Raw genomic sequence first — 92,204 nt, forward strand, 5'->3', positions numbered from 1 at the left:
AAAACACATTACCAATGTATTTGGAGAAAAAAGAATTGATGCCCAGGCAGCAATAGATCTAAAAACAATGGAAGAAGTAATAGAATTAGGTAACGCAATATATAAATCAATAGGTGAAAATTCAATCATTTTTTCTGAAGCAGAGCTCAATTACGGGAACACGGGACCTATGAAAAAAGCACTGGTTGCAAGAAGAGAGATTAAGAAAGGGGAGATCCTGAAAAAAGAAGATATTGCTTTCAAAAGAACAGAAGAATCAAGCCCATTATCCCAAAAAGATTTTAATAAAGTAGTGAATGCAATTGCTTTGACTGATCTTAAAAAGGATCAAATATTAAGTTTCTCAAATCTTGAGTATAAGTTTCAAAAACCATCTTTTGAACAGTTTTTTGTAAAATAATATAACATGAAAATAGGATTATTAATTACAGCAAGGTTAAAATCATCAAGATTACCTTTTAAGTTATTGAGAGACCTGAACGGATATTCAATTATAGAGCATGTGATTAATCGGAGTAAGGCTATAAATGATGTTGAAGAAATAGTTCTATGTACCTCAACGAATCTTCAGGACAAACCACTGGTGGAAGTTGCGAAAAAAAATGATATTTTTTATTATTTAGGATCAGAAGAAGATGTGTTACAGAGATTAAGTGATGCTTCTCAATTTTTTGGTTTTGATTATGTTTTAAGTATTACAGGAGAGAATCCTATATTATCTATAGACCATGCTAATCTTATGATTAATCGTATAAAAACTTTAAAAGAAGATTTTATCTACATTGATGGCCTGCCAATTGGAACTGCAGTTTACGGCCTGAATGTAAATGCTCTGAAGACAGTATGTGAATTCAAAAAAGAAATAGATACAGAAATTTGGGGTCCACTTATTAACAGACCGGAAATATTCAAAGTTGGAAAAATCATTGCAGAAGAATTTTATAACAGACCAGGCTTAAGATTAACGAATGATTACTTTGAGGATTTTGAATTGATGAATAATATTTTTAATCATTTTGATAGGAAATCAATACCATCATTATATGCGGTTTTAAAATATATGGATAATAACCCGGAAGTTTTAAAGATTAATAGTGAAAGGATACAGTTGGCTTTGGAAAATGATACCTTAGAAAGAATAGACAGGTTTTTCAAAGATAATTATGAAAAGATTTTAGAATTAAAACAGAAAAATTATAGCAATGATTTTTGATAGAATAGAAAAAATAAACGAATACGGACTTGATCTGAACTTTATTGTTGATGATTTGAAACAAAAAAAGTTTGTAAAAGGAAAATATAACATAGACGAACCCAATTTTTTTGGAATAGATTTGGAATACATTACAAAAGATTCAAAAGAGGGGATTTGGGAAGCTCATCGCAAATATTTGGATATTCATATTATTTTGGAAGGAAAAGAAATTATAGAAATAGCTGATATTAATGAGGCTGAAAGCACAAAAGAATACGAAGATGATTATGAGTTATTTAATTCAATAGCTCAACATAAAATTTATCTGAGACCCGGATATTTTTTGATTCTTTTCCCACATGAAGTGCATAAAACATCTGTTAAGACAGATGAGGCAATTGCTGTTAAAAAGAAAGTTTTTAAAAAATTATTATAATTTAAAGCTAGAAAAATGAAGACTGTTATAAATTGTATTATAATATTGGGTTATGTATTAATGTTTCAACAAAAAGTGTATGGTCAACAAAAAGTAAAAATTGTTGACTATAAGATCAGTGCTAAACAACCGGAATTTTACAATGCAATTTATACTTCAACTAAAGGTAATGATTTAAGATCCAGAAACTTAATTTCCGCGGATAATGGTTTGTCATGGATAGAAAAAGCGACAAATACCAAAGGAATTGCTTTACCCCCAAAGTATGGAAGAAGAGTCCCTGTAACATCAGTTTACGATACTAATCAAAATTTATTTGTTACTTTTTTTAATGCTTTAGACAATCCAAATGTGTCATCAAAGATTGCGGAGCCTAAAGAAGCTTTAAAAGATTATTATATCCGGTATAGAGTATCAAATGATAATGGGAAAAGTTGGCTAAGTGATGAGCCGATTGTAATACAGGGCAATAATTACTCAGGAAAAAATCCACTACCTTTAGTTACAGTTGGTGAAAATGCGTATTATTTGGGAGACACTGGAAGTAGAGCTATAATAACTTCAAATGGAACAATTTTATTGCCTGCACAAAAAACGGTAAAAGCTAGTCAAAAAGATAATAAATTAAATAAAAATCAATTGTATAATCCTAATGGAGGGTATACATATACTGAAGCTATTATACTACAAGGATCATGGGAAAACCAAAAGATCATCTGGAAAAACGTTAGTGCAATAAAAGGAGATCCCAATAAAACAACCAGAGGTTTAATTGAACCTACGATTGTTGAATTAAGCAACGGATACATACTTTCTATCATGAGAGGCAGCAATGGAGGAGACAAAGATAAAAGCTTCTTGTTACCTAGCTATAAATGGATGTCATATTCTTCTGATAATGGAAAGGCATGGTCACAACCTGAACCTTGGACATATAATGATGGGACAAACTTTTATTCTCCATCTTCGATGTCCATTTTATACAAACATACAAATGGCAGAGTTTTTTGGATAGGTAATATCAATGAAAATAATTCCAAAGGAGCTCAGAATCGATACCCTTTGGTAATAGGGGAGGTTGATCAAAAATCTATGAAATTAATTAAATCATCAGTCATCCTTTTAGATGATTTGAAAACTACAGATAAAGGAAAAGGAGAATTAGATTTAGGACATGTTACTATAATCGAAGATAAAAATACAAAAGAATTGATCATTGTTTATCCCAGAATTTTTGGGAATTCAAAACAGAGAGAGTGGGCAACAATAAGATTAAGTGTAAAGTAATATTTAATTTTTATAATGAAAAAGCTCAATCCTAAGATATTAACAATATTATTTTTCCTATTCTTATTTATCCAAATTGTACCTTTTCTAACAAGGGAGAATATGCAACAGATTTTAATATTGGATTACTCTGTTATCTTTCCGCTCATTTTTCTATATACTGCATTAAAAAGAGATAATAAGAACTTATTTCAATATTTATATTTTCTGGCAATATCAATAGCATCCTTCGCACTATATATTTTTGGGTTTTCCGGATCTATTTCTGGTTTTATTCTTTGTGCAACAGTGCCATATTTTATGGTGAATCAATTTAAGACTCCTCAAAAATTAATTGAAGCATTATTCCCTGCAATTAAATGGGGTTGTGTTTTGATTATAATTCTAGGGACAATAATGTTTATTGGTATAAGGGATCAACTTAATAATATGGTGTTGATGACGACATTTTTCATAAAGGCAAGTATTAACTATGTTTCGTTATTATTCTATGGATTTACTACTCTTTATATTTTGTTGTATGATTTAAAAGAAAAATATTCAGAGAAGCCTACAAAGTTTGAATATGCAATTGCAATTTTAATGTTGGCAACATCTGCATTTTATAGTGCAATGTATTTGACACGAAGTACATTCATAGCTTCAATTGTTTTGTTCGCTGTTTTTTTCAGACAAAAAAGGATAATCATTTTTATATCTCTTATTTTGGCCTTTATTATTTTTAGTGACAAAGTATATGAATTCATAGTGGGGCTATTGGGAACAGATTCTGTGAGTGATTTAGCTACACAGGATATCAGGGTAAAATCAATTAATAATTTAATAGATCAATCACTAATTTTTGATTATGATTTTACCAATAATATGTCATATTCTTCCTTAATAAATGTATTGTTCTGCTTGTTTCCTTTTTCTCTTGTTTTAGGAGTGCCTTTAATTGCTTATATAGCTGGTATTGTTAAACAGAAGAATCTGGATAGAATGATTTTTTATATATTATTACTGGCTTCTTCAATATTTGTTTCTTTATACCAAATGGATTTCTTTTCAGCATTTGTATTGTACTTTATAGGCCAAACTCTTTTGCTTGAAAAACGATATTCGATATATAATAAGACCTTTGTAAGAAATGTGTCTTTTAATTTAAGTAAATGAAAAAGATAATAAATAAATTAATTACAATTAATTTGTATCCATTTGTTTTGAATATAGATTTTCAAAAAAAAATATTAAAAAGATACAATAATCCAAAAGATCTTATCGAGCGATCATTTTTTCAATATAAAGTTCAATTTGATGTAGTCCCATTTTATAAAAAAATAATCAATAATATTATTGGATTCTTCGCCATCTTTTATTTCTTTTTGAAAGGGATATTAAAACAAAATAACTTAATAAAAGATAATTTAAGCACATCCAAGAAGGTAGCAATATTTCCGTATAAAAACTATCACTATCCTAATATAATCCCCATAGAGCTAAAGGATGAATTTCATATCCAGGAAATTAATTTTATGGAAGATTTTTTATTTAAAAAGAAAGATTTCAAATTTATATTAAACTTTATAAAAAAATACCCGCTCCATTTTTATTTTTTGTCTAAATGTATATCGAAAATAATGTTTTACAGGTATATTATAGAAAGATATAAGCCCTCAGCAATAATAAGCAGCGCAGAATATTCATTTTCATCTTCCATTTCAACGCAATTTTGCAGAGAAAATAATATTGAACAAATAAATATTATGCACGGTGAAAAGTTTTTTATAATTAAAGACAGTTTTTTTGAATTTGATCGGTTTTATATTTGGGATGAATTCTATAAAGATCTGTTTATTAATTTGAAAGCTTCTTCAAATCAATTCATAATAGGTAATTTTCCCAATTTAAAGATGGATGTAAAACCCAATCAGGAAAAATATAAATATACTTATTATTTAGCTGCAGAAAATCAAGCCGAATTAAGCAAAATAAAGGAAAGCTTACTGAAAATAGAGAATCCTGAAAAAATATGTATAAGATTCCATCCCAGATATTCTGATTTTAAAACGGTTAAACAAATTTTTGAAGGTTTTGTTATCGAAAACCCAAAAGAAACAACAATGGAAGAGTCGTTTAGTAGAACAGAAAATGTTATATCATTATATTCCTCATGTCTTGTGCAGGCTTATTTCAATCAAAAAAATATAATTGTTGATGATGTGAATAACAGCTCGGATAAATTAAAAATTTTGAAAGATTCTGAATATATAATATTATCCAAGCCTCATCAACTTTTAAGTGCTATAATTTAAAAAATCAATGAAAGACAAATTAAAAACAATTGTTAAGACTGCAATTTTCAAAGATTCTTTGATATATGGCTTAACAAATGCTTTGTATACTGGCCTGCCGATTTTGCTAATGCCTTTTTTAATTGCTGTTTTAAATCCTGCAGATTATGGAAAAATAGAACTGTTTAGAAGTATTACGATGGTTCTGACACCAATAGTTGGATTAAGTACGGTACAGTCTATAACACGATATTATTATGACTTGAATGAAGAAGACTTCAAAAAATTTACAGCATCGATAATTATTTTACAATTGATCAATTCAGTCGTTGCCTTAATAATTATGTATATTGTGAGTTTTTTTATAGCCAAAGAATATTATATATTAATGGTTCTTGCTATAATTTTCTTTGTATTTAACCAAATAACAGAGGCTTTATTATCAATATACAGAGTAAAAAGGCAACCAAGAAACTATCTTATTATAAGAATAGGAATCGTTGTTCTCGATTTACTCCTACTTACCATTTTATATTATACTTTTACAAAATATGACTGGACTTACAGAGTATTGCCAAATGTTGTATCTACTACTGTTTTAGGGATTATTTGTTTGAGTTTGTTATGGAAAAAATTTGACATAAAATTTCAGTTTGATTACCCGTTGCTAAAAATCGCAGTTATATTTAGCACACCTCTTATTATCCATATGATATCGGGATATATTTTAAACATTGGTGATCGATTTTTTATCACTTATTATTTAGGAACTGGCGAGTTAGGTAACTATTCTGTTGCATACCAAATTGGATTAATTGTGAGTTTCTTTTTTACAAGTTTCAACCTTGCATGGACACCTACTTTTTTCGAATGGATGGAACAAGAAAAATATAGTGCAATTAATAAAGTTAAAAAGGTTATTTTCGTCATTATTCCTTTAATCGGTTTTTTCTCTGTTTTAGGCTGGAATATACTTTCTAAATCTATTCCTAATCTGGCGAAATATAATGTAGATTTAAAATTAGTTGTAATCATTACATTAGCATATATAATTTTATCTTTTTATAAATTTAATTCTAATTACTATTTTTATTTTAAACAGACAAAAACACTTGCAACCATTACATTTGTAACTGGCATTGTATGTGTTGTTTTATATATGATTCTAATCCCAAAAATGGGTGTGATGGGAGCAGCGATTGCAACACTTATTACGTTTATTTTAATGTTTATTAGTACTTATATCTTTAAGCCAAATGAAAAAAATATTGAGAAACCTTAGAAGGAAAATTCTTACCTATATTGCTTTTTATAGATCAGGAAAGAATAAAGAAGTATTCAAATCTATAATTTTAGGATGGGTAAAACTAAATAAAAATACAAAGGTTGGACAAAACGTAAGCTTTAATGGTTGTACAATCTATGGAAACGGAAAAGTAGAGATAGGTGATAATTTTCATTCTGCAAAAGGATTAATTATGTTAACTACTTATCATAATCATAATGGAAATAAAATACCTTATGATGAAACCGTTATTCATAAGGATATTAAAATAGGAGATAATGTTTGGATTGGAATGAATGTAATAGTTTTGGGAGGGGCCACTATAGGTGAAGGAGCCATAGTTCAGGCAGGAAGTGTTGTTTCCAAAAGTATACCCCCTTTAGCTATTGCAGGAGGTAACCCAGCGACACCATTTAAAAACAGGGATGAAAAGAGATATTTTGAATTAAAGGCAGAGAAAAAGTTTCAATAATTACATATTTATAGGCACTTGTTTTAAAAATTAAATAATTTAGATTAAATGAAAAAAATACTATATCTAACATTTTACTTTGAACCTGATTTGTGTGCAGGATCATTTAGAAATAGCCCATTGATAAAGGAATTAGCAGAACAGGCTTCAGGTATTGCTGAAATAGATGTTATAACCAGTGTTCCAAATAGATATAAAACTTACGAGACTGAAGCATTAAAATACGAAAAAAGAGGAAATTTAAATATCCATCGAATCCCTCTACCTTCTCATAATAATGGAATGAAGGATCAGATATTTTCATATAAAGAGTATTATACAAAAGCAATAAAGCTTACGAAAGATAAAAAATATGACCTGGTAATATCTTCTTCTTCAAGATTGTTCACAGCCTATTTGGGATATAAAATTGCATCCAAAAACAAAGTTCCACTTTATTTGGATGTTCGTGACATTTTTTATGATACAATGGAAGATGTTTTAAAAAATAAAATGCTAAAAACATTTTTATTACCTGTTATAAAGCAGATTGAGAAACGTACATTTTCATATGCCTCGCATATTAATTTGATTTCAGAAGGATTTAAATCTTATTTTAAACAATATAACAAATGTAATTACACCTATTTTACAAATGGGATAGACCCTGTTTTCATTAATAACAATGCCTCATTGGAAATACCTAAGGAACCGAAGAAAATTGTATACGCAGGTAATTTAGGAGAAGGTCAAGGGTTAGATAAAATTATACCAGATGCAGCAAAATTATTAGGAAATGATTATGAGTTTGTCATTATTGGAGATGGGGGAATAAAAAACAGATTACTGGAAAAGATAAAATCTTTAAACCTTAAAAATGTTACTTTTTTTAATCCAATGAAGCGTGAAGAACTTATAAAGGTCTATGAAGAATGTGATTTTACCTTTGTTCATTTAAATGACTATGAAGCTTTTAAAAAAGTATTGCCATCTAAAGTTTTTGAATTGGCTTGTTTTCCACAACCGATAATTGCAGGAGTTGGAGGATATGCAAATACATTTATTGCGGAGAACATACCAAACAAGATTCTGTTTAAGCCTTGTGATGTTGAAGATTTTGTGAACCAGTTGAAAAACTTTACTTACACGCGAAGCAAAAGAGAAAAATTCATAGAAGAATTTGAGCGTTCTACTATTAATCGTGAAATGGCATCTTCAATGCTTAAATATTTATGAAAACACTAATAACCGGTATGACAGGTTTTGTAGGTCAGAATTTGTCAAAATACCTGATAGATAGACAAATAGAAGTGAATGGAATATCACTTCGAAATGAATCCTGGAAAAATGCATTGGGCAATAATGTAGATGCCATTATTCATTTGGCAGGAAAGGCACATGATACAGAAAACACTTCAGAAGAAGATATTTATTTTAAAGTCAATAGGGATTTAACCATTGAATTATTCAATGAATTTTTAAAATCTGAAATTAAAGATTTTTTCTTTTTTAGTTCGGTAAAAGCAGTTGCAGATACTGTAGAAGTTGTATTGAAGGAAGATATTAAAGGAAATCCACAAACACCTTATGGAAAGTCAAAATTTGAGGCGGAGCAACATTTACAGAACCAAAAATTGCCTGAAGGCAAAAGATTGTTTATAATACGTCCATGTATGATTCATGGTCCCGGTAATAAAGGAAACTTAAACCTTTTATATAAAATAGTTGAAAAAGGAATTCCTTGGCCGCTGGCCGGCTTTAAAAACGAACGCTCATTTTTAAGCATTGATAATCTTTGCTATTTAATGCATCATATGTTGGAGAAAAAAACAGTTGCGTCCGGTATTTATCACTTTGCAGATGATGAAAATATTTCCACAAACAAATTGATACAAATTATATCTAGAGTATTAGGAAAGAAATCTAAACTATGGAATATTCCTTCCGGATTCATTAAAGGTATTGTGAAAATAGGTGATATATTACCGTTGCCACTCAATTCGGAACGCTTAAAAAAGCTAACTGAAAGTTATGTAGTTTCGAACCAAAAAATAAAAAACGCACTAGAAATAAAACAACTACCTTTATCGGCAGAAGAAGGATTGGTTAGTACCATTACAAGTTTTAAAAATAATAAAAAATGATACGTATTTTCGATTTTATCTTTTCATTTGTAGGAATTCTTTTTTTATGGCCAGTAGGCATAATACTTTATCTTGTTGGTATTTTTGATACAGGCTCACCCATTTTTGTACAGGAAAGAGTAGGACGTTATAAAAAACCTTTTAAACTGATTAAATTCAGAACAATGCATGTGAATACAAAATCTGTTGCCACCCATTTATCAAACCAATCTTCCGTGACAAAATTTGGAGGGTTTCTAAGAAAATCCAAATTGGATGAACTTCCTCAATTGATTAATGTGTTAATTGGAGATATGAGCTTGGTAGGACCCAGACCCAATCTTTTTAATCAGGTAGAACTCATAGAAGAAAGAGACAAACGAGGTGTGTATAACGCAGTCCCCGGCATTACAGGGCTTGCCCAAATTAATGAAATCGATATGTCTACACCAAAAGATTTAGCAGAAAAAGATGCTGAAATGCTTCAGAATCTTACACTTTCTGATTATTTTCAATATATTTTTGCAACGGTAAGTGGTAAAGGGCAGGGAGATAGAATCCAAAAGTAATATTTTTAGGCTACTTTTTGATAAAATTATAATAAGTGGGAATATAGAAAGAAGCACAATGAATTTTGATTTGATTTCTCCGAAATAAATACATTTGTTATTAGTTATAAAATGATATGAAAGATAAAATTTGGCTCTCCTCACCTCATCTCACTGGAAGAGAAATATTTTTTGTAGAAGATGCTTTTCAGAAAAACTGGGTGACTTCATTAGGTGAAAATATCAATGAATTTGAAAATAGTTTACAGAGATATCTTCATGGAAATGTTCAGATTTGCGCACTCAATTCAGCTACTTCGGCTATTCATCTTGCATTAGTAATTCTAGGTATTACAGCTGGTGACGAGGTTATAACATCTTCATTTTCTTTTATTGCTTCAGCCAACCCTATTGCCTATCAAGGTGCAATTCCTGTTTTTGTAGACTCTGAAAAAGATACCTGGAATATGTCTCCGGCAGCTTTACAGGAAGCTATTGAAGGCAGAATCTCAAAAGGGAATAAACCAAAAGCAATCATAGTTGTTCACCTGTATGGAATGCCTGCAAAAATGGATGAAGTTTTATCAATTGCAGCAAAATATGAAATTCCTGTCATTGAAGATGCAGCCGAAGCATTAGGTTCTAAATATAAAGGAAATGCTTGTGGAACATTTGGACGTTTCGGAATTTTATCTTTTAACGGAAATAAAATAATTACGACATCAGGAGGCGGAGCATTGGTTTGCCATACTCAGGAAGATAAAGACAAAACGGTTTTCCTTTCTACCCAGGCGAGAGATAATGCACCGCATTATCAACATTCGCATATCGGCTATAATTACAGAATGAGTAATATCTCTGCAGGAATAGGACGTGGTCAGATGGAAGTTTTAAATGACAGAGTTGATGCCCGCAGAAAAATGCAGAGTTTCTATGTAGATATATTTAAGGATATTGATGGAGTAGAAGTGCTTTCAGAACCAGGTACAGATTTTTATTCCAATCACTGGTTGTCTGCAATCACTGTAGATGCTTCGAAAACAGGTAAAACCCGTGAAGATCTGCGTCTCGCATTTCTTGAAGATAATATAGAATCCAGGCCTCTGTGGAAGCCTATGCACATGCAGCCTGTTTTTGCAGATGCTCCGTATTATGGCGGAAATGTAGCCGAAACTCTTTTCGAAAACGGATTATGCCTGCCTTCAGGGTCTAATCTTACGGATGATGAAAGAAACAGAATTGCTAAAGTGATAAAACAAGTTTTCTCCAAATAAGAAAATTTTGATTATTGAAAAAAATAAAACGGGTGTCTGAGAGTATCGAGGACATCCGTTTAGCATATAAGATGATCAATTAAAAGTCAAATCTGATTTTTTTAAGAAATATTTAATCTGTCTTGTGCTTCAATAGATTTTTTCTTATAAATTAATTTCTGACATATTTTATATATTTGCGGTCAATACAAATTTTGTGAAAAAATACCCTCTCTGGAAAAAGTTGATGGATTACGGTATGACTACCGTTGCCGTGATTATATTGCTTCCTGTTTTCGTTTTACTGATGATTCTGACCTCTTACGATACAGGCTTTCCCGGTATTTTCATTCAGAAACGGATTGGCAGGCAGGCAAAACCCTTTAATATTTATAAATTCAGAACCCTCCACCCCGAAACCCGTCAAAAATCTGCTATAGGAAATTGGATGCGAAGAACAAAATTAGATGAACTTCCCCAGTTATTTAATATTATAAAAGGGGATATGTCTTTAATCGGTCCCAGGCCGGATATTCCAGGGTATTATGATAGGCTGGAAGGGGAAGACCGCCTTATTCTCCAATTAAAACCGGGCCTTATCAGCGATGCTGGGATTAAATACAGCAATGAGGAAGAAATACTTAAACAACAGGAAAATCCGTTAAAGTACAATGATGAAGTTCTGTTTCCGGATAAGATAAAAATGAATCTTGATTATTACTATCATCTTTCTTTAAAGAATGACCTTCACATATTAATAAAAACCGTTTCAATATTGAGAATATAATTACTACTGTTAGAACAAAAATATTATACAATGAAATGTTTATCTAAAAATCTTTATGTCGCTGGCTGTTTTTGTTTAGCTTCTTTGGTGAGTGCTCAGACGGAAGTAAAAATGAATGCGCTTTTTGCGCCGGTAGGTATTGTAAATGTTGCTGTTGAAAAATCGCTGAATAAAAATTTCACCCTGCAGGCTGAAGCTTTTGTTTCTCCATGGAAATCTCTCGGGGGCAAAAATCTTCAGATTTATATGGGGACATTGGAAGGCCGCTATTATTTTGATGAAAGTATGAAGAAATGGTATGTAGGAGCTTATCTCTCAATGGCAGCTTTTAATCTTCAGAAATGGAACTATTGGAATAAAAAAGCTGTATACGATGAAAATGGAATTCCTGAAACTTTACCTGATGGCAGTATACGCAAAACAGAGAGATATCAGAAAGGGTTGGCTTTTATTGTGGGAGTAAGTGGCGGATATCATTTTACAATCAACGACAGATGGGGCCTGGATGTCTATGCGGGAATAGGAAACGAGCAGTCTTTTTATAAAGGTTATTTAAAAGATAACAATGAAAGATATGACGGAGCCAAAAAATGGAATAAAAGTGGAGAGCTTATTCCTACACGTGGTGGTTTAATGGTAACCTATAAGTTGAAATAAAACGATTCAGAGTTATTGAATTTTATTGCATTTTTAATAATGTTAAGCTGGTAGTAGTTAAGATAACTTTACAAAAAAAGTTCTTGTCAATATATTACATAAATTACTGCAATGAATTTATAAAATATATATATTTGCAAGGTTTATTCATAGATTATAAAATTATTCACTTCTTTAAAAAAAAGTATGGAGAAAGGCAATAGCGCTGATTTAAATATCCGAGAAATTTTAAAACCATATTTACAGAAACGGCTTTTGTTTCTTATCAGTATATTTTTAATGCTAATTGTGGCGATGTATTTTATTAAATCGTCAGTGCCGGTTTATAAGATTAAGTCAACAGTTCTGATCAAAGATGCTCAAAAGATGTCTTCAGCTTCGGGTGACTTTGGTATTTTACAAAGTTTGGGAGCAATGCCTGGGATGGGGACCAGCAGTATTGAAAACGAAATAGATATCTTTAAATCAAAATCTATTATTGAAGATGTTTTGAAAAACGTCAATTTTCAGACACCTGTCTATGCAAAACATTTATTGTATAATACAGAACTTTATGGAGATAATCTTCCTGTAATTATAAGAGTAGTTAATGAGAGAAAAGATGCGGAGTTTTCTGGAGAGCCTATTGATATCAGTATTCAGAATAATATGGTAAAGCTTCACTCAAAAGATTTTAGTAAAGACTTTACTTCGCCGTTCGATAAAGTCATTCGTCTTCCATTTGCAGATATTATCATTTCTAAAAATAAAGATTTTAAAAATAGTAAAGAGAGCAGTCAGAATTTATCAAACCTATTTTTTACCTATACTGATTTTGAGGGTACGGTAGATGCATTCCGGAAAGGCCTGCAGGTTAATCTTTCAAATAAAGAAGGAACCATAATAGAACTGTCTTTAGATTATCCGGAGAAAGAAAAAGCAAAGATTTTTTTAAATAAAATAGTGCTTCAGTATAATTTGTATGCCATTGAAGATAAAAATATTCAATCCAAAAGAAGTAAGGATTTTATAGATGAGCGTATTAATTTGATTTCAAGAGAGCTGGGTGATGTTGAGACACAAAAGGAAAGATTTAAATCCACCAATAATATTGTAGATTTACCGACAGAGGCAAAAATGAACCTTCAGCTGAAAGAAGGTACAAAAGGAAGATTGCTGGATATTGATACCCAATTGGAGCTTAACAGGGATTTACAGAATTTTTTAAGTAAGAAAGGGGTTTCAGATGTTTTACCGGTGAATATAGGACTTAATAATGATGCAGCTACGAAAGGTATTCTGGATTATAATGAATTGGTTATTCAAAGAAATAAGCTCTTAGAAAATGCAACTTCTGAGAACCCGCTGGTAAAGGAAATTGAAAAACAACTCGCTCTGATGAAATCATCAGTAAACCAAAGTCTTTCTAAAAATGAAGTTTCCTTGGATTTTGCCCGTAAAAGAATGTTATCTGAAATGGGAACATCCGAAGGTAAAATCAGTCAGATTCCTTTTCAGGAGAAACTTTTCAGAAATATAGAGCGTCAGCAGCAGATTAAAGAAAATTTATATCTTATCCTTTTGCAGAAGAGAGAAGAAGCTGCTATTACAATGGCAATAACTTCCGAAAAAGCCAGGATTATAGATCAGGCCTATGCCCTTAGAAAACCGGTCTCACCCAAAAAAATATGGATTTTAGGAATTGCATTAGCCTTAGGAGTTATTCTTCCATTCCTTTACATATTCGCAAAAATTTTATTGAAGAATAAAATTGAAAAAGGCAGCGATTTAACTACAAATACCCAGATACCACTTTTGGCTGAAATACCAAGATTGGGCAGAAAAGAAAAAGAATATATTGAAACGAATGATACTTCTCAGGTGGCGGAAGCTTTCAGAATTTTAGTTACCAATTTAAAATATATACTTCCAAAGAAAGATTCAGCAAAAATTATTCTGGTAACTTCGTCTGTTAAAGGAGAAGGTAAAACATTTGTTTCTGTAAACTTATCGTTGGCATTATCGTCCGGGGTAAATAAGGTTTTAATCATTGGTTCAGATATAAGAAACCCCCAATTGCAGAGGTTTAATAACAATATGAAAAATGCAACTGGTTTAAGTGAGTACTTACATGGGGAAGTTCAGGATCCAAAAGCAATCATTCATCCTAGTAATTTTCATTCAAACTGTGATTTTATTTATTCAGGAAGTATTCCGCCTAATCCTGCTGAACTTCTTGAGAATGGCAGATATGAAAAATTGATAGGTGAAGTTTCAGGTCAGTATAATTATATTATTCTTGATACAGCACCTTTAATGCTAGTTACCGATACATTATTGATTTCACAAATTGCAGATGCTACCGTATATGTTGTAAGATCAGAATTTTCAGAGAAAGAATTTGTACATTTTGCAGAAGGGAAAATTAATAGTGAAAAAATTAAGAAGGCAGCATTTGTTCTCAATGATGTACATGCTTCTAATTTAGGGTATGGTAACAAATATGGATACGGATATCATGCGGATGTAGAAAAGTGGTGGCAACGATTATTCAATTTTAAAAAAAATAACTCATAACTCATGTATAAGGGTAAAGTTTTAATGATTACCGGAGGCACCGGTTCTTTTGGTAATGCAATGCTTAAAGGATTCCTTAACTCTGATCTGAAAGAAATAAGAATTTTTTCCCGTGACGAAAAGAAACAGGAGGATATGCGTATCGAATATAAAAATGACAAATTAAATTTTGTAATTGGAGATATTCGTGATTTCAAAAGTATTAATGCTGCAATGAACGGAGTAGATTTTGTATTTCATGCAGCCGCATTAAAACAAGTCCCGTCCTGCGAATTTTATCCGATGCAGGCAGTTCAGACCAATATTTTAGGTGCCGAAAATGTACTGGAGGCAGCAGCTCAGAATAATGTACAAAGGGTTGTTGTTTTGAGTACCGATAAAGCTGTTTATCCTATTAATGCAATGGGGATCTCCAAAGCAATGATGGAAAAATTGGCGGTTGCCAAAGCTCGCGACCGAAGAGTAGATAATGCTAATGCTATTTATACCGTAACACGATACGGAAATGTAATGTGTTCTCGAGGTTCAATCATCCCTTTATTTATCAAGCAGATTAAAGAAGGCAAACCTTTAACGATTACAAATCCGGATATGACCCGGTTTATGATGTCTCTGGATGATTCTGTAGAATTGGTGATGTTTGCATTTAATAATGGTAATCCGGGAGATATATTTGTGCAAAAATCACCGGCAGCTACAATCCTTGTTCTTGCACAGGCTTTGAAAGAATTATTCAATGCTGATAATGAAATTGTTATTATCGGAGAAAGACATGCCGAAAAAAAATATGAAACTTTATGTTCTAAAGAAGAAATGTCCAAGGCGGAAGACTTAGGTAGATTTTACAGAATTCCGGCCGATTTCAGGGATTTGAATTATACAAAATACGTTCAGGAAGACGGCCCTAAATTGATTGATAACGAATACAATTCTGATAATACTGAAAGACTGAACATTGAGGAATTGAAAGCGCTCCTTCTTACTTTAGATCATGTTAAAGACGAGCTAGCTACCCATAATAAATAATAAAGATGTTACCATTAGTAAAAACTTCCATTCCTCCCAGGGATATTTTAATGCCGAAGTTGGAAGAAATTTTATACAGCGGCTATGTTGCACAAGGCGAGGCGGTAGAACAATTTGAAAGGAAATTTGAAGAATATATAGGTGGAGGCAATACTCTTTCCTTAAATTCCGGAACGGCAGCTTTACACATTGCTTTGATTTTGGCAGGTGTAAAGGAAGGAGATGAAGTGATCAGTACTGCATTAACAGCTGAGCCCACCAATGTTGCCATAAAAATGATCGGAGCCAAAGTAAGATGGGCAGATATAGACATAAAAACCGGGAATATTTCTCCTGATGCGATTGAAAAAGCCATTAATCCGAAAACAAAAGCGATTATCGTAGTAGATTATGCCGGAATTCCGGTAGATGTAAAACGTATTCAGGAAATTTCTGAAAAATATAATATTCCGGTTATCGAAGATGCAGCTCATGCGCTCGGAGCTAAATATAACGGAAAAAAAACAGGAAATCATTTTCCTTTTACAGTGTATTCATTTCAGGCGATCAAACATCTAACTACAATTGATGGTGGTGCTTTGCAGATTCTGGATAACGAATTGTATGAAAAAGGGAAAATAATCCGCTGGTTTGGATTAGACAAAAAACTAACCAGGATGGATAATAATATCACAATTCAAGGGTACAAATACCATATGAATAATGTGAATGCTATGATCGGTCTTGTCCAACTGGAAAATATTGAAAAATTAGTACAAAAATATATTGACAACGGGAAATATCTTGACGAACATTTAATGGGAGTCGAAGGTGTTGAACTGATCCAGTATTATCCGGACACAGAATCTTCTTACTGGCTTTATACTTTAAAAGTGGATAACAGGGATGCATTCATAAAGAAAATGGAAAATAACGGGATTATGGCTTCTGAGCTTCATAAAAGAAATGATCTGCATACCTATTTAAATGATTTTCCTGCAGAAATGCCTAATTTGGATGTTTTCTATAGCAAAATGGTACACCTTCCGTGTGGATGGTGGGTTACAAAAGAGGATTGCGATAAAATAATCAAACTTATTAAAGAGGGCTGGTAATGATTCCTATATACAAACCCTTTATGCCGGAGAACATCACGACCGGTATTAATGAAATTTTATATTCGGGGCAATTGGCTTACGGAAAATATGGGAAAGAATTTGAAAAAATGCTCTCTCAGTTTATTGGTAATCCGCATATTCTTACCACGACAACTTATAACCATGCTTTACTAACGGTTTTATCCGTTTTAGATTTAAAACCCGGCGATGAAATCATTGCAAGCCCGGTTAGCTGTTTGGCTAGCAATCAGCCTTTTGCCATAAAAAGCCTAAACATAAGATGGATTGATGTAGATCCTGAAACAAGCGCAATGGATGTATCTCAATTGAGATCATTAATTACAAAAAACACCAAAGCCATTTTTAATAACCTTTTTTGTGGATATGCAGGAGAATTGGAAGATGTTTACCAAATTGGAAAAGAGTTTGGGATTCCTGTAATAGATGATTGTATTGAAGCTTTCGGAACCGAATATAAAGGGAACAGAACAGGAAATACCGGTGCAGATATGACGGTTTTTTCTTTCCAGACTGTTCGCTTACCCAATACTATCGATGGAGGTGCAATTTCTTTTAATAACAAAGTTTTTTTTGAAAAAGCAAAATTAGTGAGAGATTATGGCATTGACAGAACAAATTTCCGTCTTGAAAACGGCGAAATTAACCCTGATTGCGATATAAATATTGAAGGGTATGGTGCCACTATGAGTGAGATCAATTCTTACATTGGCCTTAAACAAATAGAAGAAATCGAAACTTTACTCGGGAAACAAAAAGCCAATGCCGAAAAATGGAATACTTTTTTTGAAAAACAGGTAAATGCAAAGCCTTTAAAAATCAATAAAAATGTGAATCCGAACTTTTGGGTATATGGTGTTTTATCAGAAAACAAAAATGAATTTTTGCAGAAGATGAAAGATAAAGGATTCTATTCAACCGGCGTACATATCAACAATAATATTTATTCTGTTTTTAAAAATCGAGAAAATTTAAAAGGAGTAAATGAATTCATGGGAAAATATGTAGCAGTTCCTTGTGGCTGGTGGCTCTAAACAAATGATCATGAAAGAAGTTAAATTTATATACCACAGAGATATTGATTATGATTTATTAAATGAGATCATAAAAATTAAATCTGTTGCATGGCCGTACTCTTATGAAAATCAAAAAAAATGGATAAATTCCAATCTCAATGATGAAGATATCCATGTTCTGTTATCAGATGGAAAGCGGTATCTTGCCTATATGAATTTAATAAAAACAGCAGTTGTAATAGATTCTGAAGAATTGGCAATTTATGGTATTGGTAATGTTTGTGCTTTAGAAAAAGGAAAAGGCTGGGGAAAAGATATTATAATTGCTGTCAATCAATATTTAAATAAAATAGATTCTTTAGGTGTATTATTTTGTAAGAAAGATTTAGTGAAATTCTATTCTGAAAATGGTTGGAACCTGGTTCATCAGTCACAACTTAAAATTGATAATGAAGATAAAACTATTTATTGTATGATCAATAAAATAATTAAATTTGAGACGTTACAATATAATGGTAAATTATTCTGACTATGATCATTTTTTCTAAAATAAAAAATATTTTCTCTGCCATATGGCATTCGATTGTACAAAATCTGCCGGAAGAATTCAATAAGCTAAGAGTCAGAGATTATAATCAAAGAGGTTGTAAAATTCATAAAAATGTCTGGATATCACCTAATGTGGCAATAAAAGGCAAATTTGAAATGGGTGAAGGGAGCTCAATAGCTCAAAACTGTACCATATCCGGAGAAAATGCAGGCGTTTTTATAGGCAAAAATGTTATGATTGCCCCTAATGTAGTAATTATAGCATTTAATCATGAAACTTCTGATATTACAGTTCCTATGGCAAAGCAAGGATATATTGAAAAAGCTGTAATGATAGAGGATGATGTTTGGATTTCATCAAACAGTACGATAGGGATGGGTGTAAGAATTGGTAAAGGAGCTATTGTAGGCGCAAATTCCTTTGTTAATAAAGATGTAGATCCATATACAATAGTTGGTGGAGTTCCAGCCAGATTTATTAAGGCAAGAATAAGATGAAAAAAAATATACTGGCAAATTTCTTAGGCAAATTCTGGGGTATTTTATCAAATTTTTTGTTTATTCCTGTTTATATTAAACTTTTAGGTTTTGAAAGCTATTCTATAATAAGTTTTACCTTGATTATTGCCGGTGTGATGGCCATTTTAGATGCCGGGCTTACCGCGACTCTTTCCAGAGAATTTGCAAGGAATGACAACACTAAAGATGAAAGGGTAAGAACATACAGAACCCTGGAGTCATTATATTTCATTATAACAGCGGTATGTATTGCTGCTATTTTTTTTTCCGCAGATAGTATTGCATTAAAGTTTCTCAATCTTAAATCATATTCACCATCAGAGGTTTCTCTTTTTTTAAAGATAATCAGTTTTGAAACCGGCTTTCAATTATTAATCAGATTTTATTTTGGCGGATTATTGGGGCTGGAAAAGCAGGTTAAGGCAAATTTTTATCAGATTGGCTGGGGAATAGTGAGAAACGGATTTGTTGTTTTTTTACTGTTCTTATTACCCACATTGAAAGCCTTTTTCTTATGGCAGGCATTCTCAACTTTACTTTTTACGATTTTAGTAAAATTCTCCTTGGAAAAGGAATTAACAGGAAAATATTCCATCTGTTTTTCTATAAACATTGAAAAAGAAATTCTGAAAAATGTTTGGAAATTTGCCGGCGGAATGCTGCTGATTGCAATCGTGGCCGCAGTAAATACACAAATGGATAAAATTATGATAACCAGGCTTCTGTCTGTTGAGACTTTGGGGTATTATACCCTTGCATTATCACTTTCACAAGCAATTATCATTGTCGTGACTCCTATTACTACAGCTTTACTGCCCCGTTTTACATACCAATATTCAGGTGGTCAGAGTGAAGAGGCTGCTAAATTGTTTAACATGGCAGGTTTAATAGTTTCAATATTGGTGTTTGCTATTATGGCAAATATGTCTTTTTTTGCTAAAGATTTAGTTTGGATCTGGACAAATAATTTGACAATCGTACATAATACCTCTGACTTTATGCCGATTTTATCCATTTCGATGGGAATGTCGGCCTTAGTCAATCTGCCATACCAGATTGCCATTGCTAATGGATATACCAAATTAAATAATATTTTAGGTGTTTTGAGCCTGATTATTACTTTTCCGGGATATTGGCTGGCAACTCAATACTATGGGGCTGTAGGTACTGCATTAGTGTTTTGCTGTGTTCAAACAATAACAACTTTTGTGTACCTTTACTTTATTAATAAAAAAATATTGAAAACCAGAATAATTACAGATATTTATCTGAAGCAAATTCTTTTACCATTAATTATTTCGTTCGGGATAGCCTTTATATTCAGTTCATTATCAGGATTTATACATGATAATCGGATACTGAAAGTTTTTTGGATTGGGATTTCAACAATTTTTTGTTTATTTTTTACAGTTCTGATTTTAGTACCTAAACAAATGTTTAAGAATATTTTAAAATTAAAAAACTCTCCGTTTAAATAAAATGAAGCCACTATTAAGCATTGCAATTGCAACAAAAAATAGAGTTCCTTATTGTATAAAAACTATTGAGACTATCTTAGGCTTCAAAAATTATAATTTTGAACTTGTTATTCAGGACAATACAGATACTTTTGAGCTTGGAGAATATATTAAAAATAATATTTCGGATTCCCGGCTAAAATATAACTATACACCACCACCTTTTTCATCTATAGCTAATTTTAATGCTGTTCTTGATCTTTGTTCAGGTGAATATGTATGTCTTTTAGGAGATGACGACGGAATTATCGAGAGCATTTTTGACGTTGTACAATGGGCAGATAATGAGAAAATTGATTCTGTTTGTCCCCGGCTTTTTGTGAATTACATCTGGCCAAATGATTCAACCAATGGGAGATTGGTTATTCCAAACTCATCAGAAGAAATATGGTATAATCATCCGGAAAATAATCTTCAGGATCTTATTGATGATGGTATTTTGCTTTATACGAAGTTTAATCTTCCCAAACTTTATCACGGGATTATAAAGAAAAGCTGTCTTGATCAGATAAAAGATCATACAGGATATTATCTGGGCGGCTTAAGTCCGGATATATATGCGAGTATAGCTTTATCAGCAGTTGTTAAGAAAAATGTAATCATTGATTTTCCAGTTACTATTGCAGGTGCCTGTCCCAAAAGCACGACAGTAGATAATATACAGGGGAAACATTCCGGAGATTTGAAGAATGCTCCACATCTGCGTGATAAACCAGATTATATCTGGGATGAATTTGTGCCGGAATATTATTCTGTACAGACTATTTGGGCTGATTCGGCATTACACTCCCTAAAAGAATCTAACATTAAAGTAGATCTTAAAAGACTGAACAGGCTGAAAATTCTTGCAGGAGCTATTAATGATAATAAAAGTTTCAAAAAATACTTCACAAAAAAAACACTTGAAAACCTGAATATGGAGAAGGCTAATTTGGGGTTTGGCTTAAAATTGAATTATTATCGTTTACTTTTATTGCTGAGTAATAACCTCAAAAGAGTTAAAAATATTATTCCGTCAGGGAAAATGGTTAAAGCTAAAAGAATTTATAATGTAATAGATATCTTTGAATGCTCCAGGATCTGTAATGAGATTTACGGGAGTCATGATGTAAAATCTATTTTGAGTAATTTTAAAGGGAACTCAAGAAAAATATAGAAAAATTAAGATGTGTGTCCTATTCAGTACTGGAATAGATACTAAAGAGTCATATCAAATATATCATACATTCTTTTTTAAAATTTTAAATTCTTAATATGAATAAATATTTTAATAATGAAAAGCAAATTTTCTTAATACGGTCATTTATGAAAATCTGCTAAAAAAATAAGTAATGGACTTCTCAATATATTTATTACCCTTTTTATTTCTTGTTATGGTTTCCAGCGTGGTATACCTTTCACGCTTTGATTTGAAAAATTATTGGCATATACTGCTCTTTGCATTATTACCTGCTATTTTGGTGGCAGTATTAAGTGGAGATAGCGGAACCGATAAAGCATATTATTACGGATGGATTGAAGATACCTATAATGGTAATTTTGAAAAGGTAATCTATGAGCCGGGGTTTAAATATCTAACCTATTTCTTATCGTTGATAGAACCGGATAAGTTTTTTATTATTCCGGTGGTAGCTGTTATCACAACTTTACTTTTGGTGTTTTCTTTTTCTGAAAATAAATGGCAGCTCCTCGTTTTTACATTCATTCTCTTTCCGTTTTTTTATTATGATATGACGATGAATGGGTTGCGTTATGGTTTAAGCTTTGCTTTATGTGCTTTTGCTGCAAAAAAACAAGCCGAAAAGAATACGCCTCTTTTTTTTATGTTTGGAGTTTTAGCTGCAAGTATGCAGTATTCATCTGCTATTATTGTTGTACTTATTTATTTTTCACAGGTAGAACTGAAAAAAATACATCTTTTATTTTTATTGGTTTTAGGATATATAATTTTTCAGCTGTTAGATTTTTCTTATTTTGATAATAAAGTTGATGTCTACAAAGATTTGTCACGGCCGTCAGGTATTTCAGGTTTGTCGCCGTTAGTATTATTTTTACTTATTTTCGGGCTTAACTGGTATTTAAACAGGAAAATTAAAAATATCCTAATCATTATTCTGGTTCTGGAAATAGCATCATTTCTTCTGTCTCTAAAGTCTTATTCAGGATTAAGATTTCAGAATCTTATTATTTTTGCATTGTTAATTTTTATATCTTTCTTTCAGGAGGTTCAGCCTTTTAGGAAGCAGAATATCCTGTTGTTTTTTATGATAGGCTTTTTAAGTTTTGGATTAAAAATCCGTAATTTTATGAACGAGGATGTTGAAGGAACCACGCCATTTTTGCCATATGAATTCTACTGGGAAAGAAGATAAAGTATCTATTGTGCTTCCTCTGTACAACGCAGAGTCTACCATCCTGTTTTCTATTGGTTCGGTTTTAGACCAGACGTATGGAAGCTGGGAACTTATCATTATTAATGATGGATCTGCTGATAATAGTGCTGATGTTGTATTAGAATTTATTAATGGACTGAATGCAGAGACTAAAGATAAAATCATTTTTCTGACCCAGGAAAACAAAGGCCCTTCTTTTACCCGAAACCGGGGAATAAAATCTGCAACGGGGCAATATATTGCTTTTTTAGATTCTGATGATGTATGGGTAAAGGAAAAGTTAGAATGGCAGGTATACTATCTTAAGAATTTTAATGAGGTAGGTATTGTAAGCGGCGGTTTTAATAAGGCCGGAACAGGTAAGGATTTTGAAGAAATACCTTATTATAAGCTACTGTTCAAAAATTATTTTCTTACCCCAACAGTTATTATCAAGAAAGAATTTTTAGAGGAAGAAGACTCCTGTTTTAATGAAAGAAAAAAATATTCGGAAGACCAGGATTTATGGTTGAGGCTTACATACAAAAGAAAAGGTATTTATCTTAATAAAGTTTTGGCAAAAAACATAGTGGGAAAAGCTAACTTTGGAGAAAGTGGTTTGTCTGCCAATCTTGACCAGATGCATAAAGGAGAAATTGAAAATTTAATTTTTCAATACAGACAAAAAAGGATTTCCCTTATTACCCTTGTGATTGTTATTGGTTTTTCATACTTAAAATATTATAGAAGAATATGGCTTGCACGAAAAAAAAATATCTAGCTTTCATGATGTTTTATATGGCGTTTTTAGTATTCGGGAAAACTTATTCCGGAAACTTTACCGTCTATATGAAATATAAAGATGATACGAAAGATTTGCAAAATAAGATAAATCAGCTAAAAAAAGGAGGAACATTAGATGGAGGGAATAAAACCTATTTTGTTACATCACTTTGGCTGAAATCAGATATGACCATTCAGAATATGAAGTTAGTATCTATTCCTACGGATGTTTCTGACGTCAGTGTACTGAATATCGGGAATGATTTATTTACCAATATCTATAATTCGTCAAAAGAAGGTAAACAGCATTATGAAATTTCAAAAGCTTATCCGGGTTTCAGTAATATTACCATTAGAAATATTGATATAGACGGTAACCGGTCCAATCAAAAAAATCTTGGGGTTGAAGTTAGAGACGGAGGAAAGCATGGAATTAATATTAAAGGTTTTGCCAATCATATAAAGTTGGAAAACCTTAATATACACGATTGTGCTACCGATGGAATTGCTATATACAGGGGCCTTCATACGAATCTTTTAGGCAATACGGAAATGTTTGCTTCAAAAAATATAGAGCTGTATAATGTGACTTCAACCAGAAACAGGCGACATGGTGGATCAGGTGATTCAATATCCGATTTTAAATGTACCAACTCTAAATTTACTGAGAACGGAAAATCTTACGGAAGTAATCTGCAAAAAAATAATGGTTTAGAAGGGGCCAGATATAATGGGAACCTGTATGGGAATGGATGGGATATGGAAGGATACGGACTTGGCTCAGGGGTGAAAAATATGTACTTTAAAAATACCAGTTTTGTTGATAATATGGGTGGTGGTGTTGTATTTTATGACATCGCTGACAGCAATGAAAAACAATTCTTAACGAGAGAAAACATTGTCATTGACGGTTGCACTATTGATGCCGGAAAAAAGAACCCTTCAGGATATTTTTCATTGGTTTTTTCAAGTACGATAGAAAGCAAAAAAAACAAAAAGAAACTATATTCAAACCTGAAAATTATAAACTCGAAACTGTATGGGAAATTACTGTTGAGATCTGTGAATAATATCTATTTAGAGAATACAACGATTTCCAGTAATGACAAATACAATGGGTTGTTGGATAATGTAAGTAATCTTTCTTCCGCATTTACAGGGAAATCAAAAGGTAGTTTTTTGTGGGAAAAGTATGATTTTTTTAATGTAAAATAAACCCTGTTTTAAATGAAAATTTTACATGTAATCACCCGTTCCGATTTAGGGGGAGCTCAGACAGTGGTAATCAATCTTGCCAATTCTATGTGCAGAGATCATGAAATTACGGTTGTTGCAGGAGAAGAAGGCCCTATGTGGGATGCTTTGGATGTGAAAATAAAAAAAATAAAAATATCCGAAATCGTCAGGTCAATCTCACCTGTAAAAGATCTCAGTGCATTGCTTAAATTAAGAAAGCTATATTCATCTGTAAACCCTGATGTTATTCATCTCCATTCATCAAAAATAGGAGTGTTGGGCAGATTGGCATTTCCTAAAGAAAAGACTGTGTATTCTGTGCACGGGTTTGATTCTATAAGGCTTGCTTACCGGAAATTCCTTCCGTTGGAGAAATTGCTTAAAAATCGTTGTAAAGCCATTGTTCTGGCAAGTAATTATGATAAACAGAATATGATCCATGAAGGGATTAAAAATCATTTGCATATCGTATACAACGGGGTAAATATACCGGAAGCTGAAGAAGGGTTAGTGATCAAAGGAGTAGAGAAATATAGGAAAGTAGTAATGTGCATTGCCCGGATTTCACCTCAGAAACGATTTGAAAGCTATCTTGAAATTGCAAAATTACTTCCACAGTATGCCTTTGTCTGGATAGGAGCAGATAAAGAATATACAGATCTTCCGGATAACGTTTTTTGTTTAATGGGGTTTCCGGATGCAAAAAGGTATATTCAGCTGGCTGATATTTTTGTTCTTCCAACCAATTATGAAGGCATTCCGATTGTTATTGTGGATGCTTTGAGCTACAAAAAACCTGTTATATCATCAGATGTTGGTGGGATCTCGGAAATTGTATTGAATAATCAAAACGGATATGTTATTGATAATGAGGACGCCGTTTTTGCCGAAAAGATCAGTTATATTTTAGAAAATGAAAAGATTTATCAGGAGTTTTCCGAAAAATCATCTGAAATATTTCACAAAAATCTGACCATAGAAACAATGGTAGATCAATATACAGATATATATAAAATGTGATATAAACTAAAAAGAAATGAAAGTCATCTTCATTTTTATAACAATATTTTCATATATATTGTTGTTTCGTAGTATTTGATAGATGTTATTGAGTTATTTTTTAGTATAATTTTTTTTACTTATCTTCATTTTGAAAAATAAAACTAAAACTAGTATAACAAATTAAACAATAAATTTATTGTTACAAAATCTAAAAAAAAATGCATTTAGCTATATAAAAAAGAAAAATAAGTTTAAAAAAAACGATCTATAAAAGCTTTTGTAGAATTAATATAGCTATAATATATTGTATAAAAAACTTTCTTAAATTCGTAGGAATTTTTTATACATTTAAGATAACGAAATGAGAGGTTTCATATCAATCATTTTATAAACACATTTTGAAAAAAATAAAGTGGAAAACATTTTGACAAAAGCATTTGTGATGATGAAAGAGAATAAGCAGGTATTTAAAGTGAGTGTGCTCACCAAAGTCTGCTTGTTCATTAATGTTAGTGATATCTCATTAAAACTACTTAATGACAGAAAATTTAGGAAAAAATACAAAGCAATTCTGTATGACTCCAACCAATCAAGGATAACCGTTACAGAATATCTTGAAAAATTTAATATTTCTTGTATTGTTCTAGAAACATCCAATATCAATCATTTACACAAAAATCTGGCAAATGAAATTGTTGCAGCAAGAAAAAAAGGAATTGTTGTATATGATGCCCATGAATTTTATGAACATGTAAATAAAAGAATTCCTTTGGTAAGGCTAAAAACCAATGAATATCTGGTGGATGATATTTTTACCATCGGGCAGAAACAGGAAAAATTCAATCTTAAAAGATTCATTGATATTCTTGTAAGTCTTTTATTGATCCCATTTGTTATCCCATTGATACTTTTAGGTTTTCTTATGGTAAAGCTCAGTTCGAGGGGAAGTGTTCTTTTTTCTCAGGAAAGAGTGGGAAAGAATTCAAAGCCTTTTACAATTCATAAGATCAGAACAATGGTTTCAAAGCATAGCGGTGATTTTACAACGAAAAATGATATGCGGGTAAACCGTGTCGGTAAATTTCTCCGGGTTACTAAAATTGATGAGCTTCCTCAGATCTGGAATATCCTTAAAGGGGATATGAGCCTTATTGGCCCGCGTCCGGAAAGGCCACACTTTGTCAAAATATCCAATGAAGAAAACGCAATGTTTGACCTCAGGCATTTGATTAAGCCTGGTGTAACAGGATGGGCACAGGTCAATCTACCGAAAGCAACTCCAAAAGATAACTTAGAAAAACTGGAGTATGATCTCTTTTACATCAAGAATTACTCAATCCTTTTTGATGTGCTTATTGTTTTTAGGACAATAAAGATTGTTTTCACGCTAAATAGTAATTAAATTTGAAGAAAAATATATTTTTTGTACTGTTTTTTGAACTAAGATTACAGTATTAAATGCACTATTTCATCTTATGACGATAAAAGAAACCCCGCTTAAAGATTGTTACATCATAGAACCTACTGTTTTTGAAGATGACAGAGGTTATTTTTTTGAAAAGTTCAATGAAAAAAAATTTGAAGAACTGACGGGGATGAACGGTCATTTTGTTCAGGACAATATTTCCAAATCCTCTTATGGTGTCCTGAGAGGGATTCACTTACAGAAAGGAGAGCACGCCCAGGCCAAATTGGTTTCCTGTTTAGAAGGGAAGGTTTGGGATGTAGCGGTAGATTTGAGAGAAGGTTCCCCTACATTCGGAAAATGGTTTGGGATTGAGCTTACCGAAGAGAATAAACTGCAGCTGTATATCCCCAGAGGCTTTGGTCACGGTTTTTCCGTAATCAGTGATACAGCGGTATTTGCTTATAAATGTGATAATTTTTATAATAAAGAATCGGAAGGAAGCGTAAAATTTAATGATCCTGAGCTTAAAATAGATTGGAAAATCGACGAAAGAGAAGCTGTGCTTTCAGAAAAAGACCAGAATGCTCCCGGATTCCAAGATAAAAACTTCTAATACGAATTTAATAAACCACTATCATCAGTGGTTTTTATTTTTTTAATGTAAGCTTTTTAATATTTTGTATCTTTGCAAACTCAAAATCAAAAAGATGCGTACAAAATCTGTAGGGAAGAAGAAAATAAACATTGTCACTCTTGGTTGTTCTAAGAATGTGTATGACTCTGAAGTTTTAATGAGTCAGTTGAAGGCCAATGGGAAAGAAGTGGTTCATGAAGACAGAGGTGATATTGTGGTCATCAATACCTGCGGATTTATTGACAATGCAAAAGAAGAATCGATCAATACGATTCTTGATTATGTAGAAGCTAAAAACAGAGGTGAGGTAGAAAAAGTTTTTGTGACCGGCTGCCTTTCTGAAAGATATAAGCCGGATCTGGTGAAGGAAATTCCTGATGTAGACCAGTATTTTGGAACCAGAGATCTTCCGGTTTTGTTAAAACACCTTGGGGCAGATTACAAGCATGAGCTGGTAGGTGAAAGACTTACAACAACCCCAAAACATTATGCTTACCTGAAGATTTCAGAAGGTTGCGACAGACCTTGTTCTTTCTGCGCCATTCCTTTAATGCGTGGGACTCATGTTTCAACACCTATTGAAAAATTAGTCAGTGAAGCTCAGAAACTGGCCAAGAAAGGAACTAAAGAATTAATCCTGATTGCTCAGGACCTTACCTATTACGGGTTGGATATTTATAAAAAACGTGCCCTTGGAGATTTACTGAAAGAGTTGGTAAAAGTAGAAGGAGTTGAATGGATCCGTCTTCATTATGCATTCCCAAGTGGTTTCCCGGAAGATGTTCTGGATATTATCAGGGAAGAACCTAAAGTTTGTAATTATATAGATATTCCTCTTCAGCATATCAATTCAGATCTGTTAAAATCTATGAAGAGAGGAACAACTCATGAAAAAACAAATGCCCTTTTGGCTAAATTCAGAGAGAAAGTTCCGGATATGGCGATCAGAACAACACTGATTGTAGGATATCCCGGTGAAACGGAAGAAATATTCCAGGAACTGAAAGATTGGGTAAAAGAACAAAGGTTTGACAGATTGGGATGTTTTACTTATTCCCATGAAGAAAATACATCAGCATACGTCTTGGAAGATACAATTCCTCAGGAAGTAAAAGAAGCCAGAGTAGAAGAGATCATGGAAATTCAGTCACAGATTTCCTGGGAAAAGAATCAGGAAAGAATCGGACAGGTTTATAAATGTGTGTTTGACAGAAAAGAAGGAAACTATTTTGTGGGAAGAACAGAATATGATTCTCCGGATGTAGACAATACCGTACTGGTTTCTGCAGATAATACCTATATCTCAATCGGTGAATTTGCTGAAGTAAAAATCATTTCTGCAGAAGAATTTGATCTATATGGCGAATTAACTTAATATATCATTTATTATCATAGAGAATTTTTAAACGTTTTCAATTATTAATATTTTAAAGTTATTATATTAATAAAAATTAATGATTTTAGTTATTAATCTGTATTAAATTAATTGACTGATTATTAAATACTTATGTTGTTCACATATGTGACCTCCTTGTTTTTTTTAACATAAAGTATTAATATTAAAAAATTATATCTTAAATTTGCAACATAAATAATTTTTTACTAGTCTAATTGTTTATAACTGAATTTTGTTATATCAGAGTATCATTATATTTTAATTTATTCTGATCAGTAAATAGCACAAGTTGGTATATGGGTATTTAGACCTCCTGAAAATTATTTATGGTGAAAAAAAAGTAATTTAAAAATCTTTAAAAACTTATGAAAAAATTTTTATTCACAGCGACTATGCTCGTTTGCTTCTCCGCGCTTTCTAAGGCTCAGCAAGGACGTGTGGGTGTAAATACGACTACACCTGCGGCTACTCTAGATGTTGTAGCTAATACTACTGATGCTACTAGACCCGATGCGCTATTGGTCCCTCGTATGACAAGAACTCAATTGGCAGCTAAAGACGCTGCTTATGGTAACAGTGGTACAGTTGCAGCTGATAATCAGAATGGTGCAATTGTTTTCGTTACTGATGTTACGGGTACTTCTACAACTAAAACTGCAAATGTAACGGCAACAGGATTCTACTATTATGATGGTCCGAACGCTGTTTGGGTTGCAGTAGGTGGTGGTGGTTCTGCTACTCCTCAGAGATATGAAGGTATCAGAGGTAATGTTACAATTACTCCAGCTGCTTCATATACTGTATTGCCTACAGATCACGTAGTTGTGACTACGGGTTCAGGTACGGTAAATGTTGTGTTACCTGATCTTACAACTTCAGCAGCAGATGTTGGGCGTGTTGTTAAAATTGTTAATAATAACAGTACGGCAACAGGACTGTCATTCAACCCTACTACAAATCTTAGAGGTAACTTAACAGTGAACCAATTTAGAGGGATAGAGTTTGTTTGGACTGGAACTTTATGGGTATCTGCACAAAAATAATTTTAAAATATAATAAAGATGAAAAATATTTTATGCCTTTTGGCTTTAACTACCCTTGGTTCTCTTATTAACGCCCAGGTAAATGTAAATAACGGCACACAAGCTACAATTACTAATTCAAATGTATTATTAGATGGTAGTTCTTCTTATAGTGCAGAAGCTGGTGCTGGTCCTAACGTTGGTAAAGGTGTTGTAATACCAAGTGTTGACTTGGTTAACTTTGAATTTGATCTTACCCTAGCAGACGGTATTACGTTCCCAACTTATTTTGACGGTATGATTGTATATAACAATGCTACCGGTACTACACTTACAGCTGGTAACAGATCTTCAACGGCAACAGCAGTTGCACCGGGATACTATTTCTTCTATAACCCAACGGGTTCTAGTACAAGTAGTGTTAATCCAGGGGTTTGGAGACCACTTGGAGGTAGTTCAAGAGTAAATGTCGGAACTACAGAAACGGTTACAAATACTGCTATAAACAATGCTCAGGTATATGCTATCAAAGGTACATTTGCAGCTTCCGGAACTTCTACTGCAGTAGATATTCCTTCTCCTACAGGAATGACAGCTATGTATGCTATTACGATTTACAGAGCAGGAACTAATACAGTATACTCAAGAGAATTATATTCTTATACATTAGGTACTGCCGCTGGTAATGCTATTACAGGTTCTCCGAGCATGTCAGTTGTTTACCCTTCAGGAACATACGATTATGTATTAGAATATCTTAAATAGATTGACTGATTATTTTAATCATATATAAATAAAAAAAACCAATGAGATGATTCTCATTGGTTTTTTTATGCATGAAGCTTTTAATTCAAAGTGGATACTATTTATTTGAAAATAAGGTACCTATATATTATTTTAAGCTTACAGTTCTGGTTTCTTTTGATGATTTTTATTTTTATAATGCAAAGAAAAGTTATCAGTCGGACATATTTAAGATGAGCAAAGTTTTGAATCTATAAAATAGATTTTCAAAAGAATACTTCATAGCAGCTTTTCTTTTCTTAAAATATAGCAATCGGATTTAAAAGCTTTGCGTTAATAAAAAAATGGTGAGTGTAAAATAGTATAATTACCTAAAATAATAGCGTAGATAATAGTTTTTGATAACTCCAAACCTGATGTTAAAAAAGTTTGCTGGAACAGGGAATATTACACATACTTTTATTTAATGCTAAGGTTTTAATAAGTTAAATATTATTAAAATATTGATTTTCAGATGGTTTTAAAATAGAGCTTAATGAATTATGCAGAAGTTTGTTAATTATGTTAACTTTTTTAGCTTTATTTTAACATTTTTTAACAGTATACTGTAAAAGCCCTATTGGCAGTAAGTTACAGGTTGTTTTAACAAATAGTTTTGTTTTTGTTAACTGTTTTTAACAATCCGGCTAGGGACTTTAGAAGATTCCTGATACATTTGCCCTGTCAAAACCAATAAAATTTCAAAATGATGAAAAGATTCATTCTCGTAATCATAATGATGATTTCAACACTTGGTGTTTATTCTTTTACGAATAATACCATGGATGCGAAAAAAACAAGTTATGCATCGTACTACCACGATAAATTTAACGGTAGAAAAACAGCTAGCGGAGAGATCTTTGATAACTCAAAGTTTACCGCAGCAAACAGAACGCTTCCTTTTGGTACAACCATTAAAGTGACCAATCTGAACAATGGAAAAGAGGTTATAGTAAGGATAAATGATAGAGGGCCTTTCCATTCATCAAGAGCATTAGATATGTCTAAAGCTGCGTTCGACGAAATCGGAAATATCAGTCATGGTACAATTCCGGTGGAATATGAAATTGTCGATTAAATTTATGATTTAAATTAAAAAAAAGCCAACTGATTCAGTTGGCTTTTTTATTGTATTAAACATCCAGTTCAAGCATGGCAGGGCAATGATCAGAATGCATGGCTTCTTTTAAAATAACAGCTCTGGAAAGCTTCTCTTTTAATGCATAAGACGTAAAGTTATAGTCAAGTCTCCAGCCTTTATTTTTAGCTCTTGAATTTTGTCTGTAACTCCACCATGTGTAATTGTCCGGTTCATTATTAAAAAATCTGAAACTGTCTATCAATTCACATTCTTCGATGAAACTGGTCATCCATTCTCTTTCCATAGGTAAAAAACCGGAAACATTCTTTAAGCGGATAGGATCATGGATATCGATCGCCTGATGGCAGATGTTGAAATCCCCGGAAATAATGAGATTCGGAATTTCTTTTTTTAAATTTTTGATGTAGGCCAAAAAGTCATGGCAAAACTGCATTTTAAAACCCAGTCTTTCAATATTGGAAGCAGAAGGAACATATACTGAAATGACAGAGTAGCCATCGAAGTCAGCCCGGATAATTCTTCCTTCACTATCATAGCTTTCAATTCCACAGCCATACTCTACATGGCGAGGTTTGATTTTTGAGGCGATTCCGACCCCGCTATAGCCTTTTCTCACGGCTGAATGCCAATAACTATGATATCCTGATTTTTCAAGACTTTCAATATCGATCTGATCGTTTCCTGCTTTACTCTCCTGAATGCAGATAATATCCGGGTCAGCAGTCTTCAGCCAGCCCAGAAAATCTTTCGTGAATGCCGCTCTGATTCCATTGACATTGTATGTGATTAATTTCATTAGTCTTCTATAAAAATTTTAAAATTTTCATTGTATTTTGACGGGATAAATTCAGTGATGGTATAATCCGCTACTTCATGAATATAAAAAGGATCTTCAGAGATGATCTGTTCAACCTCTTTTTTAGATTCAGCATTGGCAATAATGATACCTCCCATTCTTGGCTCTTTTCTTCCTGAGGCGATGAATTGCCCGGATTCATAGTGCTTATCGAGGAAAATGTTATGCTGTGGAATAAGCTGCTCTACATTTTCAATAGAACTCTTATAGGTAAGTGAAATAATAAACATGACTTATTTTTTACGAAGATATGAACTATAAAAAAGAAGCGGAAAAAATCAATTGATTTTTTCCGCCTTAAACCCAAAATTAAATAAACTATGAAAAAAACTACTTGGGTTCTAAAATGCTGATAGGAATAATACATTCTTCCAGTGAAATTCCGCCATGCTGGTAGGTTTCTTTATAGTAATTTACAAAGTGATTATAATTCTTAGGATAGGCCAGGAAAATATTGTTCTTGGCAAAAATATATTTGGAACTTAAATTTCCTTTCGGTAAAAATAATTTTTCAGGATTGGTAATCGCCCAGACATCACTGTCATCGTACGTTAAGCTTTTACCTGTTTTATAGCGGATATTGGTAGAAGTTTCTCGGTCACCCACTACTTTACTCGGTTTTTTAACGTAAACGGTTCCATGGTCAGTGGTAATTACTAATTTGAACCCGTTTTCAGCAGCTATTTTAATGATTTTCAATAACGAAGAATTTTCAAACCAGTTTAATGTCAGAGACCTGAATGTTTTATCATCACGGATTAACTGATCTACGATATGATTATCAGTTTTGGCGTGTGAAAGAATATCAATAAAATTGTAAACAATGACTAATAAATCATTGTTCTTATGCTGATTGAAATCATCATAGATTTTTCTTTCAAAATCCGCATTCAGCACTTTTAAATATTTCATCGATTTAGAGCCTAAACCGATCCTTTTCATCTGATCTTCAAGAAAATCACGTTCATATTCATTTTTGTTCCCCTCTTCATTGTCATTAAACCATTTATCAGGGAAGCGTTTTTCAATTTCAGAAGGCATTAAGCCCGCAAAGAAAGAGTTTCTTGCATATTGTGTAGCCGTAGGAAGGATACTGTAATAATAATCTTCAGAAACTTTATTGTAATACTTCGTAAACAGGGGTTCAATCACTTTCCACTGATCATATCGGAGATTGTCAACCATTAATAAAAGAACTTTGTCTTTTTCAACTTCAGTTTTCACCTTTTCCTTGAAAAGAGTATGGCTCATAATTGGTTTATCAGGACCGCTTAACCAGTCTTCATAATTGTTTTCAATGAATTTTGCAAACTGTATATTGGCTTCTTCTTTCTGAGACTGGAGAAGGTCGGCAAATTCATTATCCGCTACCTTGTCAAACTTAATTTCCCAGTTTACAATTTTCTTATAATATTCAGCCCAGTCCTGGTATGATCTTAAATAAGAAAGTTCCATAGAAAGGTTTCTGAATTCCTGCTGATACTGTAAAATGGTTTTTTGCTCAACAAGATCATCCTGCTGAAGGTTTTTCTTTAATGAAAGCAAAATCTGGTTGGGGTTGACAGGTTTTAAAATGTAATCTGCAATCTGCGATCCGATGGCTTCTTCCATAATATGTTCCTCTTCACTTTTAGTTACCATTACGATCTTTAAAGAACTGTCTTTTTCTTTGATCATAGGAATAGCTTCGAGACCGGAGATTCCCGGCATATTTTCATCAATAAGCGTTAATGCAAATTTTTCTGAATCTATTAATTCTAATGCCTCGTTCACATTATTAACTGGGGTTACATGATAACCCTTTTTTTCCAAGAATACGATATGAGGTTTAAGTAAATCTATTTCATCATCTATCCATAGTATCTTTTCCGACATAATATTTTATTTTTTACATGGTTATAATATCAAAATGCTGACCAATTCTTTCTAAAATCTGCCAAAAAGAACAGATAATTAGTTAAATTAAAGTTAAATGAAATATAGTGAATTATCGGCCATATTCCACTATAATTAATGTCCTGTTTTTAAGTATTCAAGAGCTCTTTCCAGAACCTCATCTTTTCCTTTCCTGATGCCTGCAACAGTAGGCTGTATAATGATGTCCGGAATGATTCCGATCCTTTGGGTTTCTTTACCGTCGGGATAATAGGCGCCAAGGCCGGTGAAGCTGGTATCTAAATCAGCAATCTTAAACCTGATAATATCTCCGTTGGCTCCGGAAGTATAGCTGCCTATAATTTTTGCTTTTGGATGCTGCTTAAACATCATAGTGGTGGTTTCAGCCTGGCTTTGGGTATTCTCATCTACCAAAACTACCACATTTCCTTTGTAATATTCACTGTTTTTTCTTCCGATACTGTTTTTTCTTATGTAAAATTTACCAGGATAATGGGTTTCCGGATAATTAAACTGATAATAGATCGTATTTTCAGGAAGCAAAAGCTTGCTTAAAGGTAAAATAGTCTGTCTCGGGTAGTTTCTTAAATCAAAAATAATAGATTCGGTATTTTTTAAAGAAGCATACATTTCGTCCAGATCCTCCCTTTCAATGAGTTCCATATTGACATAACCTGTTTTCCGGCTTTTATCTAAATATTTCCATTTTTCCGGTTGGCTGTTTTTTTCATGAACAATATCTCTGAGAAGATAGGTTTTTATTTTCAAGGCTAAATTTTGACCGTTCCTTTCCAGCTTAAGGTCAATAGAATCATGATTGGAAAAAAGAAGAAGGTTTTTCACTTTTTTCACCTTACCCCAGGAGTTGGAAGCAGGAATGTATTTTCCTAGGCTGTTAACCATTTGCGGAATTGTTTTCCCGTTGATATCATAAATGACATCACCGGTTTTCAACAAATTGGGTTCATCAAATTTAATAGGGTTGATTATGGTTACAACCAGCTTACCTTCGGCATATTTATATTCCACCGGGATTGTTCTTCTTCCGTATTGATTGAGACTGATCAGTGGTGAAAATAAAAAGGCATGGGAATCATCCACTTTAGTCACTAGTTCAGCCAGTGTCAGATGATAAGCTGTATCATTATTGATTTCAGCAAATTTGGGGATCATTTCAGTTAAAACCTCATTCCAGTTTTGGTCGGTTTCATACTTATATGGAAAAAAATATTCCACATAATTCCAATATCTGAATAATTCCAAAAGGCTGACCTGCTTTGAGGTATATTTTGATCCATAAGAATTTTCATTCCTGAAAAATATTTTTCGTCCGCCTTTCCCGAAGTAATAATGATCACCCATCAATCGGTTTTTTTCAATATTATTCAGTTTTTGAACAACATTATCAGTAAATATATTTTGATTGTTGATCCAGCCCAGGTCAAAATTTTTGAGGAAATATATTTTGGAATCTTCCTGCTGACAGGGTAAGCAGGTTTCAACTTTTCCGAGACTGTCAATCCAGTTAGAATATAATTCATTCAATTGATTTTTGTTGCTGATTTTTTCAAGCTCATCAATTTTCTGAAAAAGCTGCTGATCCCAGTTATAAGTCCCTTTGGCGACGTCGGGATGATAATATTTTAGAAATCCCCAAATCTTACAAAGTGATTCCAGCTTCTGAACTTCAGATAAATTCTGCGCTGAAAAATGTAAACTTAAAAATAGCAAAATGAAAAGTGAGAATTTTCTCAAAGGTTATCCGGGTTTTTATTAAATCAAAGATAATTTTTAAACATAAACAGAACAAATATTTTCATTAAATCACCAATATCTTATTAGAATTTTGTGAAATATGCTGTTTTTTTCTTATATATTTGTATATTAAATCACTATATTATGAAAAAGAAATATATTTTAGCACCTATATTAATTTCAGGTAGTATTTTGGCTCAAACAGGCAACGTAGGGATAGGAACATCTGCTCCCGATAATAAACTGGACGTCAATGGAGATGCCAAAGTAAGAGTGATGAGTGCTGTACCGTTAAATACTTACATTACTCCCGTTCTTAGCGACATCAACGGTGTCTTAGTTAAAAATAACCCTGTATACTTAGGGACAACAGTACATACAGTATCACCTACATTAGCGCCGGGTTCTACATCAAATCTCATTACAGGCTTGCCACAAGGAATTTATAAAGCATTTGTTTATGTTGCAAATGCATGCGGTGCAGTAGGTACAGCCGAATATTATATAGGTAATACTCCTTTGAATAATGGATTGACTATAAATTTTTTGGGAGGAATGTTGAATAGGGGAACCAATCAGTCTCCAACTGTTACAAGAGTAGGTGTAACCCCGGCTTCTACACTTAATACTACATGGACGGGCCTTGTAAACTGTGCAGGAGGTGATGCTACAGCGTTTAATTACATCCTGTCACTTTCATCCGTGGGTAATATTGAAATTACCAATAATGGAAATATAGACAGGACTTACGCTATTGTTCTTACAAGGATTTATTAATATTAATTTGATGGTTTCTATTGTCTTTCCTAAATTTGTACTCATATAATACTCAATGCAGAACAAGCTAAAAATCATCAATGATCCTGTTCACGGTTTTATCAAAATTCCACACGAAATTTTATTCGACATCGTTGAACACCCTTATTTTCAGAGATTAAGAAGGATTTCGCAGACCGGGCTTTTAAACTTAATTTTTCCGGGTGCTACGCATACAAGATTTCACCATGCCCTGGGTGCAATGCATTTGATGTTTACAGCATTGGAGACTTTAAAACTGAAGGGGGTTGAAATTTCGAAAGAAGAGGAAAAAGGAGCGATGCTTGCCATTTTAATGCATGATATTGGTCATGGTCCGTTTTCCCATGCTCTGGAAAGTATGCTGATGGATGACTGGCATCATGAAAATCTTTCATTACTGCTTATGAACAGGCTGAATGATGAATTTGATGGTCAATTGTCAGTAGCCATCGAAATGTTTCAGGGGAAATACTATAGAAAATTTTTCAATCAGCTTATCTCCTCCCAATTGGATGTTGACCGGCTGGATTATCTCAAAAGAGATAGTTTTTTTACCGGGGTTTCAGAAGGGAATATTAATACCCAGAGAATTATTTCAATGATGAATGTCTGTGAAGAAGGAGAGCTGGTGATCGATGCCAAAGGAATTTATTCCATTGAAAACTTTTTAACGGCAAGAATGTTTATGTATTGGCAGGTGTACTATCATAAAACATCGGCTCTGGCTGAGTTTATTCTGGTTAAAATTCTTGAAAGAGCTAAATATTTGGTTTCTCAGGACGTTGATCTGCCGGCTACAGACAACCTGAAATACTTTTTATACAGGGCGAAAGGGGCAGCGACCAACGAAGATGTTCAAAGGTTTACGCAGCTTGATGATAATGATGTGATTCAGGCGATGAAAACATGGCAGAATTCTGATGATTTTGTTTTGGCATATTGGTGTAAATGTGTGATACAGAGAAACCTTCCTAAAACAATTATTTCGTCTCATCCTTTTGAAACACAATTTATTGAGGAAAAAATAACAAAAACCAATGAATTTTTTGGAATTGATAACGGAGGAGAACTGGTGCATGAAATTAAAAGAAAACTACTGCCGTATAATGCTGAAAAGCAGCCAATTTATTTATTGCAGAAAAATGGGGTGAAAATCAGGCTTGATGAGTCGGAAGACCAGCTTTTATCGGGGCTGATAAGAAATAAAACCACAAGATATATTCTCACTTTTCCAAGAGACCTGGCAAAATAAACTCTTAAAGAATCTTAAATTTCACAATCCCAAAACTAAAAAATGTTTGCGAATTATAGAATTTCTTATCTTTGCAAAATATGGAATTCACAGCTTCGCAAATTGCAAGTTTTATCGACGGAAAAATAATCGGTGACGAAAACGCACTTATTACTGGAGTCTCGCCAATTGAGAGTGGAGAATCAGGGCATCTTTCTTTTATAGCACAAGATCGGTTCTCTCATTTTCTGGACACTTCCAAATGTTCCGTTATTATCGTCTCGGAAAACCTTGTAGAAAAAGATAACTACAATCCTACTGTTATTGCCGTAAAAGATGCCTATCTTTCTTTTCAGGTTCTGATGAATCTGTATCAGGAAATGCAGGGCAGAAAAGAAGGAATCGAAGACGGTTCTTCTATTCATGATACTGCGGTAATAGGTGACAGAGCTTATATCGGAGCCTTTACCTATGTTTCGGAAAAAGCGAAAATAGGAGAAGGAACCCAGATTTATCCTCATGTTTATATCGGGAAAGGAGTAAAAATAGGAAAGAACTGTAAAATTGACAGCGGAGCAAGGATATATGATTATTGCATTATTGGTGATAATTGTGTCATTCATTCCAATACCGTAGTGGGTGGTGACGGATTTGGTTTCCAGCCCACGGCAGAAGGGTTTAGAAAAATTCCTCAGTTGGGAAATGTGATCATTGAAGATGATGTTGAAATAGGTTCTAACTGTAGTATTGACAGGGCTACCATTGGTTCTACCGTTATCGGAAAGGGAACTAAAATTGATAATCTGATCCAGATTGCCCATAACGTTAAGATCGGACAGAACAATGTAATTGCTGCGCAAGCCGGAATTGCAGGATCCACCACAATCGGCGACTGGAATCAGATTGGCGGGCAGGTAGGAGTTGTCGGTCATATAAAAATCGGTAATCAGGTGAAAATACAGGCTCAGAGTGGAGTAAATTCCAGTGTGGGCGATAGAGAAACATTGTATGGATCTCCGGCAATAAGTTATAACGATTACCTTAGAAACTATGTGCATTTCAGAAATTTCACTGAAATAGTAAAAAGAATAAATAATCTTGAGAATACCTCAAAAGATCATACTAATGAGTGATATGCAAAAAACACTTCAGGAAGAAGTAACGCTTTCTGGAATTGGCCTTCATACAGGTAGAGAAGTAAAACTTACCATAAAGCCTGCCAAAGAAAATACAGGTTTTGTATTTGTAAGAACAGATCTGGAGGGGCATCCTCAGGTCGAAGCAGATGTTAATTATGTTGTAGCAACCGAAAGAGGAACGACATTAGAAAAATTGGGTGTAAAAATCAATACTTGCGAGCACCTTCTGGCAGCATTGGTAGGATGTGACATTGATAATGCAATGCTGGAAATGGATGCTTCCGAACCTCCGATTTTAGACGGATCCTCAAAGTTCTTTGTGGAAGCAATTGAAAGTGTAGGAGTAGTAGAACAGAATATTGCCAGAGAATATCTGGTTGTAAAAGAAGTTCTTAGTTACGCTGATCCTGCAACAGGTTCAGAAATCACAATTATTCCTTCAGATAATTACGAAATTACAACCATGGTAGATTTTGGGACTAAGGTTTTAGGAACTCAAAACGCTACCCTTAAACATATTTCAGAGTTTAAAGAAGAAATTTCATCTGCAAGAACCTTCAGTTTTCTACATGAGCTGGAAATGCTTTTAGATCACGGTTTGATTAAGGGCGGTGATATTTCTAATGCTATTGTGTACGTAGATAAAGATCTTACTCCTGAAACAACAGAAAAACTAAAAAAAGCATTCGGAAAAGATAATGTTTCTATCAGGCCGAACGGTATTCTTGACAATCTCAACTTAAATTATCCTAACGAAGCTGCCCGACACAAATTATTAGATGTGATCGGTGATCTTGCTTTGGCAGGAGTAAAAATAAAGGGTAAAGTTATTGCCAACAAACCGGGACATTATGTGAATACACAATTTGCAAAAAAACTGAACCGTCAGTGGAAGTTGCAGAAGAAAAAAAATGTTCCTGATTTTGATTTAACTAAAGAACCTGTTTTTGATATCAACGGAATTATGAAGCTTATGCCTCACAGACCTCCGTTTTTATTAATAGATAAAGTTCTTGAGCTTTCAGACTCACATGTGGTAGGCCTTAAGAATGTTACGATGAATGAGCCTTTCTTTGTTGGTCATTTTCCTAAAGAACCGGTAATGCCGGGCGTATTACAGGTGGAAGCTTTGGCACAAACCGGAGGTATCCTTGTGTTGGCAAGTGTTCCGGATCCTGAAAATTATTCTACTTATTTCATTAAAATAGATAAAGTGAAATTCAAGAGGAAAGTAGTTCCGGGAGATACCATGATTTTCAAAATCGAATTGATAGAGCCTATCAGAAGAGGTATTGTTCATATGCAGGGATTCGGATATGTAGGAGATACTGTAGCAGTAGAAGCAGAATTAATGGCTCAAGTTGCAAAAAATAAAGTTGATTAAATGATTCATCAATTAGCAGCCGTAGATAAACGTGCAAAAATCAGCAAAAATGTTATTGTAGAACCATTTACTACAATTGCAGGGGATGTGGAAATCGGAGAAGGAACCTGGATTGGCCCCAATGTTACCATTATGGATGGAGCCAGAATCGGTAAAAACTGTAGAATTTTTCCGGGCACGGTAATTTCTGCAATTCCTCAGGATTTAAAATTCGATGGTGAAGATACACAGGTCATTATTGGTGATGATACCACGATCAGAGAATGCGTAACGGTAAACAGGGGTACAAAAGCTCTGGGCTTTACCAAAATTGGTAAAAACTGCCTGATCATGGCAACTTCCCATATTGCACACGATTGTGTTATCGGCGATCACGTGATCATTGTAAACGGTTGTGGTATAGCGGGGCACGTAGAAATTGGTGATTACACGGTGATGGGTGGCCTTAGTGCGGTGCACCAGTTTGGAAAAATTGGAAAACACGTAATGATCTCCGGTGGAACTTTGGTGAGAAAAGATATTCCGCCTTATGTAAAAGTGGCAAGGGAGCCGATGTCTTACGCAGGAATCAACTCTGTGGGTTTAAGAAGAAGAGGATTTACCAACGAAAAAATCTTTGAAATCCAGAAAATTTACAGAGCTATTTTCCAGATGAAAATGAATGTTTCCCAGGCTATTTCACATATTGAAAAAGAAATGCTTCCGACAGCTGAAAGAGATGAAATCCTTCAATTCATTCAGAATTCTCCAAGAGGTATTGTTAAAGGATACGGTACAGGAAAGGAAAGTAATTAACAAAAACACACAAACACAATTATGAAATATTTAATTTTATGGGCAATGATTCCTTCAGTGTCTTTCCTATACGCACAACAAACAGAAGGTTTAAAAGTTGAAAAAACAACCAGAACTTCAATTTTGGAAAGGAAAGTTGCAGATAAGCCTAATGACAGTATAGCAAAAAGTAATTTAAATAATATTCTGAAGCAACAGAATAAGAGCAGTTCGATTTTTGGAAGTGCTGATCAATATAACTCGGAGATTCAGGAGAATGTGAATAAATTACAGAATAACGTAAATTCATTTAATAACAACACATTTAACAGAATGCCAACTCAGGGAACAGGTATACAATTAAAAAAAAGAAAATAAGTAAAATATAAAAAATTAATGGCAACAAGTAACGATATCAGAAAGGGACTTTGCATTGAATACAGCAACGATATTTTTAAAGTAATTGAATTTCTTCATGTTAAACCTGGAAAAGGACCGGCTTTCGTAAGAACAAAATTGAAATCGGTAACTAACGGAAAAGTGATTGATAACACATTTTCCGCAGGTCACAAAATCGACGAAGTAAAGGTGATTACCAGAAAATTCCAATATCTTTATGATGATGAGAATGGTTTCCACTTTATGAACAATGATGATTTCTCTCAGCTTTACCTTAATAAAGAAATGATTGAAAACTCTCAGTTTATGAAAGCCGGTGAAGAAGTGACAATCATTTTAAAAGAAGCTGATGAAACCCCACTTTCTGCTGAGCTTCCCCAATCAGTTTATTTAGATGTTATAGAAGCTGATCCGGGCGTAAAAGGAAATACTGCTACCAATGCTCTTAAAAACGCAATCGTTGAAACAGGAGCAAGAGTAATGGTGCCTTTGTTTATAGAGCCTGGAGACAGAATCAAAGTAAGCACGGAAGACGGTTCTTACTTAGAAAGAGTAAAATAATAATACAATTTACATCAATTCGGTTTGCATTTGCAGTCCGAATTTTGTTTTATAAGAAAATCAATTTTTATGAGATTTCATTCTCCACAAAAACTTAAAACAATTGCTGATTTAATCGGATCAAAATTTATTGGCCCCGAAGATTTTGAAGTATTGGGAACTAATGAAATACATATGGTGAAACCAGGAGATATCGTATTTGTCAATCACCCGAAATACTATGATAAAGCTTTATACTCTGCTGCAACCATTATCCTGATCGATAAAGAGGTTGATTGCCCTGAAGGAAAAGCCCTTCTGGTTTCTGATGATCCTTTCAGGGATTTCAATAAGATCAATACCCATTTCACCAGGATATATAACTTCACTGAAGAGCTTCACGATGTTGAAATTGGGGAAGGGACGAAAATACACCATTCTGCAGTGATCGGAAATAATGTGACAATCGGGAAAAATACATTGATCTTCCCTAATGTTGTTATTGGTGACAGAACAGTGATAGGAGACCATGTAATCATTCAGTCCGGAACGGTTTTAGGAGGTGATGCTTTTTATTACAGGAAATTAAACGGGAATTTTGACCGGTTGATTTCCGTAGGAAATGTTGTCATTGAAAATAACGTAGAAATAGGAAACAACTGTACGATTGACCGGGGAGTTACAGATTCTACAGTGATCGGTGAAGGTTCAGTTTTAGATAATCAGATTCAGATCGGCCATGATACTGTAATTGGCAAAAAATGCCTGATTGCTTCGCAAGTAGGAATTGCAGGCTGTTGTGTGATAGGAGATGAGGTGACATTATGGGGACAGGTAGGTATCGCTTCCGGAAATAAAATTGCGAGCGGATCTGTGCTTCTGGGAAAAACGGGAGTCAACAGAGATCTGGAAAAAGGGACTTATATCGGGATGTTTGCTGAAGATTTTAAAACATATCTGAAAAAAGAAGTAAAACTGAGAAATCTCAAATAAACAATTCTTAAGATTTATCTGAAATCAAAAGAAAAATAAGTAAATTTGTGAGCATTAATAAAGAAATAAAAATAAATTAAAACAACAATAAAATGTCAATTTTAGTAAACAAAGATTCTAAAGTAATTGTACAAGGATTTACAGGGAACGAAGGGACTTTCCATGCAGGTCAGATGATTGAATACGGAACAAACGTAGTAGGTGGGGTTACTCCGGGAAAAGGAGGAAGCGAGCACCTTGGAAAGCCAGTATTCAATACTGTTGCTGATGCGGTTCAAAAAGCCGGAGCTAATGTAAGTATCATTTTCGTACCACCTGCATTTGCTGCAGATGCCATTATGGAAGCTGCTGAGTCAGGGATCAAAGTTATTGTATGTATTACTGAAGGTATTCCTGTAGCGGATATGGTGAAAGTAAAGTCTTATATTGCTGACAGAGACTGCAGATTAATCGGCCCGAACTGTCCTGGAATCATCACTTCTGAAGAAGCTAAAATTGGTATTATGCCAGGTTTCGTATTCAAAAAAGGTAAAGTAGGGATCGTTTCTAAATCAGGAACTCTTACTTACGAAGCTGCTGACCAGGTGGTAAGAGCAGGTTTCGGAATTTCTACAGCAATCGGTATCGGTGGAGATCCAATTATCGGAACAACAACAAGAGAAGCTTTGGAATTGTTTATTAATGATCCTGAAACTGAAGCTGTTGTAATGATTGGTGAAATCGGTGGTGGTCTTGAAGCTGAAGCAGCAAGATGGTATAAAGCAAGTGGTTCTACAAAACCTGTTGTAGGTTTCATCGCAGGACAAACAGCTCCTAAAGGAAGAACTATGGGACATGCTGGTGCTATCGTAGGTGGTGCTGAAGACACTGCTCAGGCTAAAATGGAAATTATGAGAGAAAATGGTATCAATGTAGTAGATTCCCCAGCTGACATCGGTATTACTGTAGCAAAAGTTCTAGCTTAATCATAAAACAAAATATATGAAAAAATTTTTATTAACCTCAGCTTTAGCTGTTTCCACACTATCATTTGCCCAGATCAATTTTAAAACAACAAGATTTGGGGTAACGGCAGGAGGAAACTATTCGAGAGTGAGGAATGCCCACAATCCTTCCGGGCCGAGATTCTCAGTGCAGGCAGGAGTTTTAGCACTTATTCCTGTAGGAAAAGCGAATCAGTTTTATATTCAGCCTGAAGTATTGTATTACGGAGCAGGGGAAACAGGAAAAGATAAGGATGCCAAAGGCAGAGATGGCTACGATGCAGTGTATGCAAATAACTATCTGAGTGTGCCTTTATATTTTAAAGCATTTTTTTCAGAAGCAGAATCTGAATTCTTTGGAATGGCAGGACCAAGATTTAACTTTTTACTAAATCAGAATGTTAAAGATGCGCCTACCACAAGACCTTATTATGACCCTGATGTCACAGATCCTAAAAACCCTCAGGTGAGCGGAAAAGCAAAAAGCTTCAATTTTGGAATAGGTTTGGGTATTGGGTACAGCTATAAAAGACAATTGGAGATTGCCCTGAAATATGATTTTGGATTATCGGATACTTACCCGGGTCTTGCGAAAGAACCGTCAGGTACGGATAAAAACAAATCAGAACAAGTGATCAGCTTAGGTCTGAGCTATATCTTTAAATAAAAATATTTCATTCACAATATAAAAAATTCCGGGAAATCAATCCCGGAATTTTTTTATTATTTAAAATTGGATTCTAACTTCTGATCCACTTCCAAAGCTCTTTTAAAGTTGCTTTATTCCCATACATTAAAATACCTACACGGTAGATTTTTCCGGACAGAAAGATCATAAAAATGGTAGTTCCGAGTAATAACCCGATAGATAATGCAATCTGCCATGCAGGAACGCCAAAAGGAATTCTTGCAATCATAGCAACGGGCGATGTAAAAGGAATGATCGATAACCAGAACCCTAAAGGCCCGTCAGGATTATTCATTAAAGAAAAGCTTGCGTACATTCCCAAAGTTAACGGTAATATCGCAAATAAAGTGAATTGCTGCGTTTCCGTTTCATTGTCTACAGCAGAACCGATAGCGGCATAAATAGAGCTGTAAAAGATATATCCAAGTAAGAAAAATACGATGAATACAAAAATGATTAACGGAAAATTAAGTTCGAGCAAACTATGAGAAACCTGGGTAGCGATCTGGGCAACATCCATTCTACCGGGCAATCCTTCACTTCCTCCCGGAATATTCTTTTGCAAAGACGAAAAGCCGGTATTTAAAACCAAAGCCCCTGCTACAGACATGGCAATCCATATGATAAACTGGGTTAAAGCAACCAGAGTTACTCCTAAAATTTTTCCCATCATCAGCTCAAAAGGTTTTACCGATGAAATGATAATTTCTACAACACGGTTGTTTTTTTCCTCAAGAACACTTCTCATTACTCTTACCCCGTAAATGATAATAAACATGAAGGTTACATACATCAGAACCATGCTCAACCCGGTTTTTACACCAAAAGTAAGATCGGAATCTTCTTTATTGTTTTCCGAAACATTAATGGTTTTGAGAGTAAAACTTTTATCAAGATTATCCAGTTGGGCTTCTACAATACCGAGCTGCTTGATCTTTTCCTTCTTAATCACATTATTGATGTCAGAAATGATTCTTTGCTTCGTATCAAAGCCTATTTTAGAATTAATAATTAAAGTCGTGTTTTTTTCAAAATTCTCATAATCATGATTGATGATCTCAGGTAAAACAAGAATTCCGTCTAAAGATTCATTCTCCTTTAAATTATTGATCTTTGCCTTTTCACTGGAAGCAGGAATAAAAACATAATTCAGCTGATCACTTGATTTTAATTGACCTTTAAACCATCCACTTTTATCAACTACTTCAATGATATTGTGAGATTCATTTGCTTTAAACATTAAACCGATAACAGCCCCAAAAGCAATGATCAGAATAGGAGCAAGTAAAGTCAATATGATGAAGGATTTTTTCTTCACCTGTGTAAGAAATTCCCTTTTTGTAATTAAAAAAATATTATTCATAAAATTAAGAATGATTGCTTACGGCATTAATAAACACCTCGTTCATACTCGGGATTTTTTCTTCAAAAGAACGTACTTTCCCGACATGTACCAAATCTAAAAGAATATTGTTTTGATCGCTCTCATTTTTTAAATCAAAAGAAATCAGGTTATTTTCATTTGCGAAGTTGAAGATACCGTATTTGCTTTTAAAAGTTTCAAAATTTTTCTGATTCACCTCTGAAACGGTAATCCCGAAAATATTTTTCTTGAATTTCTCCCTTACATCGAAAACCCGTCCGTCTATGATTTTTTTGGAATTATTGATTAAAGCAACATAATCACACATTTCTTCCACACTTTCCATTCTGTGGGTGGAAAGAACAATCGTAGTGCCATTATTTTTAAGATCAATGATCTGGTCTTTGATAAGGTTGGCGTTTACCGGGTCAAAACCGGAAAAAGGCTCATCGAGAATCAGGAGATTAGGCCTGTGAAGTACTGTTACCACAAACTGGATTTTTTGAGCCATTCCTTTGGAAAGCTCCGAAAGTTTTTTCTTCCACCACTGATCGATATTAAGTTTTTCAAACCATTTTTTGGCCTCATTCAAAGCATCGTTTTTACTCATACCTTTCAGTTCACCAAAATAAAGGATCTGGTCGCCGACACTCATGTTTTTGTACAAACCTCTTTCTTCGGGCATGTATCCGATATTTCTAATATGATTGGGATTAAGCTTTTCCCCATTGATGAATACATCTCCGGAATCAGCCTGGGTAATTTGATTGATGATACGGATGAATGAGGTTTTACCCGCTCCGTTCGGCCCCAGAAGGCCATAAATACTTCCCTTAGGGACGTGTATGCTAAAATCATCCAAGGCGGTCTTTTTTCCGGCATTGTAGGTTTTAGTAATATGTTCAGCTTTTAGCATTAATTTGTTTTTCTCTATTAGTATAAAAATACGCCGAAAGTTACGGAATAATTAAAACAGAATTAATCTAAAAGAAAAAATCCTGATGATTATCAGGATTTAATTTATTGTTTCACTATCTGGGTTACTTTTTGAGTATTGTCGCTTAACAGATAACGGATCAGATATTTACCGGGTTTTAATTTTTCAATATTAATTTCCCCTGAATTCATATTCACCGTGTAATTAGCAACCTGTGTTCCCAGGATAGAATAAAAAGTCACACTTTTGATTCTTAATGAAGAATCTTTTGCCTTTACAATAAGGAAATCCTTTGCAGGATTTGGATAGGCAACAAGCACACCATCATCAGATTTCTGTGAGATGGAACCAGGCTCTCTCAATTGAGCTTTAAAATTGTTGGAAAACCCAACAAAAGTGCCTAAAAATAAAATTAAAAGTAAAAGTTTTTTCATCAAATTATAATTTGTCTATGTATTTAATAACAAAAATAAATAATTCTATAATCACCTGCAATAGTTTTTTATAGAACTTGTAGTAAATTTGCAGAAACTTATTCAAAAAGTATTCCAAAATGATACATTCAAGAAATAGAAGACTTAGAGTTAATGAATCTATCAGAAGTCTGGTAAGAGAAAATATTCTTACGACTAATGATTTTGTAATGCCGATCTTCGTAATGGAGGGTGAAAACAAGCAGGAACCAATCCCGTCGATGCCGGGGATTTTTAGAAAGAGTATAGATTTAACGGTAAAAGAATGCAAGGAACTATTTTCCTTGGGAGTAAAATCTGTCAATCTGTACATGAAAGTGTCAGAACATCTGAAAGACAATACAGGAAAAGAAGCATGGAACAAAGATGGATTGATGCAGAATACCATCAAAGCGATTAAAGATGCCGTGCCTGAAATGATCATCATGCCGGATGTGGCTTTGGATCCATATTCAATTTATGGACATGATGGAATCATCGAAAACGGGAAAATCGTAAATGATGCTACGAATGATGCATTGGCAAGAATGTCTGTTTCCCATGCTGAAGCCGGAGCTGATATTGTAGCACCAAGTGATATGATGGATGGGAGAGTGCTTGCGATTCGTGAAGCACTGGAAGAAACAGGTTTTACAGATGTAGGAATCCTGAGCTATTCTGCAAAATATGCCAGTTCTTTTTACGGGCCCTTCAGAAGTGCTTTAGACAGTGCCCCGAAAGACAATATGGAAATTCCTAAGGATAAAAAAACGTACCAGATGGATTTTCATAATTCCCGTGAAGCATTAAATGAAGTATTTAAAGACATTGATGAAGGAGCAGATATTATTATGATCAAACCGGGACTTCCTTACCTGGATATTGTTTCCAAAATACGGGAGGCGATAGACCTGCCGATTGCGGTTTATAATGTAAGCGGAGAATATGCGATGGTAAAAGCGGCAGCTCAGAACGGATGGTTGGATAATGATAAGACCATTATTGAAAGCTTAACCTGCTTTAAAAGAGCCGGAGCTGATATGATCTTTACCTATTTTGCGAAAGAAGCAGCCATGATTTTAAATAAATAATTAAGCTGACATATAAATGAAAAACACCTCTAAAGCTGAGGTGTTTTTCATTTTTTTGATTATCCGAAGCATGCATAATAATGAGGGGAGCCCGGAACTATGGGATCTTCTCCACCTTTGTCATATACGCAGATATTGGAGGGGCACAAATACCATCCCGGCAGACAGTTTCCATTGGCATCCGGCGGACGAATATTTCCACCATTAATTTTCATCAAATCTTTTTTCGTTAATTTTTTCATGATAAATTTTAATTTGGTTAAAAAATCTAAATTAATAAAAATTTATCACATAATATTGAAATCTTTCCCCTTTGTAAACTTAGCAGCGAAAGGTGCTTGATTTCCAGAGTATTTCAAAATGAAATGCTTTTTTGTATCGGTATTAAGTTTGGCTTCAACCTCAACATCCTGGGTCTGAAAACTTACCTCTAATCCCACTCCTGAATCTTTTTCAAGATAGATTTCTACACTTTCAGCGTAAAACAAAGAAGTACTCAGATAATTGAACTTAATATTCTTTCGGTACGTTTTTGATTTATTCTGCGTGAAAGAAGAATAATTTCTTAAAATTTCAATACCGGGAGCATCAATATTGGTAATTCTGGATTTGGTAACGCCGTTTACCCTTACCGAAAAATCTTTGGCATTTTTGATATTTCCGTTGACTCCGATATTGAACAGTGAAGGAAGTGAAAGGCCGTACTCGATCATGCTTTCTTTTGTAAATTCAAAATCAGGAATTAAAGCCGGGTGCTTAGGAACATTGATCAATTGATTTTTAACGGTTTCCAAACTACCGTCAGAGAATAAAAATCCGATCAGGTTATTTCCTGTGGTCCGCCAGTTTCTTCCGTTCCATTCGAAAATTTCACACAGTAAGGTGTCAGCTGATGAATGGGGAAGAAGATCCATATCCTGCCATTTGAAAACTTCTTTGGCATAAGGCCTTCTGTCAACAATATTAATCCCAAGGTCCAAGGCGAGGAGGTCCGTTAATTCTTTATTATTTTCCATATTAATTTTTAATTGTTATTGGTGGTATAAAATTATGGAAATAAAATAAAATCCCGGGAAATTTATCAGAGATTTTACAGCCAGCCCTTCTTGCCATAAACATAAGTATCGTCAAACTGCTTATCACTCATAAACAAATAAAGAATCCCTTCAATAAAAGGTATGATAGTAGCCACTCCAAAGGTAACGAGATTCAGGATAAGCTGTATAATTCCTTCTTTCGTATAGCCAAGGTAAAATTTATTTAAGGCCAGCCATCCTACAAGAATTCCTAATAATGCTGCAGGGATTTTCTTTTCAGAACGATAAGGAACATTAGCCTGTTGATTGATGTCGTTTTCTGTTTTTGTGTAACCGTAATTTTCCATTTTTATAACTTTATAATGAGGTGAATAATATTCAATAAGTAGCATTGTTAGGTTAAAATGTTACATATTAATGGCTTAAATATTGAAGTTGGATTATTATTTCTACCTGATTATAGTAATCCGGTTTGAAAAATATAATGGGCAAAGTCGGAATACTTGTTTAAAGCAATCCTATTTTACATTTACCTTAAAATATCATAAAACTGAAGCATCTGTCTTTTAAGATAAAAATTGAATTCAAAAAAACTTTATCTTTGCTCTCATGATTTTACGAGGAGAAAACTTAATCAAAGAATACGGTCCTAAAAAAGTTGTAAAAGGCGTTTCTGTACAGGTTCAGCAAGGAGAAATTGTTGGTTTGCTTGGTCCGAACGGGGCCGGAAAAACCACTTCGTTTTATATGATTGTAGGGTTGGTTAAGCCGACTTCCGGAAAAATCTTTCTGGATAAACAGGAAATTACCACGGATGCGATGTACCGCAGGGCACAGAAAGGAATCGGATATCTGGCTCAGGAAGCTTCCGTTTTCAGAAAACTTTCTGTAGAAGATAATATCATGGGCGTTTTACAGCTTACCAACCTTTCAAAACGTGAACAGCATATTAAATGTGATGAATTGATCGAAGAGTTTTCACTTCAACACGTTCGTAAAAACAGAGGTGATTTACTTTCAGGAGGGGAAAGACGTAGAACGGAAATTGCAAGATGTCTTGCGACCAGTCCGAATTTTATACTTCTGGATGAGCCTTTCGCAGGGGTAGACCCGATTGCTGTTGAAGATATCCAGAAAATCGTAAGAAGCCTTGTCGATAAAAATATCGGGATTTTGATCACCGATCACAACGTTCAGCAGACTCTTGCGATTACCAATAAAACATATATTATGTTTGAAGGAAGAATCCTGAAAGAAGGACTTCCGGAAGATCTTGCGAACGATCCGCAGGTAAGGGAAGCCTATCTTGGTGAGAACTTCGTTTACCAGAGTATTTTAGACAAGCCGAAAAAGAAAAAATATGCCTATAATATCTGGGCCGGGAATTTTGATTCAAAATCTCAGCTTCAGAGTTTTGTGGATCATAATTTTGCACAGTTTGATGACCTGAGACTGATGTATGGTTTTGAAGATATCAGTTTTGCTTCTTTAGCCAATTCGGAAATCGAGCATATTTTTAATGAGGTGATCGATAAGAATGCGAATAATTCTTTCGTTTTCCAGAAAAAAGAAATTACATCACAATATCCCCTGGAACAAGGCGAGGAAGAATCTAAAAAAGCAAGCAGACCGGAGCTGCATTATCTTACGACATATTTGTTTGAAGGATAAGCCCGGTATTAATTTCGGGTAAATAATTTGCTGAAAAATATAATAAAACGTACCTTTCTTCCTGAAACGGTACGTTTTTTAGTTAAATCATTTCCATGGCAAAGCCTTTTAACCGAACCATCACTTTATTTGGAATTTATAAGCAGCTCGTTCCTTTCATTAAGCCTTACCGTTTAATGATCTACGGAACCCTGTTTCTTACCTTTTTAGGAGCTCTTGCCGCACAGGTAAACCCTATTGTATTAAAATATACGGTGGATGAAGTTACCAAACTTACCCGTCTCCCGCATCCGATGTCTGAAGGCATTCATATCCTGATCGTGATCTCCATTATTTTATTAGGAAAAGAATTGCTGAATATTTTCATCAATTTCGGGCAGAAATTTTATGGAGAGAAAATCAGGATCAATGTAAGCTCTGTGCTTGCCCAGTCGGCGATTGATAAAATATTGACCTACCGGGTTGCTTATTTCAACGATGAAAACCATGAATCAGGAAAGCTACAGATCAGAATCGATAGAGGAATTGAAAGCTTAACACGACTGGTCCAGAATTTTTTCATAGATATGCTGCCGTTGTTCTCTAATGCGATTATTGCCTTGATTATCATGTATATGCAGAATGTGTATGTAGGCTTGGTTTCCACGATTATTGTTCCCATTTATTTTTATATCAGTGCTTTACAGGCCAAAAAATTAGGTGGTGTCCGCCGCCAGTTGAGAAACCAGAGAGAAAGAAAAACTTCAGGATTACTGAATCTTATCAACTCTATCATGGTGATCAAAAGTTTTGTCCGTGAAAAGTTTGAAGGCAAAAAACAGTATGACCTGCAGATGGAATTGATGGAAAGTCAGATGTTCACCAGGAAAACCAACTTTATTTATGATGGTTTAAAAACTTTTATAGAACAATTCGGGGTGGTATTAATTATTCTTTTGACCGTTTATCTTGTGCTAGACCAGCAGATGACCATCGGTGCTATTATGCTTCATATTATGCTTTTCAATAATGTTTCGGCTCCGATCCGCCAGCTTCACCGTATTTATGATGATATGAATGATGCCATGATTTATGCAGAAGGCTATTTTGAAATTTTAAATGCAGATGATGAAAAAGAGCAAAACGGAATTTTTGTAGAAAAAGAAATTAAAGGGACCTTTGAATTAAAAAATGTAGATTTTACTTATCCCAACGGGACACAGGCTTTACATGATGTTTCGATGAAAATTGAAAATGGCAAGACGACTGCTCTGGTAGGGTTAAGCGGTGCCGGAAAATCGACGGTCATTAATCTTCTCTGCAAATTTTATCTTCCTGATTCGGGTGAAATTATACTGGATGGTATCAACCTGAATAATTTTGAAAACACTTTCCTTAGAAATGATATTGGTCTGGTGCTTCAGAAAAATCATATTTTCCAGGGAAGCATTGAAGACAATATCCGTTATGGAGATATGAATGCATCTTTCGAAGAAATTCAGGAAGCTGCGAAAAAAGCCTATCTCCATGATCAGATTTTAGATTTGCCCGAAAAATACCAGCATGACGCAACACAGCTTTCGGGAGGTCAGCAACAAAGAATTGCCATAGCGAGGTTATTTTTAAAAAATCCGCCGATTATTTTCCTTGATGAGCCGACTGCAAGTCTGGATGCAATTGCTACAGAGCAGATCAAAAATTCTCTGGATGCGATAAAAGAGGGACGAACCGTCATTATTATTTCCCATTCATTATCCCAGATTTTGGATTCAGATAAAATCTATGTGATGAAAAAAGGAAAAGTGGTTGAAAGCGGAACCCATGATGAACTGGTACAGATAAACGGAACATACCGTGAAATCTTTGATGCATCGGCACGAAGCCTTAATCTTGACAAGCTGGTGAGTACATTCAGAGAAAATTAATTTTTAAATATTACAAATAAGCTCAACAGTATTGCTGTTGAGCTTATTTTTTTTAATCTTTTGCTGAAAGTTAATTTTTCTCGGGAACCTGATAAGTTCCAACCTCAGCTCCAAAAGCAATATTCACCCTGTTGTAGCTGTTGATGGCAATAACAGCCATGGTAAGATCTACCATTTCGGTTTCAGAAAAATGTTGGCTTACTTCCGAATAAATTTCATCAGAAACTTCTTTTCCGTCTAAAGTGGTAAGGCTTTCTGCCCATAATAATCCGGCTTTTTCTCTTTCAGAATAAAATGTACATTCTCTCCATGTACTTACCAGATAGATTCTCTGTTCGGTTTCTCCCTTTGATCTTAATTGTTTTGAATGCATATCCAGGCAGAAAGCACAGCCGTTGATCTGTGAAACCCGGAAATAAAGAAGCTCTAAAAACGAGTTGTCGATTGATGAATGTTCTACATGATGTCCCATGGTGTGAAGTGCGTTTACAGCTTTGTTTCCCATTGCGAATGCGTTGATTCTTTGTGACATAATAATTTGTTTTGATTAATGATGTGACAAATGTATGAGACAATTTTCTGTAATTTTTTTACAAATGATAAAAAACTATTTTTGTGCGCGGATTCTGCTTAAAGATACCTGGGTAATTCCTATATAATCGGCCAGGTCACCAAGGCTGATGCGCTGGATAAGCTGTGGCCTCTGTTTCAAAAAATTGTTATAACGCTTTTTACCATCGTCTTCAAGCATTTCACTTATCCTTCCCATCATATTGACAGGAGCTTTTGAATATAATTTGCTGAAAAGTGTTTCTGCAGAATGATGTTTTTTGCATAAATCTTCAACCACATCTTTATGGATGCGTAAAACCTCAACGGGCTCCAATGCAACGATCATATACTTTGAAGGATTTCCGGTTAAAAATCCGCTCAGTTCCGTGAAAAAAGAATTTTCCGCAAAAAAGGTCATAATGAAATCTTTATCTCCGTTGTCAAAGAAAAGTTTAACCAGACCTTTTTCAAGGAAATAAAAATATTTACAGGTTTCATCAGATTTTAATAAAAAATCGCCTTTTCTGTAATTTTTTAATTCTAAATTTGAAACCAATTCATCAATTACAATCTGTTCGGACGTTGAAATTTTCTCAATGGTCTGGACGAAATGAGTATAATACATAATCAATATTACGTGGGATTCTTAAGTATTTAAAGATAATGAAAATTGTGATTTTTACTATATTTAAGTTTTCTTACAAAAGCGTGTAGATTTATCAGCCTAAAATGAATGATCATTACCTTAAAAAGCTCGACAGGGTAACCGCTATCCTTACACAATTGCAGTCTAAACCTTTGGTAAGGGCACAGGATCTTGCTGAAAAATTCGAGGTAAGCATCCGTACCATTTATCGGGACGTAAAAACTCTTGAGAACGCCGGAATTCCTATTGTAGGTGAAGCGGGGAGTGGTTATTCCCTGATGGATGGCTATAAACTTCCACCTGTAATGTTTACTAAAGAAGAAGTTTTAAGCTTTATTACCGCTGAAAAACTGATGCAGAAATTTTCACATCAAAGTCTTGGAAGCCATTACCAGACGGCGATGGAAAAAGTACGTTCGGTGCTGAAGTATTCTGATAAGGATTTGATCCAGAATATTGAAAAGCAGATTGACGTTTTCAATTATCATGCAGTGTCCACGAATTCCATTAAGAATGTCATTCCGGTGATTCTTGAAAGTATTGCCGAGAAAACCCAGTTAACCATAGAATATAAAACGGTTCATTCAGAAGTTTCCAACAGGACTATAGAAGCGGTCGGAATTTTTTTTGAATTTAATTACTGGTACATTATGGCTTTTTGTACGCTGAGAAAAGATTTCCGGCAGTTTAGAGTTGACAGGATCCTTCAGATAAGTAAAACTCAGACCCCTTTTTCACAGGAATATGGACCAATCAATGATTACAGAAGAAATTCAAACGGTGAGAAAACGAAAGTCAGGCTTTTGGTCGAAAAAAAAGTAATGGGACATATCGTTAACTCTAAAAAATATTATGGATTTATCGGAGAAACGGAAACAGCCAGAGGTGTCGAAATGACCTTTGAAACAGAGTGGATAGAAGAAGGTTTTCCTCGCTGGCTGATTACTTTTGCTGATTATGCAGAAATTTTAGAACCTGACTCTTTGAAAATAAAACTTAAAAATCTGATTACTAATCTTTCAAAGAATTTATAGTAAAAAAGCCATCTCACAATTGTGAAACGGCTTCTTTGAGATTTGATATAATTTAAATAAAAGATGGTTTTATTTAAGATAAAAGACAAAAAAGGAAACAGCAAAATTATTTGTCTAAATTTAATTGGTGGATATTTTGGATAATCCTTTTTGTAATTTCGGAGTTTCACCTTTTTGTCTGAATTGAATCAACATTTTTAACCTCAGTAAAGGCATTAAAGGGGCTAAAATCTCTCCCAAAAAAAAGGGGGTTCAATGCCTAAAGCTCTCAGATAAACGTACCCCTGGCCTCTGTGGTGAATTTCATTATCCACGAAATAAAGAATATTTTGGTATACCGGAAATTCGTACTGCCCGAATAAATTGAAAGTCTCCTGAAAACGTTCTTCAGAAATCTGGCTGAAATAATGATTGATAACTTCCGTTTCTTCATCCCATTTTTTCAGGATATCTTCTTTGGTTTTTGGCATAAAGCCTTCTTCATTATAAGCTTCTTCATTCTTGTTTACGATTCCTTTTAAAGCAGATCCGCCAATGCTGATGAGTTCTACTGCCAGTTTTGCAAACGGTCTCATTCCTGCTACTGAAAACTCAAATAATTCTTTTTCAGGAAATGCATCAATTACCCTTCTTGTCAGGTTTCTGTGGCCTTGCCAGTGCTCTAATAATTGTTCTGATGTGATGAACTGTTTTGTGGCTGTTGCTGTAGTTGTCATACTATTTTTGTTTAGTTTGTTATCGTTGATACAAAGATAAGATGGGGTTGTGACAACAGTTTGTCAGTAGGATTTTAATGAATTGAAAAAAAATAAAAAATCTTTTGTTAATAAATAATTAAGATAAATGTTATATTATTTTAAGAATATAATAGGTTTTTATTCGTTTAAATTAATAAATGGAAGGTTGAAATACGATAAATGTTAGGCTTGGCTGGAAAGAAAGGTAATATTGAGAAATATTAAATAGGAAACCTGTAAAATTAATACTCAATTTAAATAGGGTTCGATAATTTTGAAGAATAAATCTTATGGCAGAAATTATTAATTCAGATGAGGTTTTCAGAGAAAAGCTTGAAAATCTTTCAGACTTTGAGTTCAATACTAAAGTTGCAGGTGTCTTTGATGATATGGTGAGCCGTTCTGTTCCTTTCTATGATGAAATTCAGAGAATGACCAGTGAACTGGCCGGAAATTATGCCCAATCCGGCACCAATGTATATGATTTAGGGTGTTCTACAGGTACTACAATGCTTTTAATGGATAAAACCGTTCGGGAAGGAATAAAGTTTGTGGGAATCGACGATTCAGAAGAAATGATTATCAAATGCAGGGAAAAACTTGAGAATTTTATCCTGAACCGGGATATTGAGCTTCTCGTTGCTGATCTTACCAAAAAAGTTCCTGTAGAAAATGCTTCCGTTGTTGTGATGGTGCTGGTATTACAATTTATCAGGCCAATTAACCGGCTGGAGATTATGAAAAAGATTTATAATGGAATGGTAAAAAACGGAGTGTTTATCCTGATCGAAAAAATTTTAACTGAAGAAAAATCGTTCAACAGGGAGTATATTGGTCACTATTACGATTTTAAACGTAGAAATAATTACAGTGAACTGGAAATTTCGCAGAAAAGAGAAGCATTGGAAAATGTTCTGATTCCTTACAAAACCAGCGAGAATATTAATATGTTGCAGGAGGCGGGGTTCAGTGAAGTTGAGGTGTTTTTCAGATGGTATAATTTCACAGGTATTATTGCAAAAAAATTATGATACAGATTGGTAACTTTTTTTTCAGGTACAGAAATTTTTTATTTATTGTCCTGTATTTGTTATTATTTATTCCGTCACCACCATTATTTGGAGGGAAATCCGGTTCAGGTTATTATTGGATTGCCATTATTCTTGGGCTGATGATTACCGTTTCAGGGCAGCTGATCAGAGGCGGAACAATCGGCCTGGCCTATATTGTCAGGGGTGGGAAAGATAAAAAAGTGTATGCCGACGGATTGGTTACAGAAGGTATTTTCAGCCATGTAAGAAATCCTTTATATGTAGGAAATATTTTAATGCTTTTAGGAGTTGGGATTCTGGCCAATTCATTACTGTATACATTTATAGTGATGCCCTTATTTTTATTGATTTACCAATGTATTGTTCTTGCTGAAGAAAACTTTTTAAAAAATAAGTTCGGATCAGATTTTGACAACTATACAAAGAGAGTCCACCGGTGGATTCCCAATATCTCAGGCCTAAATGAAACCTTCTCTGCAATGGAATTTAAATGGAAAAGATGGCTGATCAAGGAATATAATACGCAGTTTATCTGGCTTTGTGGTATTGTGCTGATTCTTTTATTTAAATATCCGCAACTTACCAATAATGATGATAATTTCAGGAATGTACTGGCTGTCTTTTTTGTGCTGATATTTGCCGGATACTATTTCTTAATACGATATATGAAGAAATCCGGAAGGTGGATTGCCTGACCTGTCACTATAAAAAACTCTTAAAAAGCTTTGTCTGCTTGGCTTAAAGAAGTATTTTAGTAGTATGAAAATTTATACTAAAACAGGAGATAAGGGACAAACTGCTTTGTATGGAGGAACCAGAGTTTCCAAAGCCAGTGCAAGGGTAGACAGCTATGGAAATATAGACGAGCTTAATTCATTCATAGGAATTGCAAAAAGCCATATCGAAGATGCTGAAGTTTTAGCCCAGCTCAAAAAAATTCAGTTTGATTTATTTACAGTAGGCTCGGAAGCTGCAACTCCGGTTGATAAATTAATGTTGGCCAATGGGAAATCGCGTCTGCCATTAATTATTTCTGAAAAAGAGATTGAAGAACTGGAACAATGGATGGATGCTTTTGAAGATAAATTAGAGCCGCTTCAATATTTCATTCTTCCCGGTGGTGGAAAATCAGCAACATTTTTACATGCTGCAAGAACCATCTGCAGAAGAGCTGAACGTTCCTTGGTTTTCTTAAATGAATCAGAGGAAATACGCCCTGAACTCATTAAATACCTCAACAGACTTTCAGATTATCTTTTTGTTCTGGCAAGATATATTTCAAAATTAAATAACGAGCCGGAAGAATACTGGAATCCGAATGAAAGATAAAGCATTACTTTTTATTAACGGTGATGCTCCCGATTCCCTTCCCAATCTGGAAAGCTATGATTTGATTGCCTGTACAGACGGAGCTTTTCATTACCTGAAAAGAATGGGTTTTCCTTTAGATAAACTCGATTTTATTTCCGGAGACTTCGATTCGCATTCCGGATCGGATGAAGATGTTTATCATGAAAAATTTATTCTTACACTGGATCAGGATAAAACAGATTTTCATAAAGCATTGGAAATTATTATCGGAAAAGGCTTTCATACTGTCGATGTTTTGGGAGCAAGCGGAGGGGAACAAGATCATTTTTTAGGAAATCTTACCGTTGCTTATTCATTTAAAAATCAGATGGATATCAAATTTTATGATGCATTTTCAGAATATTATTTTGTCCCGAAAAACTTTATTTTAAAAGGGGCAAAAAATAAAATGATCTCATTATATCCGTTTCCAACAGTAAAAAATCTAACGACAAAAGGACTCAATTGGCCTTTGACAAACGGAAGTTTAAGCATTATTTCAAAAATAGGAACAAGAAACTTTGCGGTAGATGATGAAGTCTCCATTGAATATGGATCCGGAGATCTTCTTTTTTTCGTAGGAAGAAATGAGATAGAGTATCCGAACCTTAAATAAATATGAATAATAAAGGCTTTAAAATTAACCACCCCGTCAAATCTGCGATTTGCCACCCCTCCGGAGGAGGGGAATTATAATCTTTAAAAAACTTTTATAGTTGGGAAAACTATTTAAAATATCATTCTTATTAATTTCATTACTCTGTATTTTTTCCTGCAAAGTGCAATCATTTTCTCCCCCTGTATATGGGAAAAATGAAACTGAAAAACAGATTGAAATTAAAAAAGTAAACAATTTCCGGACATTAGGAAATATCAGAAATTCTGAAGGGAAAACTTTAAAAGAAGGAATGTTTTACAGAAGCGGGCATCTTCATCAGCTTAAAAAAGGATCTTTTAAAAAACTGGAAGATCTGGGAGTTAAAGAAATTATTGACCTGAGAAATTCAAAAGAAATTTCCCAAAAACCTGATCGCTTTCCGGAACAGATGATTTATAAAAATTATTCTGCTTTTAATGATGAAGGCGACCAGCTTGATCAGGCAAAAAAGCTGGTGTTGAAAGGAAAAGTGCAGGCTTCTGATGCTGACCAAAGGATGCTGGATTTTTACAGGGATTATGTAACGGAAAATCCTGTGGTTATTAAGAAAATTATCACAGATATCCTGGAATCGGATCAGCCGGTCCTTTATCACTGTACAGCCGGAAAAGACAGGACAGGAATTATCACAGCTTTAATTCTGACTATTTTGAAATTTGATAAATCCACGATTTATAATGAATATTTTTTGTCTAATAATTTCAGAAAGGATCTGGTTCAGAAAAGACTTCGTCTGGCGGGCACGCTCCACTTCTTATATCCTGAAATGGATCTTAAGGTTTTGGAAAAATTAAGCTGGGTAGAAAGCCGTTATCTGGATGCAGCTTTTAATGAAATTAATAAAAAATACGGTTCAACAGAGGGCTACATTCAACAGGTTTTGGGAATTTCTGAAAATAAAAGAGAACAATATATTCAGAAGTTTACCTATTGATCATTTTGTTGAAGTTTTTGTAACAAATGCCATTATATTTTAATAGAAAATTATAATAATTTTAACATCCGAAAATCAAACTTTTTTAGCAATTTTGCATTCTTAATTCACTTGTTAAAAAATGAAAATAAAATACTCGGAACTTATTGATCAGACATTATATTTTCCTACCGAAGAATTTAATGTTTCTGAGAACAATTTGTTGTTTCACGATATTCCTTTAATGGAAGTTGTTGAAAAGTTTGGAACTCCTTTAAAGGTAAGTTACCTCCCGAAGATTTCTCAAAATATTCAAAAAGCAAAAAGCTGGTTCAGGGAAGCTTTTGAGAAAATCGAATATAAAAAAAATTACAGGTACTGCTACTGTACAAAATCCAGCCATTTCAATTTCGTTATTGAAGAAGCTTTGAAAAACGATATTTCCATTGAAACTTCTTCCGCTTATGATATGGATATTGTAAAATCTCTTTACAAAAAAGGGAAGGTAGATAAAAATATTGAAGTAATCTGTAACGGATTCAAAACAGATGATTATCTGGCAAAGATTTCAGATATGATCAACAGCGGTTTTGAAAACATCACTCCGATCCTGGATAATTACCGTGAATTAGATAAACTTACCGAAAGTATTGATACGACCTTTGATATCGGAATCAGAATCGCTTCGGAAGAAGAACCGAAGTTCGAATTCTATACCTCAAGATTAGGGATCGGATATAAAGATATTATCCCGTATTACAGCCAGAAAATTGCCGAGCATCCGAATGCAAGACTGAAAATGCTTCACTTCTTCATCAATACGGGGATTAAAGATACTGCCTACTACTGGAACGAATTGTACAAATGTCTCCGGGTATATGCCCGTTTGAAAAAAATTGCTCCGGAAGTGGATTCTCTGAACATTGGTGGTGGTTTCCCAATCAAAACATCTCTCAATTTCGATTACGATTACCAGTATATGGTGGAAGAAATTGTTTCCCAGATCAAAAAATTCTGTGAAGAAGAAGGAGTGGAAGAGCCTAATATTTATACAGAGTTTGGAAGTTTCACGGTTGGAGAAAGTGGAGCAAACCTTTATAAAATTATTTCCCAGAAACGTCAGAACGACAGAGAAAAATGGAATATGATTGATTCATCTTTCATGACAACGCTTCCTGATACCTGGGCCATCTCAAGACACTTTATCATGCTTCCGCTCAACCGTTGGGAAGATACCTATGAAAGGGTTTTTCTGGGTGGGCTGACTTGTGACTCGGATGATTATTATAATTCAGAACAGCATACGAATGCAATTTATCTGCCGGTTTTCAGTGATACAAAACCTTTATATATCGGTTTCTTCCATACGGGGGCCTATCAGGAAACCATCGGTGGTTATGGTGGAGTGCATCACTGTCTGATGCCTCAGCCGAGACACATCCTGATTCAGAAAGATGAAAACGGAGAATTCCAGTATGAGATATTCCGTGAAAAACAGGAGCCGGAAGATATTTTAAAGCTTTTAGGATATAATAATCATTAAAAGATTGATATTAAAATTGAGCTTCTTTACTACGTTAAGAATGCCAAAACATAAAAAAATAGCCATCAGACTGATGGCTATTTTTATTTAAAATAATTTGAAATTTTATCTAATTCGAGCTCAGAATAATCTGAAACGACAATATTGGCTAAAGTATAGTCCTGATTTTTTGAATGCTCACTTTTATAGGCGGCACAGAAAATATGGGCTCTGTGGGCTGCCAGGATCCCATTGGTAGAATCTTCAATGACCATGCAGTTTTCAACAGGTTCACCTGCCATTTCTGCAGCTAAAAGAAAAACTTCCGGATGAGGTTTTGATTCTTTTAAATCTGCACCACTGATTTTTCCGCTGAAATATTTTGCAAGCCCGAATTTTTCAAAAACCATATTAATGGTTGTCATTGTTGCAGAAGAGGCTAAAATCAGTTTTATCCCATTTTCATGATAGTGCTCAATCAATTTTCTTACTCCTGGAATTAAATCAAAATCTTCATCATTATAAAAATAATCTTTGAAGTAAGTTCGCTTGATACCGGCAATACCTTCGTGAGTATGGCTAAGATTAAATTCATTAATTAATGTTTCACAAACTCTTTTCGTGGAAGCACCGGTGAAAGAGGTGTATAAATCTTCAGAAACTTCAATTTCCAGTTCATTAAACGTTTTAAAATAAGCTTTTCTGTGCAATGGTTCTGTATCTACAATCACCCCATCCATATCGAAAAGCACAGCTTTTAAGGACATATTTGAAATTTTTTTTACAAAGGTAGTGAAATTTGGATGGAGGTCTGAAGAGGGAAGTTTAAAGTACAAATCATGGTTACACTGATGCAAAACTTCCCGCCTCCATTCTTTCGGCTTCTAACTTCTTCGTATCTTTGTGCCAATATTTAAAATCTTTCAATCATTTAATTTTTTAATTATAAATTGTATATGAAAACATACGCGGGAATTCCTGAAGAGAATGCATCACTGGAAAATTCAAAAGTAATGTTGGTAACCGTACCTTATGACGGAACTTCAACATGGGGAAAAGGAGCTGATAAAGGCCCTGAATTATTCCTGAATGCTTCTGAAAATATGGAGCTTTATGATATTGAAACAGGAACTGAACCTTACCTGGAAGGAGTTTATCTGGCAGGAGAAATTTCTGAAAATTCAAGTCCTGAAGCAATGACCGAAGCGGTTTATCAGAAAACAAAAGAGCTTTTACAGAATGATGGTAAATTATTTACCCTTTTTGGTGGTGAGCACTCTGTTTCTATCGGTTCGATCCGTGCAATCGGTGAAAAATACGAGAATCTTACAGTTCTTCAGTTGGATGCACATACAGATTTACGTCCTGAATTCCATGGTTCTACATCCAATCATGCCTGTGCGGTTTTTGAAGCCAATCAGAAGCATAATTTAGTTCAGGTGGGAATCCGTTCAATGGATATTGAAGAAGCTGAATATTTGCCGGAAGGGAGAGTGTTTTTTGCCCACGAAATTGCAAATAACGAAAACTGGGTAAATGATGTATTGGAAAAGGTTTCAGGAAACGTGTACATCACGATTGACCTTGATGCTTTTGACCCTTCCATTGCACCATCTACGGGAACTCCTGAGCCGGGCGGGCTGCAATGGTATCCTACATTGGAATTATTAAGAAGAGTATTTGAAAAATGTAATGTGGTAGCTTTTGATATTGTAGAATTAATGGATTCTCCGATGGCAAAACCATCAGCTTTCCTTGCTGCCAAGCTATATTACAAAATGCTTGCGTATTATCATATCAACCAGGATTAAAATTCCGCAAGAAACGGATTTTTTCAGAAGAATTTTCTTTGGAAATTTGTGAGGTAAAACAAAATGAAATGTCCACACAAAATCAAATAGATTACGACAGGATTGCCAAAGCGATAGAATATATCCGGGGCAATTTCAAACTTCAGCCGAGTTTGGAGGAAGTTGCTGAGAAAATTCACCTGAGCCCGGCTCACTTTCAGAAGATCTTTACAGATTGGGCCGGAACGAGTCCGAAAAAATTTTTACAGTTCATCAGTCTTGAACATGCTAAGAATTTATTAAAAGAAGAAAAAGCAAGCTTATTTGATGCAGCTTATGAAACGGGACTTTCCAGCACAAGCAGATTACATGATCTGTTTGTAAAAATAGAAGGAATGTCTCCTGCAGAATATAAAAACGGGGGAAAAAGCCTTGTCATTAATTACAGTTTTTCCAGAAGCCCTTTCGGGAATGTAATTACAGCTTCCACAGAAAAAGGAATCTGCTATATGGCTTTTGAACACGATAAAGAAACAGCATTGGGAAATTTGAAAGCTCAGTTTCCTAATGCTTCTTTTTTTGAAAAGCAGGACGAGCTTCAACACAATGCCCTGTCTATTTTTAATAAAGACTGGAGCCAACTCAATACCATAAAATTACATCTTAAAGGAACCGATTTTCAGCTTAAAGTCTGGGAAAGCCTTCTTACAATCCCAATGGGAAAATTATCCACATACGGGAATTTAGCGGAAAAAATAGGGAATTCTAAAGCTTCCAGAGCCGTGGGAACAGCTGTCGGAAGCAATCCTGTAGCCTTTCTCATCCCTTGCCACCGTGTGATTCAGTCTTCAGGAAATACAGGCGGCTATAAATGGGGAAGTGAGAGAAAACAATTGATTATCGGCTGGGAAGGTTCACATATGTATTCTGAAAAATAATAGTTAAAAATATGAACCTGTTCGAAGAAATATCAGATTTTCCAATCAACATTCTGCCCGGCGATGGAACCGTACATTATTACGGAAAGGTTTTTTCAAAAGAAAAATCGGACTTTTATTATGATTACCTGTTTAATCAGATTCCATGGGAAAATGATGAAGCCATTATTTTTGGAAAGCTGATTTTAACCAAAAGAAAAGTAGCCTGGTTTGGTGAAAAGGCATTTGAATATACCTATTCCAACAGAACAAAATATGCAAAACCCTGGACTCCCGAATTGCTGGATTTAAAACGAAAATGTGAAGAAGTATCAGGAGAAACCTATAATTCCTGCCTGCTGAATCTGTATCATGATGGAAGCGAAGGAATGGCTTATCACAGTGATGGTGAAAAAGACCTGAAAAAACATGGAGCGATTGCCTCCCTGACTTTTGGGGCAGAAAGAAAATTTTTATTTAAGCATAAATCAACCAAAGAAAAAATTGAGATTTTTCTCGAAAACGGAAGCTTGCTGGTGATGAAAGGAACTACACAGGATAACTGGATGCACAGGCTTCCACCTACAACAAAGGTGAAAATACCAAGAGTGAATCTTACGTTCAGGACAATTGAAGAGTAGGAGAGGTAGCTTCGGGAGCCTCAGCCACTGTGTTTTATAACATTTTAATTTACTAAATTATTTTCGGTTAGCCTAAGACCTCAAAAGAGTACTTCAGGATCCCAAAATATGTGTTCAGCCTCAACCAATATCTGAGACCTCAAATGATCACTAAATGACCATATTACATGTAATGAGACTATATCCAAATTATAGGTTAAATAAAAAAGACAGATTAAAAAACCTGTCTTTCTATCTTATCCTTTGGGTGCATCATCTTTAGGAGCTTCATCCCCGGAAGATATATCATCAAAATTCTTTTTGTCTTTTTTCTCTACGATTTTCATAATCTCTTTCTGTACTTCATCCGGCTTGCCTTTCAGATAATCGGGCAGATTGAGGCCTGCCATATTAAACAGGTCATTTAAAGGCGGTACTGTTTTCATCATACCTGAAACGAAATTAGCTGTAGAGCTGTTTCCATCCTGTCCGTTTCCGCTGTCCCAAACCGTCACTTTATCGATTTTAATATTTTTAACGGCTTCTACCTGGGTTTTAACGAGTTCAGGAAGTTTCTCAATTAACAGTAGCTGGAATGCGCTATGGGTATCTCCGCCAGCGGCCTGCACTACTTTATCGTAACCTTCCGCCTGCTTGGTGAGGATCTCGTAAAGACCTTTTGCTTCAGCTTCCATTTTAGCGAAAATAGCATCAGCTTCTCCTTTGGCCTGTAGTCTTATTTTTTCAGCTTCTGCCTGCGCATCAATAATTGCTTTTTGTTTTGCAATTTCTGCATGGACTACAATATTTGCCTGTTGGGTAGAACGTTCCCTTTCTGCCCTTGCGGTTTCCGCTTTCTGCTCGGCAAGATAAGCTTCCTCCAATGATCTTGCAGCCTGTACTTTTTCAGCGGCTGTTGCAATTCTTAAAGCTTCGGCTTCTTTTTCCCTTCTTTCCGCATCGGAATTGGCAATGGTAATTTTGGCCTCATTTTCCCCTTTTACCGCAATTGAATTGGCTAATGATGTGGCAATTCTGGATTCTTTTTCAGCTTCTGCCTTACCAATCGACTCATCTTTCATCGCTGCTGCAATACTGATCTCCTTATCTTTTTGGGTAATTGCAATCTTCACGTCCCGGTCTCTCTGTGTTTCAGCAATCTGGGTATCTTTTTCCCTGTCGGCAATCGCTTTACCGGTTTCCCCGATCTTAGTCTGTTCTGCAACACTGATGATCGCTTCGTTAATGGCTTTAGCCGCAGCTTCTTTACCCAGAGCTTCAATATATCCTGATTCATCCCTGATATCGGTAACGTTAACATTGATGAGTTTTAAGCCTATCTTCTTTAATTCTGTATCTACGTTTTTAGAAATATTATCCAGGAATTTATCTCTGTCTGAGTTGATCTCTTCAATGGTCATCGTTGCAATCACCAGACGAAGCTGTCCGAAAAGGATATCTTTAGAAAGCTCCTGAATCTGTTCCTGGGATAATCCCAATAATCTTTCTGCAGCATTTCCCATAGAATCCGGTTCAGTGGAAATGGCAATGGTGAACCGGCAAGGTACATCCACCCGGATGTTTTGTCTGGATAAAGCATTGGTAAGATTAGCTTCAATAGAAATAGGTTTCAGATCCAGATAAGCATAATCCTGAATGACCGGCCATACAAAAGCACCACCACCGTGAATACATTTTGCGGAGCTTCCGCCCGTTTTACCGTAAATGACCAGGATTTTATCCGAAGGACATCTTTTATACCTCGAAATAAGGGCTAAAAACGTTACGAATAATACAAATACTATGACCAGTATAAGAATAAGAGTTCCGGGAATTTCCATAAATAGTTTATAAAGTGGTTAATAATTTAAATTTTTGCAACGACGAGTACTTTGTCGTAGATATAGATCACTCTTACCGAATGGCTTGAAGGGATGCTTTCTTCAGATTCCGTCATGGCCTGAAGCTCATGATGGGTTCCGTTTACAGAAATTAAAATTTTTCCTTTTCCGCTCATATTGGCAGGAATGGTAAGATATACTTCACCGGTTTTACCGATGAGGTCTTCTATTTTAAACGTATTATCTTCTGTCAGTTTTAAGATCTGAAAAATCAGGATGAAAAATAAAATGACAAAGCCCATCCCAATCAGTACGGATATAAAAATCAGAAGAGGTTTACTTCCTATGGAATTATAGAATGTCACCCCACTCCATCCGAATCCTAAAAGAAAATTAATAAGGTTTCTGAAAGAGAATAACTGAAAAGGTGCATCAGTATGGGTAAGGTTTCCGTCAAAATCAGCATGAAGCCCGCTGGTATGGTCACTTCCAATAAAGGTAAGAACTGTCTGAACCAAAAAAATCAAACTGGCAGTCAGGGCAACATACCAAAATCCCTGATGAAGGGAATCTAAATTTTGGAGAAATTCAAACATAAGTACATGTTTTTCTCAAATATAATCAAAAAAAGTGGAATTTTAAAGTTAAAAAAATAAAAGGACAGGTTGAAAAAACCTGCCTTCAGCATTTCCTCAATCTTTAAAAATTAATGCAGGTCATCATAGATCCGAACCAAATCAACTACATTTTTGACGTTCAGTTTTTCAAATATCTTCTTTTTATAAGTGCTGATTGTAGACATCCTGATGTCCAGAATATTGGCTATTTCAATATTACCGTTTCCCTGAGCCAGCAGTTTAAATATCTGGAATTCCCTTTTAGAAAGGTGTTCTACTGTATTGTTATCTCTTGAATGGGTAATAAGCCGGCTTACCATTTTTGACGGATAATAATACCCTTCTTCGAAAATGGTATTTATCCCTTTCAGTATTTCCGATTCTGAGGCTCTCTTATTAAGATAACCTTCAGCTCCCTCTTCTATATACTGAATCCCTATATTTTCATCATAATTGGAAAATATCATGATTTTGAGATCCTTGTGCTTATTTTTAAGCTCTTTCACCATTGCCTTATAGATACTGTCGGCCATATCAATATCAAGGATCAGCAGGTCATAATGTTCTTTAGAGACTTTTTCCCGGGTTTCGGCATAGTTTTCAGCAAAATCAATGCTGCACGGATAATTAAGTTTTGATTCCAACAGTAATGCGGTACCGATTCTCACAACATATCGATCATCTGCAATGAGTACTTTTTTCATAGTTCAGTTTTTTTAATGATAACTTTCACAGGTACCTTTCAGGATACGCTTCAGGGAAAGTAATGCTTTTTCAAATTTTGCATAAAAGCAATGCAACATGTAGACCGATAACGTATTTTTTTGGAAGAAATTTCCCTCTTACAAAGGTTTTTTAAAAAGATTGTAGTAAAAACAGGCTGTGATGGAAAATTTATTATCTGCAAAAAAACAATTTTGCAGATGACATTCAATCAAATGCTATTCATTACATAATTTAATGGAAGCATTTGAAGAGAAAAAGAGATAAAAAATTTAATTTCATAAAAAAGACAGGCTAAAAACCTGTCTCTAAAAAATATATGCTTTATTATTTTTTATTCTACGCTGATTACTTTTTCAATTTCCGGAGCGTGCTGTTTGATTGTATTTTCAACACCCAGCTTCAGGGTTGAAAAATTCAATGAACATCCGGAACAATTTCCCAACAGTTTTACATAAACCGAGTTGTCTTTCACATCAATAAGCTCAATATCCCCGCCATCTTTATTAAGGAACGGACGGATACTTTCAAGAGCTTCCATTACTTTTGTTACGGTATCTTCGTGTGTTATATTTGTTTCCATATTTTCTTCAGTTCAATTGGTTTTAAAAAAATCAACTTGAATTTTATTTATTTTTTAGCTTTTGGTGAGCAGCCCGCCATTGTTGTGATCTTCACAGCTTCTGTCGGAGGAAGATATTTATTTCTTTCCACAAGGCTTTCCACCATATTGCGTGCAGTTTGTGTATAGATATCTGCAATTTTAGAATTTTCCTGTAAAGCAGCAGGTCTTCCTACATCTCCCGCCTCTCTGATACTCTGGATCAACGGAATCTCTCCCAGTACCGGAATTTTCAGATCATCAGCTAAATATTGTGCTCCCTGGTTTCCAAAGATATAATATTTATTGTCAGGTAATTCTTCCGGTGTAAAATACGCCATATTTTCGATTAATCCAAGAACCGGAATATTAATACTTTCCATCTGGAACATCGCAATTCCTTTTCTTACGTCTGCCAGAGCCACATGCTGAGGTGTGCTTACAATCACCGCTCCTGTAACAGGAACTTCCTGGATGATGGATAAGTGAATATCCCCTGTTCCGGGAGGTAAGTCGATTAATAAGAAATCCAATTCTCCCCAGGCTGCGTCTCTGATCATCTGGTTCAGGGCTTTTGAAGCCATCGGGCCTCTCCAGACCACAGCCTGGTTAGCTCCTGAAAAATAGCCTATTGAAAGCATTTTTACTCCATAATTTTCAATTGGTTTCATCAGGTTCTTACCATCAATTTCCACTGAAATCGGTTTTTGACCTTCTGTGTCAAACATGGTAGGAACAGACGGTCCGTAGATATCGGCATCCAATAAACCTACTTTGAAGCCCATTTTAGCAAGGGTAACCGCCATATTGGCAGCAACCGTAGATTTACCTACTCCTCCTTTTCCGGAAGCAATGGCTATAATATTCTGAATCCCGGGAATTTGTTTCCCTTTGATCTGGCTCTGCTGAATCTCACTCGGTTCCGGGGAAACGATTTTAATTTTTAAGTGAACATCTTCTCCAAATTCACTGGCAAAAGCCTGTTTCATGGCAGCTTCTAGCTTTTTCTTCTCGTGCATCGCCGGTGAATGGGCAGTCATGTCAATATACACGTCATCCCCCATGATCTGAAGGTTATTCACCAAATCATCTACTTCTATCTCTTTAAGGAAATCTTGAACCTTTTCTTTCGTCAACATACTTTACTATAAATTGTTTACAAATTTACGGATTTTTTCTATAATTTAGAATGAATAAAATCTATAACACAAGGTGATAAATCAGATCATTAAAAAATTATCAATCTGCCTTTGTCTTACATTTCAAAATTTTTATAATCAAAAAACAGGTTAATATGGACGCTATTTCTTATCCTTCTAAATTTGTGATTCCTCAGGGTGTTTTCACCGTCGGAAAAACCAGATTCAAATGGTATAATCTGGCCAAAGATCCAGAAAACATATCTTCCGGGGATGTCAGCAATGCCAGGATATGTATAGAAAATTCGGAAGAAAATTTTCAGGATAAAGAAGATTCAGGTTTTGTGATTCTTCACCGGTGCAATGAGAATTACCTGTTATTGGTTTGTACATGGCAAAGTGAAAACGAATTATGGGAAAGTGTTTACTATGACGGTTCCGGAAAATTTGAAATATGGGACAGAAAAGGCATCCATATTCCTACTTACTGTGTCTGGGAAATGGACATTGTATATCATGAATCCAAAGCTTGGAAAAAATTTCTGGGAACGGATAGGCAGGAAGACAGTAAACAGCAGTACCTGAAGGATTTTTTTGAAGGTGAAGTATAAATAGTCTTATCTTTAGGCATCATTAATCTACTATGAAAAAAACCAGATATTTATTATTTACTCTTATCTTATCCGTATTTTTCAACGCTCAGAATTTCTCCCAAAATGTGAATCCTTTTATCGGCACCGGAGGCCACGGCCACACATTTCCGGGGGCTATTGTTCCTTTCGGAATGGTACAGCTTTCCCCTGATACCAGGATTGATGGAAGCTGGGATGGCTGTAGTGGCTATCATTATTCTGATTCTGTAATCTACGGTTTTTCCCATACTCACCTCAACGGAACCGGTGTTTCAGACTATGGTGATATTATGCTGATGCCTACCATGGGAAATCCCAGCCTGAATAACAAAGAATATGCTTCTAAATTTTCGCATAAAAATGAAAAGGCTACAGCAGGTTTTTATGCCGTAAAACTTGACAAAAACAATATCAATGTCCGGCTGACCGCAACCAAAAGAGTAGGGTATCATGAATATATCTTCAACAATGCAGGAAATGCCAATATTATTTTGGACCTGAACCACAGAGATAAGCTACTGGAGGGGGAAGTGAAAATAATTGACAGTAAAACTATTGAAGTTTTCCGGAGAAGTGAGGCATGGGCAACCAATCAATACATCTATGCCAGAATCGAGTTTTCAAAACCCATGAAAATTTCTAAAAAAGAAGTGAATGGAAAGCAGGAAAACCAGCTTTTTACGGGAACAAAATTAGCTCTAGCTTTTTCTACAATCGTAAAAAAGGGTGAAAAGATTAATGTAAAAGTTGCCATTTCACCCACAGGTTATGAGGGAGCTGAAAAAAATATGTTGGCAGAAGGCAAGTCCAATGATTTTGAATCCATAAAAAAACTGGCAGAAAACGACTGGAATAAAGAGCTTTCAAAAATTGAAGTAAAATCTGACGATAAGAATAAACTGACGGTTTTTTACACCGCCCTGTATCATGTTTTCACACAGCCCAATATCAATATGGATGTTGACGGAAAGTACAGAGGCCGGGACAATGAATTCTACACCGCTGCAAATTTTGATTATTATTCGGTGTTTTCGCTTTGGGACACTTTCAGGGCAGCACATCCTCTGATGACATTAATCGACAGAAAAAGAACTTCAGATTTCGTCAATACCTTTATCAGACAATATGAGCAGGGCGGTAAACTTCCTGTCTGGGAACTGGCTTCCAATGAAACTGAATGTATGATCGGTTATCACGCAGTTTCAGTGATTGCCGATGCTATGGCAAAAGGAATTACAGGTTTTGATCATGAAAAAGCATTTGAAGCTTCTAAAAATTCGGCTATACTTGATATTTTCGGTTTAAATGCTTACAAGAAAAATAATTACATCAGTATTGATGATGAGCATGAAAGTGTTTCTAAAACGGTGGAATATGCTTATGACGACTGGTGTATCGCTCAAATGGCTAAAATTTTAAACAAAAAGGAAGATTATCAGTATTTTATGAAACGTTCTCAAAGCTGGAAAAATCTTTATAACCCGAAAAACGGCTTCATGCAGCCAAGAAAAAACGGAAACTGGTACGAACCTTTTGATCCCAGAGAAGTCAATAACAATTATACGGAAGGAAATTCATGGCATTATTCCTACTCGGTTCAACAGGATATTCCGGGCCTGATCGCTGCTCATGGAGGTAAAGAAAAATTTGAACAGTTTATCGACGCTATTTTTTCTGCAGCTGATAAAACCACGGGAAGAGAACAGGCCGATATTACGGGTTTAATGGGACAGTATGCACAGGGAAATGAGCCAAGCCATCATATTGCTTATTTGTATAATTTAGTGGATAAGCCTCAGAAAACAGAAGAAAAGATCAAATATATTCTTGATAATTTCTACAAAAATGCTCCGGACGGGCTGATCGGTAATGAAGACTGCGGGCAGATGAGCGCTTGGTATGTTTTAAGCTCAATGGGAATTTATTCCGTAACTCCCGGAAAACCTGAATGGGAAACGGTAACGCCTTATTTTGACGAAATTAAACTTCATCTGGAAGACGGAACAACAAGAGTAATCACCAAGAATACAGGCAAGGCAGAGCTCCGAAAACTGGGATTTGAGAATGTAAAGCCTGCAAAAGACTTTAAGTATGATGAATTAATCGCTACACCGGTCATTGCTGCAGACCGGCTTTTCGAGTTTTCCACGAAAGTTGAAATCACTCCGTTAAATCCGGATGATAAAATTTATTATATGACGATGGATGAGGGTGATGTCAGTGTAAGAAAAACCTTCAAGGTTTATAAAGGACCGTTTACAATCAGTAAAACCACTCAGGTTTCTGCCTACGCTGAAAGAAATGGTGAGAAAAGTTCAATCGGAACTGCCAATTTCAACAGAAGACCAAATCATTGGGATATCACAGTTAAGTCAGCTGTAAATCCACAATATACAGCAGGTGGAAAATTAGCTCTTATTGATGGAATCAAAGGAGACACTAACTGGAGAAAAGGCGAATGGCAAGGTTATCAGGGACAGGACTTTGAGGCTACTATTGATTTTAAATCACCTCAAAGTTTTCATGAAGTAGATGTCACTTTTTTACAGGACTCCAAAAGCTGGATCTTATTACCAAAAAAAATAGAACTCTATGGTTCCAATAATAATAATGACTATTATTTATTAGACACTTCGGAAACTTCTGTAGATCCTAAGAATGAATCTGTACATACAATAATATTTTTCCTCAAAACCTTACCCACAGAAGCAAGATATATTAAAATAAAAGCCTATAACTATGGCAAACTTCCTGAGTGGCATCAGGGAGCAGGTGGAGACTCCTATATCTTTATTGATGAAATTTCCGTGAAATAATTTTTAAACTGATATAAACCAAAACCCCTTCGAAATTTTCGAAGGGGTTTTATTTTGTTTTGTTTTTATGTGGAATTTTGTCACTATACTGAATAACTAATTAAGTCTCTCAGACCATTTCAACTCTTCCGGAAGTTCCCGGTCAGAAAATTCTATATGGATGACTCTTCTTTTCTTTCCGTTTGTGGTTCTGTTTGAACTGTGAAGGATTAAAGGCTTCATGATCATAATTCCACCCTTTTTTACATTGCAGATCTCTTCAGTTTCAGTGGTCCAATCAATGGTTTCCGGTCTGTAAATTCCTTTGGAATGCGATTTCGGGACTACTTTTAGAGCTCCATTATTTTCATCGGTATCATCCAGATGAATTCTGATTGCATACATATTTTCAAGGATATCCAAAGGCGGCTGTACGGCAAACTGATTCTGTTTGGTAGTCCAGGGACCAAAATCTTGCAGATTGATTTTTTTATCGACAGAAATAGTCAGGTCCTGATGATATGCAACATACCAATTGGAGTTTTCCGGCTTATCAAAATAGATGCTTTTTACCATAAAATACCTTTCTCCGAAAATTCCGTTGATCATCTTTTTAAGATTGTCATTAAAAATAATATCTGTAATCTCCGGAATCTCTTTAAAAAACTGCCTGATGGCAAACAGGTCTTCAGATTTTCTGAAATTTTCTTTCGAAGTATCTATATTCTTAATGATATCCGTTATCTTTTCAATTTCTTCTTCTGAAAAAACAGTATTAATTATGGTAAACCCGTTTTCAAGAATATGATTTTTATGAACCCGTAAGTTTCGTTCTTCCATAAGAATTCCTCTTACATTTTACCGCCATGATTTTCCAATTGGCCTTCCCATTTGGAAACCGCAGAAGTTGCCAGGGCATTTCCCAGAACATTTGTCATACTTCTTCCCATGTCACAGAAATGGTCAATCGGTAAAATAAGGGCAATCCCTTCCGGCGGAATTCCGAACATTGAACATGTCGCTACAATGATCACCAGAGAAGCTCTCGGTACACCCGCAATTCCTTTTGAGGTAAGCATTAGAACCAGAAGCATTGTGATCTGCTGTCCTACAGTCATTTCAATGCCGTAAATCTGAGCAATGAAAATCGATGCAAAAGTCATATACATCATGCTTCCGTCAAGATTGAAAGAATATCCTAAAGGTAAAATGAAAGACACTACTCTGCTGTTACACCCGAATCTTTCCAATTCTTCCACCAGTTTAGGGAAAACAGCTTCCGAGCTTGTTGTTGAGAATGCGATAAGCAAAGGCTCTTTAATCCTTCTCATCAATTCGAAAAGACGGTTTCCCAAAATCAGGTAACCTACCAACAGTAAAACCAGCCACAGGATTCCCAGAGCAAAGAAAAAATCTCTGAGATAAATGGCATATACCTTGAAAATTTCAAAACCATTCGTGGCCACTACAGCTGCAATGGCTCCCAGAACACCCAGTGGGGCAAACCACATGATATAGCCTACCATTTTAAGGATCGCATGAGCAATGATATCAAATAATTTAATCACAGGCTGTGCATATTGTTCACCCAGATTAGCCAGGGCAATTCCGAACATAATAGAAAAAACTACAATCTGCAGCACTTCATTGGTCGCAAAAGCTTCGAATATACTTTTAGGGATTACGTGTTTCACAAAGTCTTCAAGAGAAAAGCCTTTGCTGCTTTTTAAGAGCTCTTCTGCAGAGGCAGCATCCTGAATCGGCAATTTGGTAACGTGTCCCGGCTCAAGCCAGTTTACAAGCATCAAACCGATGAACAGAGACGTCAATGAAGCGGAAATGAACCACAGCATAGCTTTTGTACCTACTCTTCCAATCATTTTGATATCGCTCATTTTGGCAATACCTACCACCAGAGTAGTAAAAACCAATGGGGCGATGATCATCTGCACCAGCCTGATAAAAACAGTTCCCAGCAGTTTTATATTTTTAGAAAAAGATTCTGCACTTTCCGGATACTGTATATGAACAAATCCTCCGATTCCTACCCCCAGGATAAGCGCAATTACAATGGCTATAAATAGTTTATTTTGTCCTTTCATATATAAATAGTTCAAGTGGGCACAAATATAACAGTTTTTAAATTGGACTGTAAAAATTATTCAATGCCTTTATCACAGGGCTTAATTCCAGATACATTGAAATTAACAGACTGAATTTGAAAACTATGCAAAAAAATTAAGAAAGATTTAGTTAATTTTTAACCGTTTGGTATAAATTTTATTATTACATTTGAGTGTATCATACATTAAAATAAATATACAACTATGAAAAAAACAATCGCAATGGCTGCCTTAGCTCTGGCAGTATCGTTCGGATCTATTTCTTGTAAAAAGAAAGTCTCTGATGCTGACCTTCAGACTCAAGCAACAACTATCGTAACTTCTAATCCGAATGCTTCTGTTGAAGTAAAAGAAGGTGTTGCTCACCTAAGCGGAACTTTCCCTGATCAGGCTTCTAAAGATGCTGTGATTGCTAAATTAAAAGCTGTAACAGGTGTAAAAGAAGTGATGGATATGGCTACTGTGGCGCCTGCTGCTACACCTGCACCTGTTGAAACTCAATCTGCCGTAGATCCTGCAGTTCAGAAAAAAGTACAGGATGCTGTTAAAGATTTCCCTTCAGTAAAAGTAGAAGTGGTAAACGGTGAGCTAACGCTTACAGGAAGTGTTTCAAAAGAACAGGCAAGAAAAGTCAAGGAATCTGTAGATGCTTTGAAAGTAGGAAAAGTAAATTATAACTATACTGTAAAATAATTTAAAATGAGTACATTACAAGATAAATATTCAGGAGTAATTTCAGCAGCACAGACTGCAGGAATTTCAAATCTTCAGGTTCAGGAACAGGACGGAATCCTTTATGTTTCAGGAGATGCTTCCAATACGGCTGCTAAAGATGCAGTATGGAATGCTTTAGGAACGATTGATTCTACTTATTCCGCTTCAGATATCAACATCAACGTACAGGTTGCCGGTCTTGCTGCCGGTGCTGCCCTTACGGTAGCTACGGAAGATTCTAACCTGAACATCAGACAGGAGCCTTCTACTGAAGCTGCTGTTGTAGGAAAAGCTGCAAAAGGTTCTTCCGTAACTTTAATTGAACAGACTTCCGATGACTGGTGGAAAGTAAAAACCACTGAAGGTCAGGAAGGCTATGCTTATTCAAGATATTTGAAAGCATAATAAATTCTCTATATTTAGAAATATTTAACATAGAAACATCCCAGTTCTGGGATGTTTTTTTATTTTTGCAGCTTAAAAAAGCTTAATGAAGAAAATCTTACTGCTGTGGATACTCGTATTTAATGTTATTATTCTTAATGCACAAAAACTTAATATTGACGGAAGCGTTATCAATTTTGAAAAGAAACCGGTAGAAAATGCAACCGTCTATCTCCTGAAACAGAAAGATTCCTCTATCGTCAATTATACTGCCACCAACAAAGACGGTAAATTTTCATTAAAGACTGATGAACTTAAAGAACCTACTGTTCTTAAAATTGATGCTGAAAAGCTTATTTCCTATTCAAAAAACTACGAAAAAATAGATCAGTCATTTTCTTTAGGGCAAATTGAGCTTGAGAAAAATACGGTTTTCAATATCGAAGAAGTAAAGCTTACCGCTTCTCCCGTAAAAGTAAAAAAAGATACTATTGAATTCAATGCATCTTCTATTAAAGTGCGTCCTGACAGTAAGATTGAAGAACTCCTGAAGCAGATTCCCGGTGTTGAAATCAGCAATGAAGGAAAAATTACGGTCAACGGGAAAGAAGTAGACCAGATCATGATCAATGGAAAACCTTTCTTCGATAAAGACGGGAAAATCGCTTTACAGAATCTACCGGCAGATATCATTAAAAACATCCAGTTTACCACCACAAAAACCAAGGAAGAAGAACTGAACGGAAAAACGGCAAAGTCAAATAACGCAACAATTAATTTCAATATTGACGAAAAAAAAAATAAAGGACTGATCTCAAGGCTCACCCTCGGCTATGGTTCGGATAAACGCTATGAAGGCAGCGGGCTTCTCAGTTATTTTAAAAATGACACTAAGATAAGCTTACTGGCTTCTTCCAATAATATCAACTCCCAGGGTTTTTCTAATGATGAGGTTTTCGACAGTATGGGACACGGTAGAAATTCGTGGATGATGCAGGGTGGAAGTATTATAACATCCGGTGGAACCACCTACTATACACAAGGCGGAAACAATACCAAAGGAATACAGAAATCGACTACCATAGGATTTAATTACAGTGATAAATTAGGAAAAAACGCCGATCTGGATACGTTCAGCCTTATGCATTCTGCCAATAACCTGGAGACCCGCTCTAAAGTTTCAAGAACAACCCTGCTTCCTGATTTCATCTTAAAAACCAATTCCGAAAGCAATGGTGAAAATGAAAACAGACAATATAATTTTGACAGTTCGGCAAAAATAAAACTGGATTCTTTGACCAGCATTTATCTTTCCCCTTCATTTTCCAGAACGGAAGGTTTTAATTTTAATAATTCAAAATCAGCTACCTTTAGAGATAATACCCTTCTTAACAAAAGTGATTCTTACATAAGAAATGATTCTGAAAGCAACAGCTTTAATCCCAATGTTTACTTCTCTAAAAAGTTCAGAAAAAAGGGCCGTGTTGCTTACGCAAACATGAGCAGCTCTATTTCCGAGTCTAAAAATAATAATCTGAATAAATCCCAGACGATATTTTATCAGAGTACAGATCCGAATGATAACAGAAACCAGCTGTCTAAAAATAAAAGTCAACAGAGCAATTTCCGTTTCAGTACCGGATATTCAGAACCCATTTCCGATTCAGCAAGTGTGAGCCTGAATATGAATTATAATTCAAAATTCTCGAAAGATATAAGAGATGTTAATGATTTTGATGTCAATACAGGGCAATATACCAGTTATAACACGGTATTATCCAACAGTATGGATCAGAAAATCAATGAAATTTCTCCTGAATTGTCTTTTGAAGTCAATAAAAAGAAAATCAATATATGGGGTTCTGTTGAGCTGAATATTTCGGATATGAAAGTAAATTCGGTGTTTAATGGCAAGCAGTATGATCTTCAGAAGAATTTTGCGCTTCCCAACTATAATCTGAGTATTCAGTATGAGTTTTCCCAAAACAAAAGGCTGAGCCTATACCAATACGCAGATTATACGATTCCAACCGCTACACAGCTGACTCCTTATACGGATTTTTCCAATCCGCTGATCGCTTATCAGGGAAACCCGAACCTTAAAAATACGTGGACCAACAGGACCTATCTGTATTTCAACAATTTTAATATGGTTAAAAATATCACTTACTACATGAATCTTGGTTTCACGTATGGAAATAATGATATTACCCATTATTCTTATTATGATGAATCCGGAAAACAATTGGTAACCTATGCCAACATAAGCGGCAATAAAAACCTTAATTTCGGAGGAGCATTCAGCAAAACATTCAAATGGAAAGAAAATAAATTTACGATCAACCCAAGGTTCAATATGAATTATGGGTTTAATAAGGGGTTTATCAACGGACAGCAGTTTACCAGCAATTCTTACAGCATTAATCCGGGATTGAACCTTACTTATGAAGTGAAAGAAAAATTCACAATCAAGCCATCCTATAATATCGGATATAATTTTTCAAACTTCACCAATTACAGTGTTGAAAAAGTACAAACGACCAATCAGGCGCTAAAATTGGAAGTGACCAATTATCTTTTCAAGAGCAACCTTGTTTTCGGAAATGATTTTGAATACAATACCAGTTCCAATATTGCACCAGGATTCAAAAGGGATTTTTACTTCTGGAATACAAGCTTAGGATATGCTTTTTTCAAAAAACAGCTGACTGCAAAAGTGAAAGTGTATGATGTACTGAACCAGAATCAAAGTGTAAGAAGAACGATTATGACATCTTATTTTGAAGACCGTGAAGACCTCATTCTGAAACGTTATATCATGTTTTCCCTTACCATGAAACTGAATAAATTCGCAGGTAAGAAAATGCAGGCTAAATAACAATTAAACTGAATAAATCTGGTGGCTGGAGGAAATTCCTGCCATTTGTTTTTTGTAACGAAAACATAATTCCTGCTACTAAATAGAGCAACAATTGTTTTTATTTCTAAATTAGCTGCAAATTTTATTTATGAAAATCTATATTTCAATTTTATTTATTTTCTTTTTCAGTCTTGGGAAATCTCAGAATGCCCCTCAAAAAGACAGTTTTGTGAAGGATAACTTTACAAAAAAGGAATTTTACATTCCTATGCGTGACGGAGTAAAACTTTTTACCTCGGTTTATATTCCGAAAGATATTTCAAATAAGAACAAATATCCGTTCCTGATGCAGAGAACGTGCTATAGTGTTGCCCCTTATGGCGAAAACGAATACAAAAACAAACTGGGACCGAACCAGTACCTGATGAAAGACAAATATATTTTTGTGTACCAGGATGTCCGTGGAAGATATATGAGCGAAGGCACTTTTACCAACATGACACCACAGGTGGAGCGCAAAACAAAAAAAGATATAGATGAAAGCACAGATACTTATGATACCATTGAATGGCTGCTGAAAAACATTAAAGATAACAATGGTAAAGCAGGGCAGTACGGAACGTCATATCCCGGATTTTATACAGCAGCAGGGATCCTGGCGGATCACCCGGCTTTGGTAGCTTCATCCCCTCAGGCTCCGATTTCGGATTTCTGGAATGATGACTTCCTTCATAACGGGAAATTTATGTTGGGTTATTTCAGAACATTCCCTGTATTCGGAGTTCAGAAAACAAAGGCTGAAAAAGAAGGCTGGTATATGGATACCTTTATAAAACCCACTTCTGAGGACGGACTGAAATTCTACAGGGATCTCGGAACATTAAAGGAAGCTTATGATAAATATTATAAAAACAATTTCTTCATGACCGAAATAATGAATCATCCCAACTATGATGAATTCTGGCAGAAAAGAGGGCTTTTACCTCATCTGAAAAATGTGAAACACGCAGTAATGACTGTAGGTGGCTGGTACGATGCAGAAGATTTATCAGGGCCTTTAAACATATACAAAACCATCGAAAAAAGCAGTCCGAAAGCTAAAAATACAATTGTAATGGGACCTTTCTCCCACGGTGGCTGGGGCCAGGAACAAGGAAAACATTTTCATAATGACATTTATTTTGGAGACAGCATTGCAACGTATTATCAAAGAAATATAGAAACTAAATTTTTCAATCATTATTTAAAGGGAAATACGAAAGAAGATGCCGGCCTTCCGGAAGCTTTGATGTATGATACGGGGGCTAAAGAATGGAAAGAATTTGCAGCTTATCCTCCGAAAAATGCTCAGAAAATCAATTTTTATTTAACAAACGGAACTTTAAAAAATACTGCAGGACAAGGCACTTCAGAATATTACAGTGATCCCGGCAATCCTGTTCTGAGTTCTGCAAATCTGAAAGATTTCAATGGGTTTACCCCTAAAAATTATATGTCCGAGGATCAAAGGTTTGCAGAAGGAAGACCTGACGTACTTACTTTCACTACAGATGTTTTAACGGATGACATTACATTTGCCGGAGAAATCATGGCCAAACTGAATATCGCCTCTACTTCTACTGATGCCGATTTTGCTGTAAAGCTGATTGACATCTATCCTGAGGATTTTAAAAAACCTGCAGAAAAGAAAGATGGTGTTATTTATCCCAACTATCATCAGATGGTAAGAAGTGAGATCATGCCGGCAAGATTCAGAAACTCAAGAGAAAAGCCTGAAGCTTTAATTCCGAACCAGAAAACAGCAGTAAATTTCAGACTGCAGGATGTGTTGCATACCTTTAAAAAAGGACATAAAATACAGATACAGATCAGCAGCACATGGTTTCCTCTGTTTTCGGTAAATCCACAGAAATTTATGGATAACCCGAATATGGCAACCAAAGCAGACTATACGAAAGCCTTCATCAAAATTTATGATGACAGTGCTATAGAAGCAGAAATATTGAAATAAAAAAGATAAAAGCTGTATCAGAAATGATGCAGCTTTTTTTGTAATGGTGGCTTCGAGGGCCTCAGCCACCATGGGTGATAAACAACCAGGTTATATTTCTAATTCAATTTTTAGGCTGAATATTATTGTAACCGAACTCAGGTTAATGTATATTATATTATTAAGGATATGCAGAATGTAATGATAAGGTTATGTTTATCTTTCTTTTCCATATTCCAACAATTTAAATCAAATGAAATTGGTTTTTATGCAGGATATGGATACTGTTTCTAAATGTCCTGGGGGGCTGTAAAACAGTATTTCCTGACGCAAAAGTTACGATTAAAGAATAACTTTATTAATGATATAATTATGAATGTATCAGATATAGTAAGTTGTGTAAAATCCGGTAACTATACAATATTTACATAAAAAGCCCCGGATTTTTCCGGGGTCATTTTTAATCAACTAAATAATATATTCTATTTTACAATTACCCTTTTGATCTGCCCCTCTGAAGTTTTTACAAGATAAACTCCTGTAGATAGTCTTGAGGTTTCTATCGTTAAAGCGTTTTTCTCTTTTCCGATAAGTTTTCCGGACATATCATATAATTCGTAATCCTGGGCTCTGTTGAAATATAAGGTATTTCCTTTTGTCACCGGGTTAGGGAATATGTTGAAAGTTGGTTTTTCTGCTTTTATTTCACCAGTACCTAAGATAGGAGAAGATATTTCATACATTGATAAAGTTCCGCTGATTTCGTTGGCAATTACTACATATCCTTTTCCTGTAGTTGTATTTTCAGGTGCGATATAAGTGATTCCTTCAGGACCATTGTCGCCTCCGTAAGCAGATGTGGAACGGGAGTGTTTGTAATCTGTGAAGGTAGGGTTGTTTGGGTCTGTAATATTATATACCATCACTCCTCCGGTTCTTTCTAAAGTAATGAAAGCATAGGTCTGCCCGCCGATTACTCCCAAAGCCACACCTTCAGGCTCAGGACCTTTTGCACGGCTTCTGTTTTTTATTCCGTTGCTTTCGTTGTCGGCATTGAAAATTAAAGGATGGCTGGCAGCAATATATCTTTCAAACCGGTCTCCACTGTCATAAACGATCTGCTTTGTATCAGCATTGAAAATGGAGAACGAGCGGGCTCCTAAAGCTGAAATTTCTTCAAATTCCGCATCTCCGTCTGTGTTTCCTGATGCGTTTGAAACCCTGAATCTTCCTAAATTATAAGACGCCTTTAAAATTGATGACTGAGGGAAAAGAGTTGCATCCAAAGCATAACTATTGGCTCCCACAGTCGTTCTTTCACTGAATCCGGAAAGGTCTTTTTCATCTCCTTCATTGGCTGTTATAATATAATTTGTTCCGCCTGCTTTATAATTCTGAACAGCATCAGGGGTGTAGTAAGCTTTTACAGGCCAGTTGGCTATTAAAACCTCATTGTTATTATCAGAAGCATCAAAACCGTTTCCTGGCAGGCTCATATCTTTTTTACCCAATCCCCAGATTCCGGTGATGGTTTTTGCAGCAAGATTAATTTCAGCAACAGCATTGTTTTCCTGAAGAGTTACCCATGCTTTCTGGCTGTCTGAGCTTACTGTTACATATTCAGGTTCCAGATCCTGAGAAAGCGTATTGGCTGTTCTTACTTTTCTTAATCCTGTTGCCGTTAAGGCAGCTACCTGAGAATCATAACTGTTGAAATTAAGCGTTGTTACATTATTTTGGGTAAGGTTGTTAATTCCCCCTGAAATATCGATAATACTCACGGTGCCTTCCGGGTCTGCGGTATACGCATCATTAGGTTCTCCCTCATTAGCTGTAATTACTTTAGTGCCGTCCGGTGTGAAAGTGATCATATCCGGTAAGGCCCCAACGGTTACCTGTTTCAGGAAATTTCCGTTGATATCAAAGAAAATAACCGATCCGTTTTGCTGTGGGTTTGAATTAGGAGAAGAAACCGCTAAAATTCCATTTTTAACAGCAATACTCGTAATTCCGCCATATGGAGCCATATTCACAGTCTGGATAACAGATGGAGTGGTTGGATTACTGAAATCAACAATATCAAAAACATCCGTTAAAGAACTTATGGTAAATAGCCTTTGGGAGGCAGGGTCATGCACAACAATTTCCGTAGAGCTGTTGTTGATTCCTGAAGGATCGAAGCTTCCGATATAGTTTAGCTGGATCTGCTGTGAAGGAACAGGAGCCGGTTTATCATTATCAACAATATAAACAGTTGAAGAATTATCTCCTGAAATTGTTGTCCCTACCGGGTTTTCAAGACTTACGGTAAAGTATTCCGCGCTTTGTTCTTCCAGGGTATCATCAATAACCGGAATATTTATAGTATAGCTTGTTGTAGAGGGCGTGATATTAATAGTTTGGTTTGTTAACGTAAAATCATTGCTGTTCGCTGTGCTGAAAGGTGCAGGTTTCACCACCAGGTTTACCGTTGAGGCTGCAGGATTATTAACATTTATTTTGAAACTTAAGCTTCCGGCATTTTCACTGACTTTAATGAAATTCTTATCTAAAGAAACCGATGTGCCTGCTGTGGTGAAAGTGCTTGATGTAGTAGCCGTAACACCATTGTCACTTAAATCTTCTACCGTATTGGGCTTTAGTGCAAGGTAATAAGCCTGGTTGGGGAGCAGTGCTGAAGCCGGGATGATGGTGATCTTATTATTAGCAAAAGTAGTAGTGAAGAGAATTGGTGTACCTGCAGAATTGCCTAAACGGAATTCCACAAGGTTTTGTGCATTAGAATCGGTGATTGCGGAGTTATCTGCTAACCTTACATTTTCATTAAAAGAAATGGTAGGGTTTACGGTTGTTGAAGCATTGTTTGTGCTGTTGGCTGGTAAATAAGATACAGCCGGTGGAGTAGTATCAGCACCGCCAGTGACTGTTGCATCAACCGTAAAGTTATCAAAACGGTTATTTCCTACCGTTCCTCCTGTACCTGCAGCAAATTCAACTTTTAATTTGAAATTAGGGTTATTGGCTACTCCGGCTGTTCCTGAAAAATCAAAAGTAATAAGCTGTGGATTGGCATCCTGCGGGGTAACGGTCTGGTATTGGGTGTAAGAAGTTCCGTCTGTGGAATAATACCAGATTTGCGTTCCGGCACCTGATCCGGATCTTCGGGTGGTAAATTTTACAATAACATTATTATATCCTGTCGTAGGTAAAGAAAATTGTAAACTACCACCGATAGGGTTGTTGAATCTTAAATGAGTCCCTGAAGGATCACTGTTCCTTGCATTAAAATTGTCAACATTAAAATTTTGCCCGGTTCCGCCGGCAAAGTCGATCACACTTGTTCCACCGGCAAGGGCAGCCAGAGCTGAACCGCTTACAAGGGAAGAAGTAGGGGTGGTAATTGAGGCTTCTGAAGCATTGTTGTTGAAATTCCAGTAGTGGATCAACGACTGCCCGAATACAGATCCCTGAAATAAAACAGCGATAGGCAGGATGCCTCTGAAAAGATAGTTATTCATCATTTTTACTCAAATTTTGATTAGTGCAAAAATGAACTTTATCTTTTGTAAATATTTTAATGGAATCTTAAGAAATAATTAATAATATGTAATCATATAAAAACTTTCTTAGGATCAAAATAGCTTTGTTTCTATTTTGATAGCTTCTGATCAACCGAGCTTTTTACCGTTGAGACTTTTTCCATTGGATGCTTTTGCATGTAGAAAAACCCAGAAATTGCAGTTAAGACCAGGAGAATAAAAACAACCATGAAAATTCTTTTTAGCATTTCTTTCATTTGGACAGATTTTTAATATCACGAATTTCTAATGTTGAGGTTGGGTATCCCTTCTGTACAGCATGCACCATGGCTTTTCCTACTTCATGTAAGGTAAGTGACTGGGACGGCAAAAGTACCGGAAACAACCAGATAAAAGGCTTGAAAAACCATTTTACATTGGTTTGACCATCCACAGGCTTCATAAAACCGGGACGGAAATTGTAGGCTGCTTTAAAGTTTAATTTCTTTAAGGCATTTTCGGTTCTTCCCTTTACTCTTGCCCACATGGTTTTTCCACTTTCCGTGCTATCGGTATGAGATCCTGAAACATAGTTAAAAACCATTCCCGGGTTTTGGTTTAAAACAGCTTTTGCAAAATGAAGGGTCGTATCGTAGGTAACCTTAGTATAATCCTCTTCATTCATTCCCACACTGCTGATCCCGGCACAAAAAAAGCAGGCATCATACCCTTTCAGGTGGTCATCATCAATAGCTATGTTTAAGAAGTCTGAAACAATATATTCTTTCAGTTTAGCATGTTTTTTTCCTGAAGGTTTTCTGCTTATACTTAAAATTTCAGAAACATCAGGATTTTCAAGACATTCCATTAAAACACCTTCGCCTACCATGCCGGTTGCCCCTGTAAGAATTACTTTGATCGAGTTCATTTTTTTACGGTTATATTTTGATGACGATTGGTTCTTTAAATTTACTTTAAAATATTTTATGAAAAAAAATAAATTTAATTATTCGTAATAATATTTAATATTTGGTTCATATTCTTTAACAAAGAAAATCGTACTATCCTGATTGAGGTTAACGATTTTTGCTAAAAATGATAAACTGTTTCGGGTGATGATAGAAATAAAAAACCGATTGCAAAGGCAACCGGTTTATATATTTTAGCTTTTTAAAACTATTTCTTATGGCGCAGCTGATTGTATATATTATGGATAAGACCATCGGCCACGGAGATTTTAGGAACGAATATTTTATTGATGTCAGACCATGACATGACATTATTGAAAATTTTTAAAGCAGGAACCAATACATCTGCACGGTCTTCTCTTAAATTATACCTGGTCATTCTTTCTTCTACGCTAAGGTCGTTAAATTCCTTATGTGTTTTCTTAAGATGAGCTAAAGACATCGGCCTGCCATCCTTGGTTTTGCTCATTGAAAACACCTTATTGATATTTCCTCCGGATCCGATGGCTACAATTGGTCTTTTACTGACGATATGGTTTTTTATTTCCTCCTTCATTTCCTTCCAGTTGTCAACGGTCACCAGGTTATTCAGCAGACGGATCGTACCGATATTAAATGATTTTTCATACATCATTTTACCGTTTTCATAGAATGTAAGCTCTGTAGAACCTCCTCCTACATCAATATACAGATAGGCAAATTCTTTATCAAGACCTTCCGCCACATGGTTTTCGTATACTAAAGTAGCTTCTTCATCCCCTGAAATAATCTCAATGTCAATACCGGATAGCTCTTTTACTTCCTTAATAATATGCTGGCCGTTTTCAGCATCACGCATTGCACTTGTAGCACAGGCTCTGTAATGATCTACCTTATAAATTTTCATTAAATCACTGAAGATTTTCATGGAATCAATGACCATTTTCTCTCTTTCCTCACCGATTTTTCCGAGCGTGAATACATCCATTCCCAATCTCAGGGGAATCCTCAGGAGGTTAAGTTTAATGAATTCGGGCTGTTTATTATTTATTCTGACTTCATTAATTAAAAGTCGGGCGGCATTGCTTCCTATATCTATAGCTGCAATCTTCATTTTACATTTGTTTTAGCTTTTAAATATTTATACGTTTCTATCTGAGAGCGGCAGTCATCCTTGTCATTTTTTATATATTCATTGCTTAGTTTTTTATCTAAAATTCGGGCTTTTACATTATCTCTAAGCTGAATATCAATAATATCCTTTAATTCTTTTTTCAGGTTTTTATCTGTAATCTTTGCAGCAGCTTCAATTCTGTAATCAAGGTTTCTGGTCATCCAGTCTGCAGAAGAAATATACATGTCTTCAGCTCCTTTATTATAAAAATACATTACCCTGGCGTGTTCCAGATATTCATCAACAATACTGATGGCTTTTATTTTTTCTTTAAACTCTTTCTGGTTCACCACACAGTAGATCCCCCTTACAATCATTCTTACCGATACTCCGGCATTGGCGGCCTCATACAATTTAATAATTAAAGCACGGTCACTTACCGAGTTGGCTTTTATGATGATCTCTGCTTTTTTTCCTGCTTTGGCTTCCTCAATTTCTTTATCGATGTGATGTACAATCTTTTCACGCATAAATTGAGGGCAAACTAATAAATTTTTACAAGTTTTCAAAATCGGAAGATAATCTTCTTTCGGTTTCTTTAATACGTTAAAAATTTTATTAATGTCTGCCATGATATGTCGATCGGCAGTCATCAGTAAATGATCACCATAAATTCTTGCTGTTTTTTCATTGAAATTCCCGGTACTTACAAAGCCGTACTGAATTGTTTTATTGTGGGCCCTTTTCTTGATAACACAAAGTTTTGCATGCACTTTTTTATCAGGGATACCGACGAGAACTGTAATTCCTTCTGGTTCCAGCATTTCTTTCCAGTTCAGATTGGATTCTTCATCGAATCTCGCCTGAAGTTCAAGCATTACAGTTACCTCTTTGCCATTTCTTGCTGCATAGATCAATGCATTGATGATCTTCGAACTGCTTGCTAAACGGTAAGCCGTAATCTGAATAGATTTTACATCCGGGTCCATTGCTGCTTCACGGAGAAGGTCGATCACCGGATTGTATTTATGGTAAGGAAATGTTAGCAGCACGTCATTTTTTAAAATAACATCGGTCACCCTTTCGCCATGTTCAAAAGCCTGATGAGTGAAAGAAGTTCTTTCCACAGGTCTTTCATATTTCTCAAAAACATCCGGGAAATCCATAAAATGCTTAAAATTATGAATTTTTCCACCGGGGATGATGCTGTCTTTCTTGGTCAAATTAAGCTTACGGATCAATAATTCCAGTAAAGCTTTATCCATATCCTTATCAAAAACGAACCTGGTAGGCTTTCCTTTTCTTCTGTTTTTAAGCCCTTTTTCAATCTTCTCTGCGAAGTTGGTCCGGATATCATTATCCAGGTCCAGCTCAGCATCTTTTGTTACTTTGAAAGCGTTGGCTGCAAATTCGTCATATCCGAAATAAGAGAAGATATGCGGTAGATTAAACGTAATAACGTCTTCCAGCAGCATTACATTTTTTTCTTCCGGATCTTCAGTAGGAAGAAGCACAAATCTTCCTACAAATCGTGATGGGATCTCAATGATTGCATAATTGCTCTGGTATTGCCAGTCTTTTTTCCGCATGGCTACTCCTAGATAAAGACTTTTATCCCTTAAATAGGGCATTGAGGTGTTTTCGTGAAGTAAGATCGGGATAACATTGGATTCCACGATTTCATCAAAATATTTTCTGACAAACTCTTTCTGTTTCGTCGTCAGATTTTTTGAAGTTTTAATGAAAACTTTGTGATCAGACATTTCGTTCTGGATTTTTTTCCAGGTTTTATCAAAATTCTGCTGATGCCTGATGACAATTTCATTGATCCGCTGTAATATTTTTGAAGGAGGTTGATAAAAGGATTCTGCAATTACTTTTTCCTTAAAATCCATGGCGCGTTTTAATCCGGCAACACGTACTCTGAAAAATTCATCTAAATTATTAGAGAAAATCCCGAGAAAACGGATTCTTAAGTGCAAAGGTACTTTCTCGTCCATTGCTTCCTGTAAAACCCTTTCATTAAAAGCAAGCCATGTAATATCTCTCGGATTAAAATGTAATGACATATTGGTATGTAAAATTTATCAAAAATAATCATTCAGAAGGTTTTTGCCTCTATTTTTAAGGTTAAACTTTAATTAATTTTTACAGGATCTGTCAATGTATTTTGTAGTAAGTTTTGTCTGGATTTTTGTTGAAAAGATTAAATTATCTGAAATTAATTATCAAATAATACGCGATTGATTGATTTTTTTTTAACATGTTAACTAATTGATTAACAGTTGCTGATTATTTTTAATCAGTTATTTGTTGTTTAGGAAATCTGTATATATTTGTAAGGAACGAGATGAAAAATATATTTTTAATTTACTAAAAACACACAATATGAAAAAACTTTTATTAGGATTATTGCTTTTTACCCATTTATTATCTTATGCCCAGGATACATTTTCTATTGTTGCGGTAGATCCTGTAACGGGGGAAGTGGGAAGTGCAGGAGCTTCGTGTTTAGATTTATTTAGTTTCTTTTTTTCTTCCTACCAAGCAGATTTTATAGGTGATGTTATTCCGGGAAAAGGGGCAATTAATACCCAGGCATATCATGAGGATACCAACCAGGATAATGCGCGTACGAGAATGCTTGCGGGAGATAATGCCGCTCAGATAATCAATTGGCTGGTTAATAATGATGTTTATTCTGATCCACAAAAACGTCAATATGGTATTGCTGCTATCACTAATGGAGTAGTGAATGTAAAGGGGTATACAGGTACAGCGACGGATGATTATAAAAATCATATTGAAGGACCAACATATGTTGTTCAGGGAAATATTTTACTGGGAAAGAAAGTATTGGATTCTATGGAAGCAAGGTTTAAAAGGCAGCAGGGCAGTCTGGCCTGTAAATTAATGGCAGCAATGCAGGGTGCAAAAATGGTAGGCGCAGACACCCGATGTGCTACAAACGGGACTTCTTCACTTTTTGCATTTCTGAAAGTTGCTAAACCTACAGATGCTTATGGATCACCCTCCTTACTTTTAAAAGTGAAAACCCATGATGATGATGGTGTGGAACCTATCGATTTATTGCAGACACAATTTAATAATTCCAGTGCAAGTTCTGCATGCGGTGGTACCTTAGCTGTAAACTCTGTTGATAAAGTGAATTATGCTGTAGATATTTATCCCAATCCGTCTTCTGCAAATGTAAAAATTGTTCACAGCAGTAAGGTGAAAGAACTGTCATATGATATAAAAGATATGGCTGGAAATATCGTACAAAAAGGAAAGTTGAAAGACAATATTTCAGTAGTTGATATAAGGGATTTATTATCAGGAGTCTACTTTTTAATTCTCAATGACGGAAAAACATCGGTTACCAAAAAGATAATTAAAGAATAAGATATTAAAGACAGAATGAATAAAGGCTTTACATATTATATTGTAAGGTAATTCAGAAGGTTTTTGCATTTATTTGAAATTAATTATTAAATAATATACTATTAGCTGATTTTTTAACATTTTAACTAATTGATTAATAGTTGTGATTATTTTAACCAGTTATTTGTCGTTTAAGAGGTATGTATTTGTGAAAAACGAGAAAAACATACATTTTTAATTTTACTAAAAAAACACAATATGAAAAAACTTTTATTAGGATTATTGCTTTTTACCCATTTATTATCTTATGCCCAGGATACATTTTCTATTGTTGCGGTAGATCCTGTAACGGGGGAAGTGGGAAGTGCAGGAGCTTCTTGTGTAGATTTATTTGGTTTATTTTCTCCTGGTGATGAAGCAGATTTTTTAAGTCAGCTTGTTCCAGGAAAAGGCGCAATTAATACCCAGGCAACTTATAACTCTACCAATCAGGATAACGCGCGTACGAGAATGCTGGCGGGAGATAATGCCGCTCAGATAATCAATTGGCTGGTTAATCATGATGCTGGTTTTGGTCCGGCAGATCGTCAGTATGGTATTGCTGCTATCAATAATGGAGTAGCAAATACAAAAGGGTATACAGGTACAGCGACGGAGGATTATAAAAACCATGTTGAAGGGCCAACATATGTTGTTCAGGGAAATATTTTACTGGGACAGAAGGTATTGGATTCTATGGAAGCAAGATTCAACAGGCAGCAGGGCAGTCTGGCCTGTAAATTAATGGCAGCAATGCAGGGTGCAAAAAT

The 92,204-nt window shown here is 35.0% G+C and carries 87 protein-coding genes and 1 pseudogene (1 of these 88 cut by a window edge); 63 read left to right on the forward strand and 25 right to left on the reverse strand.

All coding sequences use genetic code 11. From position 1 onward, the window contains the following. From PMI13_RS03780 to PMI13_RS03935, 32 genes are all read left to right on the forward strand, one after another. Positions 1-400, forward strand: the 3' end of a protein-coding gene (locus PMI13_RS03780) for an N-acetylneuraminate synthase family protein (RefSeq protein WP_007840871.1). 662 nt of this gene lie to the left of the window's left edge; the window shows 400 of its 1,062 coding nt (coding positions 663-1,062); the start codon falls outside the window, past its left edge; it ends in the stop codon at positions 398-400. Positions 401-406: 6 nt separating this feature from the next. After that, on the forward strand, positions 407-1,213 hold the full coding sequence (locus PMI13_RS03785; protein ID WP_007840874.1) for a cytidylyltransferase domain-containing protein: 807 nt from the start codon (positions 407-409) through the stop codon (positions 1,211-1,213). After that, positions 1,203-1,631, forward strand: a complete 429-nt coding sequence (locus tag PMI13_RS03790) for a YhcH/YjgK/YiaL family protein (protein ID WP_007840876.1) — start codon at positions 1,203-1,205, stop codon at positions 1,629-1,631. Before PMI13_RS03785 ends, PMI13_RS03790 begins: the two co-directional genes overlap by 11 nt. A 15-nt stretch (positions 1,632-1,646) precedes the next feature. Beyond that, positions 1,647-2,918, forward strand: coding sequence for a sialidase family protein (locus PMI13_RS03795; protein ID WP_007840878.1), 1,272 nt, complete (start codon positions 1,647-1,649; stop codon positions 2,916-2,918). A gap of 15 nt (positions 2,919-2,933) precedes the next feature. Continuing rightward, complete coding sequence (locus PMI13_RS03800; protein ID WP_007840879.1) at positions 2,934-4,073, forward strand: hypothetical protein; 1,140 nt, start codon at positions 2,934-2,936, stop codon at positions 4,071-4,073. Further along, positions 4,070-5,212, forward strand: coding sequence for a hypothetical protein (locus tag PMI13_RS03805; protein WP_007840881.1), 1,143 nt, complete (start codon positions 4,070-4,072; stop codon positions 5,210-5,212). Before PMI13_RS03800 ends, PMI13_RS03805 begins: the two co-directional genes overlap by 4 nt. A 7-nt stretch (positions 5,213-5,219) precedes the next feature. Further along, positions 5,220-6,473 carry a lipopolysaccharide biosynthesis protein gene (locus PMI13_RS03810; protein WP_007840882.1) on the forward strand — a complete coding sequence of 418 codons (1,254 nt, stop codon included), beginning with the start codon at positions 5,220-5,222 and terminating at the stop codon, positions 6,471-6,473. Next, on the forward strand, positions 6,448-6,948 hold the full coding sequence (locus PMI13_RS03815) for an acyltransferase (RefSeq protein WP_007840883.1): 501 nt from the start codon (positions 6,448-6,450) through the stop codon (positions 6,946-6,948). The genes PMI13_RS03810 and PMI13_RS03815 overlap by 26 nt, the downstream gene beginning before the upstream one ends. A 48-nt stretch (positions 6,949-6,996) precedes the next feature. Then, entirely contained in the window at positions 6,997-8,163 is a 1,167-nt protein-coding gene (locus PMI13_RS03820; protein ID WP_007840884.1) for a glycosyltransferase family 4 protein, read from the forward strand. Beyond that, on the forward strand, positions 8,160-9,071 hold the full coding sequence (locus PMI13_RS03825; RefSeq protein ID WP_007840888.1) for an NAD-dependent epimerase/dehydratase family protein: 912 nt from the start codon (positions 8,160-8,162) through the stop codon (positions 9,069-9,071). The genes PMI13_RS03820 and PMI13_RS03825 overlap by 4 nt, the downstream gene beginning before the upstream one ends. Beyond that, positions 9,068-9,619, forward strand: coding sequence for a sugar transferase (locus PMI13_RS03830; protein WP_007840889.1), 552 nt, complete (start codon positions 9,068-9,070; stop codon positions 9,617-9,619). The genes PMI13_RS03825 and PMI13_RS03830 overlap by 4 nt, the downstream gene beginning before the upstream one ends. 116 nt (positions 9,620-9,735) lie before the next feature. Next, the gene (locus PMI13_RS03835; RefSeq protein ID WP_007840891.1) at positions 9,736-10,872 is read left to right on the forward strand and encodes a DegT/DnrJ/EryC1/StrS family aminotransferase; all 1,137 of its coding nucleotides are present in this window, start codon (positions 9,736-9,738) and stop codon (positions 10,870-10,872) included. 196 nt (positions 10,873-11,068) lie between these two features. Then, positions 11,069-11,638: a sugar transferase gene (locus PMI13_RS03840; protein WP_238536273.1), complete on the forward strand. Its 570-nt coding sequence runs from the start codon at positions 11,069-11,071 to the stop codon at positions 11,636-11,638. Positions 11,639-11,668: 30 nt separating this feature from the next. After that, positions 11,669-12,295, forward strand: coding sequence for a DUF3575 domain-containing protein (locus PMI13_RS03845; protein WP_007840897.1), 627 nt, complete (start codon positions 11,669-11,671; stop codon positions 12,293-12,295). A gap of 294 nt (positions 12,296-12,589) precedes the next feature. Next, positions 12,590-14,851, forward strand: coding sequence for a GumC family protein (locus tag PMI13_RS03850; RefSeq protein ID WP_162129627.1), 2,262 nt, complete (start codon positions 12,590-12,592; stop codon positions 14,849-14,851). Between the two features lie 3 nt (positions 14,852-14,854). After that, positions 14,855-15,877, forward strand: a complete 1,023-nt coding sequence (locus PMI13_RS03855) for a polysaccharide biosynthesis protein (RefSeq protein ID WP_007840902.1) — start codon at positions 14,855-14,857, stop codon at positions 15,875-15,877. Between the two features lie 5 nt (positions 15,878-15,882). Next, positions 15,883-16,971: a DegT/DnrJ/EryC1/StrS family aminotransferase gene (locus tag PMI13_RS03860; protein ID WP_007840904.1), complete on the forward strand. Its 1,089-nt coding sequence runs from the start codon at positions 15,883-15,885 to the stop codon at positions 16,969-16,971. Further along, on the forward strand, positions 16,971-18,026 hold the full coding sequence (locus PMI13_RS03865) for a DegT/DnrJ/EryC1/StrS family aminotransferase (RefSeq protein WP_007840905.1): 1,056 nt from the start codon (positions 16,971-16,973) through the stop codon (positions 18,024-18,026). The genes PMI13_RS03860 and PMI13_RS03865 overlap by 1 nt, the downstream gene beginning before the upstream one ends. Positions 18,027-18,036: 10 nt before the next feature. Then, positions 18,037-18,537 (forward strand): hypothetical protein, encoded by a 501-nt coding sequence (locus PMI13_RS03870; protein ID WP_007840907.1) that lies wholly within the window; start codon positions 18,037-18,039, stop codon positions 18,535-18,537. 2 nt (positions 18,538-18,539) lie between these two features. Beyond that, the gene (locus PMI13_RS03875) at positions 18,540-19,055 is read left to right on the forward strand and encodes an acyltransferase (protein WP_007840908.1); all 516 of its coding nucleotides are present in this window, start codon (positions 18,540-18,542) and stop codon (positions 19,053-19,055) included. Further along, the gene (locus tag PMI13_RS03880; protein WP_007840910.1) at positions 19,052-20,554 is read left to right on the forward strand and encodes a lipopolysaccharide biosynthesis protein; all 1,503 of its coding nucleotides are present in this window, start codon (positions 19,052-19,054) and stop codon (positions 20,552-20,554) included. The genes PMI13_RS03875 and PMI13_RS03880 overlap by 4 nt, the downstream gene beginning before the upstream one ends. A gap of 1 nt (position 20,555) precedes the next feature. Then, positions 20,556-21,749 (forward strand): glycosyltransferase family 2 protein, encoded by a 1,194-nt coding sequence (locus PMI13_RS03885; RefSeq protein ID WP_007840911.1) that lies wholly within the window; start codon positions 20,556-20,558, stop codon positions 21,747-21,749. Between the two features lie 175 nt (positions 21,750-21,924). After that, positions 21,925-22,965, forward strand: coding sequence for an EpsG family protein (locus PMI13_RS03890; protein WP_007840913.1), 1,041 nt, complete (start codon positions 21,925-21,927; stop codon positions 22,963-22,965). Beyond that, entirely contained in the window at positions 22,940-23,746 is an 807-nt protein-coding gene (locus PMI13_RS03895; protein WP_034669382.1) for a glycosyltransferase family A protein, read from the forward strand. The genes PMI13_RS03890 and PMI13_RS03895 overlap by 26 nt, the downstream gene beginning before the upstream one ends. Before the next feature lie 5 nt (positions 23,747-23,751). After that, positions 23,752-24,963 carry a hypothetical protein gene (locus tag PMI13_RS03900; protein ID WP_156104392.1) on the forward strand — a complete coding sequence of 404 codons (1,212 nt, stop codon included), beginning with the start codon at positions 23,752-23,754 and terminating at the stop codon, positions 24,961-24,963. 12 nt (positions 24,964-24,975) lie between these two features. Then, the gene (locus PMI13_RS03905) at positions 24,976-26,004 is read left to right on the forward strand and encodes a glycosyltransferase (protein ID WP_007840920.1); all 1,029 of its coding nucleotides are present in this window, start codon (positions 24,976-24,978) and stop codon (positions 26,002-26,004) included. Between the two features lie 394 nt (positions 26,005-26,398). Continuing rightward, the gene (locus PMI13_RS03910) at positions 26,399-27,388 is read left to right on the forward strand and encodes a sugar transferase (protein WP_007840922.1); all 990 of its coding nucleotides are present in this window, start codon (positions 26,399-26,401) and stop codon (positions 27,386-27,388) included. 73 nt (positions 27,389-27,461) lie between these two features. Beyond that, positions 27,462-28,007, forward strand: a complete 546-nt coding sequence (gene rfbC / locus PMI13_RS03915) for a dTDP-4-dehydrorhamnose 3,5-epimerase (RefSeq protein WP_007840924.1) — start codon at positions 27,462-27,464, stop codon at positions 28,005-28,007. Between the two features lie 94 nt (positions 28,008-28,101). Then, complete coding sequence (gene rimO / locus PMI13_RS03920; protein ID WP_007840926.1) at positions 28,102-29,403, forward strand: 30S ribosomal protein S12 methylthiotransferase RimO; 1,302 nt, start codon at positions 28,102-28,104, stop codon at positions 29,401-29,403. 551 nt (positions 29,404-29,954) lie between these two features. Next, entirely contained in the window at positions 29,955-30,467 is a 513-nt protein-coding gene (locus tag PMI13_RS03925; RefSeq protein ID WP_156104393.1) for a hypothetical protein, read from the forward strand. 276 nt (positions 30,468-30,743) lie between these two features. After that, a complete protein-coding gene (locus PMI13_RS21495; protein ID WP_238536274.1) occupies positions 30,744-31,211 on the forward strand; it encodes a hypothetical protein in 468 nt (155 codons plus the stop codon). Positions 31,212-31,935: 724 nt separating this feature from the next. After that, on the forward strand, positions 31,936-32,307 hold the full coding sequence (locus PMI13_RS03935) for a septal ring lytic transglycosylase RlpA family protein (protein WP_007840934.1): 372 nt from the start codon (positions 31,936-31,938) through the stop codon (positions 32,305-32,307). 55 nt (positions 32,308-32,362) lie between these two features. Here PMI13_RS03935 and PMI13_RS03940 read toward each other — a convergent pair whose 3' ends face one another. The 4 genes from PMI13_RS03940 to PMI13_RS03955 form a co-directional block, all read right to left on the reverse strand. Then, positions 32,363-33,127 carry an exodeoxyribonuclease III gene (locus PMI13_RS03940; RefSeq protein WP_007840941.1) on the reverse strand — a complete coding sequence of 255 codons (765 nt, stop codon included), beginning with the start codon at positions 33,125-33,127 and terminating at the stop codon, positions 32,363-32,365. Further along, positions 33,127-33,417 (reverse strand): YciI family protein, encoded by a 291-nt coding sequence (locus tag PMI13_RS03945; protein WP_007840943.1) that lies wholly within the window; start codon positions 33,415-33,417, stop codon positions 33,127-33,129. The genes PMI13_RS03940 and PMI13_RS03945 overlap by 1 nt, the downstream gene beginning before the upstream one ends. A gap of 100 nt (positions 33,418-33,517) precedes the next feature. Next, on the reverse strand, positions 33,518-35,062 hold the full coding sequence (porX, locus tag PMI13_RS03950) for a T9SS response regulator signal transducer PorX (protein ID WP_007840945.1): 1,545 nt from the start codon (positions 35,060-35,062) through the stop codon (positions 33,518-33,520). A gap of 135 nt (positions 35,063-35,197) precedes the next feature. Then, positions 35,198-36,838 (reverse strand): S41 family peptidase, encoded by a 1,641-nt coding sequence (locus PMI13_RS03955; RefSeq protein WP_007840952.1) that lies wholly within the window; start codon positions 36,836-36,838, stop codon positions 35,198-35,200. A 144-nt stretch (positions 36,839-36,982) separates the two neighbouring features. Between PMI13_RS03955 and PMI13_RS03960 the strand changes: the two genes are divergently transcribed. The 10 genes from PMI13_RS03960 to PMI13_RS04005 all read left to right on the forward strand — a co-directional run bounded on the left by PMI13_RS03960 (position 36,983) and on the right by PMI13_RS04005 (position 45,746). Continuing rightward, positions 36,983-37,615: a hypothetical protein gene (locus tag PMI13_RS03960; protein ID WP_007840955.1), complete on the forward strand. Its 633-nt coding sequence runs from the start codon at positions 36,983-36,985 to the stop codon at positions 37,613-37,615. Between the two features lie 55 nt (positions 37,616-37,670). Continuing rightward, positions 37,671-38,888, forward strand: a complete 1,218-nt coding sequence (locus PMI13_RS03965) for an HD domain-containing protein (protein WP_007840957.1) — start codon at positions 37,671-37,673, stop codon at positions 38,886-38,888. An 80-nt stretch (positions 38,889-38,968) separates the two neighbouring features. Continuing rightward, positions 38,969-40,000, forward strand: a complete 1,032-nt coding sequence (gene lpxD / locus PMI13_RS03970; protein ID WP_007840959.1) for a UDP-3-O-(3-hydroxymyristoyl)glucosamine N-acyltransferase — start codon at positions 38,969-38,971, stop codon at positions 39,998-40,000. Beyond that, positions 39,993-41,390: a bifunctional UDP-3-O-[3-hydroxymyristoyl] N-acetylglucosamine deacetylase/3-hydroxyacyl-ACP dehydratase gene (locus PMI13_RS03975; RefSeq protein WP_034669385.1), complete on the forward strand. Its 1,398-nt coding sequence runs from the start codon at positions 39,993-39,995 to the stop codon at positions 41,388-41,390. The genes lpxD and PMI13_RS03975 overlap by 8 nt, the downstream gene beginning before the upstream one ends. Continuing rightward, positions 41,391-42,185: an acyl-ACP--UDP-N-acetylglucosamine O-acyltransferase gene (gene lpxA, locus PMI13_RS03980; protein WP_007840961.1), complete on the forward strand. Its 795-nt coding sequence runs from the start codon at positions 41,391-41,393 to the stop codon at positions 42,183-42,185. Positions 42,186-42,206: 21 nt separating this feature from the next. Continuing rightward, complete coding sequence (locus tag PMI13_RS03985) at positions 42,207-42,542, forward strand: hypothetical protein (protein WP_238536275.1); 336 nt, start codon at positions 42,207-42,209, stop codon at positions 42,540-42,542. Positions 42,543-42,560: 18 nt separating this feature from the next. After that, positions 42,561-43,124 (forward strand): elongation factor P, encoded by a 564-nt coding sequence (efp, locus tag PMI13_RS03990; protein WP_007840964.1) that lies wholly within the window; start codon positions 42,561-42,563, stop codon positions 43,122-43,124. 69 nt (positions 43,125-43,193) lie between these two features. After that, a complete protein-coding gene (locus tag PMI13_RS03995; protein WP_007840965.1) occupies positions 43,194-44,096 on the forward strand; it encodes a UDP-3-O-(3-hydroxymyristoyl)glucosamine N-acyltransferase in 903 nt (300 codons plus the stop codon). A 92-nt stretch (positions 44,097-44,188) separates the two neighbouring features. Continuing rightward, a complete protein-coding gene (gene sucD, locus PMI13_RS04000; protein ID WP_007840966.1) occupies positions 44,189-45,061 on the forward strand; it encodes a succinate--CoA ligase subunit alpha in 873 nt (290 codons plus the stop codon). Positions 45,062-45,077: 16 nt separating this feature from the next. After that, positions 45,078-45,746 carry a porin family protein gene (locus PMI13_RS04005; protein WP_007840967.1) on the forward strand — a complete coding sequence of 223 codons (669 nt, stop codon included), beginning with the start codon at positions 45,078-45,080 and terminating at the stop codon, positions 45,744-45,746. 73 nt (positions 45,747-45,819) lie between these two features. On the opposite strand, the gene PMI13_RS04010 is transcribed toward PMI13_RS04005, so the two are convergent. From PMI13_RS04010 to PMI13_RS04020, 3 genes are all read right to left on the reverse strand, one after another. Then, positions 45,820-47,130, reverse strand: a complete 1,311-nt coding sequence (locus PMI13_RS04010; RefSeq protein ID WP_007840968.1) for an ABC transporter permease — start codon at positions 47,128-47,130, stop codon at positions 45,820-45,822. A 4-nt stretch (positions 47,131-47,134) separates the two neighbouring features. Then, the gene (locus PMI13_RS04015) at positions 47,135-48,046 is read right to left on the reverse strand and encodes an ABC transporter ATP-binding protein (protein ID WP_007840970.1); all 912 of its coding nucleotides are present in this window, start codon (positions 48,044-48,046) and stop codon (positions 47,135-47,137) included. A gap of 104 nt (positions 48,047-48,150) precedes the next feature. Further along, on the reverse strand, positions 48,151-48,501 hold the full coding sequence (locus tag PMI13_RS04020) for a T9SS type A sorting domain-containing protein (protein WP_007840972.1): 351 nt from the start codon (positions 48,499-48,501) through the stop codon (positions 48,151-48,153). 119 nt (positions 48,502-48,620) lie between these two features. Between PMI13_RS04020 and hemB the strand changes: the two genes are divergently transcribed. Next, a complete protein-coding gene (gene hemB, locus PMI13_RS04025; protein WP_007840973.1) occupies positions 48,621-49,610 on the forward strand; it encodes a porphobilinogen synthase in 990 nt (329 codons plus the stop codon). A gap of 59 nt (positions 49,611-49,669) precedes the next feature. Here hemB and PMI13_RS04030 read toward each other — a convergent pair whose 3' ends face one another. The 3 genes from PMI13_RS04030 to PMI13_RS04040 form a co-directional block, all read right to left on the reverse strand. Then, complete coding sequence (locus PMI13_RS04030) at positions 49,670-49,852, reverse strand: bacteriocin (RefSeq protein ID WP_007840974.1); 183 nt, start codon at positions 49,850-49,852, stop codon at positions 49,670-49,672. Positions 49,853-49,897: 45 nt separating this feature from the next. After that, positions 49,898-50,626, reverse strand: coding sequence for a hypothetical protein (locus tag PMI13_RS04035; RefSeq protein ID WP_007840975.1), 729 nt, complete (start codon positions 50,624-50,626; stop codon positions 49,898-49,900). A gap of 74 nt (positions 50,627-50,700) precedes the next feature. Beyond that, on the reverse strand, positions 50,701-50,994 hold the full coding sequence (locus tag PMI13_RS04040) for a TM2 domain-containing protein (protein ID WP_034669410.1): 294 nt from the start codon (positions 50,992-50,994) through the stop codon (positions 50,701-50,703). A 262-nt stretch (positions 50,995-51,256) separates the two neighbouring features. Between PMI13_RS04040 and lptB the strand changes: the two are divergent. Together lptB and PMI13_RS04050 are read left to right on the forward strand one after the other, a co-directional pair. Then, a pseudogene (gene lptB, locus PMI13_RS04045) lies at positions 51,257-51,982 on the forward strand (LPS export ABC transporter ATP-binding protein); the annotation flags it as partial. Positions 51,983-52,494: 512 nt separating this feature from the next. Beyond that, a complete protein-coding gene (locus PMI13_RS04050) occupies positions 52,495-54,222 on the forward strand; it encodes an ABC transporter ATP-binding protein (RefSeq protein ID WP_081491284.1) in 1,728 nt (575 codons plus the stop codon). A 70-nt stretch (positions 54,223-54,292) separates the two neighbouring features. On the opposite strand, the gene PMI13_RS04055 is transcribed toward PMI13_RS04050, so the two are convergent. Then, positions 54,293-54,754 (reverse strand): carboxymuconolactone decarboxylase family protein, encoded by a 462-nt coding sequence (locus PMI13_RS04055; protein WP_007840979.1) that lies wholly within the window; start codon positions 54,752-54,754, stop codon positions 54,293-54,295. 75 nt (positions 54,755-54,829) lie between these two features. Beyond that, entirely contained in the window at positions 54,830-55,399 is a 570-nt protein-coding gene (locus PMI13_RS20550) for a Crp/Fnr family transcriptional regulator (RefSeq protein ID WP_007840980.1), read from the reverse strand. A gap of 104 nt (positions 55,400-55,503) precedes the next feature. On the opposite strand from PMI13_RS20550, the gene PMI13_RS04065 reads away from it, so the two are divergent. After that, positions 55,504-56,454: a helix-turn-helix transcriptional regulator gene (locus PMI13_RS04065; protein WP_007840981.1), complete on the forward strand. Its 951-nt coding sequence runs from the start codon at positions 55,504-55,506 to the stop codon at positions 56,452-56,454. A 224-nt stretch (positions 56,455-56,678) separates the two neighbouring features. On the opposite strand, the gene PMI13_RS04070 is transcribed toward PMI13_RS04065, so the two are convergent. Beyond that, entirely contained in the window at positions 56,679-57,170 is a 492-nt protein-coding gene (locus PMI13_RS04070; protein ID WP_007840982.1) for a DinB family protein, read from the reverse strand. Between the two features lie 311 nt (positions 57,171-57,481). Between PMI13_RS04070 and cmoA the strand changes: the two genes are divergently transcribed. The 6 genes from cmoA (at position 57,482) to PMI13_RS04100 (ending at position 62,707) form a co-directional block, all read left to right on the forward strand. After that, on the forward strand, positions 57,482-58,222 hold the full coding sequence (gene cmoA, locus PMI13_RS04075) for a carboxy-S-adenosyl-L-methionine synthase CmoA (RefSeq protein WP_007840983.1): 741 nt from the start codon (positions 57,482-57,484) through the stop codon (positions 58,220-58,222). Further along, positions 58,219-58,938, forward strand: a complete 720-nt coding sequence (locus PMI13_RS04080; protein ID WP_007840984.1) for a methyltransferase family protein — start codon at positions 58,219-58,221, stop codon at positions 58,936-58,938. Before cmoA ends, PMI13_RS04080 begins: the two co-directional genes overlap by 4 nt. Positions 58,939-59,002: 64 nt before the next feature. After that, positions 59,003-59,572: a cob(I)yrinic acid a,c-diamide adenosyltransferase gene (locus PMI13_RS04085; RefSeq protein ID WP_007840985.1), complete on the forward strand. Its 570-nt coding sequence runs from the start codon at positions 59,003-59,005 to the stop codon at positions 59,570-59,572. Then, positions 59,562-60,209, forward strand: coding sequence for a thiamine diphosphokinase (locus PMI13_RS04090; RefSeq protein ID WP_007840986.1), 648 nt, complete (start codon positions 59,562-59,564; stop codon positions 60,207-60,209). The genes PMI13_RS04085 and PMI13_RS04090 overlap by 11 nt, the downstream gene beginning before the upstream one ends. 100 nt (positions 60,210-60,309) lie before the next feature. After that, the gene (locus PMI13_RS04095) at positions 60,310-61,185 is read left to right on the forward strand and encodes a tyrosine-protein phosphatase (RefSeq protein WP_007840987.1); all 876 of its coding nucleotides are present in this window, start codon (positions 60,310-60,312) and stop codon (positions 61,183-61,185) included. A gap of 121 nt (positions 61,186-61,306) precedes the next feature. Then, positions 61,307-62,707: a type III PLP-dependent enzyme domain-containing protein gene (locus PMI13_RS04100; protein ID WP_007840988.1), complete on the forward strand. Its 1,401-nt coding sequence runs from the start codon at positions 61,307-61,309 to the stop codon at positions 62,705-62,707. 83 nt (positions 62,708-62,790) lie between these two features. Here PMI13_RS04100 and PMI13_RS04105 read toward each other — a convergent pair whose 3' ends face one another. After that, positions 62,791-63,453, reverse strand: a complete 663-nt coding sequence (locus tag PMI13_RS04105) for an HAD family hydrolase (RefSeq protein ID WP_007840989.1) — start codon at positions 63,451-63,453, stop codon at positions 62,791-62,793. A 189-nt stretch (positions 63,454-63,642) separates the two neighbouring features. On the opposite strand from PMI13_RS04105, the gene speB reads away from it, so the two are divergent. The 3 genes from speB to PMI13_RS04120 all read left to right on the forward strand — a co-directional run bounded on the left by speB (position 63,643) and on the right by PMI13_RS04120 (position 66,034). Then, complete coding sequence (gene speB / locus PMI13_RS04110) at positions 63,643-64,497, forward strand: agmatinase (RefSeq protein ID WP_007840990.1); 855 nt, start codon at positions 63,643-63,645, stop codon at positions 64,495-64,497. Positions 64,498-64,565: 68 nt separating this feature from the next. Next, entirely contained in the window at positions 64,566-65,414 is an 849-nt protein-coding gene (locus PMI13_RS04115; protein WP_007840991.1) for a bifunctional helix-turn-helix domain-containing protein/methylated-DNA--[protein]-cysteine S-methyltransferase, read from the forward strand. Positions 65,415-65,425: 11 nt separating this feature from the next. Next, positions 65,426-66,034 (forward strand): alpha-ketoglutarate-dependent dioxygenase AlkB family protein, encoded by a 609-nt coding sequence (locus tag PMI13_RS04120; protein WP_007840992.1) that lies wholly within the window; start codon positions 65,426-65,428, stop codon positions 66,032-66,034. A 236-nt stretch (positions 66,035-66,270) separates the two neighbouring features. Here the strand turns inward: PMI13_RS04120 and PMI13_RS04125 are convergent, their stop codons facing one another. The 5 genes from PMI13_RS04125 to PMI13_RS04145 form a co-directional block, all read right to left on the reverse strand. Continuing rightward, on the reverse strand, positions 66,271-67,854 hold the full coding sequence (locus PMI13_RS04125) for a flotillin family protein (RefSeq protein WP_007840993.1): 1,584 nt from the start codon (positions 67,852-67,854) through the stop codon (positions 66,271-66,273). A gap of 26 nt (positions 67,855-67,880) precedes the next feature. Further along, a complete protein-coding gene (locus PMI13_RS04130; RefSeq protein ID WP_007840994.1) occupies positions 67,881-68,450 on the reverse strand; it encodes a serine protease in 570 nt (189 codons plus the stop codon). 110 nt (positions 68,451-68,560) lie between these two features. Then, positions 68,561-69,175 (reverse strand): response regulator transcription factor, encoded by a 615-nt coding sequence (locus tag PMI13_RS04135; RefSeq protein ID WP_007840995.1) that lies wholly within the window; start codon positions 69,173-69,175, stop codon positions 68,561-68,563. A gap of 353 nt (positions 69,176-69,528) precedes the next feature. After that, the gene (locus PMI13_RS04140; RefSeq protein WP_007840996.1) at positions 69,529-69,777 is read right to left on the reverse strand and encodes a NifU family protein; all 249 of its coding nucleotides are present in this window, start codon (positions 69,775-69,777) and stop codon (positions 69,529-69,531) included. A gap of 47 nt (positions 69,778-69,824) precedes the next feature. Continuing rightward, complete coding sequence (locus PMI13_RS04145; protein ID WP_007840997.1) at positions 69,825-70,934, reverse strand: Mrp/NBP35 family ATP-binding protein; 1,110 nt, start codon at positions 70,932-70,934, stop codon at positions 69,825-69,827. Positions 70,935-71,089: 155 nt separating this feature from the next. Here PMI13_RS04145 and PMI13_RS04150 point away from each other — a divergent pair, with 155 nt between their 5' ends. Together PMI13_RS04150 and PMI13_RS04155 are read left to right on the forward strand one after the other, a co-directional pair. Further along, complete coding sequence (locus PMI13_RS04150) at positions 71,090-71,545, forward strand: hypothetical protein (protein WP_007840998.1); 456 nt, start codon at positions 71,090-71,092, stop codon at positions 71,543-71,545. Between the two features lie 32 nt (positions 71,546-71,577). Further along, positions 71,578-74,382, forward strand: a complete 2,805-nt coding sequence (locus PMI13_RS04155; RefSeq protein WP_007840999.1) for a GH92 family glycosyl hydrolase — start codon at positions 71,578-71,580, stop codon at positions 74,380-74,382. A 96-nt stretch (positions 74,383-74,478) separates the two neighbouring features. Here PMI13_RS04155 and PMI13_RS04160 read toward each other — a convergent pair whose 3' ends face one another. Together PMI13_RS04160 and PMI13_RS04165 are read right to left on the reverse strand one after the other, a co-directional pair. Next, complete coding sequence (locus PMI13_RS04160) at positions 74,479-75,201, reverse strand: phytanoyl-CoA dioxygenase family protein (protein WP_007841000.1); 723 nt, start codon at positions 75,199-75,201, stop codon at positions 74,479-74,481. Between the two features lie 11 nt (positions 75,202-75,212). Continuing rightward, positions 75,213-76,463 carry a dicarboxylate/amino acid:cation symporter gene (locus PMI13_RS04165; protein WP_007841001.1) on the reverse strand — a complete coding sequence of 417 codons (1,251 nt, stop codon included), beginning with the start codon at positions 76,461-76,463 and terminating at the stop codon, positions 75,213-75,215. Positions 76,464-76,688: 225 nt separating this feature from the next. Between PMI13_RS04165 and PMI13_RS04170 the strand changes: the two genes are divergently transcribed. From PMI13_RS04170 to PMI13_RS04185, 4 genes are all read left to right on the forward strand, one after another. After that, a complete protein-coding gene (locus PMI13_RS04170) occupies positions 76,689-77,177 on the forward strand; it encodes a BON domain-containing protein (protein WP_007841002.1) in 489 nt (162 codons plus the stop codon). Positions 77,178-77,183: 6 nt separating this feature from the next. Beyond that, positions 77,184-77,603: an SH3 domain-containing protein gene (locus tag PMI13_RS04175; protein ID WP_007841004.1), complete on the forward strand. Its 420-nt coding sequence runs from the start codon at positions 77,184-77,186 to the stop codon at positions 77,601-77,603. An 85-nt stretch (positions 77,604-77,688) separates the two neighbouring features. Then, on the forward strand, positions 77,689-80,460 hold the full coding sequence (locus PMI13_RS04180; protein WP_007841006.1) for an outer membrane beta-barrel protein: 2,772 nt from the start codon (positions 77,689-77,691) through the stop codon (positions 80,458-80,460). 130 nt (positions 80,461-80,590) lie between these two features. Further along, positions 80,591-82,453, forward strand: a complete 1,863-nt coding sequence (locus PMI13_RS04185) for a CocE/NonD family hydrolase (protein ID WP_007841007.1) — start codon at positions 80,591-80,593, stop codon at positions 82,451-82,453. Between the two features lie 461 nt (positions 82,454-82,914). On the opposite strand, the gene PMI13_RS04190 is transcribed toward PMI13_RS04185, so the two are convergent. The 4 genes from PMI13_RS04190 to ppk1 form a co-directional block, all read right to left on the reverse strand. Then, positions 82,915-85,953: a choice-of-anchor I family protein gene (locus PMI13_RS04190; RefSeq protein WP_007841009.1), complete on the reverse strand. Its 3,039-nt coding sequence runs from the start codon at positions 85,951-85,953 to the stop codon at positions 82,915-82,917. Positions 85,954-86,224: 271 nt separating this feature from the next. Continuing rightward, positions 86,225-86,878, reverse strand: coding sequence for an NAD-dependent epimerase/dehydratase family protein (locus PMI13_RS04195; RefSeq protein WP_007841010.1), 654 nt, complete (start codon positions 86,876-86,878; stop codon positions 86,225-86,227). 248 nt (positions 86,879-87,126) lie between these two features. Further along, positions 87,127-88,011, reverse strand: coding sequence for a Ppx/GppA phosphatase family protein (locus PMI13_RS04200; RefSeq protein WP_007841011.1), 885 nt, complete (start codon positions 88,009-88,011; stop codon positions 87,127-87,129). Beyond that, positions 88,008-90,080, reverse strand: coding sequence for a polyphosphate kinase 1 (ppk1, locus tag PMI13_RS04205; protein WP_007841012.1), 2,073 nt, complete (start codon positions 90,078-90,080; stop codon positions 88,008-88,010). Before ppk1 ends, PMI13_RS04200 begins: the two co-directional genes overlap by 4 nt. A 319-nt stretch (positions 90,081-90,399) precedes the next feature. Between ppk1 and PMI13_RS04210 the strand changes: the two genes are divergently transcribed. Both PMI13_RS04210 and PMI13_RS04215 read left to right on the forward strand, forming a co-directional pair. Further along, positions 90,400-91,416 (forward strand): DUF1028 domain-containing protein, encoded by a 1,017-nt coding sequence (locus PMI13_RS04210; protein WP_007841013.1) that lies wholly within the window; start codon positions 90,400-90,402, stop codon positions 91,414-91,416. A 237-nt stretch (positions 91,417-91,653) separates the two neighbouring features. After that, positions 91,654-92,204, forward strand: a 551-nt coding sequence (locus PMI13_RS04215; protein WP_007841017.1) for a DUF1028 domain-containing protein, incomplete at its 3' end; no start/stop codon positions are given.

The sequence above is a fragment of the Chryseobacterium populi genome, assembly GCF_000282115.1.
GTDB classification, from domain to species: Bacteria; Bacteroidota; Bacteroidia; order Flavobacteriales; family Weeksellaceae; genus Chryseobacterium; species Chryseobacterium populi.

Excerpts from the sequence above, each read along its gene's own strand:
- PMI13_RS03820 (WP_007840884.1), top strand. The coding sequence starts at position 6,997 with ATGAAAAAAATACTATATCTAACATTTTACTTTGAACCTGATTTGTGT.
- PMI13_RS03940 (WP_007840941.1), bottom strand. The coding sequence starts at position 33,127 with ATGAAATTAATCACATACAATGTCAATGGAATCAGAGCGGCATTCACG.
- PMI13_RS04085 (WP_007840985.1), top strand. The coding sequence starts at position 59,003 with ATGAAAATTTATACTAAAACAGGAGATAAGGGACAAACTGCTTTGTAT.
- efp (WP_007840964.1), top strand. The coding sequence starts at position 42,561 with ATGGCAACAAGTAACGATATCAGAAAGGGACTTTGCATTGAATACAGC.
- PMI13_RS03885 (WP_007840911.1), top strand. The coding sequence starts at position 20,556 with ATGAAGCCACTATTAAGCATTGCAATTGCAACAAAAAATAGAGTTCCT.
- PMI13_RS03945 (WP_007840943.1), bottom strand. The coding sequence starts at position 33,417 with ATGTTTATTATTTCACTTACCTATAAGAGTTCTATTGAAAATGTAGAG.
- PMI13_RS04065 (WP_007840981.1), top strand. The coding sequence starts at position 55,504 with ATGAATGATCATTACCTTAAAAAGCTCGACAGGGTAACCGCTATCCTT.
- PMI13_RS03810 (WP_007840882.1), top strand. The coding sequence starts at position 5,220 with ATGAAAGACAAATTAAAAACAATTGTTAAGACTGCAATTTTCAAAGAT.
- rfbC (WP_007840924.1), top strand. The coding sequence starts at position 27,462 with ATGACGATAAAAGAAACCCCGCTTAAAGATTGTTACATCATAGAACCT.
- cmoA (WP_007840983.1), top strand. The coding sequence starts at position 57,482 with ATGGCAGAAATTATTAATTCAGATGAGGTTTTCAGAGAAAAGCTTGAA.
- PMI13_RS04080 (WP_007840984.1), top strand. The coding sequence starts at position 58,219 with ATGATACAGATTGGTAACTTTTTTTTCAGGTACAGAAATTTTTTATTT.
- PMI13_RS04055 (WP_007840979.1), bottom strand. The coding sequence starts at position 54,754 with ATGTCACAAAGAATCAACGCATTCGCAATGGGAAACAAAGCTGTAAAC.
- PMI13_RS03925 (WP_156104393.1), top strand. The coding sequence starts at position 29,955 with ATGACAAGAACTCAATTGGCAGCTAAAGACGCTGCTTATGGTAACAGT.
- PMI13_RS04195 (WP_007841010.1), bottom strand. The coding sequence starts at position 86,878 with ATGAACTCGATCAAAGTAATTCTTACAGGGGCAACCGGCATGGTAGGC.
- PMI13_RS20550 (WP_007840980.1), bottom strand. The coding sequence starts at position 55,399 with ATGTATTATACTCATTTCGTCCAGACCATTGAGAAAATTTCAACGTCC.
- PMI13_RS04030 (WP_007840974.1), bottom strand. The coding sequence starts at position 49,852 with ATGAAAAAATTAACGAAAAAAGATTTGATGAAAATTAATGGTGGAAAT.
- PMI13_RS03900 (WP_156104392.1), top strand. The coding sequence starts at position 23,752 with ATGATGTTTTATATGGCGTTTTTAGTATTCGGGAAAACTTATTCCGGA.
- ppk1 (WP_007841012.1), bottom strand. The coding sequence starts at position 90,080 with ATGTCATTACATTTTAATCCGAGAGATATTACATGGCTTGCTTTTAAT.
- PMI13_RS04070 (WP_007840982.1), bottom strand. The coding sequence starts at position 57,170 with ATGACAACTACAGCAACAGCCACAAAACAGTTCATCACATCAGAACAA.
- porX (WP_007840945.1), bottom strand. The coding sequence starts at position 35,062 with ATGTCGGAAAAGATACTATGGATAGATGATGAAATAGATTTACTTAAA.
- rimO (WP_007840926.1), top strand. The coding sequence starts at position 28,102 with ATGCGTACAAAATCTGTAGGGAAGAAGAAAATAAACATTGTCACTCTT.
- PMI13_RS03850 (WP_162129627.1), top strand. The coding sequence starts at position 12,590 with ATGTATTTTATTAAATCGTCAGTGCCGGTTTATAAGATTAAGTCAACA.
- PMI13_RS21495 (WP_238536274.1), top strand. The coding sequence starts at position 30,744 with ATGATTGTATATAACAATGCTACCGGTACTACACTTACAGCTGGTAAC.
- PMI13_RS03815 (WP_007840883.1), top strand. The coding sequence starts at position 6,448 with ATGAAAAAAATATTGAGAAACCTTAGAAGGAAAATTCTTACCTATATT.
- PMI13_RS03935 (WP_007840934.1), top strand. The coding sequence starts at position 31,936 with ATGATGAAAAGATTCATTCTCGTAATCATAATGATGATTTCAACACTT.
- PMI13_RS04005 (WP_007840967.1), top strand. The coding sequence starts at position 45,078 with ATGAAAAAATTTTTATTAACCTCAGCTTTAGCTGTTTCCACACTATCA.
- PMI13_RS04135 (WP_007840995.1), bottom strand. The coding sequence starts at position 69,175 with ATGAAAAAAGTACTCATTGCAGATGATCGATATGTTGTGAGAATCGGT.
- PMI13_RS03895 (WP_034669382.1), top strand. The coding sequence starts at position 22,940 with ATGAATTCTACTGGGAAAGAAGATAAAGTATCTATTGTGCTTCCTCTG.
- PMI13_RS04165 (WP_007841001.1), bottom strand. The coding sequence starts at position 76,463 with ATGAAAGGACAAAATAAACTATTTATAGCCATTGTAATTGCGCTTATC.
- PMI13_RS03785 (WP_007840874.1), top strand. The coding sequence starts at position 407 with ATGAAAATAGGATTATTAATTACAGCAAGGTTAAAATCATCAAGATTA.
- PMI13_RS03800 (WP_007840879.1), top strand. The coding sequence starts at position 2,934 with ATGAAAAAGCTCAATCCTAAGATATTAACAATATTATTTTTCCTATTC.
- PMI13_RS04210 (WP_007841013.1), top strand. The coding sequence starts at position 90,400 with ATGAAAAAACTTTTATTAGGATTATTGCTTTTTACCCATTTATTATCT.
- PMI13_RS04200 (WP_007841011.1), bottom strand. The coding sequence starts at position 88,011 with ATGAAGATTGCAGCTATAGATATAGGAAGCAATGCCGCCCGACTTTTA.
- PMI13_RS04190 (WP_007841009.1), bottom strand. The coding sequence starts at position 85,953 with ATGATGAATAACTATCTTTTCAGAGGCATCCTGCCTATCGCTGTTTTA.
- PMI13_RS03795 (WP_007840878.1), top strand. The coding sequence starts at position 1,647 with ATGAAGACTGTTATAAATTGTATTATAATATTGGGTTATGTATTAATG.
- PMI13_RS03995 (WP_007840965.1), top strand. The coding sequence starts at position 43,194 with ATGAGATTTCATTCTCCACAAAAACTTAAAACAATTGCTGATTTAATC.
- PMI13_RS03790 (WP_007840876.1), top strand. The coding sequence starts at position 1,203 with ATGATTTTTGATAGAATAGAAAAAATAAACGAATACGGACTTGATCTG.
- hemB (WP_007840973.1), top strand. The coding sequence starts at position 48,621 with ATGATACATTCAAGAAATAGAAGACTTAGAGTTAATGAATCTATCAGA.
- PMI13_RS03825 (WP_007840888.1), top strand. The coding sequence starts at position 8,160 with ATGAAAACACTAATAACCGGTATGACAGGTTTTGTAGGTCAGAATTTG.
- PMI13_RS04130 (WP_007840994.1), bottom strand. The coding sequence starts at position 68,450 with ATGTTTGAATTTCTCCAAAATTTAGATTCCCTTCATCAGGGATTTTGG.
- PMI13_RS04125 (WP_007840993.1), bottom strand. The coding sequence starts at position 67,854 with ATGGAAATTCCCGGAACTCTTATTCTTATACTGGTCATAGTATTTGTA.
- PMI13_RS04185 (WP_007841007.1), top strand. The coding sequence starts at position 80,591 with ATGAAAATCTATATTTCAATTTTATTTATTTTCTTTTTCAGTCTTGGG.
- PMI13_RS04160 (WP_007841000.1), bottom strand. The coding sequence starts at position 75,201 with ATGGAAGAACGAAACTTACGGGTTCATAAAAATCATATTCTTGAAAAC.
- PMI13_RS03875 (WP_007840908.1), top strand. The coding sequence starts at position 18,540 with ATGATCATTTTTTCTAAAATAAAAAATATTTTCTCTGCCATATGGCAT.
- PMI13_RS04120 (WP_007840992.1), top strand. The coding sequence starts at position 65,426 with ATGAACCTGTTCGAAGAAATATCAGATTTTCCAATCAACATTCTGCCC.
- PMI13_RS03845 (WP_007840897.1), top strand. The coding sequence starts at position 11,669 with ATGAAATGTTTATCTAAAAATCTTTATGTCGCTGGCTGTTTTTGTTTA.
- PMI13_RS04040 (WP_034669410.1), bottom strand. The coding sequence starts at position 50,994 with ATGGAAAATTACGGTTACACAAAAACAGAAAACGACATCAATCAACAG.
- PMI13_RS04090 (WP_007840986.1), top strand. The coding sequence starts at position 59,562 with ATGAAAGATAAAGCATTACTTTTTATTAACGGTGATGCTCCCGATTCC.
- PMI13_RS04100 (WP_007840988.1), top strand. The coding sequence starts at position 61,307 with ATGAAAATAAAATACTCGGAACTTATTGATCAGACATTATATTTTCCT.
- PMI13_RS04145 (WP_007840997.1), bottom strand. The coding sequence starts at position 70,934 with ATGTTGACGAAAGAAAAGGTTCAAGATTTCCTTAAAGAGATAGAAGTA.
- lpxA (WP_007840961.1), top strand. The coding sequence starts at position 41,391 with ATGATTCATCAATTAGCAGCCGTAGATAAACGTGCAAAAATCAGCAAA.
- PMI13_RS04105 (WP_007840989.1), bottom strand. The coding sequence starts at position 63,453 with ATGTCCTTAAAAGCTGTGCTTTTCGATATGGATGGGGTGATTGTAGAT.
- PMI13_RS03880 (WP_007840910.1), top strand. The coding sequence starts at position 19,052 with ATGAAAAAAAATATACTGGCAAATTTCTTAGGCAAATTCTGGGGTATT.
- PMI13_RS03835 (WP_007840891.1), top strand. The coding sequence starts at position 9,736 with ATGAAAGATAAAATTTGGCTCTCCTCACCTCATCTCACTGGAAGAGAA.
- PMI13_RS04015 (WP_007840970.1), bottom strand. The coding sequence starts at position 48,046 with ATGCTAAAAGCTGAACATATTACTAAAACCTACAATGCCGGAAAAAAG.
- PMI13_RS04180 (WP_007841006.1), top strand. The coding sequence starts at position 77,689 with ATGAAGAAAATCTTACTGCTGTGGATACTCGTATTTAATGTTATTATT.
- PMI13_RS03860 (WP_007840904.1), top strand. The coding sequence starts at position 15,883 with ATGTTACCATTAGTAAAAACTTCCATTCCTCCCAGGGATATTTTAATG.
- PMI13_RS04010 (WP_007840968.1), bottom strand. The coding sequence starts at position 47,130 with ATGAATAATATTTTTTTAATTACAAAAAGGGAATTTCTTACACAGGTG.
- PMI13_RS03870 (WP_007840907.1), top strand. The coding sequence starts at position 18,037 with ATGAAAGAAGTTAAATTTATATACCACAGAGATATTGATTATGATTTA.
- PMI13_RS04175 (WP_007841004.1), top strand. The coding sequence starts at position 77,184 with ATGAGTACATTACAAGATAAATATTCAGGAGTAATTTCAGCAGCACAG.
- PMI13_RS04050 (WP_081491284.1), top strand. The coding sequence starts at position 52,495 with ATGATCTACGGAACCCTGTTTCTTACCTTTTTAGGAGCTCTTGCCGCA.
- PMI13_RS04155 (WP_007840999.1), top strand. The coding sequence starts at position 71,578 with ATGAAAAAAACCAGATATTTATTATTTACTCTTATCTTATCCGTATTT.
- PMI13_RS03960 (WP_007840955.1), top strand. The coding sequence starts at position 36,983 with ATGAAAAAGAAATATATTTTAGCACCTATATTAATTTCAGGTAGTATT.
- PMI13_RS03975 (WP_034669385.1), top strand. The coding sequence starts at position 39,993 with ATGAGTGATATGCAAAAAACACTTCAGGAAGAAGTAACGCTTTCTGGA.
- PMI13_RS03865 (WP_007840905.1), top strand. The coding sequence starts at position 16,971 with ATGATTCCTATATACAAACCCTTTATGCCGGAGAACATCACGACCGGT.
- PMI13_RS03890 (WP_007840913.1), top strand. The coding sequence starts at position 21,925 with ATGGACTTCTCAATATATTTATTACCCTTTTTATTTCTTGTTATGGTT.
- lpxD (WP_007840959.1), top strand. The coding sequence starts at position 38,969 with ATGGAATTCACAGCTTCGCAAATTGCAAGTTTTATCGACGGAAAAATA.
- PMI13_RS03855 (WP_007840902.1), top strand. The coding sequence starts at position 14,855 with ATGTATAAGGGTAAAGTTTTAATGATTACCGGAGGCACCGGTTCTTTT.
- PMI13_RS03985 (WP_238536275.1), top strand. The coding sequence starts at position 42,207 with ATGAAATATTTAATTTTATGGGCAATGATTCCTTCAGTGTCTTTCCTA.
- PMI13_RS04150 (WP_007840998.1), top strand. The coding sequence starts at position 71,090 with ATGGACGCTATTTCTTATCCTTCTAAATTTGTGATTCCTCAGGGTGTT.
- PMI13_RS04170 (WP_007841002.1), top strand. The coding sequence starts at position 76,689 with ATGAAAAAAACAATCGCAATGGCTGCCTTAGCTCTGGCAGTATCGTTC.
- sucD (WP_007840966.1), top strand. The coding sequence starts at position 44,189 with ATGTCAATTTTAGTAAACAAAGATTCTAAAGTAATTGTACAAGGATTT.
- PMI13_RS03830 (WP_007840889.1), top strand. The coding sequence starts at position 9,068 with ATGATACGTATTTTCGATTTTATCTTTTCATTTGTAGGAATTCTTTTT.
- PMI13_RS03965 (WP_007840957.1), top strand. The coding sequence starts at position 37,671 with ATGCAGAACAAGCTAAAAATCATCAATGATCCTGTTCACGGTTTTATC.
- PMI13_RS04035 (WP_007840975.1), bottom strand. The coding sequence starts at position 50,626 with ATGGAAAATAATAAAGAATTAACGGACCTCCTCGCCTTGGACCTTGGG.
- PMI13_RS03905 (WP_007840920.1), top strand. The coding sequence starts at position 24,976 with ATGAAAATTTTACATGTAATCACCCGTTCCGATTTAGGGGGAGCTCAG.
- PMI13_RS03805 (WP_007840881.1), top strand. The coding sequence starts at position 4,070 with ATGAAAAAGATAATAAATAAATTAATTACAATTAATTTGTATCCATTT.
- PMI13_RS04115 (WP_007840991.1), top strand. The coding sequence starts at position 64,566 with ATGTCCACACAAAATCAAATAGATTACGACAGGATTGCCAAAGCGATA.
- PMI13_RS04020 (WP_007840972.1), bottom strand. The coding sequence starts at position 48,501 with ATGAAAAAACTTTTACTTTTAATTTTATTTTTAGGCACTTTTGTTGGG.
- speB (WP_007840990.1), top strand. The coding sequence starts at position 63,643 with ATGAAAACATACGCGGGAATTCCTGAAGAGAATGCATCACTGGAAAAT.
- PMI13_RS04140 (WP_007840996.1), bottom strand. The coding sequence starts at position 69,777 with ATGGAAACAAATATAACACACGAAGATACCGTAACAAAAGTAATGGAA.